Annotated in this window: 99 protein-coding genes and 4 tRNA genes (2 of these 103 cut by a window edge); 59 read left to right on the top strand and 44 right to left on the bottom strand. The window is 35.0% G+C overall.

The window, feature by feature from the left end:
* The 8 genes from murC to BN1226_RS07200 all read left to right on the top strand — a co-directional run.
* Window positions 1-1,370, top strand: the 3' portion of a protein-coding gene (gene murC / locus BN1226_RS07165) for a UDP-N-acetylmuramate--L-alanine ligase (RefSeq protein WP_044470615.1). Its footprint begins 67 nt before the window's first position; 1,370 of the gene's 1,437 nt are visible here — the last part of the coding sequence; its start codon lies beyond the left edge, outside the window; it ends in the stop codon at window positions 1,368-1,370.
* An 83-nt stretch (window positions 1,371-1,453) separates the two neighbouring features.
* On the top strand, window positions 1,454-2,377 hold the full coding sequence (locus BN1226_RS07170) for a D-alanine--D-alanine ligase (protein WP_044470616.1): 924 nt from the start codon (window positions 1,454-1,456) through the stop codon (window positions 2,375-2,377).
* Complete coding sequence (locus tag BN1226_RS07175; protein WP_044470617.1) at window positions 2,377-3,147, top strand: cell division protein FtsQ/DivIB; 771 nt, start codon at window positions 2,377-2,379, stop codon at window positions 3,145-3,147. Before BN1226_RS07170 ends, BN1226_RS07175 begins: the two co-directional genes overlap by 1 nt.
* A 39-nt stretch (window positions 3,148-3,186) precedes the next feature.
* The gene (ftsA, locus tag BN1226_RS07180) at window positions 3,187-4,479 is read left to right on the top strand and encodes a cell division protein FtsA (protein WP_044470618.1); all 1,293 of its coding nucleotides are present in this window, start codon (window positions 3,187-3,189) and stop codon (window positions 4,477-4,479) included.
* An 81-nt stretch (window positions 4,480-4,560) separates the two neighbouring features.
* Window positions 4,561-5,781 (top strand): cell division protein FtsZ, encoded by a 1,221-nt coding sequence (ftsZ, locus tag BN1226_RS07185; RefSeq protein ID WP_044470619.1) that lies wholly within the window; start codon window positions 4,561-4,563, stop codon window positions 5,779-5,781.
* 50 nt (window positions 5,782-5,831) lie between these two features.
* Entirely contained in the window at window positions 5,832-6,749 is a 918-nt protein-coding gene (gene lpxC, locus BN1226_RS07190) for a UDP-3-O-acyl-N-acetylglucosamine deacetylase (RefSeq protein WP_044470806.1), read from the top strand.
* A gap of 130 nt (window positions 6,750-6,879) precedes the next feature.
* Entirely contained in the window at window positions 6,880-8,034 is a 1,155-nt protein-coding gene (locus BN1226_RS07195; RefSeq protein WP_044470620.1) for an iron-containing alcohol dehydrogenase, read from the top strand.
* A 180-nt stretch (window positions 8,035-8,214) separates the two neighbouring features.
* A complete protein-coding gene (locus tag BN1226_RS07200) occupies window positions 8,215-9,375 on the top strand; it encodes a chorismate mutase (protein ID WP_044470621.1) in 1,161 nt (386 codons plus the stop codon).
* A 143-nt stretch (window positions 9,376-9,518) separates the two neighbouring features.
* On the opposite strand, the gene frdD is transcribed toward BN1226_RS07200, so the two are convergent.
* Genes frdD through frdA form a run of 4 tightly spaced genes read right to left on the bottom strand, consistent with a single transcriptional unit; the run spans window position 9,519 to window position 12,840 of the window.
* The gene (gene frdD, locus BN1226_RS07205) at window positions 9,519-9,863 is read right to left on the bottom strand and encodes a fumarate reductase subunit FrdD (RefSeq protein ID WP_044470622.1); all 345 of its coding nucleotides are present in this window, start codon (window positions 9,861-9,863) and stop codon (window positions 9,519-9,521) included.
* Window positions 9,864-9,874: 11 nt separating this feature from the next.
* Window positions 9,875-10,267, bottom strand: a complete 393-nt coding sequence (gene frdC, locus BN1226_RS07210) for a fumarate reductase subunit FrdC (protein ID WP_081484411.1) — start codon at window positions 10,265-10,267, stop codon at window positions 9,875-9,877.
* 10 nt (window positions 10,268-10,277) lie between these two features.
* Window positions 10,278-11,048, bottom strand: coding sequence for a succinate dehydrogenase/fumarate reductase iron-sulfur subunit (locus BN1226_RS07215; RefSeq protein ID WP_005761586.1), 771 nt, complete (start codon window positions 11,046-11,048; stop codon window positions 10,278-10,280).
* Complete coding sequence (gene frdA / locus BN1226_RS07220) at window positions 11,041-12,840, bottom strand: fumarate reductase (quinol) flavoprotein subunit (protein ID WP_044470807.1); 1,800 nt, start codon at window positions 12,838-12,840, stop codon at window positions 11,041-11,043. The genes BN1226_RS07215 and frdA overlap by 8 nt, the downstream gene beginning before the upstream one ends.
* 540 nt (window positions 12,841-13,380) lie before the next feature.
* Between frdA and BN1226_RS07225 the strand changes: the two genes are divergently transcribed.
* The 5 genes from BN1226_RS07225 (at window position 13,381) to epmA (ending at window position 19,186) form a co-directional block, all read left to right on the top strand.
* Entirely contained in the window at window positions 13,381-14,934 is a 1,554-nt protein-coding gene (locus BN1226_RS07225) for an ABC transporter substrate-binding protein (RefSeq protein WP_052506690.1), read from the top strand.
* 6 nt (window positions 14,935-14,940) lie between these two features.
* Window positions 14,941-15,891, top strand: coding sequence for an ABC transporter permease (locus tag BN1226_RS07230; protein WP_044470623.1), 951 nt, complete (start codon window positions 14,941-14,943; stop codon window positions 15,889-15,891).
* Window positions 15,891-16,679, top strand: a complete 789-nt coding sequence (locus BN1226_RS07235; RefSeq protein ID WP_044470624.1) for an ABC transporter permease — start codon at window positions 15,891-15,893, stop codon at window positions 16,677-16,679. Before BN1226_RS07230 ends, BN1226_RS07235 begins: the two co-directional genes overlap by 1 nt.
* A complete protein-coding gene (locus BN1226_RS07240) occupies window positions 16,679-18,082 on the top strand; it encodes an ABC transporter ATP-binding protein (RefSeq protein WP_044470625.1) in 1,404 nt (467 codons plus the stop codon). The genes BN1226_RS07235 and BN1226_RS07240 overlap by 1 nt, the downstream gene beginning before the upstream one ends.
* Before the next feature lie 132 nt (window positions 18,083-18,214).
* Window positions 18,215-19,186 (top strand): elongation factor P--(R)-beta-lysine ligase, encoded by a 972-nt coding sequence (gene epmA, locus BN1226_RS07245; RefSeq protein ID WP_044470626.1) that lies wholly within the window; start codon window positions 18,215-18,217, stop codon window positions 19,184-19,186.
* A gap of 83 nt (window positions 19,187-19,269) precedes the next feature.
* Here epmA and BN1226_RS07250 read toward each other — a convergent pair whose 3' ends face one another.
* Genes BN1226_RS07250 through BN1226_RS07265 form a run of 4 tightly spaced genes read right to left on the bottom strand, consistent with a single transcriptional unit; the run spans window position 19,270 to window position 21,347 of the window.
* Window positions 19,270-19,551: a YciI family protein gene (locus BN1226_RS07250; protein ID WP_044470809.1), complete on the bottom strand. Its 282-nt coding sequence runs from the start codon at window positions 19,549-19,551 to the stop codon at window positions 19,270-19,272.
* A gap of 20 nt (window positions 19,552-19,571) precedes the next feature.
* Complete coding sequence (yciA, locus tag BN1226_RS07255; protein WP_044470627.1) at window positions 19,572-20,018, bottom strand: acyl-CoA thioester hydrolase YciA; 447 nt, start codon at window positions 20,016-20,018, stop codon at window positions 19,572-19,574.
* 7 nt (window positions 20,019-20,025) lie between these two features.
* Window positions 20,026-20,568 (bottom strand): septation protein A, encoded by a 543-nt coding sequence (locus tag BN1226_RS07260; protein ID WP_044470628.1) that lies wholly within the window; start codon window positions 20,566-20,568, stop codon window positions 20,026-20,028.
* A 5-nt stretch (window positions 20,569-20,573) separates the two neighbouring features.
* The gene (locus tag BN1226_RS07265) at window positions 20,574-21,347 is read right to left on the bottom strand and encodes a hypothetical protein (RefSeq protein ID WP_044470629.1); all 774 of its coding nucleotides are present in this window, start codon (window positions 21,345-21,347) and stop codon (window positions 20,574-20,576) included.
* Between the two features lie 222 nt (window positions 21,348-21,569).
* Between BN1226_RS07265 and BN1226_RS07270 the strand changes: the two genes are divergently transcribed.
* Window positions 21,570-22,187 carry an OmpW family outer membrane protein gene (locus tag BN1226_RS07270; RefSeq protein WP_005761499.1) on the top strand — a complete coding sequence of 206 codons (618 nt, stop codon included), beginning with the start codon at window positions 21,570-21,572 and terminating at the stop codon, window positions 22,185-22,187.
* A 114-nt stretch (window positions 22,188-22,301) separates the two neighbouring features.
* Here the strand turns inward: BN1226_RS07270 and recN are convergent, their stop codons facing one another.
* Both recN and BN1226_RS07280 read right to left on the bottom strand, forming a co-directional pair.
* A complete protein-coding gene (recN, locus tag BN1226_RS07275; RefSeq protein ID WP_044470630.1) occupies window positions 22,302-23,978 on the bottom strand; it encodes a DNA repair protein RecN in 1,677 nt (558 codons plus the stop codon).
* A 77-nt stretch (window positions 23,979-24,055) separates the two neighbouring features.
* On the bottom strand, window positions 24,056-24,943 hold the full coding sequence (locus BN1226_RS07280; RefSeq protein ID WP_005761609.1) for an NAD(+) kinase: 888 nt from the start codon (window positions 24,941-24,943) through the stop codon (window positions 24,056-24,058).
* Between the two features lie 177 nt (window positions 24,944-25,120).
* Between BN1226_RS07280 and grpE the strand changes: the two genes are divergently transcribed.
* The 3 genes from grpE to BN1226_RS07295 all read left to right on the top strand — a co-directional run bounded on the left by grpE (window position 25,121) and on the right by BN1226_RS07295 (window position 29,082).
* Entirely contained in the window at window positions 25,121-25,714 is a 594-nt protein-coding gene (gene grpE / locus BN1226_RS07285) for a nucleotide exchange factor GrpE (protein ID WP_044470631.1), read from the top strand.
* Between the two features lie 67 nt (window positions 25,715-25,781).
* Entirely contained in the window at window positions 25,782-27,842 is a 2,061-nt protein-coding gene (locus tag BN1226_RS07290; protein ID WP_420835359.1) for a capsular polysaccharide biosynthesis protein, read from the top strand.
* A gap of 13 nt (window positions 27,843-27,855) precedes the next feature.
* Window positions 27,856-29,082, top strand: a complete 1,227-nt coding sequence (locus tag BN1226_RS07295; protein ID WP_044470633.1) for a capsule biosynthesis protein — start codon at window positions 27,856-27,858, stop codon at window positions 29,080-29,082.
* A gap of 48 nt (window positions 29,083-29,130) precedes the next feature.
* Here BN1226_RS07295 and BN1226_RS07300 read toward each other — a convergent pair whose 3' ends face one another.
* On the bottom strand, window positions 29,131-29,475 hold the full coding sequence (locus BN1226_RS07300) for a DUF496 family protein (protein WP_044470634.1): 345 nt from the start codon (window positions 29,473-29,475) through the stop codon (window positions 29,131-29,133).
* Window positions 29,476-29,682: 207 nt separating this feature from the next.
* On the opposite strand from BN1226_RS07300, the gene serC reads away from it, so the two are divergent.
* The 3 genes from serC (at window position 29,683) to BN1226_RS07315 (ending at window position 32,920) form a co-directional block, all read left to right on the top strand.
* Complete coding sequence (serC, locus tag BN1226_RS07305) at window positions 29,683-30,768, top strand: 3-phosphoserine/phosphohydroxythreonine transaminase (RefSeq protein WP_044470810.1); 1,086 nt, start codon at window positions 29,683-29,685, stop codon at window positions 30,766-30,768.
* A 117-nt stretch (window positions 30,769-30,885) separates the two neighbouring features.
* Window positions 30,886-32,187, top strand: a complete 1,302-nt coding sequence (gene aroA, locus BN1226_RS07310; RefSeq protein ID WP_044470635.1) for a 3-phosphoshikimate 1-carboxyvinyltransferase — start codon at window positions 30,886-30,888, stop codon at window positions 32,185-32,187.
* Window positions 32,188-32,212: 25 nt separating this feature from the next.
* The gene (locus BN1226_RS07315; protein ID WP_044470636.1) at window positions 32,213-32,920 is read left to right on the top strand and encodes a DUF8095 domain-containing protein; all 708 of its coding nucleotides are present in this window, start codon (window positions 32,213-32,215) and stop codon (window positions 32,918-32,920) included.
* Window positions 32,921-33,000: 80 nt separating this feature from the next.
* Here BN1226_RS07315 and rluC read toward each other — a convergent pair whose 3' ends face one another.
* The gene (gene rluC, locus BN1226_RS07320; protein WP_044470637.1) at window positions 33,001-33,957 is read right to left on the bottom strand and encodes a 23S rRNA pseudouridine(955/2504/2580) synthase RluC; all 957 of its coding nucleotides are present in this window, start codon (window positions 33,955-33,957) and stop codon (window positions 33,001-33,003) included.
* A 521-nt stretch (window positions 33,958-34,478) separates the two neighbouring features.
* Between rluC and rne the strand changes: the two genes are divergently transcribed.
* Entirely contained in the window at window positions 34,479-37,376 is a 2,898-nt protein-coding gene (rne, locus tag BN1226_RS07325; protein ID WP_044470638.1) for a ribonuclease E, read from the top strand.
* A gap of 116 nt (window positions 37,377-37,492) precedes the next feature.
* Here the strand turns inward: rne and apbC are convergent, their stop codons facing one another.
* Window positions 37,493-38,605 carry an iron-sulfur cluster carrier protein ApbC gene (gene apbC, locus BN1226_RS07330; RefSeq protein ID WP_044470639.1) on the bottom strand — a complete coding sequence of 371 codons (1,113 nt, stop codon included), beginning with the start codon at window positions 38,603-38,605 and terminating at the stop codon, window positions 37,493-37,495.
* 211 nt (window positions 38,606-38,816) lie between these two features.
* Here apbC and metG point away from each other — a divergent pair, with 211 nt between their 5' ends.
* Window positions 38,817-40,877, top strand: coding sequence for a methionine--tRNA ligase (gene metG, locus BN1226_RS07335; protein WP_044470640.1), 2,061 nt, complete (start codon window positions 38,817-38,819; stop codon window positions 40,875-40,877).
* A 118-nt stretch (window positions 40,878-40,995) separates the two neighbouring features.
* On the opposite strand, the gene purA is transcribed toward metG, so the two are convergent.
* From purA to hflK, 3 genes are all read right to left on the bottom strand, one after another.
* Complete coding sequence (gene purA / locus BN1226_RS07340) at window positions 40,996-42,294, bottom strand: adenylosuccinate synthase (RefSeq protein ID WP_044470641.1); 1,299 nt, start codon at window positions 42,292-42,294, stop codon at window positions 40,996-40,998.
* A gap of 205 nt (window positions 42,295-42,499) precedes the next feature.
* A complete protein-coding gene (hflC, locus tag BN1226_RS07345; RefSeq protein WP_005761458.1) occupies window positions 42,500-43,387 on the bottom strand; it encodes a protease modulator HflC in 888 nt (295 codons plus the stop codon).
* Window positions 43,387-44,622, bottom strand: coding sequence for an FtsH protease activity modulator HflK (gene hflK, locus BN1226_RS07350; RefSeq protein WP_044470642.1), 1,236 nt, complete (start codon window positions 44,620-44,622; stop codon window positions 43,387-43,389). The genes hflC and hflK overlap by 1 nt, the downstream gene beginning before the upstream one ends.
* A gap of 220 nt (window positions 44,623-44,842) precedes the next feature.
* On the opposite strand from hflK, the gene BN1226_RS07355 reads away from it, so the two are divergent.
* The gene (locus BN1226_RS07355) at window positions 44,843-45,658 is read left to right on the top strand and encodes a hypothetical protein (protein WP_044470643.1); all 816 of its coding nucleotides are present in this window, start codon (window positions 44,843-44,845) and stop codon (window positions 45,656-45,658) included.
* Window positions 45,659-45,728: 70 nt separating this feature from the next.
* On the opposite strand, the gene fbp is transcribed toward BN1226_RS07355, so the two are convergent.
* Window positions 45,729-46,733 carry a class 1 fructose-bisphosphatase gene (gene fbp / locus BN1226_RS07360; RefSeq protein WP_005761595.1) on the bottom strand — a complete coding sequence of 335 codons (1,005 nt, stop codon included), beginning with the start codon at window positions 46,731-46,733 and terminating at the stop codon, window positions 45,729-45,731.
* 236 nt (window positions 46,734-46,969) lie between these two features.
* On the opposite strand from fbp, the gene mpl reads away from it, so the two are divergent.
* Window positions 46,970-48,331, top strand: a complete 1,362-nt coding sequence (gene mpl, locus BN1226_RS07365) for a UDP-N-acetylmuramate:L-alanyl-gamma-D-glutamyl-meso-diaminopimelate ligase (protein WP_044470644.1) — start codon at window positions 46,970-46,972, stop codon at window positions 48,329-48,331.
* A 119-nt stretch (window positions 48,332-48,450) separates the two neighbouring features.
* Window positions 48,451-49,806 carry a lysine-sensitive aspartokinase 3 gene (gene lysC, locus BN1226_RS07370; protein ID WP_044470645.1) on the top strand — a complete coding sequence of 452 codons (1,356 nt, stop codon included), beginning with the start codon at window positions 48,451-48,453 and terminating at the stop codon, window positions 49,804-49,806.
* Between the two features lie 95 nt (window positions 49,807-49,901).
* On the opposite strand, the gene dhaM is transcribed toward lysC, so the two are convergent.
* Genes dhaM through dhaK form a run of 3 tightly spaced genes read right to left on the bottom strand, consistent with a single transcriptional unit; the run spans window position 49,902 to window position 52,039 of the window.
* Entirely contained in the window at window positions 49,902-50,312 is a 411-nt protein-coding gene (dhaM, locus tag BN1226_RS07375; RefSeq protein WP_044470646.1) for a dihydroxyacetone kinase phosphoryl donor subunit DhaM, read from the bottom strand.
* A 9-nt stretch (window positions 50,313-50,321) separates the two neighbouring features.
* The gene (dhaL, locus tag BN1226_RS07380) at window positions 50,322-50,948 is read right to left on the bottom strand and encodes a dihydroxyacetone kinase subunit DhaL (protein ID WP_044470647.1); all 627 of its coding nucleotides are present in this window, start codon (window positions 50,946-50,948) and stop codon (window positions 50,322-50,324) included.
* A 20-nt stretch (window positions 50,949-50,968) separates the two neighbouring features.
* Entirely contained in the window at window positions 50,969-52,039 is a 1,071-nt protein-coding gene (gene dhaK, locus BN1226_RS07385; protein WP_044470648.1) for a dihydroxyacetone kinase subunit DhaK, read from the bottom strand.
* Window positions 52,040-52,215: 176 nt separating this feature from the next.
* On the opposite strand from dhaK, the gene BN1226_RS07390 reads away from it, so the two are divergent.
* The gene (locus BN1226_RS07390; RefSeq protein WP_005761482.1) at window positions 52,216-52,887 is read left to right on the top strand and encodes a trimeric intracellular cation channel family protein; all 672 of its coding nucleotides are present in this window, start codon (window positions 52,216-52,218) and stop codon (window positions 52,885-52,887) included.
* A gap of 17 nt (window positions 52,888-52,904) precedes the next feature.
* On the top strand, window positions 52,905-54,158 hold the full coding sequence (proA, locus tag BN1226_RS07395; protein WP_044470811.1) for a glutamate-5-semialdehyde dehydrogenase: 1,254 nt from the start codon (window positions 52,905-52,907) through the stop codon (window positions 54,156-54,158).
* Window positions 54,159-54,246: 88 nt separating this feature from the next.
* Here the strand turns inward: proA and BN1226_RS07400 are convergent.
* Window positions 54,247-54,323 (bottom strand) — tRNA-Met (locus BN1226_RS07400).
* Between the two features lie 259 nt (window positions 54,324-54,582).
* Between BN1226_RS07400 and mltA the strand changes: the two genes are divergently transcribed.
* The 3 genes from mltA to znuA all read left to right on the top strand — a co-directional run bounded on the left by mltA (window position 54,583) and on the right by znuA (window position 57,677).
* Window positions 54,583-55,692 carry a murein transglycosylase A gene (mltA, locus tag BN1226_RS07405; protein WP_044470649.1) on the top strand — a complete coding sequence of 370 codons (1,110 nt, stop codon included), beginning with the start codon at window positions 54,583-54,585 and terminating at the stop codon, window positions 55,690-55,692.
* A gap of 86 nt (window positions 55,693-55,778) precedes the next feature.
* A complete protein-coding gene (gene tcdA, locus BN1226_RS07410) occupies window positions 55,779-56,543 on the top strand; it encodes a tRNA cyclic N6-threonylcarbamoyladenosine(37) synthase TcdA (RefSeq protein ID WP_044470650.1) in 765 nt (254 codons plus the stop codon).
* A 102-nt stretch (window positions 56,544-56,645) separates the two neighbouring features.
* Entirely contained in the window at window positions 56,646-57,677 is a 1,032-nt protein-coding gene (gene znuA, locus BN1226_RS07415; protein ID WP_044470651.1) for a zinc ABC transporter substrate-binding protein ZnuA, read from the top strand.
* Between the two features lie 40 nt (window positions 57,678-57,717).
* On the opposite strand, the gene cmoB is transcribed toward znuA, so the two are convergent.
* Both cmoB and putP read right to left on the bottom strand, forming a co-directional pair.
* Complete coding sequence (cmoB, locus tag BN1226_RS07420) at window positions 57,718-58,683, bottom strand: tRNA 5-methoxyuridine(34)/uridine 5-oxyacetic acid(34) synthase CmoB (RefSeq protein ID WP_044470652.1); 966 nt, start codon at window positions 58,681-58,683, stop codon at window positions 57,718-57,720.
* Window positions 58,684-58,686: 3 nt separating this feature from the next.
* Window positions 58,687-60,201 (bottom strand): sodium/proline symporter PutP, encoded by a 1,515-nt coding sequence (putP, locus tag BN1226_RS07425; RefSeq protein ID WP_044470653.1) that lies wholly within the window; start codon window positions 60,199-60,201, stop codon window positions 58,687-58,689.
* A gap of 212 nt (window positions 60,202-60,413) precedes the next feature.
* Here putP and rng point away from each other — a divergent pair, with 212 nt between their 5' ends.
* Complete coding sequence (rng, locus tag BN1226_RS07430) at window positions 60,414-61,889, top strand: ribonuclease G (protein WP_044470654.1); 1,476 nt, start codon at window positions 60,414-60,416, stop codon at window positions 61,887-61,889.
* Window positions 61,890-62,052: 163 nt separating this feature from the next.
* Window positions 62,053-63,501 (top strand): metalloprotease TldD, encoded by a 1,449-nt coding sequence (tldD, locus tag BN1226_RS07435; RefSeq protein WP_044470655.1) that lies wholly within the window; start codon window positions 62,053-62,055, stop codon window positions 63,499-63,501.
* 535 nt (window positions 63,502-64,036) lie between these two features.
* Here tldD and BN1226_RS07440 read toward each other — a convergent pair.
* Window positions 64,037-64,645 carry a hypothetical protein gene (locus tag BN1226_RS07440; protein WP_044470656.1) on the bottom strand — a complete coding sequence of 203 codons (609 nt, stop codon included), beginning with the start codon at window positions 64,643-64,645 and terminating at the stop codon, window positions 64,037-64,039.
* Between the two features lie 98 nt (window positions 64,646-64,743).
* A complete protein-coding gene (gene fumC, locus BN1226_RS07445) occupies window positions 64,744-66,141 on the bottom strand; it encodes a class II fumarate hydratase (protein WP_044470657.1) in 1,398 nt (465 codons plus the stop codon).
* A 236-nt stretch (window positions 66,142-66,377) separates the two neighbouring features.
* Between fumC and BN1226_RS07450 the strand changes: the two genes are divergently transcribed.
* Both BN1226_RS07450 and BN1226_RS07455 read left to right on the top strand, forming a co-directional pair.
* Entirely contained in the window at window positions 66,378-67,466 is a 1,089-nt protein-coding gene (locus BN1226_RS07450) for a TIGR01620 family protein (RefSeq protein ID WP_044470658.1), read from the top strand.
* Window positions 67,467-67,559: 93 nt separating this feature from the next.
* Window positions 67,560-68,534, top strand: coding sequence for a sigma 54-interacting transcriptional regulator (locus BN1226_RS07455; protein WP_044470659.1), 975 nt, complete (start codon window positions 67,560-67,562; stop codon window positions 68,532-68,534).
* 60 nt (window positions 68,535-68,594) lie between these two features.
* Here the strand turns inward: BN1226_RS07455 and hflX are convergent, their stop codons facing one another.
* The 3 genes from hflX to miaA all read right to left on the bottom strand — a co-directional run bounded on the left by hflX (window position 68,595) and on the right by miaA (window position 71,276).
* Entirely contained in the window at window positions 68,595-69,968 is a 1,374-nt protein-coding gene (gene hflX, locus BN1226_RS07460) for a ribosome rescue GTPase HflX (protein WP_044470660.1), read from the bottom strand.
* 2 nt (window positions 69,969-69,970) lie between these two features.
* On the bottom strand, window positions 69,971-70,249 hold the full coding sequence (gene hfq / locus BN1226_RS07465) for an RNA chaperone Hfq (protein ID WP_005761612.1): 279 nt from the start codon (window positions 70,247-70,249) through the stop codon (window positions 69,971-69,973).
* An 82-nt stretch (window positions 70,250-70,331) separates the two neighbouring features.
* A complete protein-coding gene (miaA, locus tag BN1226_RS07470; protein ID WP_044470661.1) occupies window positions 70,332-71,276 on the bottom strand; it encodes a tRNA (adenosine(37)-N6)-dimethylallyltransferase MiaA in 945 nt (314 codons plus the stop codon).
* A gap of 386 nt (window positions 71,277-71,662) precedes the next feature.
* On the opposite strand from miaA, the gene BN1226_RS10455 reads away from it, so the two are divergent.
* The gene (locus BN1226_RS10455; RefSeq protein ID WP_052506691.1) at window positions 71,663-74,953 is read left to right on the top strand and encodes a YadA-like family protein; all 3,291 of its coding nucleotides are present in this window, start codon (window positions 71,663-71,665) and stop codon (window positions 74,951-74,953) included.
* A 77-nt stretch (window positions 74,954-75,030) separates the two neighbouring features.
* Here BN1226_RS10455 and mutL read toward each other — a convergent pair whose 3' ends face one another.
* The 6 genes from mutL to orn form a co-directional block, all read right to left on the bottom strand.
* Window positions 75,031-76,935: a DNA mismatch repair endonuclease MutL gene (gene mutL, locus BN1226_RS07485; protein WP_044470662.1), complete on the bottom strand. Its 1,905-nt coding sequence runs from the start codon at window positions 76,933-76,935 to the stop codon at window positions 75,031-75,033.
* An 8-nt stretch (window positions 76,936-76,943) separates the two neighbouring features.
* Window positions 76,944-78,830: an N-acetylmuramoyl-L-alanine amidase gene (locus BN1226_RS07490; protein WP_044470663.1), complete on the bottom strand. Its 1,887-nt coding sequence runs from the start codon at window positions 78,828-78,830 to the stop codon at window positions 76,944-76,946.
* A 21-nt stretch (window positions 78,831-78,851) separates the two neighbouring features.
* Window positions 78,852-79,337 (bottom strand): tRNA (adenosine(37)-N6)-threonylcarbamoyltransferase complex ATPase subunit type 1 TsaE, encoded by a 486-nt coding sequence (tsaE, locus tag BN1226_RS07495; protein ID WP_044470664.1) that lies wholly within the window; start codon window positions 79,335-79,337, stop codon window positions 78,852-78,854.
* Between the two features lie 247 nt (window positions 79,338-79,584).
* A tRNA-Gly gene (locus tag BN1226_RS07500) sits at window positions 79,585-79,660 on the bottom strand.
* 99 nt (window positions 79,661-79,759) lie between these two features.
* Window positions 79,760-79,835 (bottom strand) — tRNA-Gly (locus BN1226_RS07505).
* 105 nt (window positions 79,836-79,940) lie between these two features.
* Entirely contained in the window at window positions 79,941-80,483 is a 543-nt protein-coding gene (gene orn, locus BN1226_RS07510; protein ID WP_044470665.1) for an oligoribonuclease, read from the bottom strand.
* Window positions 80,484-80,556: 73 nt separating this feature from the next.
* Here orn and rsgA point away from each other — a divergent pair, with 73 nt between their 5' ends.
* From rsgA to recR, 6 genes are all read left to right on the top strand, one after another.
* Complete coding sequence (gene rsgA / locus BN1226_RS07515; RefSeq protein ID WP_044470666.1) at window positions 80,557-81,606, top strand: small ribosomal subunit biogenesis GTPase RsgA; 1,050 nt, start codon at window positions 80,557-80,559, stop codon at window positions 81,604-81,606.
* A 285-nt stretch (window positions 81,607-81,891) separates the two neighbouring features.
* Window positions 81,892-82,149, top strand: a complete 258-nt coding sequence (gene ptsH / locus BN1226_RS07520) for a phosphocarrier protein Hpr (RefSeq protein ID WP_005760327.1) — start codon at window positions 81,892-81,894, stop codon at window positions 82,147-82,149.
* A 138-nt stretch (window positions 82,150-82,287) separates the two neighbouring features.
* A complete protein-coding gene (ptsI, locus tag BN1226_RS07525; RefSeq protein WP_044470667.1) occupies window positions 82,288-84,015 on the top strand; it encodes a phosphoenolpyruvate-protein phosphotransferase PtsI in 1,728 nt (575 codons plus the stop codon).
* Between the two features lie 60 nt (window positions 84,016-84,075).
* Complete coding sequence (gene crr, locus BN1226_RS07530) at window positions 84,076-84,576, top strand: PTS glucose transporter subunit IIA (RefSeq protein ID WP_005760297.1); 501 nt, start codon at window positions 84,076-84,078, stop codon at window positions 84,574-84,576.
* A gap of 96 nt (window positions 84,577-84,672) precedes the next feature.
* On the top strand, window positions 84,673-85,002 hold the full coding sequence (locus tag BN1226_RS07535) for a YbaB/EbfC family nucleoid-associated protein (protein WP_005760318.1): 330 nt from the start codon (window positions 84,673-84,675) through the stop codon (window positions 85,000-85,002).
* 62 nt (window positions 85,003-85,064) lie between these two features.
* Entirely contained in the window at window positions 85,065-85,667 is a 603-nt protein-coding gene (recR, locus tag BN1226_RS07540; protein ID WP_044470668.1) for a recombination mediator RecR, read from the top strand.
* Between the two features lie 86 nt (window positions 85,668-85,753).
* Here the strand turns inward: recR and BN1226_RS07545 are convergent, their stop codons facing one another.
* Window positions 85,754-87,226, bottom strand: a complete 1,473-nt coding sequence (locus tag BN1226_RS07545) for a leucyl aminopeptidase (RefSeq protein WP_044470669.1) — start codon at window positions 87,224-87,226, stop codon at window positions 85,754-85,756.
* Between the two features lie 128 nt (window positions 87,227-87,354).
* Here BN1226_RS07545 and lptF point away from each other — a divergent pair, with 128 nt between their 5' ends.
* The 5 genes from lptF to BN1226_RS07570 all read left to right on the top strand — a co-directional run bounded on the left by lptF (window position 87,355) and on the right by BN1226_RS07570 (window position 90,540).
* A complete protein-coding gene (lptF, locus tag BN1226_RS07550; RefSeq protein ID WP_044470670.1) occupies window positions 87,355-88,461 on the top strand; it encodes an LPS export ABC transporter permease LptF in 1,107 nt (368 codons plus the stop codon).
* A 5-nt stretch (window positions 88,462-88,466) separates the two neighbouring features.
* Window positions 88,467-89,537, top strand: a complete 1,071-nt coding sequence (gene lptG, locus BN1226_RS07555) for an LPS export ABC transporter permease LptG (protein WP_044470671.1) — start codon at window positions 88,467-88,469, stop codon at window positions 89,535-89,537.
* 156 nt (window positions 89,538-89,693) lie between these two features.
* Window positions 89,694-89,779, top strand: a tRNA-Leu gene (locus BN1226_RS07560).
* 224 nt (window positions 89,780-90,003) lie between these two features.
* Entirely contained in the window at window positions 90,004-90,207 is a 204-nt protein-coding gene (locus BN1226_RS07565; RefSeq protein ID WP_052506692.1) for a hypothetical protein, read from the top strand.
* Between the two features lie 105 nt (window positions 90,208-90,312).
* On the top strand, window positions 90,313-90,540 hold the full coding sequence (locus BN1226_RS07570) for a hypothetical protein (RefSeq protein WP_044470672.1): 228 nt from the start codon (window positions 90,313-90,315) through the stop codon (window positions 90,538-90,540).
* Between the two features lie 40 nt (window positions 90,541-90,580).
* Here BN1226_RS07570 and smpB read toward each other — a convergent pair whose 3' ends face one another.
* The 3 genes from smpB to prfC all read right to left on the bottom strand — a co-directional run bounded on the left by smpB (window position 90,581) and on the right by prfC (window position 94,014).
* Window positions 90,581-91,063, bottom strand: coding sequence for an SsrA-binding protein SmpB (gene smpB / locus BN1226_RS07575; protein ID WP_044470673.1), 483 nt, complete (start codon window positions 91,061-91,063; stop codon window positions 90,581-90,583).
* 384 nt (window positions 91,064-91,447) lie between these two features.
* Window positions 91,448-92,158, bottom strand: coding sequence for a two-component system response regulator ArcA (gene arcA, locus BN1226_RS07580; protein WP_005760313.1), 711 nt, complete (start codon window positions 92,156-92,158; stop codon window positions 91,448-91,450).
* A gap of 272 nt (window positions 92,159-92,430) precedes the next feature.
* Complete coding sequence (prfC, locus tag BN1226_RS07585) at window positions 92,431-94,014, bottom strand: peptide chain release factor 3 (RefSeq protein ID WP_044470674.1); 1,584 nt, start codon at window positions 94,012-94,014, stop codon at window positions 92,431-92,433.
* 239 nt (window positions 94,015-94,253) lie between these two features.
* On the opposite strand from prfC, the gene BN1226_RS07590 reads away from it, so the two are divergent.
* The 7 genes from BN1226_RS07590 (at window position 94,254) to BN1226_RS07620 (ending at window position 100,858) form a co-directional block, all read left to right on the top strand.
* The gene (locus BN1226_RS07590; protein ID WP_005760528.1) at window positions 94,254-95,114 is read left to right on the top strand and encodes a phosphoribosylaminoimidazolesuccinocarboxamide synthase; all 861 of its coding nucleotides are present in this window, start codon (window positions 94,254-94,256) and stop codon (window positions 95,112-95,114) included.
* Between the two features lie 73 nt (window positions 95,115-95,187).
* Window positions 95,188-96,030, top strand: coding sequence for an NAD-dependent epimerase/dehydratase family protein (locus tag BN1226_RS07595; RefSeq protein WP_044470675.1), 843 nt, complete (start codon window positions 95,188-95,190; stop codon window positions 96,028-96,030).
* A gap of 104 nt (window positions 96,031-96,134) precedes the next feature.
* A complete protein-coding gene (gene argG, locus BN1226_RS07600) occupies window positions 96,135-97,469 on the top strand; it encodes an argininosuccinate synthase (RefSeq protein WP_044470676.1) in 1,335 nt (444 codons plus the stop codon).
* A 134-nt stretch (window positions 97,470-97,603) separates the two neighbouring features.
* Entirely contained in the window at window positions 97,604-98,488 is an 885-nt protein-coding gene (locus BN1226_RS07605) for a phosphate ABC transporter substrate-binding protein (RefSeq protein WP_044470677.1), read from the top strand.
* 25 nt (window positions 98,489-98,513) lie between these two features.
* On the top strand, window positions 98,514-99,368 hold the full coding sequence (pstC, locus tag BN1226_RS07610; RefSeq protein ID WP_044470678.1) for a phosphate ABC transporter permease subunit PstC: 855 nt from the start codon (window positions 98,514-98,516) through the stop codon (window positions 99,366-99,368).
* Window positions 99,358-100,215 carry a PstA family ABC transporter permease gene (locus BN1226_RS07615; RefSeq protein ID WP_044470679.1) on the top strand — a complete coding sequence of 286 codons (858 nt, stop codon included), beginning with the start codon at window positions 99,358-99,360 and terminating at the stop codon, window positions 100,213-100,215. The genes pstC and BN1226_RS07615 overlap by 11 nt, the downstream gene beginning before the upstream one ends.
* Window positions 100,184-100,858 carry a phosphate ABC transporter ATP-binding protein gene (locus BN1226_RS07620; RefSeq protein ID WP_044470680.1) on the top strand — a complete coding sequence of 225 codons (675 nt, stop codon included), beginning with the start codon at window positions 100,184-100,186 and terminating at the stop codon, window positions 100,856-100,858. The genes BN1226_RS07615 and BN1226_RS07620 overlap by 32 nt, the downstream gene beginning before the upstream one ends.
* A gap of 44 nt (window positions 100,859-100,902) precedes the next feature.
* Here the strand turns inward: BN1226_RS07620 and BN1226_RS07625 are convergent, their stop codons facing one another.
* The 4 genes from BN1226_RS07625 to BN1226_RS07640 form a co-directional block, all read right to left on the bottom strand.
* A complete protein-coding gene (locus BN1226_RS07625) occupies window positions 100,903-101,370 on the bottom strand; it encodes an Lrp/AsnC family transcriptional regulator (protein WP_044470681.1) in 468 nt (155 codons plus the stop codon).
* Between the two features lie 216 nt (window positions 101,371-101,586).
* Window positions 101,587-103,104, bottom strand: a complete 1,518-nt coding sequence (locus BN1226_RS07630) for a YfcC family protein (RefSeq protein ID WP_044470682.1) — start codon at window positions 103,102-103,104, stop codon at window positions 101,587-101,589.
* Window positions 103,105-103,181: 77 nt separating this feature from the next.
* On the bottom strand, window positions 103,182-104,114 hold the full coding sequence (gene arcC, locus BN1226_RS07635) for a carbamate kinase (RefSeq protein WP_044470683.1): 933 nt from the start codon (window positions 104,112-104,114) through the stop codon (window positions 103,182-103,184).
* 10 nt (window positions 104,115-104,124) lie between these two features.
* Window positions 104,125-105,129 carry an ornithine carbamoyltransferase gene (locus BN1226_RS07640; RefSeq protein ID WP_044470684.1) on the bottom strand — a complete coding sequence of 335 codons (1,005 nt, stop codon included), beginning with the start codon at window positions 105,127-105,129 and terminating at the stop codon, window positions 104,125-104,127.
* Window positions 105,130-105,545: 416 nt separating this feature from the next.
* On the opposite strand from BN1226_RS07640, the gene BN1226_RS07645 reads away from it, so the two are divergent.
* On the top strand, window positions 105,546-106,439 hold the full coding sequence (locus BN1226_RS07645; protein WP_044470685.1) for a VirK/YbjX family protein: 894 nt from the start codon (window positions 105,546-105,548) through the stop codon (window positions 106,437-106,439).
* A 53-nt stretch (window positions 106,440-106,492) separates the two neighbouring features.
* Here BN1226_RS07645 and BN1226_RS07650 read toward each other — a convergent pair whose 3' ends face one another.
* Together BN1226_RS07650 and BN1226_RS07655 are read right to left on the bottom strand one after the other, a co-directional pair.
* A complete protein-coding gene (locus BN1226_RS07650; RefSeq protein WP_044470686.1) occupies window positions 106,493-109,285 on the bottom strand; it encodes an insulinase family protein in 2,793 nt (930 codons plus the stop codon).
* 70 nt (window positions 109,286-109,355) lie between these two features.
* Window positions 109,356-111,758: a TonB-dependent receptor plug domain-containing protein gene (locus BN1226_RS07655; RefSeq protein ID WP_044470687.1), complete on the bottom strand. Its 2,403-nt coding sequence runs from the start codon at window positions 111,756-111,758 to the stop codon at window positions 109,356-109,358.
* A 208-nt stretch (window positions 111,759-111,966) separates the two neighbouring features.
* Between BN1226_RS07655 and cmk the strand changes: the two genes are divergently transcribed.
* The 5 genes from cmk to lapB form a co-directional block, all read left to right on the top strand.
* Window positions 111,967-112,641, top strand: a complete 675-nt coding sequence (cmk, locus tag BN1226_RS07660) for a (d)CMP kinase (protein WP_044470688.1) — start codon at window positions 111,967-111,969, stop codon at window positions 112,639-112,641.
* A 104-nt stretch (window positions 112,642-112,745) separates the two neighbouring features.
* Window positions 112,746-114,395, top strand: coding sequence for a 30S ribosomal protein S1 (rpsA, locus tag BN1226_RS07665; RefSeq protein WP_005760625.1), 1,650 nt, complete (start codon window positions 112,746-112,748; stop codon window positions 114,393-114,395).
* A 145-nt stretch (window positions 114,396-114,540) separates the two neighbouring features.
* Window positions 114,541-114,825, top strand: coding sequence for an integration host factor subunit beta (locus BN1226_RS07670; protein WP_005760644.1), 285 nt, complete (start codon window positions 114,541-114,543; stop codon window positions 114,823-114,825).
* Window positions 114,826-114,920: 95 nt separating this feature from the next.
* Window positions 114,921-115,217 carry a LapA family protein gene (locus BN1226_RS07675; protein ID WP_005760516.1) on the top strand — a complete coding sequence of 99 codons (297 nt, stop codon included), beginning with the start codon at window positions 114,921-114,923 and terminating at the stop codon, window positions 115,215-115,217.
* A protein-coding gene (lapB, locus tag BN1226_RS07680; protein ID WP_044470689.1) for a lipopolysaccharide assembly protein LapB crosses the window boundary here: on the top strand, window positions 115,217-115,343 show its 5' portion. It continues 1,082 nt past the right edge of the window; 127 of the gene's 1,209 nt are visible here — the first part of the coding sequence; its start codon is at window positions 115,217-115,219; the stop codon falls past the right edge of the window. Before BN1226_RS07675 ends, lapB begins: the two co-directional genes overlap by 1 nt.

Consider the following 115,343-nt stretch of genomic DNA (forward strand, 5'->3'; position numbering starts at 1 on the left):
TTATCGGTATTGGTGGTGCGGGAATGAGCGGTATTGCTGAAATTTTATTAAACGAAGGTTATCAGATTTCGGGCTCAGATATTTCTGATGGGCTAGTAACGCAACGCCTTGCACGAGCAGGCGCTAAAATTTTTATTGGGCATCAAGCTGAAAATGTGAATGGTGCGAGTGTAGTTGTTGTATCGAGTGCAATTCATCAAGATAACCCAGAACTTGTGGCGGCAAAAGAAAATCGTATTCCTGTGATTCAACGTGCACAAATGTTAGCAGAGCTTATGCGTTTTCGTCATGGAATTGCGGTGGCAGGCACACATGGAAAAACGACGACTACAGCAATGATTTCTATGGTATATGCTCAGGCAGGTCTTGATCCCACTTTTGTAAATGGTGGTTTGGTTAAATCGGTTGGAACTAATGCTCATTTAGGTGCTAGCCGTTATTTAATTGCCGAAGCAGATGAAAGCGATGCTTCATTTTTACATTTGCAACCAATGGTATCAGTAGTGACTAATATTGAACCTGATCATATGGATACTTATCATGGTAGCTTTGAAGAAATGAAACAGACTTATGTAAATTTTTTACATAATTTACCTTTTTATGGCTTAGCTGTTATTTGTGCAGATGATCCTGTATTGGCTGAGTTAATGCCACAAATTGGCCGTCCTGTTATTACTTATGGTTTTGCTGAGAATGCTGACTATCGTATTGAAAATTATCAGCAAACAGGCTTTCAAGGGCAGTATACGGTGATTACTCCAAGCAATGAACGTATTGATGTATTATTGAATGTCCCTGGTAAACATAATGCTTTAAACGCAACAGCAGCATTAGCGGTAGCTAAAGAAGAAGGGATTAGTAATGAGGCTATTTTGGCCGCATTAGCTGATTTCCAAGGTGCTGGACGTCGTTTTGATCAACTAGGTGTATTTAGCCGTTCTTGTGGTAAAGTTATGTTAGTTGATGATTATGGTCATCATCCAACTGAAGTTAATGTAACTATTCAGGCTGCACGTCAAGGTTGGGAGAATAAGCGTATAGTGATGATTTTTCAACCTCATCGCTATACCCGTACAAGAGATCTATTTGATGATTTTGTACAAGTGTTATCACAAGTTGATGCATTGATTATGTTAGATGTATATGCTGCTGGTGAGATGCCAATTGCTGGAGCAGACAGCCGTTCCTTATGTCGTTCAATCCGTAATTTAGGAAAAGTAGATCCAATTTTAGTTACCGATACCGCACAATTACCTGAAATTATGGAGCAAATACTTCAAGACGGTGATTTAGTATTAGCACAAGGTGCAGGTAATGTGAGTAAATTATCTCGCCAACTTGTGGAATTATGGTCAACGGAAAATAACTAAAAATTTTTTAATTTTTGACCGCACTTTTGAAGTCAAAAATAATCTATCTTGAATTAGACTCAACTGAGAGTGAAAAGAATAAAATGAAACCATTAAAAGAACAAAAAATTGCTGTATTGTTAGGTGGCACATCAGCAGAACGTGATATTTCTCTTAATTCTGGTAATGCTGTTCTAAATGCATTACGTAGTCAAGGCTATGATGCTTATCCAATTGATCCTAAGGAATACTCTGTTGCAGATCTAAAAAAACAAGGTTTTGATCGTGCATTTAATATTTTGCATGGACGTGGTGGTGAAGATGGCGTGATTCAAGGTGTATTAGAGCAAATTGGATTACCCTATACGGGTTGTGGAGTAATGACATCAGCCTTAACCATGGATAAAATGCGTACTAAAATGTTATGGAAAGGTTTTGGTTTACCTATTGCAGACATGGAGATTGTAACACGGGATACTCGCTTAGAACTAAATCCAGAGCGGATTGTCGAACATTTAGGACTACCATTAATGGTAAAACCTTCACGTGAAGGATCGAGTGTGGGCTTAACAAAAGTGAATGCAGTGGAAGAACTAGAGGCTGCGGTAGATTTGGCTTTAACTCATGATGATACCATTTTAATTGAAGAGTGGTTAAGTGGTATTGAAATGACTGTACCTGTATTGGATGACCAAGTATTGCCAGCGGTGCAAATTATCCCTGAGGGTGAGTTCTACGATTACGATGCAAAATATATTTCAGATAATACGCAATATGTTTGTCCAGCCCCGATGAGTAAAGAACGTGAAGAAGAATTACAAAAGCTAGTTAAACGTGCTTATGATGTTGTTGGTTGCCGTGGTTGGAGTCGTATTGATGTAATGACTGATGCTAAAGGTGAATTCCGTCTTGTTGAGGTGAATACAACACCAGGTATGACAAGCCATAGCCTATTCCCTAAATCAGCAAGAGTGGTTGGTTATTCTTTTGAACAATTAGTGGCAAAAATTTTGGAGCTTAGTGTTTAATGTCTGTTGTAAAACGCAAAACGCCACAAAGAAATTTAAAAATTAATGAGCAGAAACTCAGAGTTTTTTTGCAAGTTAAGCCTTTACTTGTGCTATTATGCGTTGGTCTACTCTATTTTACGTATTTTAATTGGCAAAACTGGCTGGAAAAATTAGACAGTAAGCCAATTAGTTCTTTTGCATTACTGGGAACACCTCAATATACGACGAATTCCGATATTCGAGAGATGATTTTAAAAATGGGAGAGCTTAAGGGCTTTTTTGGACAAGATGTAAATGTCATTCGCGAACAAATTCAGTCAATGCCTTGGATAAAAGGTTCTGTAGTTCGTAAAATTTGGCCTGATAGATTAAGCATTCTCGTTGCAGAATATACGCCAGTAGCTTATTGGAACGAAGACCATTTTGTTTCAGCGGATGGCGTCGTTTTTAAGTTGCCCAAAGATAAATTAAAAAATGATAATATGCCTCATTTATATGGACCTGATTATCAGAGTTTAATTGTATTAGATGCGTGGCAGCAAATTTTTAATGATTTAAAATCAAAAGGAATTACCTTAAAAGCGGTTTCAATTGATGAGAGAGGTTCCTGGGAAATTGTTGTTGAAAATGATATTACATTAAAATTAGGGCGTGGAGAGTGGAAATCTAAGATTGATCGCTTTATGACAATTTACCCACAAATTGAAGTACCAGAAAATAAAAAAATTATTTATATTGATTTAAGATATAAAGTAGGTGCAGCAGTACATTTTTCTGATGTAAACTAATGTAGTCTAAATAAAAATTAAAACTGTGAAGTTATAAAAATGGCAAAAATCGTGGAATCAAAAACTATTGTAGGATTGGAAGTTGGTACTTCTAAAGTTGTTGCTGTCGTCGGTGAAGTGTTACCTGATGGGGTAGTGAATGTACTTGGAGTAGGTAGTTGCCCATCAAAAGGTATAGATAAAGGTAGTATTACAGATTTAGCAGCGGTTGTTAATTCAATTCAGCGTGCAATTGAAGCAGCAGAATCTGTGGCAGACTGTCAAATTATGTCAGTCACTCTTGCTATCACTGGAGAACATATTCAAAGTCTGAATGAAAGTGGTTTCGTCCCTATTGCAGATGGTGAGGTTAGCCAAGATGAAATTGATCAGGCTATGCATACGGCAAGTTCAGTAAAATTGCCAGAGGGATTATCATTATTACATGTTATTCCACAGGAATATGCGGTCGATAAACAACAAAATATTAAAAATCCATTAGGTTTACAGGGAGTTAGATTAAAAGCTCAAGCTCATTTAATTGCTTGTCATCAGTCTTGGGTGAGTAATCTACAAAAAGCTGTTGAAACTTGTGGATTAAAGGTTGATCAAGTTGTATTTTCGGGTTTGGCATCTACGTATTCAGTTTTAACTGAAGATGAAAAAGATTTAGGTGTGTGCTTGATTGATTTTGGTGGTGGCTCAATGGATATTATGGTATATACCAATGGTGCACTGCGTTTTAGTCGAGTTATTCCTTATGGTGGTAATACAATTACTGATTATGTTGCACAAAGTTTAACTACATCACGTAATGAAGCTGAAAGCATAAAAATTAATTATGGTAGTGCGATTATGCCATCTGTCGAATTGAAAGAACAATTTGCTAAGAAAAAAATTGAGGTGGCAGGTTTGGGAGGGGGCGCTCCTCGTACTTTTACTAAAGCCCAAATTGTAGAGGTAACTTCTCGTTGTTACGGTGATTTATTACAAGTAGTTGAACATGAATTAATTCAATTACGCAATGAATTGACGATGAAAGGTATTAAGCAAGATCTTATTGCTGGTATTGTGCTTACAGGCGGTAGTTCACAAATGGAAGACATTAGTAAGTGTGCAACAGAAATTTTTGGTTCGCATGTGCGCGTAGGTTATCCGCTTAATATTTCAGGATTAACTGATTATGTTAATAAGCCACAGTATGCAACAGTGTTAGGTTTATTACAATATAGTCATTATAACGAAGAGGAGAGCACACCTATCTTTGGTGGTTCTGGTTCAGATAGTGGTGTTTTAGGGTCTATTTTTGGAAAAATTAAAATTTTTGCAAATAAAGTGAAGTCAGAATTTTGAGAATTTGAATTTTTAATCTACAATAGAGAGAATTTTATAGTTATTAAGTGTTAGAGTATCTAGCATTGACGGAGAATACAAATGTTTGAACCAGTAGAATATGGGTTTGACGATGAAATCGGTCGAACACTGATTAAAGTTGTTGGCGTTGGTGGCGGCGGTGGTAATGCTGTCAATCACATGGTTAATAATATGATTCATAATGGCGGTACGCTTGTTGGTGAAAATTCAATAGCGAGTGATGAACATGGTGAAATTATTTTCTATGCAGTGAATACTGATGCTCAAGCATTACGTAAAAGTGTTGTACAACAAACGGTTCAAATTGGTGCAGCAACAACAAAAGGTCTAGGTGCGGGAGCTAACCCAAATGTAGGGCGTAAAGCAGCTGAAGATGACCAAGAAGCTATCCGTTCAATGTTAGAAGGTGCCGATATGGTATTTATCGCAGCGGGTATGGGCGGCGGTACAGGTACTGGTGCTGCGCCTATAGTTGCTCAAGTGGCAAAAGATTTAGGTATTTTGACTGTCGCTGTTGTGACTAAGCCTTTCTCGTTTGAAGGTAAAAAACGTATGGCATTTGCGGAACTTGGTATTAAAGAGTTGTCTAAGTATGTAGACTCATTAATTATCATTCCAAATGAAAAACTATTAAAAGTATTAGGCAAATCAGTAAGCTTAGTACAAGCATTCTCTGCTGTTAATGATATTTTACGTAATGCAGTGACAGGTATTTCAGATATGATTACCTCTCCAGGCTTAATAAATGTAGACTTTGCAGATGTTCGTACAGTAATGTCTGAAATGGGGCGAGCAATGATGGGCGCCGGTATTGCACAAGGTGCAGCAAGCGATGGTCGAGCTGAAAAAGCAGCCCAAGATGCTGTAGCAAGTCCTCTTTTAGAGGATGTTGATTTATCTGGTGCAAAAGGTGTGTTAGTTAATATTACCGCTGGCATGGATTTAGGACTAGATGAATTTTATGCTGTAGGTGATACTATTAGAGCCTTTGCTTCTGATGAGGCTACCGTTGTTGTAGGTACAACATTAATTCCTGAGATGTCAGATGAAATTCGTGTTACAATTGTAGCTACAGGTATTGGTGATATTGATGATCCTGCTGCTCCATTGGCACCACAACGACCAGTGACAAATGTTTCATCAGGTACAGCAGCTTTTAATCAAGGTACGCAAACTGCTCCAAATCAACAACCAGTTCATTCAGAGCAACCTGCGCGACCGACTTCGTTAGGTAGCAATGAGCTATTTAAACCTGCGTTTTTACGTGGTGATAGTAAATAACAAGTCTATAAAGACTTTTTGCTTAGGCAATAAATTGAGAAATAATGAATATGATTAAACAAAGAACATTAAAACAAGGCACTAAAGTGACTGGGGTTGGATTACATAGTGGTAATAAAGTTACCCTAAATTTACGCCCTGCACCGGTAAATACAGGTATTGTTTATTGTCGTACCGATCTTAATCCGCCAGTGTATTTTCCTGCGGATGCAACATCAGTGCGTGATACAATGCTTTGTACTGCTTTAGTTAATGATCAAGGTGTTCGTATTTCAACTGTTGAACATTTAAATGCTGCATTAGCAGGTTTAGGTTTAGATAATCTTATTATTGAAGTGGATGCACCAGAAATTCCTATTATGGATGGTAGTGCAAGCCCATTTGTATACCTTTTATTAGATGCAGGTATCGAAGAACAAGACGCAGCGAAGAAATTTATTCGTGTAAAACAAAAAGTGCGTGTTGAAGATGGTGATAAATGGGCAGAAATTTCACCTTATAATGGTTTCCGCTTGAATTTCACTATTGATTTTAATCACCCAGCACTTAATAAGAATTTAAGTACTTATGCCTTAGATTTTTCTGCACAAAAATTTGTTCAACAAATTAGTCGTGCAAGAACATTTGCATTTATGAAAGATATTGAATATTTACAATCCCAAGGTTTAGCATTAGGCGGTAGTTTGGACAATGCTATCGTCTTAGATAATTATCGAGTATTAAATGAAGATGGCTTACGTTTTAAAGATGAATTAGTTCGCCATAAAATGTTAGATGCTATTGGTGATTTATTTATGAGTGGCCATAATATTTTAGGTGATTTCAAAGCATATAAGTCTGGACATGGATTAAATAATAAGTTATTACGTGCCTTATTAGCTAATCAAGAAGCTTGGGAATTTGTCACCTTTGATGATAAGGGAACTGTTCCTCAAGGTTATGCTGTACCTTCTCAAGTATTAATCTAATTACTTAAATATAGAAAAAGCTATACTCTTAAAAGTATAGCTTTTTTACTATTTATGTTTTCTAATTATTCACATTTGTGTTTTTCTACAAATTTTGAAAAAATTGACCGCAGTTTTATAGAGGTTAATCATGTTTAATTTTACTTTTCATATTCCTACTGCTGTTGAATTTGGTAAAGGTCAAATTCAAGCCATTCCTAAATATCTTTCAAAACAAAATCGTATTTTGCTTGTTTATGGGGGCGGTAGTATCAAAAAGAATGGTGTGTATGCTCAAGTTATTCATGCATTACAAGACTATTTTTATATAGAATTTCCAGGTATTGAACCGAATCCTGAGTTTGAAACTTTAAATAGAGCGGTTCAAATTGTTAAACAAGAGAATATTGATTTTATTTTAGCCGTTGGTGGTGGCTCGGTTTTAGATGGTTGCAAATTTATTGCCTCGGCTGCTACTTATTCAGGCGATGCGTTAGATATTCTTTATAAAAAACAAGAGATTATTAGAGCGCTGCCTATAGGTACTGTTATGACGATTCCAGCAACAGGTTCTGAAATGAATGGTAATTTTGTTGTAAGCCGTCGTGAAACTAAAGATAAATTATCTCTTTATTCTGATTTAGTTAAACCTAAATTTGCTATTTTAGATCCTTCAGTGACTTATTCTCTCCCTCAAAAACAAACTGCTAATGGTGTAGTAGATGCTTTTGTGCATACGTTCGAACAATATATGACTTATCCTGTGGATGCAAAGATTCCTGATAGATTTGCGGAAGGCGTTTTTTGTACATTAATGGAAGATGGTCCTAAATTATTGGATGAGCCTGAAAATTATGATGCTAGAGCGAATATTATGTGGGCTGCAACTATGGCATTAAATAAGATTCTGAGTACGGGAGTTCCTCAAGATTGGACATCTCATGCTATAGGACATGAATTAACCGCATTATATGGTTTAGATCACGGTCAAACATTAGCGATTATTGTACCTGCTATTATGCAGCACCAAAAGCAAGCTAAGCGTGAGAAGCTTATCCAATTTGCGCAGCGTGTATTAGATTATCGAGGCAATGACATAAATATAGCCACTGAATTGACCATTCAGAAAATTCGTGCCTTCTTTGAATTAATGGGAGTAAAAACGAGATTTTCTGATTATGGTATTGATGATAGCTTATTCCCTGAAATTATCAGAAAATTATCCGAGCACCGCCAACCTCTTTTAGGTGAGCATGAATCAATAGATCATCAAGCAGTAATGGAAATTTTATATTTAGCGCTTTAAAGAGAAGCTATAGTTTTTATGAAAAGTGCGGTTGTAAAGTATAAAAATTTACTTATTAATACTAATATACTGATTTAAAAGAATTATTAAGCTTGAGAAATCATCTTTATCCTCTTACAATGTAATAAGGGTGTGTTAAGTTTATCAACTACACGCCTTTATTAGTTTTAGGGAATATTTATGGCACTTGATCTTACTGAAATTCGTCAGCAAATTACGCAAATTGATCGCAGTTTGTTAAAGCTATTGTCAGAACGTCATCGACTTGCATTTGATGTTGTTCGTAGCAAAGAAATTATACAAAAACCATTACGTGATAAAGTACGTGAACAACAATTGCTACAAGAATTGATAAACTATGCTGAAAATCAGAATTATCAATTAGAACCACAATATATTACTCAAATTTTCCAACGTATTATCGAAGATTCTGTTCTTACTCAACAAGTTTATTTGCAGAAAAAACTTAATCAGCAAAGAGAACAAAGCCTTCATATTGCATTTCTTGGTAAACGAGGTTCTTATTCTCATTTAGCCGCACGAAGCTATGCGACTCGTTATCAAGAACAACTTATTGAACTAAGCTGTAGTAGCTTTGATCAGGTTTTTGAAAAAGTAAGTAATGGCGAAGCAGATTATGGCGTACTTCCTTTAGAAAATACTACTTCAGGTTCAATTAATGAAGTCTATGATCTCTTGCAGAATACAGAGTTATCCCTTGTTGGAGAACTTGCGTATCCGATTAAACATTGTGTTCTTACTAGTAGTCAAGTAGATTTAAGTCAAATTGACACTTTATATAGTCATCCACAAGTGATTCAGCAATGTAGTCAGTTTATTCGTAGTTTAGAGCGTGTACATATTGAATACTGTGAAAGTAGTTCACATGCTATGCATTTAGTTTCTAGCTTAAATAAGCCAAATATTGCAGCATTAGGTAATGAAGATGGTGGTCATTTATATGGTTTAAGCGTGTTGAGATCGAATATTGCGAACCAAGATAATAATATTACTCGATTTATTGTGATTTCTCGTAATGCAGTAGCTGTATCACCTCAGATTCATACCAAAACATTATTATTAATGACCACAGCACAAGAAGCAGGTTCATTAGTTGATGCCTTATCTGTATTTAAAAATCATCAAATTAAGATGACAAAATTAGAATCTCGTCCAATTTATGGTAAACCTTGGGAAGAGATGTTCTATTTAGAAATAGAAGCAAATATTAATCATCAAGATACCCTTGTTGCAATAGAAGAATTGAAACAATATACCACCTATTTGAAAATTCTAGGCTGTTATCCTAGTGAGATTATCAAACCTGTAGAGGTAAAATAGAATTAAAACTGTGTGAGGTTATTTTTTAGTTATATAAAGTTAAAGTGCGGTTGAAATTTTTTGAAAATCTACCGCACTTTTTATATCTACAAGTATTAAAAAAGGTCTTCATAAAAGAAGACCTTTATTTTTAAATATGTGGCTTAAATAGCGATGACTGCGAATAATACAATAAAACTATATAAGGCAGCCAAACCGTAGAAAATTAGTCCACCATTATTAACATGCACTTTAATGTCGTGCATACCATGATGAACACGGTGTAAGCCAGCCCACATTGGGAAAATAGTAAGTACAAGAATTACTAATTTACCAAACCAGTGATGAGCAAATGCAATAATATTATCTGGGGAAATAATGCCAAATGGTAATAGAATACCAATAATAAGGATTAATACTGGGAATGCAAGCCCACTCACCATACCGCCAGCACTGAACATTAACCATACTGGTGGCTCATTTGAACGTTTTGGATTTTGATCAACCATTGTCTTGCTCCCTAGATAAATGCTAATACTAATGCGATTACAGAGACTGCTGCAAATGCAATTTTTAATAATTTTTGGATCACTTCAGATTTAATACCTGTGGATCCAGACATTACTTCGCCTGTCATTTGGAACAATGTGAATGCATGCACTAGTAATAAGGCTAGTGAAATTAAGTTTAAGATTACAACTAATGGATTTTGTAAGAAAGGAATAAAGTTTTCTACAAAACCATTTTCAGAGGTTAAACAGAATACACCATAAAGTAATACAAGGCAGAACCATACAGTAGGAATAGCACTTGATTCACGTACCATATAGAATTTATAGAAATCCCAGCTTTTCCACCAAGTCGCTGTCATTGGACGTACATATTTGTTACGTTTAGTTTCAGTTGTCATAATATGCCTCCTACTACGCTTTTGGTTTAAGCATTGAAATTAGATAGTCTTTTGCACTTTCTAATTTGCCTTGGTTGATAGCCGCAGCTGGATTTACATGTTTAGGACAAACTTCTGAACATGCACCAACGAATGTACAAGACCAAACACCGTTTTCACCATTGATGATAGGCATACGTTCTGCTTTACCATGATCGCGGTTATCTAAGTTATAACGGTGAGCCATAGTTAATGCAGCAGGACCAACAAACTCTGGGTTTAAACCGAATTGAGGGCAAGCAGCATAGCATAAACCACAGTTAATACACATAGAGAATTGACGATATTTCTCTAATTGTTTTGGGGTTTGTTTGGTACGGCTTTTTGCTAATTCTGCTGATGGATGAGGTTGACCATCAAGTTCAGGCATCTTGTTACCAATGATATATGGTTTGATAGCTTCTAAACTTTCAATAAAGTGGCTTAAATCAACGATTAAGTCACGTTCAATAGGGAAATTAGCTAATGGTTCAATACGCATATGACCACTATAGTCACGTAAGAAAGTTTTACATGCTAATTTAGGAATATTATTAACCATCATACCGCATGAACCACAGATAGCCATACGACAAGACCAACGGTATGCAAGTTCAGGATCTAGTCTATCTTTGATATAACCTAGTGCATCTAATAAAGAAGTTTGATTATCATAAGGCACTTGGTAAGTGCGTAAGTATGGTTCTTTATCTACTTCTGGGTTATAACGCAATACTTCAACGTTCATCATTGCTTGATTAGCCATTTGCGTTCTCCTTAGCTTTCGCTGCTGCTTCAGCGGCATCAGCTTCAGCACCATATACACGTTTTGCTGGTTGTGATTTAGTAATTTTCACAGGGCTGTAATCAATGCTTGGCGCACTATTTTCGTTATAGAATGCTAATGTGTGTTTCAAATAATTTGTATCATCACGTTCTACATAGTCTAAGCGTTGGTGAGCACCACGAGATTCTTTACGCTCGATAGCAGAGTTCGCAATTGCTTGAGCAACATCTAAGATGTAACCTAATTCAACAGTATATAATACGTTTGTATTGAATACACTTGAACGGTCTTGAATACGAATACGTTTATAACGCTCTTTTAATTCCGCTATTTTATCCACGGCACCTTGCATACTTTCTTGGTCACGATAAATACCACAGCCTTCTTCCATTGCAACACCCATTTCTTCACGGATGTCAGCCCAGTTTTCAGTACCTTCTTGGTTAAATAGGTCTTCTAAGCGACGAATAACATCTTGTGCTTGAGCATCAATAGCAGCTTGATTTACATTTTGTACTTCAACTGCACGTTGTGCTGCATATTCACCTGCAACACGGCCTAACACAACTAATTCAGCTAATGAGTTAGAACCCAAACGGTTCGCACCATGTAAACCTGAAGAAGCACATTCACCCACTGCAAATAGACCTTTAATACGAGTTTCACTATTAAAGTCTATTTCGATACCGCCCATGGTATAGTGAACAACTGGGCGTACAGGAATTGGTTCATTAACTGGATTTACACCTTCATAAGCTTGTGCTAATTCACAGATAAATGGCAAACGTTCGTGTAAGTATTTTTCACCTAAATGACGTAAATCTAAGTGAACGATATCAACGCCTTTAGCCGTTTTTAATGTTCTGCCTTTTTTCCATTCTTGCCAGAAAGCTTGTGATACTTTGTCACGAGGACCAAGTTCCATATATTTGTTTTGAGGTTTTCCTACTGGTGTTTCAGGGCCTAGGCCGTAGTCTTGTAGATAACGATAGCCATCTTTATTGACTAAGATACCACCTTCACCACGACAGCCTTCAGTCATTAAGATACCTGTATTTGGTAAACCTGTAGGGTGATATTGAACAAACTCCATATCACGAAGAGGAACACCATGACGATAAGCCATTGATAGTCCATCACCAGTTACAATACCACCATTGGTATTGAATTTGAATGCACGACAACCACCACCAGTTGCAATGACAACTGCGTTAGCATTGATTTGAACTAATGTTCCTTCCATCATATTCATTGCGACTACACCACGAGCGTGCCCGTCGTCCGTTAAGATGTCTAATACGAAGTGTTCATCAAAACGTTGAATTTGTGGGAATTGAATAGATGTTTGGAATAAAGTGTGTAATAAGTGGAAGCCAGTTTTATCTGCAGCGAACCATGTACGTTCGATTTTCATTCCGCCGAAACGACGTACATTGACATCACCATCTTCTTTACGAGACCAAGGACATCCCCAACGCTCCAATTGCGTCATCTCAACAGGCGAATGTTGTACAAAATATTCAACAACATCTTGTTCACATAACCAATCGCCACCAGCAACAGTATCTTGGAAGTGTTTATCATATGAATCTTCTTCTTTGATTACTGCAGCGGCACCACCTTCTGCTGCAACAGTATGGCTACGCATTGGATAAACTTTAGAAATTAATGCAATCTTTAAGTTTGGATTGGCTTGAGCTGCTGCGATTGCAGCACGTAAGCCACCGCCACCCGCACCTACGATTGCGATATCGACATTAACAGTTTGCACGATATTTTCTCCAATAATAAATAATAAAAGTAAAAAGGTAAAAGCACGTTTTAATCTCAAATGCTTCATTAGGTATGTTTATTTTGCCATTAAAAGATTCAATTACTAACTCTTTTTTATTATTTAAAGGATAAGAATGACTATTTTGTGATCTAACTCAAAAAAGTAACTTTTTAGAGTCTTTGCTATAGATTATTTAAAAAACTAATAATTTTAGGTTTTTATTTAGATAATTATTAAAAATCAATCATTTTTTTAAATGAAAAACAAATCATGAGATATAAAAATATATATAGTAGCTTTATTAACAGAGAATAATTAGTCATATTTTTATTCTGAAACGAGTCTTATTTATCGATTGGCTAAAATGAGTTTATTTTGCCGAAATTAACATACTAATAATCAATATTGTGAAACTTAATTTTTAGTGAAAAATAACAATGAAAATTATTTCTAGTTATGCTAAATTAGCAACCAAATAAAAAGTATAAGTTATATAAATTGGCTTATTTTATACCAATGAAAAGGAATCTTTATTTTATGAAAAAAATAATATTATTACTGATTATTATTTTAGCGGTAATCTTTTTTATGCTTAACTTTTCTTCAGAAGAATTAAGTGATAAATCAGCTTCAAATGCAGATAAACAGAATAAACCTTTAATTGTGGTCACTCCTTGGGAAATTACATCGGTGGATCCAAGTAAATCTGGTTATATCTTTCAACGTTTACAATTAGCTGAAACTTTAGTTGATGTAGATAAAGATGGACATCTATTAGCTGGTTTAGCTGAAAGTTGGACGGCTAATCCAACATCAGATCAATGGGTTTTCACTTTACGCCCTAATGTTAAATTTCATGATGGATCAATTTTAACTGCTGAAGATGTGGTTAATAGTTTAACTATTGCGTTAACTAAGCCAACACCTTTAAAAAATGCGATGATTAAGGAGATTAAAGCATTAGATGAGCAGCACGTTCAATTTACTTTAGATAAACCATTAGTGATTTTTCCTGCTTATTTATCTCATGCAACAACTATGATTTTTGCTAAAAGTGCGGTTAAAAATGGCGAAATTTCTGAGGTGATTGGTACCGGGCCTTATAGAGTTCTAAAAATTGAGCCGCCACAAAAAATTGAACAAACAGCATTCAATGATTATTGGGGGGATAAAGCTAAAATTAAGCAAGTTTCCTATTTAGCCAATAGCCGTAGTGAAACTCGTAGCTTATTAGCACAAAGTAAACCTAATTATTTAGTATTTAATTTAGATCCTGCGAGTTTAAGCCGTCTTTCCTCAGATGATAATTTAACTATTCAGGTGAAGCCTGTTGCTCGTACTATTCAATATAAAGTGAATGTAAAAAATCCTTTGTTTGCAGATGTGGCTGTTCGTCAAGCATTGAGTGATGCGATTGATCGTGAAGGCATTGTCAAATCGGTACTTAGAATGGAAAGTGGAGAAGCGGAACAAATTTTACCTCCAGCATTTGCGGATTGGCATCTAAATGTAGCGCACACAAAACCAGATTATCCTGCAATTAAATCTCGTTTAATTAATTTAGGCTTTGAACAAGATGCAAATGGTATGTTAGTTAAAGATGGAAAACCTTTCCAATTTACGCTGCGTACTTTCTCTGATCGCCCAGAATTACCGATTATTGCTACTGCATTACAAAACCAATGGAAGCAAATTGGTGTGGATATGATCGTTTCAGTAGGCAATTTTTCTGAAATTCCTGCGGGTCATCAAGATGGCTCTTTAGAAATGGCATTATATTCTCGTTACTATGGTATGTTGCCAGATCCAACTGCTATGTTATTACAAGATTTTGCACCTCAAGGCGCTGATTGGGGCGTGATGAATTGGTCTGATAATACGTTTACCGAAACACTTGAAGCATTGCAAAAAACTTCAGATGAGGCTGAGCAACGTAAATTAAAAGCTAAAGCTGCAGAAATTATTTATCAGCAAAAACCAATTACAGCAGTGTCATTCTATCAAACAAATGCAGTTTCAAATAAAGCATTAAAAGGATTGGAATTAGATCCTTTTGAACGTAATTTCAAATTAAATAAATTGTCTTGGTAGAAATATATGGTTAAATTGCTTTCTAAGCGTATTGGGCAACTCTTTTTAATGATTTGGTCAGTGGGAACACTGACCTTTATTTTGACAAGAAGCTTGCCAGGGGACATGGCATTTCGTATCGCAGCAAGTCGTTATGGTTATGATCAGACAGATAGTGCAGCAGCAACGCTTGTACGAAGAGAACTGAGTTTAGATCAAAGTTGGTGGCAAAGTTATTTTAATTGGTTTACTGATTTGATTCAGTTGAATCTTGGTAAGTCATTAGTTTCAGGCGAAACTGTATGGGCATTAATCGTTCATCAATTTATGCATACATTAAGTTTAGCTGTAGTAGCTTTGATTTTAGGCATTTTAATCGGCCCACCATTGGGATTATTAGCTGCTCAACGTCCAAATGGGATATTTGACCGATTAACCTTAGTACTTAGTACGTTCTTACGTTCAGTCCCAGCATTTATTATTGGTATAGGACTTATCAGTCTATTCGCAGTCAATTTAAAATGGCTTCCTGCTGCGGGGTATGGAAGTTGGCAACATTTTTTGTTACCAGCATTAACTTTAGCGTTAGGATTAAGTGCTGTTTCTGTTCGTATCAGCCGTAATGCGATGGTTGCTGTGCAACAATCTGAATATTATCAATTTTCTTACCTTAAAGGTCTTAATCAACAACAAAGTTTTGTACGGCATGGGCTACGTAATGTGGCAATTCCGATTATTACTTACCATTCAGTACAATTAATTTATTTAATAGAGGGTGTGGTTATTGTTGAAAGTCTTTTTGCTTGGCCAGGCAGTGGGCATGCATTAGTACATGCAGTCATTGCCAGAGATGTACCGATGATTCAAGGTACTGCACTAATCATGGGCGCTCTTTTTATTATTTTAAATATGTTGGTTGATATGTTAAGTAGTTGGATTGATCCCCGAATTAATCATCATTCAGAAGGGGCAGCATAATGTTAAAGAAACTTTCTTTTGCTCAAAAGTGCGGTAGTTTTTTATTAATTTTTTTATTAGCTATCGCTTATTTGCAGCCGTATTTTTATCCTATGGATGAAGCATTCCAAAATTTTAATAAAATTTTGCAAAAACCTACCGCAGTTTATTGGTTAGGAACCGATCATTTTGGTCGAGATATGTTTGCTCGCCTTGCTTCTGCAATTCGACTATCTTTTTCTTTAGTCGTGATGTCAGTTGGCTGTTCGTTATTTTTTGGGTTATTGTGCGGTATTTTAGCTGGTTATCTCGGTGGTTTAGTTGATCGTGTTTTCTCATTTATAAGTGATGTCATCATGGCATTACCAGGCTTACTCTTTATATTGCTATTTGCGGCTATTGCTCCTGGTTCATTTTGGTCACTTTATCTCGGTATCTCATTAGTGATGTGGGTAGAGTTTTTCAGAATGATTCGTGCCATTAGCAGAACTTTGTCATCAAGTATAGAAATTCAATCTTCTCGTTTAATGGGAATGGGGCTATGGTATTGTTTTAAACGTCATTTTTTTCCTAAATTGGCTCCTGTCATTTTAACCTTAAGTGCATTTTCTGCAGGAAATGCAGTGTTGGCGTTAGCGACATTAGGATTTGTGAATGTTGGTTTACGTCCACCTACACCCGAACTAGGCTTGATGATGACGGAATTATTTCCTTATTATCACGAAGCACCTTGGATCTTTTTACAACCGATAGCTGTCGTATTCTTGCTTGTATTAAGTTTTCAATTAATTTCAGGGAGAGTGAAATAATGACTATTTTAATTGAAACACAATCTCTGTCTGTTTATACAAGATCGGGATTATGCTTGGTTGAGCCCATTAATATAAGATTACAACAGGGGCAATGTTTAACCATATTAGGAGAAACTGGTTCAGGTAAGAGTTTATTAGCACAGGCGATCATGGGATGCTTACCTGATGGATTAATAATTAAAGGGCAAATTCATATACATCAGGATTTAATAAATCAGAAATTAGGACGACAAAATTGGGGAAAATGCATGGCGATGTTGCCTCAAGAACCCGTTCGTTCATTAGATCCAACGATGAATATATTTAACCAAGTATGGGAAAGTTTTTCTTTAGTAGGTCAACTTAACAATGGGCTTTCTTCGCAAAAAACTAAGGAGAAACTAACCGCACTTGGATTAGCTAAGTTTATGAAATATTTTCCTCATCAACTTTCAGGAGGAATGGCACAACGAGCCTCTTTTGCAGCTGCTACATCAGGTGGCGCTATTATGGTGATTGCTGATGAACCAACTAAAGGTTTAGATGAAAAAAATAAACGTATTGTGATTCAATTATTGCAAGATATTGTGAATCAAGGTGGAACGTTACTCACTATCACCCATGATATTGATGTCGCCGAACAACTTGGTGGTTCGATTATGGTGATGAAGAAAGGGATTTTATTAGAGCAAGGAAATGCTCAGCAAGTTTTAAAAAATCCTCAATCTGAGTATGCTCAGCAATTGATGGCGGCTTCTCCTCATAATTGGCAAAAGCAAGTTAAACAAGAAGTTGTCTCTGAGATGTTAGTGACAGCAAAGGATTTAAGCCTAGGAAGAGGAGAGAGAACTTTATTTAAGGATTTAAATTTTCAATTAAGAAAAGGTGAAGTATTAGGATTAATTGGCGATAGTGGTATCGGAAAAAGTTCTTTAGGTGATGCCTTATGTGGCTTATTAAAGCCAAAGTGCGGTGAAATTTCTTGGAATTTTAAACCAAAACGTCAACAAGTATTAAAACTATACCAAGATCCTCCAGCAGCATTTGCTCAAAGCGTAAGTTTACAGATATTGTTAGATGATGTAATTGATAAGCATGGTTTAGATAGAAGTAAAATTCCTTATTTATTAAAGCAGCTTAAGTTAGAACAGGATTTATTGGCTAGAACTGCAAATAATGTATCTGGCGGAGAATTACAGCGAGTGGCAATTCTACGAGCTTTATTATTTGAACCTGTGCTTTTATTTGCGGATGAAGTGACTTCTCGATTAGATCCTATTACTCAGAAAGAAACCTTAGATTTATTGATAGAACAATGTCGTATTCACAATTGTACTTTAGTCATAGTAAGTCATGATCATCATCTGATTGAGCATTATTGTCATCAAATTATTGATTTAACTGAATATCAGCTTCAGTAAATCAATATCAAAAAGCACTTGTTAAGCAATAAATAAGTGCTTTTAATATTTTAATCACCAATCAAACTCTTTGGAAACTTACTTGAAAGTAGATTAAAATATAGCATTAATATTTTTATAATAGGTATATTTATGTTTGTAGCAGAAGATTGGCGTCCTACGGCCTCTATAAAAACTTTACAAGCGAGAGCTAAAATTATTAATGAAATTCGTAAGTTTTTTACTGAACGAGGTTTATTAGAAGTAGAAACCCCTGTTCTAAGTGAATTTGGTGTAACTGATGTACACTTATCTACCTTCAATACTGAATTTGTGGCACCTTTAAATGAGCATTCTAAGACCTTATGGTTAGGTACAAGTCCTGAATATCACATGAAGCGTTTAATTGCTGCAGGATGTGGAGCAATTTTTCAATTATGCCGAGTTTTTCGTAATGAAGAAGCTGGAAATCGCCATAATCCTGAATTTACCATGTTGGAATGGTATCGCCCGCATTTTGATATGTACCGTTTGATTAATGAAGTGGATGATTTATTGCAACAAATTCTTGATTGTGAACCAGCGGAAAGTTTGAGTTATCAGTTTGCTTTTCAACAATTTGTCGGAGTAGACCCTCTTTCTGCAACTCGTGAAGAATTAGTGGCTAAAGCCCATGAACACCATTTTATGTGTGATGCCAATGAAGATCGAGATACCTTGCTGGAGTTTTTATTTAGTACCGTAGTTGAGCCTTGCATTGGTAGAGATCGTCCTACTGTTGTTTATCATTTCCCAGCAACACAAGCTGCGTTAGCTCAGATCAGCCCAGAAGATCATCGGGTTGCAGAGCGTTTTGAATTTTATTATAAAGGTTTAGAACTGGCTAATGGTTTCCATGAGTTAACAGATGCCCATGAGCAATCAACTCGTTTTGAACAAGATAATAGACAAAGAGAGAAAATGGGGTTACCACAACGTTTGGTAGATAAACGTTTACTGGGGGCATTGCAATCTGGTATGCCAGATTGTTCTGGTGTGGCATTAGGTGTAGATCGTTTAATTATGGTTGCTTTAGACGAATCCAAAATTGAAAATGTTATGGCATTTTCAGTGAATAATGCCTAAAAATTTTGTAAAAAAACACCGCACTTTTTGGTTAATCAACTAAAGTGCGGTGTTTATTAAAAAAATTTTATTCAAGCCATTAGCTAGAACACAGGTTTGAATGGTTTAATAATAACATTCTCATATACCCCAGCAGCCACATAAGGATCCTTATCTGCCCAAGCTTGAGCATCCTTTAAAGAGGCAAATTTTGCAATTACAGTTGAGCCTGTTATACCTGTTCCATCAATCGTAGGATTAGGGCCGGCGGTAAGTAAACGCTCTTCTTTATGAAGTAACTCTAAACGAGCTAGATGTTGTGGGCGAACAGCCATACGTTGTTCTAGTGTATTAGGCTTATCTTGTGCAAAAATTACATAATACATCATTTTTATCTTCCTATTGATTATTCTGTTATTAACATTAATGCTTGTTCTAATTCTGGATTATTTTCTCTAGGAACAGCTCGAGGTTTTCCATCTTTGTCTATAGCAACATAGGTGAAGAGAGCTTCTGTCACACAATTACGATCACTGATACCTTCATAAACTTTCTTAATCCATACTTCAACTTTGACTTGCATAGATGAACGTCCTACTTTTACTAATTTGCCATAGCAACAAACAACATCACCTACAGCAATGGGATGTAAAAATGTGATTCGTTCTACACATACTGTGACCACCCGCCCTTTACTTATTTCTTTGGCAAGAATAGCACCTCCCATGTCCATTTGAGACATAATCCAACCACCAAAAATATCACCATTTGCATTGGTATCAGAAGGCATAGCTAAGGTTCTCAAAATTAGAGAACCTTTAGGGAATCGATTTGTTTGAGTTATTTCTGTCATTTATAACCTACTTTTGTTGATTGTCTTTAGGAAGATAACGATAAATATAAATTCCTGTCAATATGGTTGCTATGAAAGTCATAGTAATAATTCCGAAAGATTTGAAATCAACCCAAATTTCTTCTGAATAATACTGGCTAATATAAATATTGATCACCATGCATAAAAGAAAAAAGCACGACCAGCCTAAATTAAGATTATTCCAAACTTTTTCAGGAAGTGAAATTTCCTTACCTAATAATTTTTGAATAAGTGGTTTTTTAAAAACAAATTGGCTTATTAAAAGAATAAGTGCAAATAACGCATAAACAATAGTGACTTTCCATTGTAAGTATTCAACTTTGTTAAAATAAGCTGTTAATCCACCAAAGAAAACTACAGCAACACCCATAATAATTTGTTGCTTTTCAATTTGACCATATTTCAATTTTAAAATGATCATTTGAATAATTGTTGCTAAAACTAGAGTTATCGCAGCTTCTCTAATACCTGACAATTTATAAACGATAAAAAATAAAATGAGAGGAATAAATTCAAGTAGTTGTTTCATTTATTTTATGCCTTTTGATTAAATAAAATATAAAAACGATAACTAATAATAAGCACAAATACACTAATTGTAGCAATTAATAATGTTGCAATAATATCAATAGTTATATTTGTTGCTAAAAATGCAATTTGCTGTGTTAGAGCGGGGATAAAAAAATAAATTAATAAGCAATAAATAAAAAGAATTGCAACACGCTTTTGACTCATTTGCCAAATTTGTTGAATAGCTTGTAAAAGACTCACTTTAGTCATGAGATAATGTATAGGAGTTAGACATAAACGAATATAAATGTAAGTACCTAGGATAACTAAAATAATTCCAAAGAGTCCAGTTGTATTACTAGAATTAACAATCGCTGGGAGTATATTTATTAACCCTATTGCTAAAGGAAGGCTGATAATGATGTTGAGCATGATGAAACCGATAATCCCATTCAAAGTCGATTTAGTGCTTTGAGTGTAATTCACAGCTTGACCTTGGCTAATTTGATGAATACCAAATAGCCCCCAAGCAGAAAGGACAAATGTCATTAATTGATTGACTAAATATAACACTAAGAAATTATCACTTTGTACACGTTGCATCATGATAGAAATATCATTTTTATTTCCTATCTCTGTGCTTGATGTTTCAATTGCGGTTTGAAATAAAGATGAGCCCAAAAAGTTAATTATTAAACTGGCTAAACAAAAGAATAGTATCAGAGTGAACACAAATTTACGCTGGTTTCTCATAAAATTCCAACTATCTTGCAAAATCTGTGAAAAATTAATTGTCATTTAAGACCTCATATTAATCAGTTGAATTATCACTGTCTATTATACTGTGTTTATGCTTAATTGTATAAAAATAGTGGATTTTGATGCATGTCAAATAATTTTAATAAATTTATTTCATAAACTTTGATATTGATCACATTTTTAATACCCATTTATTGGTATATTTCTTACGCCTGTGAATAGGCACAATTTTTGTAAGTTTTTCGACTTAAGGATAATACAATGAAAAAATTAGGATTCGTGTTGGGTATAAGTGCTGCATTAGTCAGTGGAGCGGTAATGGCACATAGTGCAGGTGATGTGATTGTTCGCGCAGGTGGAGCGTTAGTTGTTCCTAATGTAGATAATTCTAATCCAGCGTGGAAGAATTTAGATGTTAATTCTAATGCTCAATTAGGCTTAACTGCAACCTATATGTTTACTGATAATGTCGGTGTTGAATTATTAGCTGCAACACCATTTAGCCATGAAATTACATTAGGTAATACATTAGTGGGTAAAACAAAACATTTACCACCAAGTTTATATGCACAATATTATTTCTTAGATAAAGATTCTCCTGTTCGCCCATATATTGGTGCAGGGGTAAACTACACCACTTTCTTTGATGAAAAAGAAGTACTTGCTGGAGTTACAGACCTCAAATTAAAAGATTCTTGGGGATTAATGACAAATATGGGGGTGGATATTAATATCACTGATAATTTCTTTATAAATGCCTCAATGTATTATGCAAAAATTAAAACTAAAGCAACATTTAAAGTTGCAGGTACTGAGCATGAAAATAAAGTGACTTTAGATCCAACTATATTTTTCCTAGGTGTTGGTTATCGCTTCTAATCTAATATTTCATAAAGCAGATAACTATTATTCTCTGTTCTATGTAGTTAGATTATAAGTTTAAGGACTGGTTTTGGGTTGAACAAAATCAGTCCTTTAATTTTGGCTTTGCTGTTAACCTACAAGAGCTAATAATTCTTGTGCATTTGCTAACGCCGTATCAGTAATTTTGCTTCCCCCTAATAATTTGGCAAGTGCTTTTACACGCTGTTGAGCGGATAGTTCAATCATTTTCGTTTCTGTTTTGCCTTCTATTGTCGATTTTTCTACCATAAAATGCTGATGCCCGTGACAGGCAACTTGAGGTAAGTGAGTGACACAAACTACTTGGCATTTGCTACTTAGTTTTCTTAATAATTTACCGACAATGCTTGCAGTAGCGCCGCTGATACCAACATCAATTTCATCAAAGATTAAGGTGGGAATGGCAATTTTATCTGAAGTTAATACTTGTAGCGCAAGTGCAATTCTTGATAATTCGCCACCAGACGCAATTTTAGAAAGAGGCTGTGCTGATTGTCCTAAATTACTTCGCAAATTAAAAATGACATTATCCGCTCCGTTACTTGTAATTTCATTGTAATTGGCTTCCAAATTAATAAAAAACTCTGCGTTTTCCATAGCAAGTTGTTTTATTGATTTTGTCATTTGCTTAGCAAGCTTATCTGCGCCTTGTTGACGACTTTGATGAAGTTCAGTAGCTGCTGCTAATGTCTTTTGATAAGCTTGCTGTTCTTGTGCTAGTAATTCATCTTCATTGTCATAAAAATCTATAAGTTGGGACAATTCTTTCTTTAATGTTTGATGTAATGCTACTAGATTTTCAGGTTTTACATTATGCTTACGAGCTAATTGTAGTACTTGATGCATTCTTTGTTCTATTTCTTGCAGTACTTGAGGAGCTGACTCAATATTATTGGATAGATGTTGTAATTCTGTATTAGCTTCTTTAATTTGAATTAATGCATCTTGCAATAAACTTTGAATATTTGTATAACGAGTATCTAATTCAGAGAGTTCTTCAATATATTGAGTTGCCCGATAAAGTAAGCTATCGACGTTAACTGTTTCATTTTCACTTAAAATTTGTAATGTAGATTGTGATAAGTTAGTAAGTTGTTCACTATTAGAGAGACGGCGCTGTTCTTCTTCTAATTCAAGATATTCATTAGGTTGTAAGTTCAATTCATTTAATTCATCAACTTGATATTGTAGAAGTTGTTTTTTAGCTTCATTTTCAGCACATCTTTGTTTAAATGTTTTAACTTGTAATTGTAAGTTCTTCCATACTTGATATGTTTCAGCCATATCTTCTAGTAACTGATAGTGAGCACAAAAATTATCTAAAGCCTGTAATTGAAACTCATTTTTTAGTAATAGTTGGGACGAGTGTTGCCCATTTATATGAATAAGTTTTTGTCCTAAGTCTTTTAGTAATGAGGCAGATACTGGGGTGCCATTAATAAAAGCTTTTGAACGCCCTTCTTGATTGATTAAACGGCGGAGAATACATTCTTCAGGATTTTCTTGATCTCTCAATTCATTGTCAATTAACCACTGATCTGCAACAGAGTTTTTTTCAATATGAAATGTTGCACAGACTTCAACTCGTTCAGCACCTTCACGTAACATTGATGCATCTGTACGTTGACCGAGACATAAACCTAATGCATCAATGGCAATAGATTTACCAGCACCAGTTTCACCTGTAATAACTGACATTCCTTTAGAGAGTTCAATATCAAGGTGGTGAACGATAGCAAAATTATTAATTGTGAGTTGAGTAAGCATTAGATAATCTCCTTTACTGTATAATAATCAGTATATATATGATTTTTTATACAGTAAAGGGGTTGTAATGGAAAAAACTAAAATAATTTTTTAAGCCATCCAAGTTTTGAACTTAACACATTGTAATAATTGTAATTATGTAAATGTAATAGGCGTAGTTTATGTGGAGTCTTTTGAATATGCACGATATCAGTACTGTGAACATCAAGTGTAAATTGGCTATCACAACTTATTTCAACGTTTGCTACATTATAATCAGCAAAATTAATTGAGATTTTGCTATTACCATCAATAACTAAGGGTCTTGAAGATAATGTATGTGGAAACATAGGAACAAGAGCAATGGCATTTAACTGTGGTGTTAAAATAGGGCCTCCTGCTGAAAGAGAGTAAGCCGTAGAGCCTGTTGGGGTAGCAACAATTAAACCATCAGAACGTTGTGAAAAGGCAAACTTATCATCAATAAAAACTTGGAAATCAATCATATGTGCAATTTTAGCAGGATGAATAACTAATTCATTAATAGCTTCTCCTTTTGCAATAATTTCCCCATTACGTTGTATAGAGGCTTCTAATAGAAATCGTTCTTCTACAAAGAATTCGCCATTTAAACAAGCTTGTAATTGTGCATAAGCATTTTTAGGATCAATATCGGTGAGAAAGCCTAAGTTACCTCTATTTATGCCAATCAGTGGAATATCATATTTGCATAACTCTCTCGCATGGCCAAGCATATTTCCATCTCCACCAATCACAATGACTAATTGTGCTTGTTGTCCGATTTGTGTTAACGAGGCGAGGTATTTTTCATCAATGTTTAAGCTTCTTCCAATCTCTTTTTCGACTAAAACCTGATATCCTTTTTCGCTCAACCAATGAACGATGTTTTTATGCATTTGTAAGGATGCATCATTACGAGGACGACCTACTACTGCAATAGTTTTAAATGAGGCTGCTGTAACCATTTGTTTTACAATTCCTTATTTTATGTTTTTTATAAGTACTTGAATCAGGCAGTTTTACCCTTATATAACCTATAAAAAGGAGTAAAAGTAACATTAACATTCTTTCATGGGTTTGTTACAATGATACTACTAATCTTTGCTTTATGATTAGATTTTTATATTCAGACGGAGAAAATAATGTCAGAACAAGCGCAAAACCAAGAAAAAGTTGAAATTACAGAAGATTTAGCAACTCAAGAAATACAGGATACTGAAGAACAAACCACTGTAGAGGAAGAGTCTTCTGATGCTCTAGAAGAAGCTATTGCACGTGTTCAAGAATTAGAAGAACAATTAGCTGAAACAGCTAAAAAAGAGCAAGATTTATTGCTACGTTCTCGTGCTGAAATGGATAATATGCGTCGTCGAGCTGAACAAGATGTAGAAAAAGCCCATAAATTTGCATTAGAGAAATTTTCAAAAGATATTTTAAATACTATTGATAATTTAGAACGTGCATTAGCTTCCCCAGTAAATAAAGAAGATGAAAGTATAAAAGCTTTGTTTGATGGTGTAGAACTAACACTTAAAGAATTATTAGCTACAGTTGGCCGTTTTGGTGTTGAGCCAGTAGGTAATGTGGGAGAAGCTTTTAATCCAGAAATGCATCAAGCTATTTCCATGCAACCAGCGGAAGGTTTCGAAAGTAATCAAATTACTAGCGTGTTACAGAAAGGCTATTTATTAAATGGCCGAGTGATTCGCCCTGCTATGGTAATGGTAGCATCTTAATATTATAATAGGGACAATAATTATAAGATTATTGTTCCAGTTTTATTTTAAGAGCCTACACTTAATGATGTCTAAAGCACTTATTTTTTCCCGTGGGATTTTAAAAATTCCAAATTTAAAAAATTTCCTTCCGGAATATCAATTAATCAACGCTAAATGGTTTCAACCAACAGAAAATGTTAGTGCTGTATTGGGATGGGGCTTTCGACCCTCCTCTCGACGAGCAAGAATTTATGCCTCATCACATCATTTACCCTATTTTGCATTAGAAGATGGCTTTTTGCGTTCATTGGGATTGGGGGTTGCAGGCTATCCACCTTTCTCTATGGTGGTCGATGATTGTGGTATTTATTACGATAGCACCAAGCCTTCTCGTTTAGAAAAACTTATTTTATCAGCTGAAAATATTGCCCAAAGTATCTTGTCTGATGCAGAAAAAGCACTATCTTTACTAGTGAAATATAACCTATCAAAATATAATCATGCTCCAGACTTTTCTCCGGATATGTCAAATAAATCTGATATCGTGCTTGTGGTGGATCAAACCTTTGGTGATATGGCGGTACAATATGGACAGGCCACAGAATACCACTTCAAACAGATGTTAGATTGTGCTATAGAAGAAAATCCTAATGCGGAAATTTGGGTTAGAACACATCCTGATGTACTAAGTGGTAGAAAAAAAGGGTATTTAACTAATTTATCAAATTATACGAATAAAATTCGTTTATTTGTAGATGATGTGAATGCGCTTTCTTTATTAAAATATGTTGATAAGGTTTACTGTGTTACATCTCAAATGGGATTTGAAGCCTTAATGTTACGAAAAAAAGTTGTGACATTTGGCGTTCCTTGGTTTGCTGGATGGGGATTATCTGATGATCGACACCCCATGGTTACGCAATTAGTGAACGGTAATCGTCGTGTTCCTAGAACCTTATTGCAACTCTTTACAGCAGCATATTTACAATATAGTCGTTATATTAATCCAAATAATGGAGAAGTTGGGTCTATTTTTGATGTGATTGAATATTTACATCGAACTAAATTACTTAATTTACGTTTAAGTGGTCATTTGTATTCTGTTGGTATGTCTTTATGGAAAAGAGCTGTAATTAAGCCATTTTTCAATTTACCACAATGTCATTTAAAGTTTGTATCTTCGTTAAAAAAATTAGAAAAGCTACCGCACTTTTCGGATGCTAAACTACTTATTTGGAGTCAAGGTAACGCTGAAATATTAAATTATGCTAAACAGCATAATCTACCTCTTTTACGTATGGAAGATGGTTTTATTCGTTCGGTTGGATTAGGATCAAATTTAGTTGCACCTTTATCTTTAGTCATTGATGATTTAGGGATTTACTTTAATGCACAAACTCCCTCACGTCTAGAATCTATTCTACAGCACTATGATTTTTCTGAACAAGATCTCATTTTGGCAGAGAAGTTAAGACAACGTTTAGTTGCTGAAAATATAGGTAAATATAATGTAGGTAATTCAGGTTTTCGTCTGAAACATCAGGATAGACTAACTATTTTAGTTCCTGGACAGGTGGAAGATGATGCATCAATTCGTTTTGGTTCACCTCAGATCAATAAAAATCTTGATTTATTGAAACAAGTTAGAACTATGAATCCAGATGCTTATATTATTTATAAACCTCATCCTGATGTAGAAAGCGGAAATCGTGCAGGTAAAATTGCTCGTGATAAAGCGATGAGTTATGCTGATGATATTGTTGAAAATATAAATATTTTAGATTGTATAAATCAAGTGGATGAAGTTCATACAATGACTTCATTAGCTGGATTTGAAGCTCTATTGAGAGGAAAAGTTGTACATTGTTATGGATTGCCATTTTATTCTAATTGGGGATTAACGAAAGATTATATTTGTTTAACTCGTCGCCAAAGAAAGTTATCTTTATTACAACTGATAGCTGCAGTCATGATTTATTATCCTCAGTATGTAGATCCTAAGAAAGGATGTATAATAGATGCGGAGCACGCAATTAATATTTTGAGAGAACAAAAATTTCAAAGCCAAAATAATGGTCTGCATCGATATTGGATTACAAAACAATTAGAAAAATTAAAACAGCTTTATCAAGCATTAAAATATTAAAACTAGGGTTTTTATGATTACTCATTATTTAGATGAATTAGTAGCATCTTCTAATAAAATTTTGTTATTGCAGGGTCCAATTGGTCCTTTTTTCTTTCAATTTGGAGAATGGTTATCACATGAACAAGGTAAAACAGTATATAAAATAAATTTTAATGCTGGAGATGATCATTTTTATCCGCCTTCGTCTCCAAATACATTTCAATTTTCCGATCACTTTGTAATTTTACGTGCTTATTTAAAACAATTTTGTCGTGAGCATAGTATTGATGCAATGCTGTGTTTTGGTGATAATCGTCATTGCCATAAAATTGCTAAAAGAGTTGCAGAAGAACTCAATATCCCATTTTGGGCATTTGAGGAAGGTTATTTTAGACCGAATTATGTTACTTTAGAGAAATCAGGTGTGAATGCTTATTCACCGATTCCTCGTGAAAGTGCATTTTTTCTAGAACTAGCACATGAATTACATGAACCTCACCAACCACTTCATGTTGCGAAAGGTTTTTATCCTATGGCAAAGTTAGCAACACAATATTATGTAGCCACTTATTTAGCACATAAAAGATATTCTCATTATAAGCATCACCGTATTTTAAGTTTACGTTATTATATTAAACTTTGGGTAACATCGGGTATTAAAAGGCTCTGTTATTTGTTGAAAGATCGTTCTTTTGCTAAAGATGTTGAAAATGGAAAATTCGGACAATTTTTTATTGTTCCTTTACAAGTTTATGATGATAGTCAAATTTCAGAACATACTGATTATGAGAGTGTAGAAGCTTTTTTACGTGATGTTTTAATTTCTTTCGCAAATTATGCACCACCACATATTAATTTGATTGTTAAACATCATCCAATGGATCGAGGATTTATTGATTATAGTCATGTAATTGAAGAAATTGAGCAAGATTATTCAAATTTGAAAGGACGGGTTTTTTACATTCATGATGTACCATTACCAGTCTTTTTAAGACATGGACGAGGGATGGTAACATTGAATAGCACAAGTGGTGTTTCTGCGTTATTGCATGGTATGCCTGTTAAAACCTTAGGGCGTGCTAATTATGATATTCCGGGTTTAACTAGCCAATCTAGCTTAGAAGAGTTTTGGAATAATCCACAAATACCAGATGCTAATTTATTTATAGCTTATCGGCGTTACCATTTGAACAAAACGCAAATTAATGGCAACTTTTATAATAAGGTGATTTTACGCTATCCATATAATCAGTCATAAACTACAAAAAGTGCGGTAATATCACCGCACTTTTTTACTGAGGAATAATTAATCCTCAACTTTTTTCAATAAAGCTTCATGTGCTTTTCTTTGTGCTCTCATCGTTTCTTTGATTTCACGGCGTTGTGTTGAGAGCTCAGCATTTTTAATCATATAGTCATCCACTCGACCTTCGTAGTCATCACGCATATTTTCAATAATTGCTCGTACATCGCTAATACTCATATTATTCGTAATATATTCACTTAGATTGTCTAAGAGTAAAACACGTTTTTGATTGTCACGAATTTTACGATCGTTATCACCAATATCGCGTAATAATTTGTTTCTTAAACGATATAAACGTACATATTCTAAAACGTCTTGGAATGATTGTTTGTTTACATTTTCCATAGTAATTCTCTCTATAAAGTGGATAGGCAAAAGATACAAATAATTTAGCTTGTTTTGCTATTCTCGTCAAAGAGTTAAGCTTTTTTTTGTAATACAAATCAAAAATTATTAGGAATTGGTGAAAATTCGTTGATTAGTATGCCTCAAGGTGATAAAAATAAAAAATATCACTTTTTATTCAATAACCAATTATTAGGAAGCCAAAATATGTCTCAAGTATTTAATTTCAGTGCAGGTCCTGCAATGATACCCGCTGCAGTGTTAAAAAAAGCACAAGAAGAATTGTTGAATTGGCAAGGTCAAGGTACGTCTGTAATGGAAGTTAGCCATAGAGGTAAATATTTTATGGAGTTAATTACTCAAGCAGACAAAGACTTCCGTGAGTTATATAACATTCCAGATAATTATAAAGTACTTTTTTTGCAAGGCGGAGCACGTGGTCAATTTGCGGCTATTCCGATGAATTTAATTGCTGAAAAAGGTAAAGCACTTTATTTAAACAGCGGTCATTGGTCTGCAACTGCGGCGAAAGAAGCTTGTAATTTTGCTGAAATCGATGAAATTAGCATTATTGAAGAGAAGGATGGATTAACTCGAGTCAAGCGTTTAGATTTTAGTGATATTGCAGATCAATATGATTATGTTCATTATTGTCCCAATGAAACCATTACAGGAGTTGAAATTACAGAAATTCCTAATGTAGGTAATGCGGTGCTTGTGGGAGACTTTTCATCAAATATTCTTTCTCGTAAATTAGATATTAGTAAATTCGGTTTAATTTATGCGGGGGCTCAAAAAAACTTAGGTCCTGCTGGTATTGTGATTGTGATTGTTCGTGAGGATTTAATTGGTAAAGCTCGTAAAGCAACTCCTTCAATTTGGAATTATGAAGTACAAGCGAATGCTGATTCAATGATTAATACTCCTCCTACATTTGCCTGGTATTTATGTTCATTAGTGTTTAAAGATTTATTAGCTCATGGCGGTGTTGATGCAGTTGCTGCACGTAACTTGAAAAAAGCAGAATTACTTTATAGCTATTTAGATCAAACTACTTTCTATCACAATACGATTGCTAAGGAAAATCGCTCAGTTATGAATGTGACATTTACAACTGGTGATGATGAACTCAATGCAAAATTTGTTAATGAGGCAACTGCGGTAGGTTTACAAGCCTTGAAAGGTCATAAAGTATTCGGTGGGATGCGAGCTTCAATTTATAATGCTATGCCAATTGAAGGTGTTGAAGCACTTATTGCCTTTATGAAAAAATTTGAAGCAGAAAATGCTTAATTAGTTTTAGTATATGCCTATGCTAGGCATTAGTTTATTAACTCATGCCTTCTTCTTAAAAGTGCGGTCAAATAATAAAAAATTTTCCGCTTTTATTTATCCTATTTAAGACAAACAATGGAAAAAATTACACTTACGCCAATTACTCGTGTTCAAGGTACAATTAATTTACCTGGCTCAAAAAGCCTTTCAAATCGAGCCTTATTGCTAGCAGCTTTAGCAAAAGGGACGACTAAAGTAACCAATTTATTAGACAGTGATGATGTTCGTCATATGCTTAATGCACTCAAGCATTTAGGAGTTAATTACCAGTTATCTGAAGATAAATCAGTTTGTGAAGTACAGGGTTTAGGACATTCTTTTGAATGGAATAGCGGATTATCATTGTTTTTAGGTAATGCTGGGACAGCAATGCGTCCATTAACCGCAGCATTATGTTTAGCTAGTCCAAACTTACAGCCTGCTGAAATTGTGTTAACGGGTGAGCCTAGAATGAAAGAGCGTCCAATTCAGCATTTGGTAGATGCTTTATTACAAGCGGGTGCAGATATTCAATATTTGGAACAAGAAGGCTATCCTCCACTTGCTATTCGTAATACTGGGCTAAAAGGTGGTAAAGTTAAAATTGATGGTTCGGTTTCTTCTCAATTTTTGACCGCACTTTTAATGGCAACGCCTATGTCAGAGGGAGATACTGAAATCGAAATTATTGGTGAGTTAGTGTCTAAGCCTTATATTGATATCACGTTAAATATGATGAAAATTTTTGGAGTATCTGTAGAAAATCAAAACTATCAGCGTTTTATTGTCAAAGGTAATCAGCAATATCAATCACCAAAGACCTTTTTAGTTGAAGGCGATGCTTCATCTGCCTCTTATTTTTTAGCTGCGGGTGCAATTAAAGGCAAGGTACGTGTAACAGGGGTCGGTAAAAATAGTATTCAAGGCGATCGTCTATTTGCGGATGTGCTTGAAGCAATGGGGGCAAAGATTATTTGGGGTGAAGATTATATAGAAGCAGAGCAAGGTCATTTAGTTGGTGTGGATATGGATATGAATCATATTCCTGATGCTGCGATGACAATTGCTACAACGGCATTATTTGCTGAAGGCGAAACCGTTATTCGTAATATTTATAATTGGCGAGTAAAGGAAACAGATCGTTTAACCGCAATGGCGACAGAATTACGTAAGGTTGGTGCCGAAGTAGAAGAGGGCGATGATTTCATTCGAATCCAGCCTTTAGCTTTAGATAAATTTAAACATGCTGAAATTGAAACCTATAATGATCACCGTATGGCTATGTGTTTTGCATTAATTGCATTATCTAATACGCCAATAACAATTTTAGATCCAAAATGTACAGCTAAAACTTTCCCAACCTTCTTTGATGAATTTCTAAATATCGCAGAAGCATAATATCTCTATATCAAGAGGAATTTATATGAATAAATTATTAGTTATATTAAGTTTAATGTTGTTGAATGCTTGTAGCTCAGGTACAAAAGGTAATAGCGACTTGCAGTGGCTGGGATATGAAGATATTGATAATCAGCTGCATCAAGTGGCATTTATGAAACGTGCTTATGCTAGTGAACAAAAAGATACCAGTAAATTAGCTTCTGGAGAAGCGCTTATGAAAGTCAAAGAAGGTGGTTTTGACTCATACATAACGCTTGGTGATATTTATAATTTGTATGATGCAAATGGCCAGGTGATGAATGTCATCTTAGCCATTCCTGAGTTAAAAAAATCCTTTAATCCACATCTTCCACAAGACCGACTAAGCTTAGCTAAAGCTAAAACAATTGATTTTTACGAATTTGGCAAATCACGTGTTGGCCACACACAATTTAAAGCTAAAAATGGCATGTGTGCAGATTTACAAACAAAAGCAGGGGTAAATTTAAATTTAGCCACAACTTATTATCTTTCTGCAAAAGGTAATGATTATTTTGCTACATTAATTGCAGCGAATGTGAGTAAGAAAACGAAAAAACTCGTGGGATTAAACTATACGCCTAAATTTAATATTGCTGATCAAAAAATTCTTTCTCAAGTTAAATCAGAAGAAGTTAAACAAGGTAAAGCAGTTGCTCAACGTAATGTGCTTGAGAAAATAACTGTACTGGATAATGTGATTTGTTTATAACTTAGAGATAAACAAGCCCTGTAATATTAAGGGCTTTTTATTAGAAAGTGCGGTCAAAAAATGAAAAATTTGTGTTTCAATTATTTTTCTTTTAATGCTCGTAATCTTTTTAAAATATTTTTCATATTGTCATCTAAAGGCGCTGTTAAACGGATTTCTTCGCCAGTTTTAGGATGTTCAAATTTAATTGAATAGGCATGTAAAAATAAGCGAGTTAATCCGAATTCAGCCATTTGGTTATCAAATTCAGGATCTCCGTAACGATCATCTAAAGCAATCGGATGCCCAGAATATTGGGTATGAACTCGAATTTGGTGAGTTCGCCCCGTAACAGGTGATGCTCTTAATAAGGTGGCGATAGGATAACGCTCTTCAATGGCAAAACGAGTTTCTGATGGTTTTCCTTGTTCGCTAACACGTACAAGGCTGGAAACTTCATTTTTTAATAATGGTGCCTTAACCACTTTTTTTTCTGATTGCCATTGGCCTTGTACAAGTGCCAAATAATCTTTTTTAACGGTTTTAATTCGAAGTTGCTCATGTAGGCTACGTAAAGCCGAACGTTTTTTAGCAACTAATAAAATTCCTGAAGTATCACGGTCAATGCGGTGTACTAATTCTAGATATTTTGCCGTAGGGCGTAATGCACGCAGAGCTTCAATTACGCCGAAACTTAGTCCACTACCACCATGTACCGCAATACCTGAAGGTTTGTTTAATACTAATAAACAATCATCTTCAAAAATGATTTGTTTCTCTAAGGAAGCTACCTTATTTAATTTACTAGAAACGGGAGCTTGTTCTTTTTCCGATATACGAATTGGTGGAACACGTACAATATCATTTGTTTGTAGTTTATATTCAGGTTTAATTCTACCTTTATTCACTCGCACTTCACCTTTACGCACAATACGATAAATTAAGCTTTTAGGAATGCCTTTAAGCTTAGCAAGAAGGTAATTATCAATACGCTGACCTGCTTCATCTTCGCTAATGGTCAACATTTTGACTGAGGTATTAATAATTTTATCGTTCATATAAGTGGCAAGCTGAAACTAGTTTAATTAAATAAGATTATAGTCATTCAAAAATTTTAATGAGGGGCGAATTCTATCATATTTATAGCGAGATTAAAATTATTGAAATGCCTTGCTAAAATTGGCTTCTCAGGCGATAATAAATTGCATTTTTTTGTACATGCAAACCGTATAGAAAAGTTATCGTTAAATCCAATATTTGTGCTGCAAATGGCGTAAGACGCTGATATTTAACGATTTTATATGGCTTTAAACAAACGTTTACTTGCAAAGTTTTATTTTTATAATCCAACTTTGTTTTATTCTTCACTTAAATCTAGATATTTCATGCAATTACTTGAGCATGATGTTTTAAATTTGAATGAATAACGCAGTCAATGCACCCAGCCCTTGACAGTCGAGAGAATGACATTAGGCGACAGACACGAGGTCGATTGCGAAGTTTTTAGAGAACTGCTATTTATCTTTATGACGATTTGTTTGAGTCGAGAAATAATATATAAATATAAGAGACAATTTAAATGAAACGTATGCTAATTAATGCAACTCAAAAAGAAGAGTTGCGTGTTGCGTTGGTCGATGGCCAGCGTTTATTCGATCTGGATATTGAAAGCCCAGGTCATGAACAAAAAAAAGCCAATATCTACAAAGGTCGTATTACTCGTGTAGAACCAAGCCTTGAAGCTGCCTTTGTTGATTACGGATCTGAACGTCATGGTTTCCTTCCTCTCAAAGAAATAGCTCGCGAATATTTTCCAGCTGATTATGTATATCAAGGTCGTCCAAATATCAAAGATGTGGTGCAAGAAGGCCAAGAAGTTATCGTTCAAGTTAATAAAGAAGAACGTGGTAATAAAGGTGCTGCGTTAACTACTTTTGTTTCTTTAGCTGGTAGCTATTTGGTTATTATGCCAAATAATCCTCGTGCAGGTGGTATTTCTCGTCGTATTGAGGGCGATGAACGCTTAGAACTAAAAGATGCCCTAAGTTCTCTTGATGTTCCAGAAGGCGTAGGTCTGATTGTTCGCACTGCTGGTGTCGGAAAATCACCAGAAGAATTACAATGGGACTTAAAAGTTTTATTACATCATTGGGAAGCAATTAAACAAGCCGCTGATGGACGCCCTGCGCCATTTTTGATTCATCAGGAAAGTGATGTCATCGTGCGTGCGATTCGAGATTATTTGCGTCGTGATATTGGTGAAATCTTAATTGATAGTCCTAAGATTTATGAAAAAGCTAAAGCTCATATTAAATTAGTTCGTCCAGATTTCATCAATCGTGTGAAATTATATCAAGGTGAAGTGCCATTATTTAGTCACTATCAAATTGAATCTCAAATTGAATCTGCATTCCAGCGTGAAGTGCGTTTACCATCAGGAGGTTCAATTGTAATTGATGTCACAGAAGCATTAATTGCAATTGATATTAACTCAGCTCGTTCAACCCGAGGTGGAGATATTGAAGAGACTGCCTTAAACACCAATCTTGAAGCCGCTGATGAAATCGCTCGTCAATTACGTTTACGTGATTTAGGTGGATTGGTTGTGATAGACTTTATTGATATGACACCAGTTCGCCACCAACGTGAAGTTGAAAACCGTATGCGTGAAGCTGTACGTCAAGATCGTGCTCGTATTCAAATTAGTCGTATCTCTCGTTTTGGTCTGCTTGAAATGTCTCGCCAACGTTTGAGCCCGTCATTAGGTGAGTCTTCACATCATATTTGTCCTCGTTGTCAAGGTACGGGTAAAGTGCGTGATAATGAGTCTCTTTCATTATCGATTTTACGTTTGCTTGAAGAAGAAGCTTTAAAGGAAAATACCAATAAAGTACATACTATTGTACCTGTCAATGTCGCGTCTTATTTATTGAATGAAAAACGTAAAGCTATTCATGAAATAGAAAAACGCCACAATGTAGATATTCTGGTGGTGCCAAATAAAGAAATGGAAACACCTCACTTTAATGTGTTCCGAGTACGTGATGGTGAAGATGTCAATACCTTAAGCTACAATTTGGTTAAATTGTATGAAGAACAAGAAGATTCTACCTATATTGCAGATGAACCGTTTACAACTCGTGTTGCTGAAACTGCGGTAGTAACTTCTGAAAGTGTATTGGAAACAGCAGCGCTTTCTATGAATATTTCAGAGCCAGCACCATTAGTGGAAGAGAAGAAAAGTCTTCAACCTTCATTATTGACTCGTATTCGAGCAGTGCTTAAAGGTTTATTTGCAAGTAAGCCTGAAGTGGAAGAAAAAACAACAGAGAAACCTGCAACAGCCCGCAATAATCGTCGTAACAATCAAGAACGTCGTAATAACCGTCGTAATCGTAATGAAAGAAATAATACGAAAGCGGTAGATGTTAATGAGAGCATTGAAGGTAAAGAGATATCAGCTAAATCTGAAAAAACAGAAAGTGGTAATCGCAACGAACGAAATAATCGTCGTAATAATCGTAATCGCCAAATTGTCGATGAAAATATAGAGAGCGAAAATCTTTTAACTAATAATATTGATGTGCCAGATGAAGAAATAAAAGCTGAGCCAACACAACGTCGTCAACGTCGTGATTTACGTAAAAAAGTGCGTGTTAGTGAAACCGAAAAACCTCAAGGCGTAGAAAATATTTCTCAAACAACAGAAAAAGATAACTTGACTGAGATTAATAATAATGTTGATAACAGCCAAGTTGTTGCAGAGGAAGCTTTATCAACTGAACGTCAAGAGTCTCGTGATCGTCAGGAACGTCGTCGCTTACCTCGTCATTTGCGTATGAATAATCAACGTCGCCGTCGTGGTTCTGAACCCGCTTCTGCGATGCCATTATTTGCTGCAGTTGCTTCACCTGAATTAGCGAGTGGTAAAGTGTGGATTGATGTTCGTGCATCATCAAAAGTTAAAGATAGCTCATTCTTGTCTGTAGATGAGTTGCTTGAACAACAAGATGGAAAATCTGAAAATGATATTCCATTAACCGCACCTGCAACACAAGTTATTTTTGATAAGTCTCAGACTGAAATAGCGCCTTTAGGGTTTGTGACCCAACCAGCTAATGAATCAGTGCAGAAAAAATTGCAAGAATCATTAGACCGTTTGCAAGAAGAAACTCTGGAGCCTGTTGTTAATCCGGAAAGTCAGACAGTAGTCGTTGAAAGTGCGGTAGAAAAATCAGAAATTTCTTCAGAGAAGGTAGTGACTTACCAATTTAATGGTCGTTTAGGGACGATTTCTGCGGTGAGCCATACTAAAGTACCAATGACTCAAGCAAAAGTTCTCGATGAAGTTTCAGAACCATTTGAAATTGTTCAATGGCAAGATTCTCGCTATTATTTCCATGGTAAAGGTTCAGCTGGACATAGCAGTGCTGTAACTCATGTGTTTGCAGAACCAACACAAGCTAAATCGGAATAGTTGAGTTAATGATATTAAAACCCGCATATTCACAGTGCGGGTTTTTTATTATAAAAATTCTAGATAAATAAAAAAGGACACTTCTAATGTCCTTTTCGTTTGTTGTTAATGACTTTTTATTTTACTTCACGGAACATAATTTCACTTGGAATGACGGATCCTTGCCAGTAAAGTTCGCTTGCTACTTTTTCAGCAAGTTGTAGGAATGAATCACGAATTTCTTCATTAGAATGAGAAATAACAGTTGGTACACCTTTATCAAGATCTTCACGTAAGCAGATATGTAAAGGAAGATGACCTAATACTTGAACATGGTATTTTTCAGCAATACGTGCTGCACCACCAGTACCAAAAATTGCTTCATGATGACCGCAGTTTGAACAAATATGCATAGACATATTCTCAACAATTCCAAGTACAGGAACTTTTACTTTCTCAAACATACTAATTCCTTTTACCGCATCTAATAATGCGATATCTTGCGGTGTAGTGACAACAACGGCACCAGTAACAGGAATTTGTTGTGATAAGGTTAATTGAATATCTCCAGTACCAGGAGGCATATCGATAACTAGATAGTCAAGATCTGGCCATAATGTTTCATTCAATAATTGGCTTAATGCACTACTTGCCATTGGACCTCGCCATACAGTAGCATTTTCTTCATCCATTAAAAAACCGATTGAATTTGCAAATAAACCATGAGCTTCAATAGGTGAAATATGTTGATTATCTGGTGAAGTTGGGCGTTGAGCTGCGGCTCCTAACATGTGCGGTATTGATGGTCCATAGATATCGGCATCTAAGATTCCCACACGGGCGCCTTGTGCTTGTAGTGCTAATGCAAGATTTACGGTAACAGTGGATTTACCTACGCCACCTTTACCTGAAGTGACAGCAATAATATTTTTCACACCTTTTACAGCTGGTTGGCTATTGGCACGTTTTAGCGTGGAAACTTGGTAATTTAATTGCCATTTAATATTTTTACTTTCTGCCACAGAGAGTAATTTATCTGAAAGCGCAGATTTCAATTGTTCAAAAGGACCATTCCACGGGAAAGGCATTTGCAGTTCAATGCGTAATGTATCTCCACCTTTTTCTATTTTTTTTATTACATTTAAAGCCAGTAAATCTTTTTGTAGAGTAGGGTGTTGATATTCTTGAAAGTATTTTTGGATTTGAGCTTGTTGCTCAGTAGTAAGATTATCAGTATATGTAATAGACATTCTTTAATCCTTTAATAGTAGAGAGAAATCTTGGGTATTTAAACATGAACAGACTCATCTGTTAAGCAAAATATAGTTGAAGTAGAAAAAATACCGCAGTTAAGGTAAAATTACGCAGTTTTTATGTAAGTTTAACGAATCTGTTAGATCACATTTTTGTAATATATAAATATATTGAGTGAACTTTTTTTCACCTATAAGAAGGTATTTAATGTCAAACCAAAACCGCCAAATTCTTGTGACTTGTGCGTTACCTTACGCAAATGGTCCTATCCACTTAGGTCATATGCTTGAGCATATTCAAGCTGATATCTGGGTGCGTTTCCAACGTATGCGTGGGAATCAAATTTATTTTGTTTGTGCTGATGATGCACATGGTACCCCAATTATGTTGAAAGCTGATCAAATGGGTATCACATCAGAGCAATTAATTGCTGATGTAAAAGAAAAACATTATGCCGATTTTTCGGGCTTTAATATTAGCTTTGATAATTACCATTCAACACATAGTGAAGAAAATAAAGAACTCTCTGTATCTATTTATAAAAAATTGAAAGAGAATGGATTTATTAAAAGCCGTACTATTTCACAACTTTATGATCCTGAAAAAGGAATGTTTTTACCTGATCGTTTTGTAAAAGGTACTTGCCCAAAATGTGGTGCTCAAGATCAATATGGTGATAACTGTGAAGTTTGTTCTGCAACTTATAGTCCAACAGAATTATTAAATCCACATTCTGCGGTTTCTGGTGCGACACCTATTATAAAAGAAAGTGAGCATTTTTTCTTTGATCTACCAAGTTTTGAATCCATGTTAAAAGATTGGATTCGTTCAGGTTCATTGCAACAAGAAGTCGCAAATAAAATGAATGAATGGTTTGAAGCAGGGTTACAACAATGGGATATTTCTCGTGATGCACCTTATTTTGGTTTTGAGATCCCTGATGCTGAAGGTAAATATTTCTATGTTTGGTTAGATGCACCTATTGGCTATATGGCTTCTTTCAAAAATCTATGTAAACGTGAAAATATTGATTTTGATTGTTTCTGGAAAAAAGATAGTCAAGCAGAGCTTTATCATTTTATTGGTAAAGATATCATGTATTTCCATAGCTTATTTTGGCCTGCTATGTTAGAAGGTGCTAATTATCGTAAACCAACGAATATTTTTGTGCATGGTTACGTGACAGTAAATGGCGAGAAAATGTCAAAATCTCGAGGTACCTTTATCCAGGCTGCAACTTATCTCAAACATTTAGATCCTGAATGTTTACGTTACTATTATGCAGCCAAATTAAGTAATCGTATTGATGATTTAGATTTGAATCTCGATGATTTTGTACAGCGAGTAAATACAGATTTAGTAAATAAATTAGTGAACTTAGCTTCTCGTAATGCGAGCTTTATTCAAAAACGTTTTGAAGGTAAATTAGCTAATAAATTAGAAGATGAAACATTATTCAATGAGTTTGTTGCTCAATCGGAACCAATCGCAACTTACTATGAAAATCGTGAGTTTGGTAAAGCTATTCGTGAAATTATGGCATTAACGGATAAAGCGAATAAGTATGTTGATGATAAGGCTCCTTGGATTATTGCGAAAGAAGAAGCTCGAGAACAAGAACTTCATGAGGTCTGCTCAATGGGGATTCAAATGTTCCGTGTATTAATGGGCTATTTAAAACCTGTTTTACCTAAATTAGCTGAGCGTTCAGAAGCTTTCTTAAAATCTGAATTAACTTGGGATAGCTTAAGTGCTCCATTATTAGCTCATAATATCGCGCCATTTAAAGCATTATTTAGTCGTTTAGATCCTAAGCAAATTGAAAAGATGATCGAGTCTTCTAAACAAGAAAATGCACAGCTGAATACACAGGCTAAAAAAGAGGAAAAAATTTCGGAAAATCCAACCGCACTTTCAACTAATTTTGAGCCTGTAGAGCCTGAAATCAGCATTGATGATTTTGCTAAGATTGATTTACGTGTCGCAAAAGTAATTAAATGTGAAGCTGTGCCAGAAAGTAAAAAATTATTGAAATTCCAATTAGACTTAGGCTTTGAAACCCGTCAGGTATTCTCTGGAATTAAAGCTGCATATAATAAACCTGAAGAACTAGAGGGTCGTTTTGTTATTATGGTGGCAAATTTAGCACCACGTAAAATGAAATTTGGTCTGTCTGAGGGTATGATTCTGTCAGCAGGTACTGGTGGCGAAGATTTATACCTACTTGATGTTGATTCAGGTGTCCAACCGGGGAGCCGAGTGGGATAATTACCTATATTATTAAAAATAAAAGCCAATATGTGAATATTGGCTTTTTTGTGGCTATTTTTATTTCTATAAAAACCGCACTAACTAAAAGTGCGGTCCGTTTTAAAAAATTCTTGGCTTATGCAGCAAATGGATCCACAAGAACCATAGTTTCAACACGGTCTGGACCCGTTGAAAGAATTGCAACAGGTACGCCAGTAACTTCTTCAATACGTTTAATATAGTTACGGCAGTTTACTGGAAGTTTTTCCACATCAGTTACACGGAAAGTGTTTTCTTTCCAACCTGGCATAGATTCATAAATAGCTTCAACGCCTTCCCAGTCTTTCGCTGCTAATGGTGCATAATCCACGATTTTGCCATTTGGAAGTTTGTAACCTACACAGATTTTTACTTCATCAAAACCATCTAATACATCTAATTTAGTCATACAGAAGCCAGTAATACTATTTACTTCGATTGCACGACGAATAGCCACTGCATCAAACCAGCCACAACGACGAGGACGACCAGTAACAGCACCAAATTCATTACCTTTACGTGCAATTTCTTGACCAACTTCATCAAATAATTCAGTTGTAAATGGGCCTCCGCCTACACGAGTACAGTATGCTTTGATAATACCTAATACATAGTCAATATTACGAGGTCCTAAACCTGAGCCTGTTGCTACCCCACCAGCAGTGGTATTTGAGCTTGTCACGTAAGGGTAAGTACCATGATCAATATCTAACATAGCACCTTGTGCGCCTTCAAATAAAATATTGTCACCGTTTTGACGAGCAGTATTTAAGATAACACCAATATCTGCAACCATACCAGTAATGATATCAGCAATTGCCATGACATCATCATAGGTTTTTTGGAAGTCAATAGCTTCTACTTTATAGTAATTAACTAATTGGAAGTTATAATAATCTAAGATATTTTTAAGTTTCTCAGCAAATTGTGCCTTATCAAATAAGTCGCCTACACGTAAACCACGACGAGCCACTTTATCTTCATAAGCAGGGCCAATACCACGTCCCGTTGTCCCAATTGCTTTTTTACCTAATGCAGCTTCACGTGCATGATCCATAGCAACATGATAAGGCAGAATTAACGGGCAAGCTTCTGAAATTAATAGACGTTCACGAACTTTAATTCCACGACTTTCTAATTCTCCCATTTCTTGCATTAATGCGGCTGGAGAAAGCACTACGCCATTACCAATTAAACAAGTCACATTATCACGTAAAATACCAGATGGAATTAAACGTAAAACTGTTTTTTCACCATTAATAATTAATGTATGACCAGCATTGTGACCACCTTGATAACGTACAACATATTTTGCACGATCGGTTAATAAGTCAACGATTTTGCCTTTACCTTCATCGCCCCATTGAGCGCCTAAGACAACAACACTTTTACCCATATATTTTCCGCCTTGTGAGAGGTAAGTTTTAACGAATTTTCGTGCTTAACTTTACTATTTTTCTACTAAAATCTCAATGTAAATTCAAGTAAAGTGAAAGATTAATCATAAAAATTAAATTTTTTTGATGAATTTTAAAATATTTTTAATTATTTCTATAAATAATAAAAAAGGGCGTTTAAAACGCCCTTGTATCTAAATAATTTTATTTTTTAGGTGCTTGCATAAAGCGGAAGAAGTCACTATCTGGTTTCAAAATCATCATGTTTTCTGAACCAGAGAAACTATTTTCATAGGCTTTCAAACTACGAATAAAACTGTAGAATTGAGGTTCATTTGCAAATGCGGTGGAAAATAATTTTGCTGCATTGGCATCGCCTTCCCCTCGTAATTGTTCAGCGGTTTTATTGGCGTTAGCTAAAATTACTGTAACTTTACGGTCAACATCAGCTTGGATAAAGGCTGCTTTTTCTTTTCCTTGTGAACGATGTTGACGTGCTACCGCATCACGTTCTGCACGCATACGTTGATAAATAGATGAGGAAACTTCATCTGGCAAGTTAATTTGTTTTACACGCACATCAACCACTTCAATACCTAATTCTGCAGTACTATCTTGCCCGGTATTTAAAGCTTTTCGAGCACCTTCCATTAATTCACCACGAGTACCAGAAACGATATCTTTTATCGTTCTTGTACCAATTTCAGAACGTAAACGGTCATTGACTTTGCGACGAAGTAGGTTAGCTGCTTGAGCATAGTCTGCCCCCCCTGTAGATGTGTAGAAACGTCCAAAATCACTGATTTTCCATTTTACATAAGAATCCACTAATAAGTCTTTTTTCTCCACCGTAACAAAGCGATCGGCTTGACCATCTAAGGTTCTGATACGTGCATCTAAAGGCTTTAAGGTATCAATAAATGGAATTTTAAAATGCAGACCAGGGTTGTAGACTACAACTTTATGATCCGCGTCACGTTGTACTTTGCCAAAACGCAACATGATGCCTCGAGAACCTTCATTGACGATCACTATGCTTGAATAAAGAATCAGGGCAAGAATGATTAAAATTGGCAATAAAAATTTACGCATTAGTTAAATCTCCCTTGACGAGTATTACTATTATTCGAACTTTCTACTTGAGATTGTTGCACAGAATTTTGTGGAATTCTGACCGCACTTTGTGGCTGAGGCACGATAGTATTAGGTGCGCCTGTTGTCGCTGGTGCTTTAGTTTGCTCATGTTTATTACGTAGAATTTGATCCATTGGTAATACATTAAGATTATTGCCATTACTATCAAGCATGATTTTTGGGGTTTTCGCCATAATTTGTTCCATGGACTGAATATACAGACGTTCACGAAGAAGATCAGGTGCGGCTTTAAATTCAGGTAATAGACGTTGTAAACGTTCAACTTCACCTTGTGCATTTAATACAACTTTATCTTTATAAGCGGTTGCTTCTTCTACAATACGTTGGGCATCACCACGAGCAATAGGCTCTTGCTCACGAGCATAGGCTTCCGCTTCACGAATATAGCGTTGTTCATCTTCTTGAGCTTTAATAGCATCATCAAAGGCATCTTTGACATCTTCAGGTGGGCGTGCCGATTGGAAGTTTACATCAATTACTTCAACACCCATATCATAAGGCTGAATCACTTCATTAAGTGCTTTCCACGTTTGTTCTCTGACAACTGCACGACCTGTTGTGAGAATATCATCCATGGTCATATGACCAATAACATAACGTAATGCACTATCAGTAGCTTGATTTAAACTGTCATCTGCATTTGTAACACTAAAGAGATATTTAGCTGGATCTTGCACACGATATTGTACAGTCATCTCTACTTTAACCATATTTTCATCTTGTGTAAGCATTGCGCCTTGAGTTTTTAATTCTTTCACTTGCTCTACATTAACTGGGATAACATTATCAATAAAGGTTGGTTTCCAGTTTAAACCTGGTTGTACGATACTATGTAATTGACCAAAGCGTGTAACTACACCACGTTCTGCTTCTTTTATGGTATATAAGCCACTTAAGCCCCATATTGCAATGGCTAATGCTATACCAATGGGAGCAAGTTTTCCCATATTTTGATTGGAAAATGATGAGTTATGGCGACCATTACCACCACCTAATTTTTTGAGTAGATTATTAAATACTTCCTCTAAATCAGGGGGAGATTGCTCAGTATTATTTGGCTTATTAGACCAGCCTTGTTTATTATCATCATTATTATTTGATGTATTATTTTCTGGCTGTTTCTGGCTACCTTGCCCAGGCTTTGCCCAAGGATCTTGATCGTTAAGTGACATTGTGTTCTCCATTTTGTCAAAATATTGTTACAGTCTAAACAAAAATGATGCTTAAGTCTAACTAAACTCAAGCATTATTGATGATTTTTCTTTAACAAAAATAAGTATATATCATCAATATTAAGATTAGGCGAATAAAATAAAATTTATAAAATTTTGACCGCACTTTTTTATTCATTCATAATGCTTCAAATTTATTAATTGTAAGGTTGATAGGACAATGTCAGAAGAACAAGAATCAAGAGAACTAACGATAATTAAATTAAGTTTACCCGTCGTATTATTGATTTTAATTGATATTTATACGGTGCTTTTACCACCTCAAATAAACGCCATTCCCCATTTTAATATTGCTGTATTAATGGCCCAATTTATTTGTGTATTAGTCTTTCTTAAAGGTCGTATTTGTAATGGACAACGAGGGCGCTTGATTCGAGCCATAAACTATTTTGCTTTTTACTGGGGAAGTGTATGGATATTAGGGTTATTTGCAAAGCCATATTCAGTTAATATTCTCTTACAGTTTATTGCTGGAGGATTGATGTTAATTATTATGTTAAAGCAATCCCTGGAACCTAAACCTCAAATTTTTAGATTAAAGCTAGCTGCATTGGTCGGGCTATTAGCGCTCATTGCATTTGTCAGCTTATTAACAAAAATTTCATGTTTAGAATTACTGCAATATAATTTATTTTCACAACTTTTGGTTGGCGTTATTTTGGCAAATATTGTACTCGTGGTTTCTCGTAATCGGTTACAAGATTTTATTGCATTGTTGCCTTTAATTATCACTGTATTGTTAGTGTGTAATGCTTTATGGAGCCTTGCTGTATTGATATATTCACTGTTATCAACAGGCGTAAATTTAGCTAATCCGTTTGCACTTATTTTATATTTTTTATTACATTTATTAATAGCTGGCATTTTGGCATTTCATATTTACCATAAGCAAAAACTTTCCTACTATGTTCTAATATTTTTATTATTTCTTACAGCGACTTTCCCTTTATGGGCAAAGTTTACTTATATTGAATAATCTTAACTTATTGACTTTAAAAATAAAAAACGTACCTAAAAAGGTACGTTTTTTGTTTCTTATTATGTGGTTAATCTTTGAATTGTTCCATAAATTCTTGAGCTTTTTCAACCATTTCTTTAGAACCAATAAATAATGGAATACGTTGATGTAATTCAGTCGGTAGAATATCTAAAATGCGACGATAGCCATCACTTGCAATCCCTCCCGCTTGCTCTGTTAAGAAGGCAATTGGATTTCCTTCATAAAGTAAACGTAATTTACCCTTTGGATAGTTCGTTGCACTTGGATAAATATAAATTCCACCTTTTAATAAATTGCGATGGAAGTCGGCCACTAATGAACCAATATAGCGTGAGGTGTAAGGACGATTAGAGGCGGGATCTTCTTCTTGGCAATATTTAATATATTTTTTAACTCCCGTAGGAAATTTTAAATACTGACCTTCATTAATAGAGTAGATTTTACCTGTTTTTGGCATTTGCATATTTTCATGGGATAAGCAAAAAGTCCCTAATGATGGGTCATAAGTGAAACCATTCACGCCATTACCTGTGGTATAAACTAACATAGTAGAAGAACCGTAGACCACGTAACCCGCTGCAACTTGTTTATTCCCTGGTTGGGTAAAGTCTTCTAATGTGACAGGTGTACCTACTGGTGTTACTCGACGATAAATAGAGAAAATTGTACCAACAGATACATTCACATCAATATTAGATGAACCATCTAATGGATCCGTCAAGATTACATATCTTGCATTGCGACCACGTTCAGTATCAAATACGACAATTTCTTCCTCTTCTTCAGAAGCAAAACCTGCAACTTCTTCACGTGAGATTAATGCTTGTTTCATTGCATTATGGGCAAATAAATCAAGCTTCATTTGATGTTCGCCTTGAACGTTATCTACACCGGATAAACCTAGAATATTATTGGTTAATCCAGCACGATTAATATCTCGATGGATAATTTTCGCAACAAGTCGGATTGATGAAAGAATGCCTGATAATGCACCTTTTGCATTAGGATATTCCGCTTGTTTGTCGACAATAAATTCATCTAGTGTTTTCATAATATCATTTACCTATGTTAGATAATAAAAAGTAGTAGTTTTAGTATAACAAATTTGAATAAAATGTTTTTTGCTAATGCCTATTAATTCTATCGTCAATACTAAGCGTTTACTCAATAAGTGACTTGGATTATTATAGGAACTTAATTGTGCACTAGGTATAACAGAATTTTAACAATGTGATCTAATACACAAATTTATTTAGATATATTAAAGCATAAAAGAGATAACTAATAATGAAACATATTCATATTCTTGGCGTCTGTGGTACATTTATGGGTGGCTTAGCAATTATTGCAAAACAAATGGGTTACCATGTGACGGGTTCTGATACCAATGTTTATCCTCCAATGTCCAGTTTTTTAGAAAAAAGTGGTATTACCATTATCCCACATTTTGATGTATCACAATTACAGCCTGCTCCAGACATGGTGATCATTGGAAATGCGATGAAACGTGGGAATCCTTGTGTGGAATATGTATTAGAGAATCAACTTCCATATATGTCTGGCCCGCAGTGGCTACATGATCACCTATTACATAATCGTTGGGTTTTTGCTGTTTCGGGTACTCATGGCAAAACCACTACTACAGGTATGTTGACTTGGATTCTTGAACAAAGTGGCTTAAATCCTAATTTCTTGGTGGGCGGAATTGCAGGTAATTTTGGTGTGTCATCTCGTTTTACGGATAGCCAATATTTTGTGATTGAAGCTGATGAATATGATACGGCATTTTTTGATAAACGTTCTAAATTTGTGCATTACAATCCGAAAACCTTAATTATTAATAATATTGGCTTTGATCATGCTGATATTTTTGATGATCTTAAAGCGATTCAACGTCAATTTCATCATATGATTCGTACGATTCCTCAAAGTGGTCGAATCTTGTCGGTTGCGAGTGAAGCGAGTGTTAAAGAAACTCTTGATATGGGGTGCTGGTGTGAACAGCAATTTTTGGGTAAAGATCAAGAATGGGATGCAACCCGTATTACTCATGATTGCACTCAGTTTGCAGTATTCCATAAAGGTGAAAAAGTAGCTGAAGTGCATTGGAATATTGTTGGTCAGCATAATATGCATAATGCGGTAATGGCAATTGCTGCGGCTCATCATGCAGGTGTTGCTATTGCGGATTCGGCTAAAGCATTATCTACTTTTGTTAATGCAAAACGTCGTTTAGAAGTTAAAGGTGAAGTCAATGGTATAACGGTATACGATGACTTTGCTCATCATCCAACTGAAATTCAAGCAACATTAACCGCACTTCGTGATAAGGTCGGCGGTGGTGTACGTATTTTGGCAGTGCTTGAGCCTCGTTCAAATACCATGAAAATGGGCGTACATAAAGAAGAAATTGCTCCTGCTTTAGTTCGTGCGGATCATGTGTTTATTCTTCAACCAGATAATATTCCTTGGGATGTGGTTGAAATTACTAATAAATGTGTTCAACCAGCGACCTGGACTGCGGACTTGGATAAATTGGTCGATTCCATTGTGAAAGAAGCTCAACCAACAGATCATATTTTAGTGATGTCCAATGGAAGTTTTGGTGGAATTCATCAAAAAATCTTAGATAAGTTAGCAAATAAATAATAATCTCTTAATAAAAATAAAAAATCTTTTAAATTTTATAGATTTTATTTGACAAATAATGGGCAAATCGCTATTTGTATGGAAACACAACATTATTAACTTTTAAGAGGATATAACCTATGGCTAACCTTTCTGTCGCTAAATTTGGAGGCACAAGTGTTGCAAACCATGCAGCAATGACCGCTTGTGCAAAAATCATTATTGCCGATCCTAATACTCGTGTAGTTGTTCTTTCTGCATCAGCAGGAGTCACCAATTTATTGGTGGCACTCGCTGCAGGTTGTGATAGCACTGAACGTGCTAAATTGATTGGCGAAGTTCGTCAAATTCAAGAAAATATTTTAAATGAATTAAAGGATAGTAGTACGGTACGACTTGAGGTAGAGGCATTATTAACAAATATTGAATATTTAGCCGAAGCTGCAAGTTTAGCTAATTCAACAGCGTTAACTGATGAACTGATTAGCCATGGAGAAATGATGTCGACCAAAATATTTGTGCAAATTTTGCGTGAATTAAATGCACAAGCTACTTGGGTTGATGTACGAACTATCGTTGCCACAAATAGCCATTTTGGTAAGGCTGTTCCTAATGATGAGCAGACTCAAAAAAATAGTGATAACATATTAAAACCACTCATTGATCGTGGTGAACTTGTGATTACACAAGGTTTTATTGGTCGTGATGCCAATGGTAAAACCACTACATTAGGCCGAGGTGGATCTGATTATTCAGCAGCATTAATTGCTGAAGTATTAAATGCAAAAGATGTATTAATTTGGACTGATGTGGCAGGCATTTATACGACAGATCCGCGAATTGTGCCAAATGCACAACGTATTGATACCATGAGTTTTGCTGAAGCAGCAGAAATGGCAACTTTCGGAGCAAAAGTATTACATCCTGCTACGTTATTACCTGCGGTACGTAGCAATATTCCTGTATATGTTGGTTCAAGTAAAGCGCCTCAAGAGGGGGGGACTTGGGTGACTCGTGATCCTCAACCTCGCCCGACTTTCCGTGCCATAGCATTACGTCGAGATCAAACTTTATTAACCTTATCCAGCTTAAATATGCTCCATGCTCAAGGATTCTTAGCCAACGTATTCAGTATTTTAGCAAAACATAAGATTTCAGTAGATACGATTACTACCTCGGAAGTGAGTATTGCTTTAACTTTGGATAAAACAGGCTCAGCTTCTTCAGGTACGGAATTATTATCAGGTGATTTACTGAATGAATTAAGCGAGGTCTGTACAGTAAAAGTAGATACAGGATTAGCACTAGTAGCATTAATTGGTAATGACTTACATTTATCTGCAGGTATTGCAAAACGTATTTTTGATACTTTAGAGGAATACAATATTCGCATGATTAGTTATGGTGCAAGCACTAATAATGTTTGTACTTTAGTACATAGTGCATATGCTGATGATGTAGTTCGTGTATTGCATAAGGCTTTGTTTGAAGCGTAATTAACTTTATTTTTGATAAGAAAAGTGCGGTGTAAATTTGAAAAATTTTTACCGCACTTTTTATATGTAGATTATATGTAGAACACTAATAGCCCTTAGTTATAAGCTTGTTCTAATTTTAAATGTGCCGCTAGATTGGCTTCTTCTAAAACAGTATTTAATGTATCGCCTGTCGAGGCTGCCACTGCGGCTGCGAGTGTGCCTTCTACCAGTGGAGCATAGCTAATTACTACTTTTTCAGCAATTGTTGGTTCTAGCAGTTCTAAAGCCGTTTGAGCACTGAGAATAGCACTACCAAGATCGACTAACACCACAACGCCATCCTCTGAAAAAACAGCTTCAATAGCATTCATAATTTTTACCGCATCTGTACCAATAGGATTTTCAGTATCATCAATTCCTGCGGCAACTGCAATTTTACAGCCATCTCTCACTATTTGGTTAGCTAGTTCTGCAACGCCCTCACCTAATTTTGCACTATGTGAAACAATAACAAGGTTAACCATTAGTCACTCCTATTTTACCGCTTGATATAATGCTTCAAGCATATACATTGTAGAAGTTGCACCAGGATCCTGATAGCCTACACTACGTTCAGCTAAATAACTTGCACGTCCTTTTTTAGCAACTAATGGAATGGTGGCTTCAAGTGATATTTTTGCTTTTTTAACTGCACTTTCAAGCAATGTACACAGAGATTGATGAAGATCAGCTTGTTCTAATTCATCTAAAACGGGTAGCCATACATCGCACATGGTTTTATCACCTAATTTAGCATGCCCTCGAGAAACAATACCTTCTACACCATTTTTTAACATTTGTACTAAGCCTTCAGTAGAAATATCTTGTTTCCCATCTATGCTTTGGGAGGCTTTTAGAAAAAATGTGCCATATAAAGGCCCACTGGCTCCACCAACTTGAGACAATAATGTCATGCCAACGGTTTTCAGAATTGTGCTAATATCTTTATCAGCTAATGTAGGAAGCTTTTCAGCAACTTTACTGAAGCCTCTTTGCATATTGAGTCCATGATCACCATCGCCAATACTTGTATCTAATTGGGTAAGATAATCTCGTTGTTCAGTAAAACATTGATGACAATTTTCAAGCCATTGTAATATCTGTTTTTGAGTTAAAGCCATGTTATTTCTCCTTGCTTAAACTATTTTCCCCAGCGAAGCGCAGGGGTATTAACTGATGCATCCCAAAGGGAAAGAATATCATCATCTACTTTGACTAGCGTAATTGATATGCCTTGCATATCTAACGAAGTGCAGTATGAGCCTACAAGATTGCGTTCAATGGTTAGTCCAAATTGTTCGCAACATTCTGTCAGTTTATTGTAGACACCATATAGCTCTGAGAGTGGAACTGAACCCAAATTATTAACTAAAGCGATGACTCGATCTCCTTTTTGTAAGGCTTTTTTCTTATCCGTAACCTCGTTCCATTGATGATTTTTATGATCCCAACGGCGTGTTTTACGTTCATAATCACCATGTGCAATTAGGGTATCAAACATTTGTTCAACTGTTTTATCAAGATTCTCAAAAGGACGACGTTCAATACCTGGTTCACCATGAATACCAACACCAAATTCCATTTCTTGTTCATTTAGCGTAAATGACGGTTTTCCTGCAGCAGGAACTGTACAAGCACCTAATGCAATTCCAATAGAATGACCTTGGTTATTAAGTTTATAACCTAGTTCAGCCAATTGATCTAAGTTATAGCCTTTATTGGCGGCGGCACCTAATAATTTCTCAAGAATAACGGTATTAGCCACACCACGACGGCCTGCAGTATATAAACTGTCTTTTACGGCAACATCATCATCTACTAATACGGTAGCAACTTTATTTCCCATATCAGCAAGTAATTCAGTCGCAGTTTCAAAATTTAAAACATCTCCTGTGTAGTTTTTAATCAGTAATAATATTCCTTCTCCACTATCTACTGACATTCCACATTCAAACATTTGATCTGGTGTTGGTGAAGTAAATATTGCACCAGGGCAAGCACCATCTAACATACCATCCCCTACAAATCCAGCATGCATTGGTTCGTGTCCACTTCCACCCCCTGAGATAATTGCGACTTTCCCAGCTACTGGGGCATCAATTCTTCGAATATAAACGGGATCTGTATTTAAAACGAGTTGTGAATGTGATTTGACAAAACCTTGTAATTGTTCATCAAGTACAGTTTCAACTGTATTAATCAATTTTTTCATACAATATTTCCTTATATTAGGTTTAATGAGATGGATATAGATGGCATAGGTATACTAAGTGAAAAAGAAAAATAATTCTGTTATCAACATCACAAAATGAGCGTAAAGGAAAATGGAGTTGGGGCAGGATTTCAGTTAGAATAATTTCAATGACGAATTATTCATGAGAATGTTATATGTTGTTATCAATTCTTTATCTGGTGGGGATTACCGCAGAGGCGATTACTGGTGCATTAGCCGCAGGACGTGAAAAAATGGATATTTTTGGTGTGGTGATTATTGCTTCAATGACGGCTATTGGAGGGGGCTCTGTTCGAGATGTATTATTAGGGCATTATCCATTAAGTTGGGTAAAACACCCTGAAAACTTTTTAATTGTTGCGAGTGCGGCGATTTTAACCGTATTTATTGCCCCTTTTATTAATCATTTTATGCGTTATTTTCGAACTATATTTTTGGTTTTAGATGCTTTAGGATTAATTGTTTTCTCTATTATTGGGGCTCAAGTTGCATTAGATATGGGACATGGATTTACGGTTGCCTCTATTGCGGCAATTATAACAGGGGCTTTTGGTGGGGTACTGCGTGATCTTCTATGTAACCGAATTCCTTTAGTTTTCCAAAAAGAGCTTTATGCGAGTATTGCCTTATTAGCTACGGTTATTTATATTGGATTACAACATATAGGTTTAGAACAAAATATTACGATTATCGTGACCTTGATAAGTGGTTTCATTCTACGTTTATTAGCAATTTACTTTAAATTAGGGTTGCCCGTTTTTGATTTTCAAGAACAACAAATAATCGTAAATTCAGTGGATGATAAATTACCAAAAAAAATAAAATAATGGGGCAGAGTATGTCGATAATTAATGAAATGGGCAAACAAGCAAAACAAGCATCATTTATTCTTTCTCAATTATCTCAAACAGAGAAAAATAAAGCTTTATTAATTATTGCCGAACAATTAGAAGCTCAAAAAGATATCATTTTAGCGGAAAATGCGAAAGATGTTCAGGAAGCAAAGGAAAATGGTTTATCTGCATCAATTATTGACCGTTTATTACTGACTGAAGATCGGTTAAAAGGTATTGCTAATGATGTTCGTCATGTTATTTCATTAGCCGATCCAGTAGGAAAAATCATTGATGGTGGAGTATTAGACAGTGGATTAACGCTGGAACGTATTCGAGTACCTCTAGGTGTAATTGGCACGATTTATGAAGCTCGTCCAAATGTGACAATTGATGTGGCAAGCTTATGTTTAAAAACGGGTAATGCAGTGATTTTACGAGGAGGGAAAGAAACCCAACATTCCAATAAGATTTTAGTAAAAGTCCTGCAAGATGCTTTACAACAAGCTGGATTGCCAAAACATGCAGTACAAGCAATTACCGATCCTAATCGTGAATTAGTAATGGAATTACTGCATTTGGATCAATATGTCGATATGATTATTCCTCGTGGTGGAGCAGGTTTACAAGAACTTTGCCGTAAAAATTCTACTATTCCAGTAATTATCGGAGGAATTGGTGTTTGTCATATTTTTGTAGAAGAGACCGCAGATCAAGAGAAAGCGTTACCTTTGATTGAAAATGCAAAAACACAACGCCCAAGCACTTGTAATACCTTAGAAACCCTGTTAGTTCAGGAGAGTATTGCCGAAACCTTTTTACCCAAATTGGCTAATCATTTAAAAACGAAAGCTATAAAATTTCATGCGGATCCTACCGCACTTTCTATTTTAAAAAATGTGACAACTGAGGTTGAGCGAGTAACTGAAGAACAGCTCGCTAGAGAATGGTTATCTTATGATCTCAATGTTGTGGTAGTAAAAGATATTGAACAAGCGATAACTCATATCCGTCGATATGGTAGTGAACATTCAGAAAGCATTCTGACCGAATCACAAAAATTAGCAAAACAATTTGTGACTCAAGTGGATGCGGCCGCAGTATATGTAAATGCCAGTACAAGATTTACTGATGGTGGACAATTTGGGTTAGGTGCAGAAGTTGCAGTGAGCACACAAAAATTGCATGCACGGGGCCCAATGGGATTAGAAGCATTAACCACTTATAAGTGGGTGTGTGTAGGAGATTATAGCTCGAGAACTTAACGAGAAAAAGTGCGGTAGAAATTTTAAAATTTTGCACCGCAGAAAATAAAAAAGGCGTTAACTTTAATTAACGCCTTATTTTTGAATTTGGTTGCGGGGGCCGGATTTGAACCAACGACCTTCGGGTTATGAGCCCGACGAGCTACCAAGCTGCTCCACCCCGCGTCAGATGCGATGTAATATACTCGCTTTTGGATTAATTGCAAGAAAATTTTATGTTAAATGATTTGTTTGCAATAAAAATAGTCAAAATGACTAATTAATCAACAATGGAATGTTTATTAGCCTGAATGTAAATTATAGAAAAAAGATTAGAGAGTTGTGCTATTTTTTGATAGCATAGCTCGCTTACATTAAGCCTAACATTTAAATATCACGACTTAATTTCAATCATTGTCTCTTTCTATTTTATTAGGACTTTACCATGCTATTTAAAAAGCGTTTTTTACTCAAAGTAACCATGCTTTGCGTTGCTACTATTTTAGCTTCTTGTTCATCTGATGTATCTAGACGAGGATCTTCGAGTTCAGGCGTGAATACTTCCATTGATTTGCAAAAATTTGGAGCAAAATATAAGGATCGTTCATATACGACCAATTTATTTTCTACGATGTCGGTTGATAATTATTCAGGGGTTGTTAATCAAGGGGATTTTTTAACTCAATTATCAAATGTGCGTACATATTCCACTGCCATTACTTCAACTTACGCTGAAAATTATAGTAAGGTGATGCAGTGGGTTATTTCTGGGGCTGATGTTACCCAATTAGAGAATTATGGTATTCGTCCACAAGTGATGGCAGGTGAAGATGGTTATCAAAATGTCCTTTTAACAGGTTATTATTCTCCAGTGATTCATGCTCGTCGTGTGCCACAAGGACAGTATCAACATCCTATTTATGCTTTGCCTTCACAAAAACGTTTCACTCGAGCTCAAATTTATCAAGGAGCATTAGTTGGTCAGGGATTAGAATTAGCTTATAGTGATTCTATGCTGGATAATTTTCTCCTAGGTGTGCAGGGGAGTGGTTATGTGGATTTTGGCGATGGTAATTTAAATTATTTTGCCTATGCAGGACAGAATGGTTATAAATACCAAGCCATTGGACGTTTATTAGTAGAGGATGGTGAAATAGCCAAAGAGAAAATGTCTATTCAAGCTATTCGTGATTGGGCAAAACTTAATCCTTCACGGTTACAAAGCTTGCTTGAGCGTAATCCATCTTATGTATTTTTTAAAAATGATCCAGCAGGTAAAGTAAAAGGCTCCGCAGGTGTTCCTTTGGTTCCGTTGGCCTCTGTGGCATCTGACCGTAATATTATACCATCAGGTTCAATACTTTTAGTTGAGATTCCACAGATTGATGATCAAGGTAATTGGACAGGTAAACATAAACTGCATTTAATGATCGCACTAGATGTGGGCGGCGCAGTGAAAGGGAATCACTTTGATTTGTACCAAGGTGTTGGAGATAAGGCTGGCCATGTATCAGGTTTATTAAAACATTATGGTCGAGTTTGGATTTTACGTTAATTTATTTAATTTTTTAGTAGATAAATAAAGATTGGCACGAGAATAAACTCGTGCCAACTTATTATGTCATAACGAGGTGAGTTTAGATGGCGTCTGTTGATAATTATGAACAACGGTTTGGAGGCATTGCTCGTTTATACACAACACAAGGTTTAACACGTTTACGTCATGCCCATATTTGTGTCATTGGTATTGGTGGCGTAGGTTCTTGGTGTGTGGAAGCGTTAGCCCGTTCAGGTATAGGTAAAATAACCTTAATTGATATGGATGATATTTGTGTTACCAATATAAATCGTCAAATTCATGCATTGACTGGTAATGTTGGAAAGCTTAAAACGGAAGTGATGAAACAACGCATAGAGCTGATTAATCCAGAATGCGAAGTCAACATCATTGACGATTTTATTTCCATAGATAATTTGGATGAATATCTTGATTGTGGTTATGATTATGTTATTGATGCGATTGATCATGTAAAAACTAAGGCAGCTCTGATTGCTTATTGTAAACGTAATAAAATTAAAGTGATTATGATCGGTGGAGCGGGTGGACAAACTGATCCTACACAAATTCAAATTAAGGATTTAAGTAAAACAATTCAGGATCCTCTTGCTTCAAAAGTGCGGTCACTTTTACGCAAAGAATATCATTTTAGCCAAAATCCTAAACGTAAATTTGGTGTAGATTGTGTATTTTCCACACAACCATTAATTTTTCCTCAAATGGAAAAAGAATGTGCTATTTCTCCAACGATGAATTGTGCAAATGGGTTTGGTGCAGCAACCATGGTTACAGCAACCTTTGGTTTTTTTGCGGTTTCTCGTGTGATTGATAAATTGCTTTCGAACTGATTACTTATTTTTTTATAAAAAAAAAGATAGCTAATTAAAGATAAAAAGAGTAATCTAAATACGATTTGCATAAGCATATTTAGACTAATTAAGGATTAAACTATGAAAAATTTAAATAAAATATTTACTAAAGGATTACTTGCTAGCGTGGTAGCTTCTGCTGCTTGTGTAGCAAATGCAAATATTGTGACTTCAGTAAAACCATTAGGCTTTATTGCTTCTTCTATCGCTGATGGTGTAACTGAAACAGAAATTATTGTGCCACCAGGTGCTTCACCTCATGATTACAGCCTTAAACCAACAGATGTAAAAAAATTAAAATCAGCGGATTTATTATTATGGATTGGTGAAGATGTCGATAGTTTCTTAGAAAAAAGTTTAAGTAGTATAGATAATAAAAAAGTAATTACTATTGCAGATTTAGCAGGTATAGAACCTTTATTAGGAAAAGCTGCACACCATCATCATGATGACCATGACCATGACCATGACCATGACCATGACCACGATCACGACCATGGACACGACCACGATCATGCTCACAATCATGAGCATAATCATGCAGATGCACATGAACATCATCATGACCATGAACATGAACACGATGAGAATGGCTTAAGCACAAACTGGCACGTATGGTATTCTCCAGCAATTAGTAAAGTTATCGCACAGAAATTAGCAGATAAACTTATTGAGCAATATCCTGCTAAAAAAGAGCTTGTTGCTAAAAATTTAGCTGATTTTAACCGCACTTTAGATGAACAAGGTGAGAAAATTAAAGCTCAATTGGCGCCTGTAAAAGAAAAAGGTTTTTATGTTTTCCATGATGCTTATGGCTATTTCAATGATGCATATGGTTTAAAACAAACAGGTTATTTTACAATTAACCCACTTGTTGCTCCTGGTGCAAAAACCTTAGCAACCATTAAAGAAGAAATTGAAGAACATAAAGTGGCATGCTTATTTGCTGAACCTCAATTTACACCTAAAGTGATTGAAACTTTAAGTAAAGGTACTGGTGTTCATGTAGGGCATTTAGATCCGATTGGTGATAAAGTTAAGTTAGGTAAAGGCTCTTATGCTAATTTCTTACAATCAACTGCTGATAGCTATTCAGAATGCTTAGCTAAATAATCGTTGTTCATAAGCTAATAATAGGGCTCCATTAGGAGCCTTATTTATTTGCAATAATAATAGCACGTTTAGGTGCTGGATAACCTTCAATGGTTTTTCGGTGATCATTGGGATCGAGAAAGTCAATTAAACTTTCATTTTCTAGCCATTCAGTTTTACGCTGTTCTTCTAATGAGGTAACTTCAACATCTACACAGCGTATATTGGTAAAGCCTACCTTTTGAAGCCAGTTGACTAATGCGTCTACTGAAGGAATAAAATAGACGTTTTTCATTTTTGCATAGCGATCTTTAGGAACAAGAACCGTATTTTCATCACCATCAATGACGAGGGTTTCGAGTACTAACTCTCCGCCTATACGCAATTGGTTTTTTAATTGCGTTAAATGATCAAGAGGTGATTTTCGATGATAAAGTACGCCCATAGAGAATACGGTATCAAATACTCCTAAAGGTTGCATTGCTTCAATGCCAAGGGGAATTAAATGCGCACGACGATCATTATTTAATAATTTACGTACAGCTTCAAATTGGCACAGGAATAATTCTGTTGGATCAATTCCTATCACCATTTTGGCACCTTCACCAACCATACGCCACATATGGTAGCCACTTCCACATCCTACATCTAAAATAAGACGATTTTGCAAAGGTGATAAATGCGGTAAAACACGATTCCATTTAAAATCAGAACGCCATTCGCAATCTATGTGAATTCCATATAGATGATAAGGACCTTTCCGCCAAGGCATGAGTTGTTTTAAATGATAAATAATGCGTTGTTGCTCACCCGCAGAGAGAGGCTGATCATTTTCAGCTTTGACTGCATGTTTTAAGTCAATATGATCTGTTGATAAGTGCGGTAAGAAATCAATAATTTTTACCCATTTCTCATATTCACCATGAGTTTGTGTTTGCCATTCTTTTAGTTGTAATGGCAAGGATTCTAACCATGATGAAAGATCAGTTGTAGCAATTTGTTGATAAAAAGGACGAAAATCAATCATATTTTAATGTGCTTTTTTATAGGCTTCATTAGCTTTTTCAAACGTTTCGATAATTTGCTGATTAGGCACTGGTGAAAGTAAAGATACGACAATAATCATTAAAGTTGCTAGCGAAAATGCAGGAATCATTTCGTATAAATTTGCCCATTCAGAACCCACTGGCATGACAATTTTCCAACAGAAAACGACAATCGCTCCAGTTAACATCCCCGCCATTGCTCCTGAAGATGTCATGCGTTTCCAAAATAATGAAAGTAATACAACTGGTCCAAATGAACTGCCAAATCCAGCCCAAGCGAATTCAACGAGTTTTAATACTTTGCTGTTTTCATCTTGAGCTATCCAAATGGCTAGTGCTGCAATCACTAATACCATAGCACGGCCTAGCCAAACTAATTCTCTTTCTGTCGCTTTAGGGCGAATAAATCCTTTATAGAAATCCTCAGTTAATGCACTGGAGGAAATTAATAATTGACAACTTAAAGTACTCATAACAGCAGCGAGAATGGCAGAAAGTAAAATACCCGCAATCCAAGGGTTAAAGAGTAATTTAGCTAATTCAATAAATACTTGTTCTGGTTCTTGATTCACTATTCCAGCAACATTTGGATTCGCATGAAAATAAGCAATACCAAAGAAACCTAAACCAATAGCCCCAGCAAGGCAAATCATCATCCAGGTAATACTAATGCGGCGGGCTTTATGTAAAGAATTTACTGAATATGCCGCCATAAAACGAGCCAGAATATGAGGTTGACCAAAATAGCCTAATCCCCAAGCTGCTAGGCTTAACAAACCAAGAGGTGTTGTGCCTGTAAATAGATCTGTAAAATCTTTTTGTTGTACTAGCTCAGCCTGTTGCATCACTATAGAAAAATCATCAAACCCACCAAGTGAAATCACAATAACAACAGGTGTTAGAATCAAGGCAAATAACATTAATGTTGCTTGAATAGTATCTGTCCAACTGACAGCCAAAAAACCACCAATAAAAGTATAAGCAATGGTTGCTAAAGCGCCGTACCAAATTGCAGTTGAATAGTCTATATTAAAGAGATTTTGAAATAGTTTTGCACCTGCAACAACGCCAGAAGAGCAGTAAATTGTGAAAAATACTAGGATAATTGAGGCTGAAATAATTTTTAATAAATGGTGAGAAGTTCCAAATCGATGATGAAAATATTCAGGTAAAGTTAAGGCATTATTATTAAATTCAGTATGAACACGGATGCGCCCAGCCACAAATAACCAGTTAAAGTAAGCACCAATCGTGAGACCGATTGCGATCCAACCTTCGACTAAGCCAGATACATAAACAGCGCCTGGTAAGCCCATTAATAGCCAGCCAGACATATCAGATGCTCCCGCTGACATTGCTGTTACAAAGCTACCTAAGCGACGGCCACCTAAGATATAATCTGATAAATTTTTTGTATAACGGTAGGCAAGAATACCAATGGTAATCATGCCTAAAATATAAATAGTAAATGTAATTAGAGTTGGATCCAATCCAAACATTAGTAAACTCCATACCACTAAACCTATCTTTATAAGGAAGCTATATTCAATGCGGGCCTTATTACAATAGGATTAGTATGATTGCTAGTGGATTATTATGATAAATTTTGAGAAAAGTCATATTTTACAATAATTAGCCCTGTTATTCCATTGTCCTTTTCGCTAGACTAATAACAATTTTGATAAATTTAATGACGAGTTAGGTATTTTTAATGGATTCAGTTGAATTATTGGTGAATGTCACCCCGAATGAAACACGAATCGCATTGGTGGATACGGGAATTTTAAAAGAAGTTCAAATTGAGCGCCAAGCGAAACGGGGAATGGTCGGAAATATATATAAAGGGCGAGTTACTCGTGTCTTGCCAGGTATGCAGTCTGCATTTGTGGATATAGGCTTAGAAAAGGCGGCATTTTTGCATGCTTCTGATATTGTTTCTCACACAGAATGTGTAGATGAAACGGAGCAAAAGCAATTTGTCGTGAAAGATATTGCTGAGCTAGTGCGAGAGGGACAAGATATTGTTGTTCAAGTGGTAAAAGATCCTTTAGGAACTAAAGGTGCACGTTTGACCACCGATATTACGCTACCGTCTCGTTACCTGGTTTTTATGCCTGAAAATAGTCATGTTGGTGTTTCACAACGTATTGAAAGTGAAGAAGAACGTGCAAGATTAAAGTCATTGGCAGAGCCTTTCTGTGATGAATTAGGCGGATTTATTATTCGTACTGCAGCAGAAGGTGTAAATGAGGAAGAACTTAAACAGGATGCAGATTTTTTAAAACGATTGTGGCGTAAAGTGATTGAGCGCCGAGTAAAATATCCAACACGTTCCATGCTATATGGCGAGCTTGCGTTAACACAACGAGTATTACGTGATTTTGTTGGAATGAAGATTGAGAAAATTCGTATTGACTCAAAGCTTTGTTTTAATGAAGTTAAAGAGTTTTGTGAAGAATTTATTCCAGAGATGGTAGGAAAACTAAGCCTATATGCAGGTAATCAACCATTATTTGATGTTTACGGGGTAGAAAATGCTATACAAATTGCTTTAGATAAGCGAGTAAATTTAAAGTCTGGTGGTTATCTCATTATTGAGCAAACTGAAGCAATGACGACTATTGATATTAATACTGGAGCTTTTGTAGGACATCGTAACCTTGAAGAAACTATTTTTAATACCAATATTGAAGCAACTCAAGCTATTGCACAACAATTACAACTACGTAATTTAGGTGGAATTATTATTATCGATTTTATCGATATGCAAGCAGAAGAACATCGTAATCGAGTGATTCAATCTTTAGAAGAGTCGTTAGCTAAAGACCGAGTAAAAACCAATGTTAATGGTTTTACCCAGTTAGGCTTAGTTGAAATGACTCGTAAACGTACTCGAGAAAGCTTAGAGCATGTTTTATGCGGTGAATGCCCAGCCTGCCACGGTCGAGGCCAAGTGAAAACGGTAGAAACAGTTTGTTATGAAATTATGCGTGAGATTATTCGTGTGCATCATTTATTCTCTAGTGAGCAATTTGTTGTGTATGCTTCAAGGGCAGTTGCAGAATACTTGATTAATGAAGAGAGCCATGGTTTATTAGCTGAGCTCGAGGTTTTTATTGGCAAACAAGTGCAAGTGAAAACAGAAGTATATTATAATCAGGATCAATTTGATGTGGTTGTGATGTAATAATTGTGAAAAGTGCGGTCAGTTTTAGAAAAATTTTAATGATCTAGGCGAAGCTAATCAGTGGATTAGTTAAGATCATTAAAAAACGGTAAAATTGACCGCACTTTTTATATATAATTATGCCTAAGATGGCTTTTTTAATTAAAAATATATTAGGAACAGAATGTTAAATAAAGTTGAACAAAGCTTACTTGTACCAAGTAATTTATGTATAAAAGATCTCGCCAATATTTTTGATCAACTGTCTCACCGTGAATTAGATTATTCGGATATTTATTTCCAACTAAGTCAAGATGAAAGCTGGGTTTTAGAAGATGGAATTATCAAAGAGGGGGGATTCCATATTGATCGTGGTGTTGGCTTGCGCGCAATAAGTGGAGAGAAAACAGGCTTTGCCTATTCTGATCAAATTAATCTCGCCAGTTTACAGCAATGTGCTAATGCAGTGAAGGGAATTGCCACTGCGAAACAGGGAAGCATCGTTGTGCCTACAAAATTTTCCTCAGTAAATCCTCCTTTACGTTATGCGAGTATTAATCCATTAGATACCTTAAGCAAAGAGAAAAAAATTGAATTATTATATTTGGTGGACAAGGCAGCTCGTACAATGAGTACCTATATAAGCCGTGTTTCTGCTAGTTTAAGTGCAATTTATGAAGAAGTATTAGTTGTCGCAACAGATGGTACATTAGCTGCAGATATTCGCCCATTAGTACGCTTATCTATTTCTGTATTAGTAGAAAAAGATGGGAAACGGGAACGTGGTAGCGCGGGTTGTGGTGGTCGTTTTGGTTTAGATTGGTTTTTAGAATCTGTGGATGGTGATATTCGTGCCGTCCATTTTGCCAAGGAGGCTGTTCGTCAAGCTTTAGTTAATTTAGAGGCTGTTGGCGCACCAGCAGGTCCAATGCCTGTAGTTTTAGGTGCTGGGTGGCCAGGTGTATTATTACATGAAGCTGTAGGGCACGGATTGGAAGGTGATTTTAATCGTAAAGAAAGTTCGTTGTTTTCAGGCAAGATTGGAGAGTTAGTTACTTCACCATTATGTACGATTGTTGATGATGGCACTTTATCTGATCGTAGAGGTTCCTTAACCATCGATGATGAAGGTACACCTTCACAATGTAATGTATTAATTGAAAATGGCATATTAAAAGGTTATATGCAAGATAAAATGAATGCTCGATTAATGGGGGTTAAACCTACAGGAAATGGTCGTCGAGAATCTTATGCTCATTTACCTATGCCGCGTATGACAAATACATATATGCTTGCTGGTCAAAGTAAATTTGAAGATATTATAGCATCTATTGAACATGGTATTTTTGCTTCCCATTTTGGTGGTGGGCAAGTGGATATTACTTCAGGTAAATTTACTTTTTCTACAACAGAAGCATATTTAATTGAGAAAGGTAAAATTACTAAGCCAGTAAAAGGAGCAACCTTGATTGGCAGTGGTATTGAAGTAATGCAACAAGTTTCTATGGTCGCGGATAATATGGAAATTGATCATGGTATTGGTGTTTGCGGTAAGAGTGGGCAGAGTGTTCCTGTTGGTGTTGGGCAACCAGCCTTGAAAATTGAAAAGATTACCGTGGGTGGAACTCATTAAGTGCTATAAGACCGCATAAAAGTGCAGTCTTTTTTATGAAAATAATTTTTCAAATGATTTTGATAAAAATATAGATATTGCAAATAAGCTCTTAATAGCTGACTAATTAATTGGTTGTGATGAGGTATTTTCAGTTAAATAAGGCTATATGACAAAGCCTATTGATTGAATTATGGTTATTTAAATAAATAGGAATTATTAAACAATAAAATCAAATGGTTAGAAGATTATCTAGGCTAATATGTTGTTTAATAAATCTGCCTTAGATAAAAAAGTGTAAAAAGTTTTGTCAAGTTATTGACAAAAAATCGATAAAACTTTACAATTCTTGACGTTTTATCTAAGGGTAACTTTGATAGAGCTAAACTTTAAATATTTTATTCATAAAACCCCTTTAGCCAGAACTTTTTGTTCTGGCTTTTTTCTTTTTAGAGGAATTATGATTTTATATTTATAAGCTGATTGAATATATTTAATGTTATAGCTTCAGCTTATATGGTTGATGAGCTAGAAGTTAATTTTTTAGAGAAACAGATTAACAATTCGCATGAGTAATATTGAATAACTCATAATTCGGTGGTAATTGAGGATCTGCATCATCTTCTTTAAGTGGTTCAATTTCAGGTTGCTTAGGATAGGTTTCGCTCACTTTACCTTTCTCCTTTCCTAATAATTGATTTTGGATTTGTGCAAATCCAGTTTTGCCTGAGAGCCATACTTGAATAAAGTATTGGTTGAATTCAGTATCAAACTGATGATCAATTACTTGGTTATTCAAAATAAAATATCCAGTATTTTCTAATGAAATATAACTTAAACGATCATTGGGTGCAAAATCAGGCATAGGAATTGTTTCTAATTCCTTTAGCCATGTAGTGGTTTGCTCTTTGCTTGCGCCTAAAGATTCCATTTCTTTTATAAGAATAATTGAAAAATTTTTCCCTTCTACTGGTTTGGCATAATCAAATGAAAACATAAGTGGTGATTGGTTTGCTTCATAGTGACCATCTTCACTATCTAAGGAAACCGTGTAAACGAGGAAAGGACCCCAGTTATAATCAGCCTTACCGACATTGATCCATTGTGCATTAACCAACGTAGGAAACAAACAGAAAAGTGATAAGAAAAACGATTTAAGTTTCATAAACATTTCTTAATAATAATAGTTGTGGTGATTATATCAATAATTGAAATAAAAAAAAGGCGAACGATGTCGCCTTTTCCATTTAATTTTCAATTTCTTTATTTTAGGCTACCAACCATATCGGCAGGCACAACCCATTTATCAAAATCATCCGCTGAAACTAATCCTAAATTGATCGCTTCTTCACGCAATGTTGTACCATTTTTGTGCGCAGTTTTAGCTATTTTAGCTGCATTTTCATAACCAATATGAGTATTTAATGCGGTAACCAACATTAATGAGCTGTCAAGCAAGTTTTTAATACGTGGATGGTTAGGTTGAATACCACTTGCACAGTGTTCATCAAATGATACACAAACATCAGCAATTAATTGAGCTGATTGTAGGAAGTTTGCTGCCATAACAGGTTTAAATACGTTTAATTCAAAGTGACCTTGTGATCCAGCGAATGAAATTGTCGTATCGTTACCTAACACTTGTGCTGCCACCATTGTCATTGCTTCACATTGAGTCGGATTAACTTTACCTGGCATAATTGATGAACCAGGTTCATTTTCAGGAATTAAAATTTCTCCAATACCTGAACGTGGGCCAGAGGCTAATAAACGAATGTCATTTGCAATTTTGAATAATGACATGGCAACTTGTTTTAATGCACCGTGAGTTTCAACGATAGCATCATGAGTCGCCAATGCTTCAAATTTGTTTTCAGCAGTGATGAATGGTAAACTAGTGAATTTTGCAATGTATTCAGCAACTTTGACATCATAACCTTTAGGCGTATTTAAACCTGTACCAACTGCGGTACCACCTAATGCTAATTGACGTAAATGTGGCAATGTATTTTTAATTGCTTCTAAACCGAATTTTAATTGCGCTGCATAGCCACTGAATTCTTGACCTAGTGTTAATGGGGTTGCATCCATTAAGTGAGTACGACCAATTTTAACAACATCTTTAAATTCTTCAGATTTAGCTGCTAATGTTTTTTGTAAGCGCTCGATAGCTGGGAGTGTGGCTTCAACGACTTTTTTATATGCAGCAATGTGCATTGCCGTTGGGTAAGTATCGTTTGAAGACTGTGATTTATTTACATCATCATTTGGGTGAATGATAGATTTTTCGCCTAATTTACCACCATTAAGGACATGTGCACGATTTGCGATAACTTCATTTAGGTTCATATTAGACTGTGTACCTGAACCAGTTTGCCAAATAACTAATGGAAATTGATCATCTAATTTACGTGCTAAGATTTCATCACAAGCTTGAGCAATTAAATCACGTTTTTCAGTAGGCAAAACACCTAAGTCAGTATTTGCAAATGCAGCCGCTTTTTTTAAATAACCGAAAGCTTCGATAATTTCATGTGGCATTGACGCTTCAGGGCCAATTTTAAAGTTGTTACGTGAACGCTCTGTTTGTGCTGCCCAGTATTTATCAGCAGGAACTTTCACTTCGCCCATAGTATCTTTTTCAATACGAAACGTTGTCATTATGATCACCTCTATAGTAATAAATAAAAAATTTGCATAAATATTAACACCTAAGAGTTAGTATTTAAAACAAGAAAAGTGAAGAAAACTCTTTTTTGTGATTTAGATCATATCCTTTGATATTTCCTGATTTATCCTAAGGTGATGGAGTAATTAAGCGATGATCTTATTCTTTTTACAAACCTTAAGCGGTTATTTATAATTTTAATCATGTTCTTGGAAAGAAGGTGAGTTTAATGAATGATAAAATTATTTTTTCACAGTCAGAAAATCCGCAATCTAACTTTGATTTTAAACCTAAACAAGAGTTTAGTGAGTCAGAGATAACTGTTGATTCTGAAGCATTGAATAGTGAAACTTTAGAAGGGGAATTACTCACTGAAAAGTTTGAAGAAACGCTTAACCCTAAACCTCGTTGGTGGAAAAAGCTCTTAGTGGCTAGCATTATCTTATTTTTAGGTGCAACCGTTGCTCAATCTATTCAATGGTTAATTGATACTTGGCAAAATCACCAATGGATTTACTTTGTTTTTGCTTTAGTTAGCTTTTTTGTCGTGGTATTAGGATTATCTGCTTTAATTCAAGAATGGCGTCACTTAGTTAATTTAAGACGACATATGGATTTGCAGCAACAAAGTGAACATTTAATAGAGAAAAGTGCGGTCAATTCTCAAGAAAATTTTCAGCTACAAGATAGTGAATCAGGTAAACAATTATGTTTAAAAATTGCCTCTGCAGTAAATATTGATGAGCAGGCGCCAACTTTTATTCAATGGGAAAAGCAAGTTAATGATAGCTATTCAGCGCAAGAAGTTGCCTATTTATTTAGTCAGGAAGTGTTAAAACCGATAGATAGTAAAGTCACTAAACTGATTACTGCAAGTGCAATTGAGGCGGGAACTATTGTTACCATTAGTCCACTAGCACTAGTAGATATGTTCTTTATTGCATGGCGTAATATTCGTTTAGTCAATAAGATTGCAAAAATTTATGGCATTCAGTTAGGCTATTTCAGCCGTTTACGATTAATGCGTTTAATTTTAGTGAACATTGCGTTTACTGGCGCTACAGAACTTATACAAGAAATAGGTATGGACTGGCTTTCTAGAGATATTGCTGCAAAACTTTCTGCTCGTGCGGCACAAGGTATTGGTGTAGGCTTGCTTACCGCCCGATTAGGTATTAAAACAATGGAGTTTTGTCGCCCACTGAAATTCCGAAAAAGTGAGAAACCTAAATTAAGTCATATTCATCGTGAATTGTTAGGCTCGTTAAAATCCAGTGTTTTTTCTTTATCAAAAATGAAAGATAAAGAAAATGTGTAAATAAAAGTTGCCATTAAACTTTTATTATTTACATTCACAAGGTATGATAGAAAATTATTATCCTGTTTCATTTATTAACTGTTAGAGAAAAATATGCCAGCAATCAATACATCATCACATTTTACGGTAAATCAATATGAATATTTTACTGATGTGGTGGCAGTAAGCCTTAAAATGAGAAAATTATTAGAGAAGGCTCAAAAGTTTGCTTTGTTAGATGCGCCATTACTCATTGAAGGTGAAACAGGTACAGGTAAAGAGCTAATTGCTAAGGCATGTCATCATTTTAGTCTTCGAAATACGCAAAAGTTTATCGCAGTAAATTGTGCTGGTTTACCAGATAGTGACGCAGAAAGTGAAATGTTTGGACGAGTTGATCATGGGAAAACTTATACGGGTTTTTTCGAGTATGCTAATGGTGGAACGGTATTATTGGACAATATTGCTGAACTGCCTCTTAGTTTACAAGCGAAACTTTTACGTTTCTTAAATGATGGAACCTTTCGTCGTGTTGGTGACGAAGCAGAACGTTATGCAAATGTAAGGGTTATTTGTACTTCACAAATTTCCTTGCAACACTATGTGGATGAAGGGAAAATACGTAGTGATTTATTTCATCGTCTTAATGTACTTACCTTACAGATTCCAGCTTTACGAGATCGAATAGAAGATATTCCACAATTAACCTCGTGTTTTATTGATTTAATTAGCCGACAGCTAGAGATACAAAAGCCGCCATTTGACCAAGCATTTATTCAATATTTAAAAGCTTATCAATGGCCAGGTAATGTACGTGAACTTTATAATGCATTATATCGTGCTTGTTCATTAGTAGAAAATAATCAATTATCTATTGATGGTTTAAATTTAGCTGAATCAGAAACTACACCTTTAACATTAGAACAATTTTATAACAAGAGTCTTGAAGAGATTATGAATAATTTTGAAGCAAGTGTATTACGTAAGTTTTATGAACAGTATCCAAGTACTAGAAAATTAGCGACTCGCTTGGGCGTATCTCATACAGCAATTGCAAATAAGTTGAAACAATATGGAATAGGAAAATAAATTTTTTAGAAAACTACCGCAGTTTGTCTTTTGTTTAATAACATCGTGCTATTTAACGATTTAGAGCTTGCCTATATTGATTTCATCTAAAATCCCTTGAGGTGTGAATTGATTTAAATGGGCAAAAGTTTTCACTAATTTTAACCATTCCACCTTATCAACCTGAATTTCCAATAAAAACTCACCTTTATCAGAAATTTTTTCGTCCCGAATACAATTTAATTGATATAACTGATGACGAATTTTTCCTTCCTGTGGTTGTAAAGTTAAATTTAAATAAAGAATTTCATCAGTTAAACGTTGGCGGATAGCATTAATTAATAAATCAATTCCATCTCCCGTAAATGCAGAAAGATAAACGGCAACAGGGATTTGATTTTCATCATATACAATATGAGGAGTGACATTTTCTAAGTTATCAATTTTGTTATAAACCAATAGCGTTGGAACTTGATTGGCTTTAATTTCTTCTAAAACCTGATTAACTGCGGTGATATTTTCTAATTTTCTTGCATCTGCTGAATCAATCACATGTAAAAGTAAAGAGGCTTCAGTGGTTTCTTGCAAAGTAGATTTGAAAGCGGAGATAAGATCATGGGGTAAATCACGAATAAAACCTACAGTATCGGCTAAAATAGTGGTGCCGACATCTTGTATTTGTAATCGACGTAAAGTGGGATCCAGTGTTGCAAATAGTTGATCTGCTGCATAAACTCCAGCTTGCGTAATTTGATTAAATAAGGTGGATTTCCCAGCATTGGTGTAACCCACTAATGAAACGGTTGGAATATCTGCTTTTTGTCTGGTTTGACGGTTTTGATTGCGTTGTTTCTCAACTTTAGTTAAGCGACTTTGTAATTGTGCAATGCGCACTTTGATGAGCCGACGATCGGTTTCTAACTGTGTTTCACCAGGCCCACGTAATCCTACCGCTCCTTTTTGTTGATCTAAGCCTGTTTTACGACGGATAAGTCTTGTCGCCAAGTGTTTTAATTGAGCTAATTCAACTTGTAATTTCCCTTCGTGAGAACGCGCTCTTTGGGCAAAAATGTCTAAAATTACTCCAGTTCTATCAACAACACGGCAGTTACAAAGCATTTCTAAGTTTCTAGTTTGTGCAGGAGTTAAGATATGATTGACTAAAACAACATTAGCACCATAACTTTTTACTGCATCAGCAATTTCTTCTGCTTTTCCTAAACCTACAAAATATTTGGCTTGTGGCGTGGAACGAGCAGTTGTGATAGTTTTTAGAATATGGACATTTGCCGAAGAAGTAAGTTGTTGGAATTCTTCCAGATCTTCAAGGTTTTTATCTTGAGAGAAAAAAACATGCAAAACAATAGCATTATCAGATTGAGCTGATAATTTTGTACCAGAAGAAAGTGCGGTCGAATTGACCGCACTTTGGTGAATATAAAGTTCTTTATCCAATATTATTCGACTTGTGCTTCTGCTATTGGAGCATCGGCTTGTTGAGAATGTTGTTGAGGCGTACCGTTGTGGTGAGATACTGAACGGGCAGGAACAACAGTTGAAATTGCGTGTTTATAAACCATTTGGTTTACAGTATTTTTTAATAAAATTACGAATTGGTCGAATGATTCAATTTGGCCTTGTAATTTAATACCATTTACTAAATAAATCGAAACGGGAATGCGTTCACGTCGTAATGCGTTTAAATAAGGATCTTGTAAAGATTGTCCTTTTGCCATTTTATTTTCCTTCTTATATTTATAGTTAATAAAAATTTAGGTGCAGAAGCTATACGTCTCCCTTTTGTCAATATAGCAACTTTTATCGAGTTTGCATAGCTAAATCAAATGCTTGTTTTATAATTTCTTTATTTTCTGCGTTTTTTAAACTGTCTAGCCATTGAATTGGATATTTCCATCCCCTTAGCCAAGTGATTTGCCGTTTCGCTAATTGACGTGTTGCCGCAATCCCGCGAAAAATCATTTCTTCATAAGAATAATCACCACGTAAGTATTCCCACATTTGTCGATAGCCAACACAGCGAATTGAGGGGAGGTCGATATGCAAATCTCCACGATGATACAGTTTTTCCACTTCTTGTTGGAAACCTAATTCAAGCATTTTATGAAAACGTGACTCAATACGTTCATGCAATAAAGTACGTTCTTGAGGTGCAATCGCAAATTGTAAAATATTATAAGGAATTTCCTCTCCTTTTTGCTCTGTAAGCTTAGTCATGGATTTGCCGCTAATATAAAATACTTCCAAAGCCCGATTTATACGCTGGCTGTCATTCGGATTAATACGCTCTGCTGAAACGGGATCTATTTGGGATAATTCTTGGTGTAATGCTGACCAGCCTAATTGTTGTGCTTTTTTTTCAATTTCTAACCGCACTTTTTCATCAGCCTGAGGAAGTGGAGATAGCCCTTCAAGTAAGGCTTTGTAATACAACATTGTGCCTCCTACTAATAAAGGAATCTTGCCTTGTGCGGTAATTTTCTGCATCTCACGTAATGCATCAGAACGAAAATTAGCAGCAGAATAACTTTCTGCCGGATCAATAATATCAATTAAACGATGTGGCGCTAAAGCGAGTTCTTCTTCACTTGGCTTTGCCGTACCAATATCCATGCCTTTATAAATTAATGCAGAATCTACACTAATCACTTCCACAGGTAATTCCTGACGTAGCTGAATGGCTAAATCTGTTTTCCCTGATGCGGTAGGGCCCATGAGAAATATTGCTGTTGGTTGAGATGTCATATGAATTTGTAATATTTTATTAAACTTATCCTGAATAACCAGAAAGCCAGTTATTAATATGCTTTTTAGTTATATATTCTAACGGATTTTTATCTTGATTTTTAACTATTTTTCTTATATTTCGAAGTATGTTTTTTATAAATATCAATTTTTTATTAAAAAATTAATTTAAATAACTTTTTGCATTTATTTTTAATGTTTTTTAATCATAAGTTTAATTTTGTAAATTATTGTAAATAAATAATATTTTGATTGATAAATAATAAATTAAGAATAATCTTAATTAAAATTTAATTTTTACTTAATAATTAACTAATATTTTTTTAAGTAAAATTTAATATTTTGTTTTGTCTGTAAGTCGATACTTTTTCAGTAAGGAAAAACAAATGAATAAAATTTTTAAAATCAAACTGAATCCAGTCAGTCAAGCTTATCATGTATGTTCTGAATTAGCAAAACGTGCAGGTAAAGTAACAGGTCATATTGCTGGTATTATGGCTGTAACGATTTTATCTGTTGGAGTGGCAGAGGCTGCAACCGCGACAAATCCCCCTGGTGATGGATTAGGTATTGCTGTAGGAACTGGAAGTAGTGCGCCTAAAACTGAAAATGTCGCAGTTGGAACCAATGCACTTGCGAATATTAAAAATTCGGTGGCTTTAGGCGCAAAATCAACAACATTATCAGCTTCTAATACAACGAAAGGTGCTGATGCTTATCAATCCCAGGAATTTACCATTAATGGAGTTAAGAAAACCGTTAATTTTGCAGGTGGTAATGCTTCTGGCGTAGTATCTGTAGGGAATGTAGGTTCTGAACGTCGTATTCAAAATGTGGCAGCTGGTTTAATTTCTAAAGACAGTACAGATGCAATAAATGGTTCTCAACTTTATTCATTAATGGGGCTTTATGCGCCAATTAAGTATTTCTCAGTTAATTCATCAACAGATGTAGCTAACTATAAAAATGATGGTGCAACGCAAGAAGGTGCGATGGCTATTGGACCTAAAGCTTCTGCAACTCAAACTAATGCATTATCAGTAGGTAATACTGCTAAGGCGACCGGAAAAGGTAGTATTGCGGTTGGTAATACTGCATCATCAGATGGACAAAGTAGTATTGCGATGGGGGATGCAGCAAAAGTTGCTTCAAATGGTCATTCATTAACTAGTATTGCGATTGGTAAGAATGCTTATGTACTAAATGGATCTGGTCAACAGGAATATCAATTAAGTTTTGATACAGGTAACTGGACTGTTGGTGGTGGATTTTTTAATAAAACTTATACTCCAACTGATACTTCTCGTATCGCTGGTGGTATTGCTATAGGTACGAATTCTTATGCTAGAACAAGTAGCGTACAAATAGGTTCTCATACTTATCAAGGTACAATGGGTGGAATTACAGTTGATAATAATACTAATGGTGAAGCAAATATCGTTGGTATGACAACAGTAGGTACGAATACTTATAATAAAGGGGCTTTATCAAGTATGTTTGGTGCCTATTCTATTATGACTGGTGGCTTTAATGGTTCTGGTGGTTTTAATAGTTTGTTATATGGTTCACAAAACTTTGGTGCAGTCTCCGTAGGTTCTTTAAATAGCATTCGTTCTAAAGGATATGAAGGTTCTAGCGGTGTTGCAAATAGCATTGTGGGTTTAGCAAATGTCGCTGAAAATTCTAATGCAGCTTTAATCTATGGTGCAGGTAATAAAATTACTAACTCTATTAGTAATATTGGTTTCTCTCCATCTGCTGTAAACAGTGTTGATGAGATGAGTGAACAATTACGTCAAGCAATTATTGATGCTAATTCTGAAGGATCTACTATGGCCTTTGGGGGCGGTAATACTGCAGATTATACACTTCGTTCCTCATTAATTGGGGTTAATAATACACTTACTGGCACCAGTAGTAATACAAGTACTGAAAACTTAATTACTGGTTTTAATATTAAAGCTAATAATGTTGATAATACGACGATTATCGGAACTAGTAATACCGTAACTGATAGTACTAAAAATATCGTTATTGGTGATAAACATAAAGTAACGGGCGTTTCTAATAATGTCATTATTGGTTCTTCTGATAGTGAATTAGAAACTAAAGTAGAAGATATCATTGCTATTGGCCATAATGCTACAGCTGATATTGCTAAATCTGTTGCGATTGGTTCAGGAGCTAAAACCTTAGCAGCTTCAACTGTTACAAAAGGTATGGATACTTATGGCACAGAAACAGTAAATATTGATGGTATTAGTAAAGTATTAACCTTTGCAGGTGCAACGCCTGTAGGCGTATTCTCTGTGGGTGATGAGGGTAAAGAACGTCGTATTCAAAATGTGGCTGCTGGTTTAATTTCTAATACAAGTACTGATGCAATTAATGGTAGCCAATTATATGCGGCGATGTCCCAATTATCTCAATTATCTCCAGCTTTATCTATTTATAGTAAAGGTACGGCAACAGTCAATGGCGTAACCGTTAATACTTATACAGCAGGTACACAACTTCCAACGGCAAAATATGATTTAAGTAAGCTCAGTTTTGATTTTGGTAATGGGTTATATGCGGCTGAAAAAGATAATGGTGATGGAACTAAGACCGTATTTGTTGGCTTAGATAAAGAAACACTTAAGAATGATCCTAACTTTAAAGGGCCTAAAGGAGATAAAGGTGACCAAGGTCTTCCTGGTGAAAAAGGTGCTAAAGGAGATAAAGGCGAGCAAGGTCTTCCTGGCGAAAAAGGTACCAAAGGAGATAAAGGTGACCAAGGTCTTCCTGGCGAAAAAGGTGCTAAAGGAGATAAAGGTGACCAAGGTCTTCCTGGCGAAAAAGGTGCCAAAGGAGATAAAGGTGACCAAGGTCTTCCTGGTGAAAAAGGTGCTAAAGGAGATAAAGGCGAGCAAGGTCTTCCTGGCGAAAAAGGTACCAAAGGAGATAAAGGTGATCGAGGCCTTCCTGGCGAAAAAGGTGCTAAAGGAGATAAAGGCGATCCAGGTTCTTCAGCCAGTGGTCAAAATAAAGAAGAAACTGTAGTTGCGGGTGATAATAATATTAATGTGACCAACCAACCTAATACTTTAGGTAGTAAAGAATATAAAGTTGGTTTAAATAAGGATATTAAAGTCAATTCGGTAACTGCTAAAGTGGTTAATTCTGAAACTGTTAATGCTAAAGAAGTTAATGTTGGTGATACAAAAGTTACAACCAATGGTGTAACTATTAAAAATGGTCCAAGTGTAACTAAATCAGGTATAGATGCAGGTAGTAAGAAAATTACTAATGTTGCTAATGGTACAATTTCTGCAACTTCTAAAGATGCAGTAAATGGTAGTCAATTACATGCGGTGGATCAACGTGTGACTAAAATTGATAATAGCGTACGTAACATTAATAATCGAGTAAGTAATGTTGAAGCTAAAGTTAGTAGCACTCGTAAAGAAATGCGTGGTATTGGAGCAAATGCCGCAGCTGGAATGTCTTTACCACAAGTTTATACCTCAGGTAAATCAATGGTATCTGCGGCTGTAGGTGCTTATAAAGATCAATCAGCTGTTGCGGTAGGCTGGTCTAGAGCATCGGATAATGGTAAAGTAATTATCAAACTTACAGGTACTGCTAATACAGTAGGAGACGTTTCTGCAGGAGCTGGAGTAGGCTTCCAATACTAATTTAGGTTAGATAATCAAAAAAGGCAATTTATGACGAATTGCCTTTTTTGTTGGGCGTTTATAAATAAAATAAATAATTAGTCTAAATAAGAATTAAAATCGACAGGAATGAAAAGCGTTGAGAGTTCATTTGTTCCACTCAGTTTTGTTAATCTTTCCACTTCTGTGAGCAGATTTACTGCATCAGCAAAGATAGTTATTTCTGCAAGTTGTAATTGTTCACAAAGTGCGGTTAAAAATTCAGAAATTTCTAGTAATTCATTTTCTAATACAGTGATCACATAACGTTGCAGATTTTGTTGGCGTAAACAGTTGGGTACGACATTTAGAGTAATGCGGTTTTGGGCTAAATTTTCTGTAAATTCGAATCCAATTTGTTTAAACAAATGCTTTTGTGCCTGCCATCTTGTAACTTGAGATTCACTTAATCTGAATAGAATAGGGATCAACAATGGCTGCTTTTCAATGGATGCTTGTTGCAATGAAAGTTTAAATTTTAATTTTTGTAGTTTATTTAAAGGTAACAAATAAAAATGCTGCTGTTGCTGTAACAGTAAAGCTTTGTTATTCACTAGTGCTAATGTTCGTACTACTTGACTGCTAACGATTTCTACAGGTGCAGAAATTTTACTTATATTTTTTTCGGTAGGTATTTTCACCTCAGCTTGAATACTTTGTTTTTCAGGTACTGAGCTGAGTAATTCAGCATAAATCTTTTGTTCTGTTTTGCTGACTTTTTCACTGCAAAAGTGCGGTTTATTTTCAGAAAATTTTGCTGAGAAGGCATTAGAACGAGGAGATCCATCATTCATCACGGTAGAAGAATAAGTTTTTGTATTTTGTTTAGCAAAACTCGCAGATTCAAACATATTATGACCTGCCGCCCCTCGATTTGGCTTGTTTGTTGAAATGTGCCAATTAGCTTGGGGTTCTTGAACTTGAGCATTCTTTTCAGGGTGAATATCATATTGAGCAAAATCAGCTTGCTCAGAATTTAATGCATTAACTATTCCTTGGTAAATAAAATCATGAATTAAGCGAGCCTGATGAAAACGAACTTCATGTTTAGTTGGATGTACATTGACATCGACCTCATTCGGATCTAAATCTAGATAAAGTACAAATGCAGGATATTGTTCGTTATTTAAATAATTAGCATAAGCCTGACGAATAGCATGATTGATGACTTTATCTCTAATCATTCGTCCATTTACATAACTATAAGCAAGGTCATTTTGAGAACGATGAAAACCAGGCAAAGCAATCCAGCCAGATAAGTGAAGATTATCATGTTTCCAATCAATTTGTAGGGCTTGCTTGATAAAATCATCACCACAAATAGATGCGACACGTTTTAATTTTTGTGAAATTTGTACCGCACTTTTATATTGACGCACTGCTTTGCCATTATGAGTAAGCGTAAAGGTAATTTGTGGTTTTGCAAGGGCAATCCGACGAATCACCTCATCAATATGAGCAAATTCGGTTTTGTCTGTTCGTAAAAATTTACGGCGGGCAGGCGTATTAAAGAATAGGTTAGCAACTTCAACAGTGGTTCCCACAGGATGGGAAGCAGGTTGAATCGTGGTTTCCATATCTCGACCTTGAGCATAGACTTGCCATGCTTCATTTTGTTCTGCTGTGCGAGAGGTAAGCGTGAGACGTGATACTGAACTAATACTTGCTAAGGCTTCTCCTCGGAAACCTAAACTTAATATGGCATCAAGATCTTCAAGGCTCGCTATTTTACTGGTAGCATGACGAGCGAGGGCTAATCCGAGCTCGTCTTTCGGAATACCTAAGCCATTATCACGAATACGAATCAAGCTCGCTCCACCATTTTCAATATCGATTTGAATACGTGAAGCACCAGCATCAAGGCTATTTTCAACTAATTCTTTTACCACAGAGGCAGGACGCTCGACAACTTCGCCAGCAGCAATTTGATTAGCCAGTTGTGGTGGTAAAATATGAATTGGCATAATAAATCCTATTTATTTTTATTCGTCGTCTTTTTCTTCATTACTGTTTTAGTTGATGTCGCTTTTTGAGCTTCAATAATCGGTACTTTAGCCTTTGACTCAGTTTTTTTGTCGGTGACTTTAGTTTTAGTTGCATTATCAACTTTATTTTTTGAGGCATTAGTCACTTTATCTGAATGAGTAGCTTTATTTGTATTAGTTTCTACTTTCTTACTGCTTACTGATTGAACATTATTATTTACTTTTTCAGCTTTAACTGATTTTTCATTATTAGCTGATTTTTTATTGTTATCCGTTGTTTTAGTTTTTTCTGATGTTTTTGCAGTGGCTTTATCCGAAACTTTCTCCGATTTAGTCTTTCTACTATTGTTTTGTTTTATTTCTGTTGTATTTTTAGTTTGTGGTTTATCTTCAGATGGTACATTCTTAGCATTATCAGGCAATTTTATGATAGCCCCGACTAATAAATTTTTACCTTTAAGATTATTTAATTCAATAATTTCACTCGATTTAATACCAAATTTTTCTGCTAATTTAGAAATATTATCACCAGATTTAACTTGATAGCGAATCGTCGATTTTTCTACTTTATTTTTTTGTAGGTTTTGAACAACATCTTTTGATTTCTCTGGTTCAGCATTTTCTATTGGCTTAGCACTTGCTGGAATTTTAAGTTTTTTACCTGCAAATAAGGCATTTCTATTTTTGAGTTTATTTAATTCCAGTAATTCTGATTCTTTCACTTTATATTTATTAGCAATGCTATATAGAGTATCACCTGATTTTACAATATAAGTATTATCAGAATTTATTTGATTATTATCTGAAGATTTCTGCTGTTTTTGATTGTTTTCTTGTTTTGTCTCTTCTTTGGCTAGATTCTGTGACGAACCAGGAATCTTAATTGATTCGCCAATATAAAGATCTTGGCGTTTTAATTTATTCAATGTCACGATATCAGCAGATTTAACATGATATTTTTGTGCTATTTTGGCAATAGTTTCACCTGAGGCGACTTTATGTCGAATACCACTATCAGCAATATTTTCCTTTTCTTGTTTTTGATTATTACTATCGCTATTACTATTATCTGTTGATATAGGTATTGGTTTGAAAGTGGTATTCGTATCAGAATTTGTATTGCGATTACGGTAGTCGACTAAACCTTGATAAATAATATAGGCAATGCGTTTACGATAACTTGGTGAACTTAATTTAGCTTCTTCGCCAATATTAGATAAATAACCTGTTTCGATTAATACGGATGGAATATCAGGAGAACGCAAAACCCCTAAACTTGCATGTTGTGGCACACTTCGACTTAAATCTGTAATTTTAGAAAAATTACGCAAAATACTATTGCCTAATTCATAACCTGCTCTTTGGCTATGTCCAAATTGCAAATCGAGTACCGTTTGATTGAGATATTTCTCATCATTATTACTGGATAATACTGATCCAGCTCCACCAAGCAATTCCGATTGTTTTTCGTGATCTTCCAACCATTGTCCCATTTCATCATTTGCTCGGCGATTAGATAATACCCAAACTGAAGCGCCTTTTAGTTCAGGGTTGGTTGAAGAATCAGCATGAATAGAAATGAGATAATTTGCTTTATTTTTACGAGCAATTTCAGAGCGTTCAGGAACAGAAATATAATAATCTCCACGACGAGTTAATACGGCACGAAAATTAGGATCTTTATCTAAAAATGACTTCAGTTCACTGGCAATGGAGAGGGTAACATTTTTTTCATACATTCCCATTGTGCGACTAATAGCACCAGGATCTTTACCTCCATGACCAGGATCAATAGCAATAGTCCAAACTGCAGCTGAAGCTTGGTTAATAGTTAAATAAAGGGCTGTCACAATAAAAGTAAAAAATCGTTTCATAGTGCTAAACTGTACTTCAAATTATTTTGTTAATAATGTAATGATTTGTTCACCCTGAGTATTTTGAGCCGTAAGTTCTAATTCACGGGCGGTTTCAGCATATTCAATATTCACAATTAAATCGGGTTGAGCTAACAAACCTGCCCCTTTTTCTGCCCATTCAATAAGACAAATCGTATTTTTATTAAAATAATCACGAATGCCCATAAACTCTAATTCTTCGGGATCACTAAGTCGATAAAGATCAAAATGATAGATAGTTTTGTCTTGTAAGTAATATTCTTCAACAAGAGTATAAGTTGGACTTTTGACATTGCCTTGGTGTCCTAAAGCTTGAATGATGCCTCGGCTTAATGTGGTTTTTCCTGCACCTAAATCGCCATTCAGATACAGTACTACAGAATTATCATTATCCAATTGGCAAATAGCATGAATTAACTTTTTACCAAAATCACACATCGCATTTTCATCTGCAATATATTGTCTATAGTGAGAATGTGTCGTCATGAATATCCAAATCGAAAAGGTTAAAATAGTGGAATATTCTACCGCACTTTTCTTGAATTATGTAGAAAATATCTGAAATATGTTAGATCAAAGGATAAGTTAGATTTATCACTCTATATAAAATAGGAAATATGCAAAAAAATAACGGCTGAGAGTATCAGCCGTTGACATAACATATAATAAAAATAAATAATTTATCTAAAGGATAAATTATGAAAAGATCGAGTAAATCGAATAAGGAGAAAATTGGAGCGGGAAACGAGGCTCGAACTCGCGACCCCAACCTTGGCAAGGTTGTGCTCTACCAACTGAGCTATTCCCGCACAACTAGTTAACTTTGCAATAAGTACTAAATTAGACAAATTGTCAGGTATTTATTGCGAATTTAATTAGTTTGATAAATCTATCATCTAGATTTAAATTGGAGCGGGAAACGAGGCTCGAACTCGCGACCCCAACCTTGGCAAGGTTGTGCTCTACCAACTGAGCTATTCCCGCATATCACAAGGAGTGATAGGGCTGTATTATACGAATTTTTTGATGAGGTGCAAGCTCAAATTTAGAAAAAAGATGAGCTTGCTTAGTTATTAAGCATAGGTTTGCTTATTTAATAAAGTGTTCTCGGTAATAGACAAGTTCAGCAATGCTTTCACGAATATCATCGAGAGCAAGATGGGTAGCTTTCTTTTCAAATCCATTTAATACTTCAGGTTGCCAACGTCGAGCAAGTTCTTTTAATGTACTTACATCTAGATAGCGATAATGGAAATAATCCGCTAATTCAGGCATATATTTAAATAAAAAACGTTTATCTTGAGCAACACTGTTCCCGCAAATAGGCGAAACTCCTTTAGGAACCCATTTTTTTAGAAAATCAAGTGTTTGTAATTCTGCGGCACGTTCGGTTAATTTACTTGCTTTAACTCGTTCAACTAAACCATTCTCTGTATGGGTTTTTATGCACCAATCGCTCATTTTATTAAGCAATTCATCTGATTGATGAATGGCGAGAACAGGACCTTCTGCTAAAATATTTAAATCTTTATCGGTCACAATTGTAGCGATTTCAATAATTCGTTCTTGTTCAGGATCTAATCCTGTCATTTCTAAATCAATCCAGATCAGATTTTGATTATCTAATTGCATAATTTGGAGTATCCTATATAAATTCAGTTTATCTATATTATACGAAAATTGACCGCACTTTAAGGATTTCTATTTGACTAAACGTAAATTAACTCAAAATCAAAAACGTCGAATTCATTCAAATAATGCTAAAACATTAGAACATCATCATCGAAAATCAAAAAAAGAAATTGATTGGCAAGATGAAATGTTAGGTGATACTCAAGATGGCATTGTGGTTACTCGTTATTCAATGCATGCAGACGTTGAGAATTCACAAGGTGAAATTTATCGTTGTAATTTACGCCGTACTTTAGCGAATGTAGTTGTTGGTGATCATGTGGTTTGGCGTCAGGGGCATGAAAAGCTCCATGGTATTAGTGGCGTAATTGAAGCTATTAAACCGCGTAAAAATGAAATTGCTCGTCCTGATTATTATGATGGGCTTAAAGTGATAGCTTCTAATATTGATCGTATTATTATTGTATCAGCCGTACTTCCTAGCTTATCTCTAAATATTATCGATCGTTATTTGGTTATTTGTGAGAATGCAAATATTCCAGCAGTTATTGTCCTCAATAAAGTAGATTTACTCACAGAACAACAATGGCAAGAAGCGGAAGAACAGCTTAATATTTATCAAAATATTGGCTATCAAACACTTATGATTTCCGCAACCTCTGGAAAAAATATGGAAAAATTGACCGCACTTTTAGGCGAAGGAATATCTATTTTTGTCGGGCAATCAGGGGTAGGTAAATCTAGCTTAATCAATCATATTTTACCTGAAGTGAATGCTCAGACAGGAGAAATTAGTGAAACTTCTGGGTTGGGTCAACACACTACAACTGCCTCTCGTTTATATCATTTACCACAAGGTGGGGAACTTATTGATTCGCCAGGAATCAGAGAGTTTGGGCTTTGGCATTTAGAACCAGATCAAATTACTCAAGGTTATCGAGAATTTCAATATGTGTTAGGAACATGTAAGTTTAGAGATTGTAAACACTTAACTGATCCAGGCTGTGCTTTAAGAGAAGCAGTAGAGCAAGGTAAAATTCATCCAGTGAGATTTGAAAATTATCACCGCTTACTGTTAAGTAGAGAAGAAAATAAATCTCAACGTCATTTTGTTGATGAATAGCTACAAATAAATAAATTTTATTGATAAATTGTTAATTTTTATTTAAAAAAATAAGTTTTTCTCTAAAAATGTGAACTATCTCAAGTTTTCATTGGATTTAACTTGAATTAGTTAGTAATTATCTTAATACTAGATAAGATTTATTTTGAACTATTAATTAAAATCAGTTACATTACTGACTTTGCTGTTGCTACCAAATTTTTATTTATGACAAGCAATTACTAAACTGGCTTGCTTTTTAAAACCCTATTCACAATTAACAATATACTTTATAGAGGTAAAATTATGTATTCAAAAGATGTTGAAATTACAGCGGCTAACGGCTTACACACCCGCCCAGCAGCACAATTTGTAAAAGAAGCAAAAGCCTTTGCATCTGAGGTAACTGTGACGTCTAGTGGTAAAAGTGCCAGTGCTAAAAGTTTATTTAAATTACAAACATTGGGCTTAACTCAAGGTACTGTAATTACTATTTCAGCTGAAGGGGAAGATGAACAAAAAGCTGTTGAACACTTAGTTGCATTAATTCCTACATTAGAATAATTTATTCATAGCCATAGAATAGAGTTTTATTATTTTTAGAATTCATTGTGATAAAAATAATAAGATAGGTGTTGTATGGCTATGTTATATCTATTTTTCATAAGTATTTTTAATTAGATTATTATCGGAAGGTTACACATGATTTCTGGAATTTCAGCTTCACCAGGTATTGTTTTCGGTCATGCATTAGTTCTTAAAGAAGAAAAAATAGTTCTTGATATGCATAAGATTTCTGAAGATCAGATTGAGCCGGAAGTAGCACGTTTTTATGAAGGTCGTTCAGCTGCCATTGAGCAACTCACATCCATTAGAGATCGTGCTGAAAAAAAATTAGGTGAAGAAAAGGCCGCTATTTTTGAAGGCCATTTAATGATCTTAGAAGATGAGGAATTAGAAGAAGAAATCATTAGTTATCTTCGTGATAACAAAGTCAATGCAGCAGTTGCAGCGAGTAAAGTGATTGAACAACAAGTTGCAATGTTATCAGAAATTGATGATGAATATTTAAGAGAACGAGCAGGCGATATTCGTGATATTGGTAATCGTTTAATTAAAAATATCTTAGGCATGAAAATTGTAGATTTAGGTGAAATTAATGAAGAGGCTATTTTAGTTGCTTATGATTTGACACCATCTGAAACTGCACAATTAAATTTAGATAAAGTATTAGGTTTTGTGACAGATATTGGTGGTCGAACTTCACATACATCAATTATGGCTCGCTCACTGGAATTACCTGCGATTGTTGGGACTAATACTGCAACAGCACAAATTAATACAGGTGATTATTTAATTCTTGATGCCATTAATAACCTTGTATATGTGAATCCTGAACAAAGTCTCGTTGATAAATTAAAACAACAACAACATAAATTAGCAGAAGAAAAAGCGGAATTAGCTAAATTAAAAGATTTACCTGCAATTACCTTAGATGGTCAACAAGTTGAAGTTGTGGCGAATATTGGTACGATTCGTGATTGCGATGGAGCTGAACGTAATGGCGCAGAAGGTGTAGGGTTATATCGTACAGAATTCTTATTCATGGATCGTACTCAGCTTCCTACAGAGGAAGAACAGTTTATTGCTTATAAAGAAGTGGTTGAAGCAATGAATGGTCGCCAAGTCGTATTACGTACTATGGATATTGGTGGAGATAAAGAACTTCCTTATCTGAATTTACCAAAAGAAATGAATCCTTTTTTAGGATGGCGTGCAATTCGTATTGCTTTGGATCGTCGTGAAATTCTCACCACTCAATTGCGAGCAGTATTACGTGCATCAGCTTTTGGTAAATTAGCTGTAATGTTCCCGATGATTATTTCGGTAGAAGAAATTCGTGAATTAAAATCGGTTATTGAGACGTTAAAACAAGAATTACGTACTGAAGGTAAAGCATTTGATGAGTCTATTCAAGTAGGGGTGATGGTCGAAACGCCATCCGCTGCAGTGAATGCTCGTTTCTTAGCGAAAGAAGTTGATTTCTTTAGTATTGGTACTAATGATTTGACACAATATACTTTAGCTGTTGATCGTGGTAATGAAATGATCTCCCATTTATATAATCCGATGTCGCCTTCAGTTCTTAGTTTAATTAAGCAAGTAATTGATGCATCGCATTCTGAAGGTAAATGGACGGGGATGTGTGGTGAGTTAGCTGGTGATGAAAAAGCCACTCTGCTATTATTAGGCATGGGATTAGATGAATTTAGTATGAGTGCAATATCTATTCCTCGCATTAAGAAATTAGTGCGTAATGTTAGTTTTTCTGAAGTTAAAGTGCTAGCCGATAAAGCGCTTCAATTACCAACTGCGGCAGAAATTGAAAACTTAGTGGTGAATTTTTTAGAAGAAAAACAATTAAGTTAGATACAAATTGATGTTTTTCATGTAAAATGCCGAAAAAGTTATCAGTCAGGAGAATAGAAAATGGGTTTATTTGACAAATTATTTGGCTCAAAAAACACTAAATCTGTAGATGTGGAAATTTATGCACCACTTTCAGGTGAAATTGTGAATATTGAAGATGTTCCAGATGTCGTTTTCTCTGAAAAAATCGTAGGCGATGGTATTGCAATTCGTCCAAATGGTGACAGAATTGTTGCTCCCGTTGATGGTGTAATTGGAAAAATTTTTGAAACAAACCATGCATTTTCCATGGAATCTACTGATGGTGTTGAATTATTTGTTCACTTTGGTATTGATACTGTTGAACTTAAAGGTGAGGGCTTTAAGCGTATTGCTCAGGAAGGTCAATCAGTAAAACGTGGTGAGACAATTATTGAATTTGATTTAGCATTTTTAGAGCAAAAAGCAAAATCTGTTTTGACACCAGTGGTTATTTCTAATATGGATGAGATTAGCGCTATGGATAAGAAAGTCGGTCAGGTTGTTGCTGGTGATTCAATTGTTTTAGCCTTAAAAAAATAGAGGCTGAATAAGTTTTATATGAAATTAGTGAAAGTTCGCTTTATATGAGGCGGACTTTTTATTTGATTGTTAATAGTAAACTAGTGGAAGAGAATTATGTTTGGAAAAGGTGGTTTAGGTAATTTAATGAAACAGGCTCAGCAAATGCAAGAGCGTATGCAAAAAATGCAAGAAGAAATTGCTCAGCTTGAGGTGACTGGTGAATCTGGTGCTGGTTTAGTTAAAATTACCATTAATGGTGCTCATAATTGTCGTCGTATCGAAATCGATCCTTCTTTAATGGAAGACGATAAAGAGATGCTAGAAGATTTAATCGCTGCGGCATTTAATGATGCAGCTCGTCGAGCAGAAGAATTACATAAAGAGAAAATGGCTTCAGTGACAGCAGGTATGCCAATTCCTCCTGGTTTTAAAATGCCATTTTAAAAAATGTTGTAATTTAGACCGCACTTTTATGTGCGGTTTGTTTTTACTAGGTTAGAATTTTTATGCAAAGCAGTCCTTTATTAGAAAATTTAATTGAAAGTTTACGTTGTTTACCTGGTGTAGGGCCTAAGTCAGCACAGCGTATGGCTTATCATCTTTTACAACGAGATCGTCAAGGTGGTATGAGTTTAGCTATTGCTTTAACTGAAGCAATGTCAAAAATTGGTCATTGTCAGCATTGTCGCACTTTTACAGAGGAAGAACAGTGCAATATTTGTAAAAATCCTCGACGTCAGCATTCAGGGTTATTATGCGTGGTAGAAATGCCTGCTGATATTCAGGCGATTGAGCAAACAGGGCAGTTTTCAGGAAGATATTTTGTATTAATGGGACATTTATCTCCTTTAGATGGTATTGGCCCGCGAGAAATTGGTTTAGATTTACTCCAAAAACGTTTACAAGAAGAATCATTTCATGAGGTTATTCTTGCCACGAATCCAACGGTAGAGGGGGATGCAACGGCAAATTATATTGCTGAATTATGTAATCAATATAATATTAAAGTCAGTCGTATTGCACACGGCATTCCTGTTGGTGGCGAGCTTGAAACTGTGGATGGTACAACCTTGACCCACTCTTTTCTTGGACGTCGACCGCTAAGCTAGTAAAAGTGCGGTACATATTGAAAAATTTTTTAATTTAAACCGCACATTTTAACCATAAAGGAGGTTTTAAACCTCCTTTTCTGTTTTTATTTTACTTGATTCAATAAAAATTGTACTAATAAGGAAACTGGACGTCCTGTAGCGCCCTTATTCGCACCTTGCAACCAAGCTGTGCCAGCAATATCTAAATGAGCCCAAGGGTATTTTTTAGTAAAGTTAGATAAAAATGCTCCAGCCGTGATAGCGCCACCCCAGCGTCCTCCTAAATTGGCTAAATCTGCAAAAGGAGATTTAAGTTGTTCTTGATATTCTTCAGTAAGAGGTAAACGCCATGCTTTGTCGGAGGATTGCTGTGCAGCTTGTTCAATGTTATGAGCTAAATCATCATGTGGAGAAATTAATCCACTATTATGTTGACCTAGAGCTACTACGCAAGCACCAGTCAAAGTTGCTATATCAATGACATATTCTGGTTCAAACCGTTCTACATAAGTCAATGTATCACATAATACTAAACGTCCTTCGGCATCGGTATTCAGTACTTCAACAGTTAATCCACTCATGGTGGTGAGAATATCACCTGGACGATAGGCATTACCATCAGGTAAATTCTCGCAGCCCGCCATAACACCAATAATATTTAATGGTAATTTTAATTCAGCTACAGCATGCATTACACCGAAAATTGAGGCGGCGCCACACATATCGTATTTCATTTCATCCATATCAGCTGCGGGTTTTAAAGAAATACCACCTGCATCAAAGGTCAAACCTTTGCCTACTAAAACAATCGGTTTTGCATTAGGATTTGGATGATTACGATATTCCATAATAGAAAGCTGAGCTTCATTTTCTGAACCTTGAGAGACCGCTAAATATGCCCCCATACCTAGTTCAGCCATTTCTTTTTCACCTACAATCTTAGTTTTGATTGAAGGAACACGTTGAGATAAACTTTTAGCTTGATTAGCAAGATAAACAGGATTACATATATTTGGTGGGCAATTTGCAATATCTCGTGCCATTTTTACACCTAAAGCAATGGCAGTCGCGTGTTGAATTGCTTGTTGGGCTTTTTCAGTATTATTTTCTACGTAAAAAATAATTTCAGATAAGTTTGAGTTTTTTTCTACTTTTTTGCTTTTGAATTGATCAAATATGTATTCATTAGCTTCAATAGTTTCAATAGCAAAACGAATATTCCAATAAAGATCTCGATCTTTGATTTGAATATCTGTCAAAGCATTAATAATGGTAGTAGCAATAGTTTCCTTGGCTATTTGAATAGCTTTGGTAATGAGTTGTTTATATTGTCGTTCAGTGATTTCATTTTGTTTACCTGCACCCACTAAAATAATACGTTGGGTACGGTTACGTAATATTAAAATTTGTCCTAATTTTCCTGAAATTTCACCATTTTTTATGGCATCAGTAATCTCGCCATTTAATTTTTTATCAATTTTTTTTGCTGATAGTGAGAGAGAGTTGTCTTCGAAAATAGCAAGAATAATACTTTCTTGTGCTTGTTCAAGTGAGATTGATTGTGCTGAATAATTCATTATATGTGTCCTAATTTTTACTGTTTTAAACGCAAAAATACGTTATTATATGGCTTAATAATTAAGAAGCTTAAATGTTTTAAATTAACCTGTTTTATATAAATTGCAAGAAAAATATAGGCGATAATGTGATTTTAACTAAATATTTAACCAAAGAAGTTTTTAAGAGCCAGATTGCAATTCTGTTTATCTTATTACTCATTTTCTTTTCTCAACAGTTGGTACGGGTGTTAGGTTCTGCCGCTAATGGGAGTGTACCAGCAGATTTAGTACTTTCATTATTAGGGCTGGGTATGCCTGCGATGGCTCAACTGATGTTACCATTATGCTTATTTATTGCCATTTTATTGACACTAGGTCGTTTGTACGCAGAAAGTGAAATTACGGTGATGAAAGCTTGTGGTGTAGGACAAGGTATTTTAATTAAGACAGTAGTCTTACTTTCTTTATTGACAGCCGCTTTAGCAGCTTATAATGTGCTTTGGATCTCACCTTGGGCAGTTCAAAAACAAGCGCAAATTATTGATGATGCTAAGGCTAATCCAACTATGTCAGCACTTTCTGCGGGACAGTTTATGGCATCTCATAATAATGATTTTGTCTTATTTATTAATACAATTAAAGACAATCAAATCAAGGATGTTTATTTATTTCAAACTAAAGAGAAAGGCAATACTAAACCATCTGTGACGGTGGCAGAAAAAGGTCAATTAACGTCATTACCTAATGGTGATCAAATTTTAAATTTAGAAAATAGCCAACGAGTTGAGGGTTCAGCTGCATTACCCGATTTTCGGATTACAAATTTTGACTCTTATCAAGCTTACTTAGGTTATCAAGCCGCTGAAGATAACAAGGTCGAGACATCTGAACTTAGTATTAAAGAATTATTTGCTTCTGATAGTATGGCTGCCAAGGCAGAATTAAATTGGCGTATTAGTTTGATTTTAGCGGTGCCAATCATGGCATTATTAGCAGTACCACTCAGCCGTGTTAATCCAAGACAGGGGCGTTTTGCTAAGATTTTACCTGCATTGTTACTTTATTTAATCTATTTTTTATTGCTCAGTTCGCTGAAATCTGCGGGCGATGCTAATAAATTAAATGCAAGTATACTGATGCCACTGGTTAATATTGCCTTTTTAATTTTAGGGCTTGTATTGAATGGCTGGGATAGTGCATTTATGTATAAGATTCGTCACTTATTTAGTAGAAAATCAGGAGTACAAGGATAGTGAATATGATGAATACATTAGATCGTTATATTGGTAAAAGTATTTTAGGCACTATCTTTGCAACATTACTAACTTTGGTAGGTTTATCTGCAATTATTAAATTTGTTGAGCAATTTCGTAGTGTCGGTAAAGGCACTTATGATAGTTTACAAGCTGTACTCTATACAATATTAACTATGCCGAAAGATATTGAAACATTCTTCCCAATGGCAGCTTTATTAGGTGCATTGATTGCCCTTGGTAATTTAGCGAGTCGAAGTGAATTAATTGTAATGCAATCAGCAGGGTTCTCACGTTTAAAAATTGGTTTGGCAGTGATGAAAACTGCTTTGCCTCTTGTGTTGATCACAATGGTTATTGGAGAATGGGGAATTCCCCAAACTGAACAGTTTGCTCGTGATATGCGTTCAAAAGCCCTTGCTGGAGGTAAAATGCTCTCTGTAAAAAATGGGGTATGGGCTAAGGACGGTAATGATTTTATTTATGTCCAACAAGTCAAAGATGGGGTGCAACTCAGAAATATTTATATTTATAGCTTTAATGATAAGCGTGAATTGCAACGAGTTAGTCATGCTAATAATGCAAGTTATGAAAAAGGTAAATGGATATTAAAACAAGTTAATGAATCACAAATTTCTAAAGATGAAATAAAAAACAGTAATTTTGTTAACCGAAATTGGGAAACTTCATTAACACCAGATAAATTAGGTATTTTTTCGGTAAGACCAACATCTTTATCTATTTCGGGATTATCTAATTACATCGCATTTTTAAAAGAAACTGGACAAGATAGTAAAAAGTTTGAATTAACTTATTGGCGTAAATTATTCCAACCTATTTCTGTCGGGGTAATGATGTTATTAGCACTCTCCTTTATTTTTGGTCCATTACGGGGGGTAACTGCTGGTGCTCGTATCGTGACAGGAATTTGTTTTGGTTTCTTATTCTATGTAGTGAATGAAATTTTTGGACCACTGAGTTTAGTTTATAATGTGACACCAATTATGGGAGCATTAATGCCAAGTGCTTTATTCTTAGTCATTACATGGTGGTTACTCAGCCGAAAACGAGATTAAAATTTCTTTAAAAAAGACCGCACTTTCTATAAAAATATAGCCTTTTTTATAGAGTTGTTGAAATTTAAAGCAGCTAATAATAAATCTAGAATTTATTCTTGCAACAAAACAAGATCTCCGTATAATAACCGACGAGTTATAGATTTTACTCGTTTTGCCTGGGTGGCGAAATTGGTAGACGCAGCGGATTCAAAATCCGCCGTTGAATAAACGTGTCGGTTCGAGTCCGACCCTAGGCACCACTAGTAAAATTTATAAAAATGAGCCGCTTTTAGAGCGGCTTTTTTGTTTTTAAAATACTTTAAAATCAATAAATTATAACATATCTAAAATTTCTTCACTTTAAAAATACTGTATATATTTACATTTATTTACTGTTCATTTATGATCTGATTAGATCATAAATGAAGTGAATTTGCACCAAATTTACACCATAAATTGCACCAAAAAATCAGGCTCTAAAAAGATGGCAACTTTCAATAAAATTAACGGTACTTGGCGTGCTCAAGTCAGAAGAAAAGGCGTATCGAAATCAGGCTATTTTCGCACAAAAGCTGAGGCACAGGCATGGGCGCTGGATATAGAAGCGAAAATTCTTACTGAGGGTATTCACAATAAAATCCCCAATATCACATTTGCAAAGTTATCGCTAAATATATTGCCTAAATGAGACTGGACACTATGACTTAGAACCCATATTCTATTGTTTGAAGATAATTATATCTTGGTTTGTGATAATGCTTTTTTATCAATATATGTAATTAAGGACAGGTTTATGTCAGAACAGCTAACAATTGAATCATTACAACAAGAAATTAAACAATTAAAAGCACAGATAGAAGTACATCAAAAACTATTATCTGTCTTATCAATGTCTCTATATGTGGCTCGTGTATTGCCTAATGGACATTTGCAAGATAAAACAGAACAGAGTATTAAACAGACTCCTTCCATAGCGGAACAACAATTAATGTTGGCTGAGTTGAAGAAAATTTTTGAATAATAAAAAACGTATCTTGATGAGATACGTTTTCTTTAGGCTTTTAACCTCGATTTGCATTTTTCATAATGCGTTCTTTTTGTGTTTTCCATTCACGATCTTTAATATCGTTACGTTTATCATGTTGTTGTTTACCTTTAGCTAAACCAATTTTGATTTTTGCCCAGGCATTTTTCCAATAGAGGGAAAGCGCAATGATGGTATAGCCATCACGATTGGATTTGCCAAAAAGAGAAGCTAATTCTCTTTCATTTAAGAGTAATTTACGAGTTCGAGTGGGATCACAAACTACATGGGTAGAAGCTACACTCAGCGGTTGAATTGTTGCACCAAATAAATAGGCTTCACCATCACGGAAAATAATATAGCTATCACTAATATTTGCTTTTCCTGCACGCATAGATTTAACTTCCCAGCCTTGTAATGAAAGTCCCGCCTCAATTTCTTCTTCAATGAAATAATCATGTCTTGCTCGTTTATTTAAAGCAATAGTATTTGAGCCAGGTTTAATTTTTTTCTTTGTCATGTGAATATGAATTAATGATTGAATAATATGTTATGAATTGTACCGAATATCTGAGTAATGTACAAATGGCAAGTATTTAGAAGTGATTTAGCTTTTCACTTGCAATTCAGTCTAATCTAATTAGAATAGCGCCTTTAACAATATGATTTCTTCTTTAGAAATCGCTGAGGTTGTACTTTATGAAAACATTAATTTGGGTATTGATAGTAGGAATAATGGCCAGTAGTTTAAGTGGTTGTATCATTGCTTCAGCAGCTGGAACAGTCGTTGGGACTGCGGTAGATGTGGTTGATACAGTTACTCCCGATATTACTGACTAAGTAAGATAAAAGTGCGGTAAAGATTTTCAAAATCTTTACCGCACTTTTTTAGTGATTTAGAATATTATTCAATTTCACCGCAGAAACGATAGCCCTCACCATGGATTGTTGCAATGATTTCTGGTGTATCATGATGATCTTCAAAATGTTTACGAATGCGACGAATTGTCACATCTACTGTACGATCTTGAGGTTTTAATTCTCGCCCAGTCATTTTTTTCAATAAATCTTCACGAGTTTGGATTTTGCCAGGATTTTCACAAAAGTGGAGCATAGCACGAAATTCACTACGAGGAAGTTTATATTCCACTTGCTCTGGATTAATTAATGCACGTTTATTGATATCTAAGGTCCAACCGTTGAAATGATATGCATCAATATGTGCAGGGAGTGATTTTTCATTTTCAGCCATAGTGCGATGCAATAAATTACGAGCACGAATTGCTAATTCACGAGGATTGAAGGGTTTAGTGATATAGTCATCAGCACCAATTTCTAATCCCAGAATTTTATCAACTTCATTATCGCGACCTGTTAAAAACATAAGCGCAGTATTCGTTTTTTCGCGTAATTCACGAGCTAACATTAAACCATTTTTACCTGGTAAATTAATATCCATGATCACAAGATTGATCTCTTTAGTTTCAATAATGCGATGCATTTGAGTGCCATCCGTAGCTTCAAAAACTTCATAGCCTTCAGCTTCAAAAATACTTTTTAGTGTATTTCTTGTGACGGTTTCATCTTCAACAATTAATATTTGTGGAGAAAGCATAGGTTATATCCTTAAATAGTAAAAAATAGTTATTGCATTTTTAATTAGCATTTTACTAATTCTATATTTGCAACAATCTTGCAACAATAAAAAAATAGCTATTTTGCTATCTAGATAGAAGTTTTGTGATCTATATCATAATATTGAATAAATTGACGAAATAAGGAAGAAATAAACTTGGTAAAAGTTAATGCCATTGCTGGTTATTTGAACAAAAAAGTGCGGTTAAATTTTTGTAATTTTTACCGCACTTTTTTATTAAATTATAAAAATTAATGTTCTCTTGTTTTAAAGAATGTTACATCAGGATAACGTTCTTGGGCAAGATTTAAGTTTACCATTGTAGGCGCAATATAAGTGAGATTATCTCCACCATCTAGGGCTAAATTTTGTTCATTTTTACGTTTAAACTCTTCAAATTTTTTACTATCAGTACATTCAACCCAACGTGCGGTTGCCACATTGATATTTTCATAAATAGCTTCTACGTTATATTCGGATTTTAAACGAGAGACTACCACATCAAATTGAAGAACCCCTACTGCGCCAACAATCAGATCATTGTTCATAAGTGGGCGAAACACTTGAACAGCACCTTCTTCAGAAAGTTGAACAAGACCTTTTAATAATTGTTTTTGTTTTAGTGGATCTTTTAAACGAATGCGACGAAATAATTCAGGTGCAAAGTTTGGAATACCTGTGAATTTGAGGACTTCTCCTTGGGTAAATGTATCACCAATTTGAATAGTTCCATGGTTATGTAAACCAATAATATCTCCTGCATAGGCTTCTTCTGCATGGGAACGATCTCCAGCCATAAAGGTCAATGCATCCGAAATGACGACATCTTTACCAATACGCACATGGTGGAATTTCATGCCTTTCTCATATTTTCCTGAAACAACCCGCATAAAGGCGACACGGTCACGGTGTTTGGGATCCATATTCGCTTGGATTTTGAATACAAAACCAGTTAGTTTATCTTCTGAGCTTTCTACTAAACGGGTATCTGCTTGGCGAGCCTGTGGTGCTGGTGCCCATTCTGTTAAACCATCGAGAAAATGATCTACACCGAAGTTACCTAAAGCGGTACCAAAAAAGACTGGCGTTAATTCACCTGCAATAAACATATCATGGTTAAATTCATTTGATGCACCTTTCACTAATTCCAGTTCATCACGTAATTGTTGTGCTAAATCTTCACCCACAGCAGTATCTAATTGCGGGTTATCTAAACCTTTAACAATACGAACTTCTTGAATAGTTGAACCTTTTCCTGTTTGATATAAATAGGTTTCATCTTTATATAAATGATATACACCTTTGAATAATTTACCGCAACCAATTGGCCAAGTAATCGGGGCACAGTGAATTTTTAAGACGCTTTCAACCTCATCTAACAATTCCATTGGATCACGAATATCACGGTCTAATTTATTCATAAAGGTGATGATTGGTGTATCACGTAGGCGAGTTACTTCCATTAATTTAATGGTACGTTCCTCAACCCCTTTTGCGCTGTCGATCACCATTAGACAGCTATCCACCGCAGTTAAAGTACGGTAAGTATCTTCAGAGAAATCTTCGTGCCCTGGGGTATCTAATAAATTTACCAAGCAATCATTATAAGGAAACTGCATGACTGAGGTGGTAATAGAGATACCACGTTGTTTTTCCATTTCCATCCAGTCTGATTTTGCATGGGCTTGAGAACCTTTGCCTTTCACTGAGCCTGCAGTTTGAATGGCATTTCCGTATAAAAGTACTTTTTCGGTAATTGTGGTTTTACCCGCATCGGGGTGAGAAATAATCGCAAAGGTGCGACGTTTATTCACTTCGGCTAATGGATATGTCATTACTCTTTCTTCTATTGTTTTAAAATGGATAAAAAATGTGGGTTATTTTCGCTTATATCATCTAGATTCTCAAATAAATTATACATTTTTACTAAAATTTATTAAGGATGAGTTACTTATTTAGTCATTTTTTACTGTATTTTTAAGAAAAAGAAAAATGAGAATACTATATGCAAACGTTTGCTATTGGGTTATAATTATGCTCCACAAATTTCTACTTATCATAAAAGGTAAATGCGATGGCAGAACTTAGTCTTAAAAAAATCTATTCAGGTAAGGTACGAGATCTTTATGAAATTGATGATAAACGTATGTTAATGGTCGCAAGTGACCGCTTATCTGCATTTGATGTTATTTTAGATGATCCTATTCCTAGTAAGGGCGAAATTTTGACTCAAATTTCAAATTTTTGGTTCAAAAAATTGGCTCATATTATGCCTAATCATTTTACTGGCGACAGCGTATATGACGTATTACCAAAAGCAGAAGCTGACTTAATTAAAGATCGTGCAGTGGTTTGTAAGCGTTTACAACCAATTAAAATTGAATCTATTGTTCGTGGTTATTTGACAGGCAGTGGCTTAAAAGACTATAAACAAACAGGTACAATTTGTGGTTTAGAATTACCAAAAGGTTTAGTCGAAGCAAGTAAATTACCTGAACCAATTTTTACTCCTTCAAGTAAAGAAGCCGTAGGTGATCACGATATCAATATTAGTTATGCAGAATGTGAACATAAAATTGGTAAACAATTAGCTGCACAAGTTCGTGATGCAGCGATTGCTCTTTATAAAGAAGCTGCTGCTTATGCATTGACGAAAGGTATTATTATTTGTGATACTAAATTTGAATTTGGTCTTGATGAAAATGGCACATTGACATTAATGGATGAAGTATTGACTCCTGATTCAAGTCGTTTTTGGTCTGTTGATACTTATCAAGAAGGAATAAATCCGCCATCATTTGATAAGCAGTTTGTGCGTGATTGGCTTGAAAATAGTGGCTGGAATAAACAGCCTCCAGCGCCTAAAGTTCCTGCTGATGTGATACAAAAAACAGCAGCTAAGTATCAGGAAGTACTGGATTTATTAACAAAGTAATATGAACACAAAGTGCGGTATAATTTAGAAAATTTTCACCGCACTTTTTATATCTTTAAATAACAGGAAGGTTATGAACTCAGTTTCAATTGTTGGTTTAGGGTGGTTAGGCTATCCACTCGCAAAATATTTACAACGGTTAGGGTGGGAAGTCAAAGGAAGCAAAAGAACCCATGAAGGGGCAGAACAAATGCGTTTAAATCGTATTGAAAGTTATGCTCTAGAATTAACTCCCGAGTTGAATGTTGATCCTGATGATCTCACCGCCTTACTTTCTGTCGATGCTTTAATTATCAATATTCCTCCTAGCGATTATTTTTTTAATACAGAGACTTATGTACAATCTGTACAAAATTTAGTAAACGAAGCTCTTCTTTATGGTATAACCCATATTATCTTTATTAGCTCAACTTCGGTTTTCCCCGATATCGCGGGAAATTTTTCTGAAAATTCTCTTCCTCAGCCAACATCTCAAATGGGAAAAGCATTATTAGAAGTAGAACAAGGTCTTTTCAACCTTAAAGATATTGATGTAGATATTATTCGTTTTGCTGGATTAGTAGGGTATGAACGTCATCCCGTGTATTCTTTGGCTGGACGTGAAAATCTTGGCGCAGGTAATATGCCAGTTAATTTAGTTCATTTTGATGATTGCGTACGGGCTATTCAGTTGTTACTAGAAACACCAAGTAATAAAAGGTTATATCATCTTGCAACACCATTACATCCGAAAAAAGCAGAATATTATCCTAAAATGGCAGAAAAATTTGGGGTAAAAGCACCGCACTTTATTTGTTCAGAACAAGATCCTCAACGAATTATTTTAGCCAATAAAATTTGTGATGAATTGGACTTTGTTTATCAATACCTTGATCCCGAGGAGTTTAATACAGATTCATTAGTAAATTTTCTTTAATTAATTAAAAGTGCGGTTGAAAACCATAAAATTTTTGTTGATAATAATGAGTTTTTACAATCACAATAAACAATGATTAATAAATCAAATAGATAGGAAAACATATGTCAAACACAATTCTACAAAATATTCCTAAAGGACAACGGGTTGGAATCGCTTTCTCTGGTGGTTTGGATACTTCAGCTGCATTATTATGGATGCGTCAAAAAGGTGCGATACCTTATGCATATACAGCAAATTTAGGTCAACCTGATGAGGACGATTATAATGCTATCCCTAAAAAGGCTATGGCTTATGGGGCAGAAAATGCTCGTTTGATTGATTGCCGTAAACAGTTAGCGCAAGAAGGTATTGCCGCTATTCAATGTGGTGCATTTCATATTTCAACAGGTGGCGTAACCTATTTTAATACTACACCATTGGGTCGAGCAGTAACGGGAACCATGCTTGTTGCTGCGATGAAAGAAGATGATGTGAATATTTGGGGCGATGGTTCTACCTTCAAAGGTAACGATATTGAGCGTTTTTATCGTTATGGTTTATTAACGAATTCTGCACTTAAAATTTATAAACCTTGGTTAGATGATCAATTTATCAAAGAGTTGGGTGGTCGTTTCGAAATGTCTCAATTCTTAATTGCTAACGGTTTTGACTATAAAATGTCGGTAGAAAAAGCTTATTCCACTGACTCAAATATGTTAGGTGCAACTCATGAAGCAAAAGACTTAGAAAGTTTAAGCACGGGAATCAAAATTGTAAAACCTATTATGGGCGTCGCATTTTGGGATGAGAAGGTTGAAATTAAACCTGAAGTGGTGAGCGTGAGTTTTAAAGAAGGTGTGCCTGTTGCATTAAATGGTAAGCATTTTGATGATATTGTTGAATTATTTATGGAGGCTAATCGCATTGGTGGTCGTCATGGATTAGGTATGTCAGACCAAATTGAAAACCGTATCATTGAAGCAAAATCTCGTGGTATTTATGAAGCACCAGGAATGGCATTGTTCCACATTGCTTATGAACGTTTAGTGACGGGTATTCATAATGAAGATACTATTGAACAATATCGTATTAATGGTTTACGTTTAGGACGTTTGCTTTATCAAGGTCGTTGGTTTGATCCTCAAGCTTTAATGTTGCGTGAAAGTTCGCAGCGTTGGGTTGCTAAAGCAATTACCGGTGAGGTGAAATTAGAATTACGCCGTGGTAATGATTACTCTATTTTGGATACATTATCACCGAATTTAACTTACGAAGCTGAACGTTTAAGTATGGAAAAAGTAGAAAATGCACCATTTGATCCAGTGGATCGTATTGGGCAACTCACTATGCGTAATTTAGACGTGGCAGATACTCGTCATAAACTAGGCGTTTATGCTAAAACAGGGTTATTAACTTCAGCTAAGGATTCTGTTGTGCCACAATTAGGCAAAAAATAATTCAATATTTATACTTCGGAAAATAGCTACAGGAAATGATTGTAGCTATTTTTTTATAAAATTAACATTTTTATTGAGAGGTAAAATAAGAGGTATTATACTGGAATCCCTTATAAATCATCTGGAGGATGTTTATGAAAAATTTCTTTAAATCAACCGCACTTTTATTAGCGCTCTCAACTTCCTTTGCTGTTCAAGCTGAAGATCAATCCATCAATACACAAATTAGTTTTAGTGGTTCATCTACCTTAGCGCCTGTGATTGCTAAAATCTCAACGGACTTCATTGAAAAACATGTCACTTGGGATAAAGTTGATCCCACATTACCAAATAAAAACATTACTATTTTTGTTTCAGCTGGTGGCTCAGGAGCTGGTGTGAAAGCCGTACTCGATAAAGTCGCAAACTTTGGTATGTTAGCTCGTGAGATCAAAGAAAGTGAAAAACAAAAAGTCAAAGATCTAGAGGCTTATACTCTAGGTATTGATGCTTTAACTATTGCTGTTAATCCAGAAAATCAAGTGGTAAAAGCTAAAAATGGTAATTTAACCAAAGATGAAATTATTAAAATTTTTTCTGGTGAATATAAAAAATGGAGCGATTTAGATAAAAGTTTGCCAAGTGAAGATATTGTGGTGGTGACACGTGATTTTGGCGGTGGTGCACATGAGGTTTTCCAAACTAAAGTAATGAAGGATGTAAAAGTAACCAAAGATGTCATTCAAGCACCATCAATGGGGGCTTTAGTCGCAAAAATTATTGAAAATAAAAATGCTATTGGTTATGCCTCTTTTGGCGTTTCAAACCAAAATAAAGGAAAATTAACCGCACTTAAAGTAGATAATATTGCGCCTTCTGCTGAGAATATTATTAGTGGTAAATACTATATTTCTCGTCCATTAATTATTATGAAAAGTGGTAAGTTAAGTAAAACTGAACAAATTTTCCTTAATGATATTTATTCTGAAAAGGGTAAAGCTACCATTGAAAAAATGGGTTTTATTCCAACGGCTAAATAAATCAATTTAACTTTTGTTGATTGAGATGAAAGGTCAATATTTTAAATTTGGGGTTTACTTTTTTACATTCCTAAGCGTTTGTATTCTGTTTACGCTTGTGGCTTTTTTATTTACTGAGTCTAGTACATTCTTTAGTCAAAATAGCTTGAGCAATTTTTTATGGAATACAGACTGGGATGTGAGTAGTGAACCTTTTAGTTTTGGTACTTTATATATCTTACTGGCAAATTTTTTAGTGGCTTTTCTTGCCTGTATAATTTCTTCTTTAATTGCTTTTGGCGTGACTCTATTTATTTGTTTCTATGCTAAAACTAAATATCAAAAATTGCTGATTCAACTGATTAAAATCTTAGCTGGGATTCCTTCTATTATTTACGGATTTTTTGCATTATTTGTGATTGTAAAATTACTGGAAAATGTATTATCTATTTCTTCGGGTGAATCATTATTGGCTGGGAGTCTTATTCTTTCTATTATGATTTTGCCATTTTTTACTTCCCATATGATTGAGAGTATGGAGTTGGTAAAAAAACAATATCAACAAGATTCTGATGCCTTGGGAATATCCATAGAATTTTTTATTCAAAAAGTTGTTTTTCCCACCTGTCTTAAAGCGAGTGTGGCAGGATTTATTTTGGCTTTTTCACGGGCAATAGGCGAAACAATGGCAACTATGATGGCGATTGGTAACACTCCATTATTTCCTTATTTGCTCTCAAAAATTCAAACCATACCTTCATTAATTGCATTAGAAATGGGGACGAGTGAAGTGGGAAGTCAACATTATTATGCCTTAATTGCCAGTGGTAGCACCTTATTTTGTATTGTCTTTATTTTGAATATTATTTTATTTCAGTTAGAGCGGAAAAATGGAAAATAGTCGAAGTTTTCTCATTAAAGCTTATGCCGTATTTTCAGCTATATTTGTGCTTGTAATAATTACGGCTCTTTTTTATTTTGTCTTTTCTCGTGGTATTAGTCATATTAATTTATCTTTTCTTTTAGAAAATCCTAGTGGCATGATTCTCGGAGAAGAGGGCGGTATTAGAAATGCCATTTGGGGTTCATTTTTATTAATGGGCTTTGCCATGTTATTTTCAGGAGTATTAGGTATTAGCTGTGCAATTTATCTAAAAATTTATTGTGAAATGCCGTGGTGTCAAACGGCACTAAAATTTGTAATACGTAGTATGGCATCCATTCCCTCTATTTTGTTAGGTTTATTTGTTTACGGATTTTTTATTGTTAATTTAGATATTCCACGTAGTTTACTTACTGCCAGCTTTACTTTAGCTTTAATGGTATTTCCTTTTGTGGAGATTAGTACAGAAAAAGTTATTAGTGAATTGGATACCGCACTTTTTCGAGACAGCTTTGCTTTAGGTATAGATAAAAATTATATGTGTCAGCATCTTGTCTTACCGACTATTCGTAAAAATATCTTGTCTATTTTAATTTTAGCAGGTAGTTATGCGATTGGCGCCACAGCGCCTTTATTACTAACAGGTGTAGTGTTTATGGCAAGTCCAGATAGTTTATTATCACCTGTCATGGCATTACCTTTTCATTTACATATGCTTTTGAATCAGTCTGTAGGAATTGGCAACGCATATGGTACGGCATTGGTGTTAATCCTTATTTTGATTTTATTACACCTGCTTTCTAGCCTTATTTTAAATAATGTAGGAGTTAAAATTGTCCGCTATTTTAACCATCAAAAATCTTAATATTTATTATCAAGATAAGAAAATTTTAGAAAATTTGAATTTAGCTATTCAACCCCATGAAATTATTTGCTTTATGGGAAAATCAGGTAGTGGTAAATCCACCCTTTTATCTTCATTAAATGGCTTTTTAAATGAAAAGTGCGGTCATTTTGAAGGAAAAATTTTATTTAAAGGAGAAGATATTCAAAAGAAAGATCCTATTTGGTTAAAGCGAAAAATGGCAACTTTGTTTCAAGATTCCAAGCCTTTTCCTTTTAGTGTAGAAAAAAACCTTACCTATGCGATGGAATTTTACGAGCGTAAAATCATCAATAAGAAAGCAAAAGTTGAAGCATTACTAAAAAGTGTGAATTTATGGGATGAGATTGGGGGAAACTTGAGTATTTCTCCTGAACAGTTGTCTGGTGGACAAAAACAACGTTTATGTATTGCTCGTATGTTGACAACTGAACCACAAATACTCATTTTAGACGAGCCTTGTTCTTCCTTAGATTTACATAATATGTTAGTAATTGAGGATTTAATTAAGCAACTTGCTAAAAAATATACGATTTTAATTGCAACACATAATTTTGAACAGGCAAAAAGGCTAACTAACCGCATTATCACTATTGAAAATAAAACAATTATGGAACCTAATTAATGATAAAGCATTAATTGAGGTACTTTATTGTTAGCATTTGCCACTTATAATGGCAATTCAGTTGTATTTTTGACAGTTTTAAGACAAATTTCAGATTTTATGTTTTTAATACCAAGTTCTTTTGTTAAATATTTTTTACGGCAAGTATAAAATTCATCTAGATCAGCTACTTGTAGTTTCAGAATAAAATCATAATCTCCCATCATGAGATGGCATTCTGTCACTTGAGGAATTAATTTCATTTCATACATAAAGCGTTCTCGTTGAGCCACATCTTCATCTAAGAAACAACCTAGTGCATAAACCGTCAGGTTACAATTAATTTTTTGTGGATCTAAAATCGCGGTATATTTATGAATAATACCTTTTTCTTCTAAAATATTTACTCTTCTTAAACATGCAGAATTAGATAATCCAATTTCATTGGCCAATTCATTATTTTGTAATTTACCATTTCTTTGAAGTGCCCGTAAAATTCTCGTATCAATATTATCTAATATTTTATGTGCCATAGAATTCCTTTTTTGATTTGACAACGTAATCGTTTTCATTTTAAAAGTAATGTATAAAATTACAAGGAAACAACAATAAAAATGTGATCTAAGCAACCTTTTTCTTTTATGAAATGATTAATTTCTTAAACAAAATTATTCTGTAAATTGGTGTTCATAAGGGAGTACCTTATGAACACACTTTTTATGCTAGAACATTGACCTTTGATTTTCCACTTAGGTATATAATTGGACTTGAACGATGAGCAATATTGAGCCAATGGTCAGTAATACACCTATCATCGGTAGAACAAATTTTACCCAGCGATCAAATGGGATATGTAACATTTGTAGTGTTACTAATACGAGTCCTGTTGGTGCAAGGAATAGCATCGCATATTGTCCCCAGTTATAGGCAGATACTACCATATGTCTAGGAATACCTACAGCATCTGCAAGAGGCGCCATAATTGGCATAGAAAGCACAGCAAGACCTGAAGATGATGGAACGAAGAGCCCTAGAATAATGAAAACGCCTAATTGTGCGAGAATAAATGCAGTAATTGGCATGCCAGAAACAAGATCAGACATATAAGCAAGAATCGTATCTGAAATCATGCCTTCATCAAGCACTAAGTTAACGCCACGTGCTAAACCAATGATGAGTGAAACACCCACTAATTCTGATGCACCATGAGTGAAAGCATCAATAATTTCTTGTTCTCCTAGACGAGAAATAAACATAATTAGTATGGTTAAAGTGAGGAAGGATGCCGCCATTTGAGGGAACCACCACCCACCTGCCATGACACCCCAAATCATAATTGGGAAGGCAATACAGAAAATGCTTAAAATAACCTTTCTACGAGTATTAAATGCTAATTCAGTGGTTGGATCGTAATTAGCCATATAGCGGTTAAAGAATTCTTCTCTACTGTCATAAGTATAGGAGAAACTTGGTTGTGCTTTGATTTTTTTACAATACCAATAGAGGTAAGCGATTACACAAGCAGAGCCGAGTATAAGCCCAATAGTTCTAAATACAATACCTTCAGTAAATTGAATACCCGCCGCATTAGAGGCAATAACTACAGAGAAGGGATTGATAGTAGAGAAGGCTGTCCCCATTGATGAGGCAAGAAATATCGCACCAACGCAGACGATAGCATCATAACCCAAGGCGAGAAAAACAGGTACAAGAATTGGATAAAAGGCAACTGCCTCTTCTTCAATACCACAGGTAGTTCCGCCGATTGCCATTAACACGCATACACTGAACACGACAAAGAATTCATTACCTTTTGTTCGCTTTGCTAATGCTGATAGTCCAGCATTAAATGCCCCAGTTCGGTTGATAACTCCAATCATCCCACCAAGAACAAAGATAAAGACCATAACATCGGCAGCTTCAATAGTACCTTTTACCATGCTGATAGCAATATCTTGAGGTTGTTTAGGATGTTGTTCGACACGTTGATAGGAACCTGGAATAGCAATAGGTTTTCGAATAGTTCCCTCGGTGAAATTATTTAAGTCAATTTTAATATTTAATTGATCAAGTGACTCTTTGGTTGCTGGAAGATATTGATCTTCTTTCTGGTATGTTTTTACGACAAATTGATTAGCTGCTGAATTGTAAACTAATTTAGAATAAGATCCCGCAGGGATGATCCAAGTGAGTGCAACTGCAATAATTAGGATAATAAAGAGAATAGAAAATGCACTTGGAAACTTAAAGCTTTTTTTCTCGCTCATAAAAGAACTCCTTATCGCACGAGTTATTAATAAGGATGTATCTTTATTCATTAAGATACATCCTTGATTATTTATATTTATGCGTAATATTCAATATCAGATACTTTTGTTGTAATACGAGTGCCTGCTTTGCCCTCAACAATATCAATAATGTCTGATAACGAGCCAATTACTGCATCTTTTCCTGATTGTTCAACAAAATTAATGGCAGCTTGAACTTTTGGTCCCATTGAACCTGCCGCAAAGCCCATTTTACTAATGGCATCAGGATTAGCTTTTGCAATTGCTTTTTGGGTTGGTTTACCCCAATCAACAAAAGTAGCGGAAACATCTGTTGCAATAATAAATAGATCAGCATTTAGATTTTCAGCAAGTAGAGCAGAGCAGAGATCTTTATCAATCACAGCTTCAACACCATGTAAGTTACCTTGCTCATCGTAATAAGTTGGAATACCGCCACCGCCAGCACAAATTACGATACTACCTTTTTCAAGTAACCATTTTACAGGACGAATTTCAAAAATTCGTTTTGGTAATGGACTTGGCACAACACGTCTATATTTATCGCCATCTTGAGCAATTGACCAACCTTTTTCAGCAGAAAGTTTCTCTGCTTCTTCTTTGGTATAAACTGGTCCAATAGGTTTGGTTGGATTTTGGAAAGCAGGATCATTTGGATCAACTTCCACTTGAGAAAGTAATGTGGCAAACGGTACTTCAAATGGGACTAAATTTCCTAATTCTTGTTGAATCATATAACCAATCATTCCCACGGATTCTGCACCTAATACATCTAATGGATAAGTAGATACATCTTTATAAGCAGCACCTTGTAATGCTAATAAACCGACTTGAGGACCATTTCCATGAGTCACTACTAATTCATTATGTGGATACACTTTGGCTATTTGTTCACAAGCAATTCTAACATTTTGACGTTGATTTTCCGCGGATAACGGTTCTCCACGACGTAATAAGGCATTTCCGCCTAATGCAATAACAATTCTCATTTTTTACTCCTTAGGCAAGGCTTGCAACCATCACAGCTTTAATAGTGTGCATACGGTTTTCAGCTTGTTCAAATGCTACATTCATTGGAGATTCAAACACATCTTCAGTGACTTCTATACCATTGGCAAGTTGTGGATATTTTTCGGCAATTTGTTTACCCACTTTGGTTTCACTATTATGGAATGCTGGTAAACAGTGCATAAATTTAACTTTTGGATTACCAGAACGTTTCATTAATTCAGGAGTTACTTGATAAGGCATTAATAGTTCAATACGTTTTCCCCAAGTTTCTAAAGGTTCACCCATAGAAACCCAAACATCGGTATGCACGAAATCAACACCTTTGATAGCTTTATCAATATCTTCTGTAACTGTAATTCTTGCTCCGCTTTGTGCTGCAAATTTTTTGCACATTTTGACTAATTCAGCATCAGGAAGTAATGCTTTTGGTGCACAAATACGAACATCCATACCAAGTTTTGCACCAATTAATAATAATGAGTTACCCATATTATTGCGCGCATCACCAATATACATATAACTAATTTCTGATAATGGCTTATCACAGTTTTCAATCATAGTAAGTACATCAGCTAACATTTGTGTTGGGTGAAATTCATCGGTTAAACCATTAAATACAGGCACTCCTGCATATTCAGCTAATTCATCAACAATGCTTTGTTTAAAACCGCGATATTCAATAGCATCATACATGCGACCAAGTACACGGGCAGTATCTTTCATACTTTCTTTATGACCAATTTGAGAGGAGGTAGGATCAATATAAGTCACTTGAGCCCCTTGATCATAAGCAGCAACTTCAAATGCACAACGAGTACGAGTAGAGGTTTTCTCGAAAATAAGTGCAATATTTTTACCTTTTAGTTTTTGTTGTTCTGTACCTGCATATTTGGCTCGTTTTAAATCTCGAGAAAGGTCTAGTAAATAGTTGATTTCACGTTGGCTATGATTGACTAAGCTAAGTAAGTGTCTATTTTTAATGTTAAATGCCATGATAAATTCTCCTATAATATTTGAGTTACATATAGTGGAAAATTCAGAACAACGTCCACTATCGACGGAATTAATAATAAAAGATTCTAAAGTGAATAGGGTTGCTTTTTTAATAAACCCAATGTAAAAATTTCGAATAAAATTCAAAAAATTATAGGTGATAAGCAATGATATTTCATTAGCTATATCGCATAACTTTTTATTAAAAAATATGTTTGAGAGTAATGAGGAAAAATAGATCGGATCAGTATAGTTATTTAAGAGTAATTATTAATTTACTCTCAATATCTTTATAAAATAGCGTAGCTAGAATCAACATTTTTTGTGATAATAATATTCCAGTATCATTTCTAGCTTTTATTTATTGACTGAGATAGTCAATTTCAATGTAATTAATTAAAGGGTCATCATTTATAATGGATTATAAAGATCATTTCCAATTTCCTTTATTTAAGGAAATGTATCCTAACATTAAAAAATCTTCTTATCTCAAACAAACTCGTGAATTTTTACGTTATCAAGCAAAGACTTTAGTCTATCGAAAACAATGTAAGATGTTGGCTAACTATCTGAGTACACAGCCATTATGGCGTTCTATTTTTGAACAAGATCCTTATCGTGTAGATGCCTTATTAACTAAGTATTGTAATCGTCGTTTTTCAGCGTCTCAGCGCTTGAATTATATTAAGAAAAATTTTGAAGTAATGAATACAATTTTGGGTAATGATTTATGCGAAAAGTTAGTCAAACATGGTTTTATATCATTAGCAGAACTTCCAGATAATTTATCCTTACGATTAAATATCAATCAGATTGATCCATTTGAAGGATTTTTCTCAATTAATTTACAAGATAATCAACGTAATATCAGTATTTACGATGCTTCCTTTACTTTTTTAAATGAAAAACAGCTCTTAGTGGCATCCATGCAAGGTTCTCACCATGAAAACGCATTGGATTTGATTAAACAAAGCACTAAATCGCTTTATGGTATTCGTCCAATGTACATGTTAGTTAATTGTTTTAAATTGATGTGCCAACATTGGCAATGTGAGTTATTGGCAATTTCACATAAACAGCAGGCAAAATATCGTTTTAATGACCATTCAAGATTATTATTCAATTATGATGTCTTTTGGCAATCCAATAGTGGCAGATTGATAAACCATTATTGGCATTTACCTTTATCTATTGAAATTAAATCTATGGAGCAAATTGCTAGTAAAAAGCGAGCTTTATATCGTAAGCGTTATGCCATGTTAGACGATGTTGAACAGCAAGTAAAAAATAACTTAACTAGCTTGGCATAAATTTTTTGAAAAATAGACCGCACTTTTATTTGAAAAGGCGGTCTTGTTTTAATCTATGGTTTTAAAATTGAAACAAATCGAGCTTTTGGTGCTAAAGCTTGTTTAGCAAGCTTATCCATATTGGCTTTTGAGGCAATATTGGATAAATCTTGATATAAATAAATAGCTTCTGGGCTACCTGTATTCCAGTAACTTTCCTCGATAATGCTAACAATGGAGACTAACGAATCAAATTGATATTTAATTTGAGTGCGTTTTTCATCAATTTTCTTTTGTAATAAATCTGGATCAATGCCTTTTGCAATTATCTCATCTAATACATGATTTGTTTGCTTAATAAGATAATCTGCCCGTTCGGGAGCACAACTAAATTCGATTTTACCTTCTAACTGAGGCATTTCCTTAGCTTGTGAAAACCAACTATTGACAGAGTAAATGCCTGATTCTTTTTCACGTAATACTAAACGCAATTTTTCTTGCAGAATATCGCCGAGTAAATCAAATTGATATTGTTGCTCTGGAGACCATTGATGATCAGTGGTGAGATAAATTTCAACATCTGCACGAGGTTCATTTAAATTATGCATTACAAAGGTATGCTTTGGTATTTCAGATTTTACTTGATAATTCACCGCACTTTTATGCTTTACAGGCAAGTTAGAAAGATATTTTTTGACTAATTCTTCCACTTTATCCTGTTTTATATCTCCGATAATAAAATAAGTAAAATCTGTTTTTGCTAAAATTTGTGATTGATATATTTCACTAAGTTGTGCTTCGCTAAAGCTTAATAGTTGGCGTTCATTGCTATCATATACGGTTGGAGTGGTTGGATAGCGTAAACGAGAAACGGCTTGCATGAATCTGGTTTCTTGATCGAGTTCTTTGAAATAATCACGGGTTTCATGTCGATATTTACTTAGAGCCTGCTGAGAAACGGGGCTTTGTTGTAATTTTAACTGGAATAATTTTAATAAATCTTCTAGTTGATATGATTTACCAACAAGAGTAAAACCTTGTTTGTTATCATCAATAATAGTGGCAAATGCAATTGGGTTTTGGTTGAATAATTCATTAACATTGGCTAGAGGAAGATTACCAACTCCCGTATCGTCTACAAGCGTGACTGCGGTTCTTAATAAATGATAATCAGAACTCGGGACAGATCTTAATCCACCAGAAGTAACCGCTTTAAGATAAACTTGGTTAGGGGTTTTATCAGAATAGTGATAAATTAATTTATTGCCATTTTCTAATTTGTATTCTGTAATATCCCCTTGCTGCCAATATTTTGTTTTATAAAGTTGTCCTATTTGTGCAGCGAGTTCAGGCATTTCTACATGAAGCTGTTGTTGTTGCCAAAGCGATTGTGACTGGCTTAGATTTTCAGACCATAGTTGTTCAATGTTTTTTTCATTAAAAGGTAATTTTTTATCTGGATATGGCTGAGTTATCATTAGCAGTTTTGCTGGAATCTGAATAATGCGATGTACTTCTTGATTAATTTCTGTCAAGCTGAATTGGTTTAAAAACTGTTTATTTAAACGGTAGCGATCTTGTATGCTGACGGGGATTTGTTTATTTGCAGCAATCGGAATTAAATCATCCGCAATCTTCAAACTCCCAGATTTGATGCTTTTTTGTTTTTCATTCAATTGTAATAAACGAGCAATTTCTGTTTTGACTTCAGTCTCGCTGAAACCTTGTTGCTGTATTTGTGCAATGAACATAAATAATGATTTAACTGTTGTTAAATAATCTGTTTTGAGCGGCTGGATAAGAAAAATATTTTGAATAGTTTCTTTGCCTAAATGACTCCGATAGAAATTTGCTGAATCAATATTTTCACTATGATTTGCCTCCCATGTTTGCAAACGTAAATTGATTAATTTGACAATAATTTGTTGCATGAGATCTTGCTTGTATTCTGTGAGTGTATTTTTTTCTTTTTCTTCTTCAAAGAAACTTAATTCAATACTTGGAATCATAATTCCTGATTCAGATACGGTTGCGACTCGCCAATGATTTACCAAAGGAATATTGTAATTAATTTTTTCTAAAGCAGACCGCACTTTTGTTGGCTTTTCATCAAGTTTTGATGAGATTAAATTTAATACTTGTGAAGCATTAATATCCCCTACAATAATTAAAGACATATTGTCTGGACGATACCATTTGGTATAAAAATCTTTCACACGCTGAGCAGAAATATGGCGAATAATATTCATATCACCGATAGGATCACGTAATACATAACGAGAACCGACCATTTCTATTGCACTTTTTTTATCACCAAGGCGTAGCATTGGGCTTAAACGACGTCGCCATTCTTCTTCAACAATACCTCGTTCATTATCTACATCTTGGGGTAAGATGGTGAGGTTATTCATCCATTCATTTACTACATCAAACGCTAAACTGAGGCTTTGATTATCTGTTTTATCCAAATTGAGTGTATAGACTGTATTTTCAAAATCGGTAAATGCATTAATATCTCGAGCAAATTTCATTCCTAACTGTTCAAGTGCATTAATAATTTGATTTTCAGGAAATTTTTTGGAACCATTGAATGCCATATGTTCCACTAAGTGAGCAATCCCTTTTTGATCATCATCTTCATTCATTGAGCCAGCATTGACCACTAGGCGAATATAAGCTCGTTTTGCAGGTTCATTATTAGCCACAATAAAATAATTTAATCCATTATGTAGTTGCCCATGTTGAATCATGGGATCAAAAGGCAACAGATTATTTTCCTGTTTTGTTGTATGACAACTTATGAGGAAGGGAAGTAAGATTAAAAGTGCGGTTCTATTTAAGAAAATTCTAAAGAGTAGAGTAAACATATTGATTCCGAAAGTACAAAATCCATACTGCAGAAACAGTATGGATTGATTGGTTAAAATACAAGATTAATTAGAATTGATAGCCTACTTCAAGCCAGAATTCTCGTCCGGGTGTGTAGATGCTATATTCACTATTTGTTGAGAGTGATTTTAATTTATTGATTTTTCTTGTTTTATTTAATACATTTAATACATCTACCTGAAAATAGATAGAATGTTCACCAGAGATAGTTGGTTGCCAACGTAAACTGGTATCCCATTGTGTATGTGAACCATAATCATAACTACGGAAACGTGCAATTTCATCAAGGCTATTTCCATCAATTTCTTCATAGCCTTTAATTGGGGCTTTCATATACACTTTATTTGACCAAGTGATATTATAGTCAGGGATTACCATATCAATTCCTAAACGAGCAATCCAATCTTCGTTACTGCTGTTTACTTTTTGTTGCATGGCTTTTCGTGTCATTTTTTTACCATCTAAATAAACATTTTCATTCGGATCAAATTGGTTATTTAGATCAGCACGTTGGGTGTTTAACCAGTCAAAGCCAAGGGAGGTGTTCCAATAAGTCTTCCCAATTTGCCAAGGCTGTTTGTTATTTACTTCAAAGGTGTAAATATCAACGCCAAAATCATTACCATTGGCATAATATTTAGCATATTCAGGATCGCCACTTGGGCGTAATCCAATCTGCTTGCGTTTTAAAATGATACGATCTCGGTTATCACGATGAATATAGCCGACTTTAAATTGCATATTTTTATAACCTTGTTCTAAGGCTATGCTAAGTTCATCAGCATGTGGCGTTTTTAATCTATTTGCATCTTGGAAATCACGTATATTAGTGCTATCTCTATTTAATTTCAAAATTTCATTTGTTAATTTTAATGAAGCAAAAGAGCGACCATAATAACGATTAAGCCCAACAGAAAAGGCTGTTTCATCCCAAGGTTGGTATTTTGTCACAAATCGAGGTGCGATATTATTATTTTTAAGATAATCATCTCGTTCAATTCTGATACCCGGGCGGAATTCGAGATGATTCCATTTAATTAAATCTTCACCATAAATAACCATATTTTGATAATCTGTTTTGACCTTTCCTTTTGGTGTTGAGGATGAATTTAAAGGCATAAGATTATCTTTTTCTCCAAACCAAAGACTTGAATGGACATCTTGCTCACGATCAAATTTATAATAGGTGGCTTGATAAATTGCACCAATGGAAACAGAATGATTAGTGACGCCTAAATCAAATGGTTTAATGGCCAATTCAGTAGAATAATGAATATTCTCTTGTGACATTTTACTATTTCCATATCCACCTTCTTCATAGTCATAAAGAGGATCATAATTTTCATCAACTACATTAACGATTTTCACATTAGCACTGCCAGATTTTCGCTTATCTTCAAAATGATCATAAGCTAGCGTATTTGTCCATGTACTTGAATCAAAATCATGAATCCAAGCAAGAGTTGCACCATAGGCAGTATGGTAATCTTTAACATTATTATCGTAATTAGTTGGAAAATATTTTTGTTCTTTATAATTAGAATAGCGTGTACTTAGTTCAATGCGATTATTATCATTTATTGCCCAGTTAAAATTTAATAAAGCATTTTCAGATAAACGTTTGTGATTTTGTTTTGCAAGTTGAGCTTTATCTGAAAAACCAATTAATCGGTATTGTTCAATGGTTGAATAACGGCGACTAAAACCGACTACCATACCGAGGTTATCGCTCAAACCTTTTTCTGCCATAATACTAAAATTATGTTTATTGTATTTAGGTTGTAAATCTGCGGAACCGTCTAAACCAGGCATAACCTTATTTAGAATTTGACTGGAATTTCCATCTTCATTCATTTTTGCCCAAGATGAATTTGTTGTACGGTATTTTAGATGAACATGGTCTTGACCTGAATATTGTTTGGTTTTTGCTACAACAGCGCCCCCCATAAAACCGCCTAAACTGGCAGAAATATTATGATCTTGGAGTTCAACTTTTGAAAGCATATTAGCATCAAAAAAATAGCCTTGGGTACTACTAATACCAGGAACTACTTGCATTGCACCATCAAAAATTTCGCTATCAATACTCAGATCATTATTTACATTGACGTTATCAACAAAATAAGCGGTTTGATTACTATCAGCCCCATTAATTGAAATATTTTCAGGTTTGATTTCACCTCGTTGTAAACCATTTTGATCGCTATGTTCATAGCGTACATGCGGATTTGAACGGAGATAATCTGTGATATTACCATTTGATACAGGTGTTTTATGCATATCCTGTTGTGTAATATCTTGACTTGATGTAAGCGATTTATTGCTATTTCCATATACTACAATTTCAGGCAACATATTACTATTAGATGGCTGTTGTGATTCAGCTTGTGCATGAATTGAAGCGCAAATAAGTATCCCAAGAAGGGATTTTTTACAGTTAAATGAAGTCATAGGTTTCCTTACAAAATAAAGTAAAATTGGTGTTATTTATTATGATAATTATTATCATTATATGATAGCTGAGTTTATTTTTTATGTAAATGTTAAGATGAGCACAAAACAAATAATTAAAAAGAAAATCTAGGATATTTTGTTATACATATGAAGCAATTGCTTTTATAATTCAACAATTATTAGTAGTGGATAAAAAGAGAATAATATGGAAAATATTATCATTACCGTGGATGGACCGAGTGGGGCAGGTAAAGGCACTTTATGCTATGCATTAGCAGAAAAATTGGGTTTTAACTTATTGGATAGTGGTGCTATTTACCGCGTTACAGCATTGGCAGCATTGCAACATAAAGTGGATTTAACCAATGAAATGGAATTAGCTGAATTAGCACGTCATTTAGATATCCAGTTTTTACCTACTTGTGGTGAAGTGAGAGTGATGCTTAATCATGTGGACGTGAGCCAATTGGTTCGTACCCAAGAAGTGGCTGAAGCAGCTTCAAAAGTTGCAATATTTTCGCAAGTTCGTACCGCACTTTTGCAAAGACAACGAGACTTTGCCATTGATCAAAATTTAATTGCAGATGGTCGTGATATGGGAACTGTCGTATTTCCTGATGCACAAGTTAAACTTTTTTTAGATGCTAGTGCGGAAGAAAGAGCAAAAAGACGTTTGAAACAGTTGCAAAATAAGGGAATTAATGGTAACTTTGACCAGATTTTAGCCGAGATTAAAGATCGTGACTTCAGAGACCGAAATCGTCCTGTTGCTCCTTTAAAACCTGCGGATGATGCTTTGTTGTTAGATAGTACATCACTCAGTATTGATGAGGTGATTAAACAAGCCCTTACTTATATTGAGCAGAAGGTAAAAATCTAGGTGAATCTCGTTTGTTTATTCATGGATGAATGGACTTTTATTATCAGCCCCACTTTATATGGATTATTAAGTGGACGTTATTAACTATTTTAGAAGATTAATTTATGTCAGAATCTTTTGCTCAACTATTTGAAGAATCATTAAAAAACCTTGAAACTCAACGTTTAGGTTCAATCATCAACGGTACTGTAGTCGCTATTGAAAAAGGCTTTGTATATGTCGATGCTGGCTTAAAATCTGAAGCTCGTATTCCTGCTGAAGAATTCACTAATGCACAAGGTGAAGTTGACGTTAAAGTTGGCGACGTTGTAAACGTTGCATTAGACGCTGTTGAAGATGGTTACGGTGAAACTAAACTTTCACGTGAAAAAGCAGTTCGTCACGAATCTTGGATTGAATTAGAAAAAGCATACGAAGAACAAGCTACTGTTATTGGTTTAATCAACGGTAAAGTTAAAGGTGGTTTCACAGTTGAGTTAAACGGTGTTCGTGCATTCTTACCTGGTTCATTAGTGGATACTCGTCCAGTACGTGATACACTTCACCTTGAAGGTAAAGAATTAGAATTTAAAGTTATCAAATTAGATCAAAAACGTAATAATGTTGTGGTTTCTCGCCGTGCGGTTATTGAGTCAGAAAGCAACCAAGATCGTGATGAAGTATTAGCAAATTTAGCAGAAGGCACAGAAGTTAAAGGTACAGTTAAGAATTTAACTGACTATGGTGCATTTGTGGACTTAGGCGGTGTTGATGGTTTATTACATATCACAGATATGGCTTGGAAACGTGTTAAACACCCAAGTGAAATTGTCAATGTTGGCGATGAAATTACAGTTAAAGTATTAAAATTTGATAAGGATCGCACACGTGTTTCTTTAGGCTTAAAACAATTAGGTCAAGATCCATGGGTTGCAATTGCTCAAAATCATCCAGTTGGTAGCAAATTAACTGGTAAAGTAACAAATTTAACTGATTATGGTTGTTTCGTTGAAATTTTAGATGGCGTAGAAGGATTAGTTCACGTATCTGAAATGGATTGGACAAACAAAAACATCCACCCATCTAAAGTGGTTAGTTTAGGTGATGTTGTTGAAGTAATGGTATTAGAAATTGATGAAGAACGTCGTCGTATTTCTTTAGGCTTAAAACAATGTAAAGCTAACCCATGGAATCAATTCGCTGAAACTCACAATAAAGGCGACAAAGTTGAAGGTAAAATCAAATCAATCACTGATTTCGGTATCTTCATTGGCCTTGAAGGTGGTATCGATGGTTTAGTTCATTTATCTGATATTTCTTGGAATGTTGCTGGCGAAGAAGCTGTTCGTAACTACAAAAAAGGTGACGATGTTGCTGCAGTAGTATTGCAAGTAGATGCAGTTAAAGAACGTATTTCTTTAGGTATTAAACAACTTGAAGAAGATCCATTCAACAACTTCTCAGCAGTAAACAAAAAAGGTGCTGTAGTTTCAGCAACTGTTGTTGAATCTGATGCTAAAGGCGCTAAAGTTGATGTAAACGGTGTTGAAGGCTATATCCGTGCAGCAGACTTAGTTGATGAAGTTAAAGCGGGTGATGTTGTTGAAGCTAAATTCACAGGCGTTGATCGTAAAGCTCGTATTATTCATTTATCAGTACGTGCTAAAGACCAAGCTGAAGAAGCAGCAGCGGTTGCAAGCGTGAACAACAAACAAGAAGATGTTGCTATGCCAAATGCATTTGCTGAAGCATTTAAAGCCGCTAAAGGTGAATAATAAGTTTTGACTTATTAGTAAGTATTAAGCTGGTGTGCAAGCCGCGCACCAGTTTTCTTCCTAAAGTATTATACTGAGTAAAACAACATAATCATTTATCATGTTGAATGATTATGTTGTTTTACTAAAACGAAAGGATAACATTATGACTAAATCAGAACTTATCGAAAGTTTAATGGAGAAAAACCATTCTATTTCTGTGAAAACTGTAGAAAATGCAGTGAAAGAAATTCTTGAACATATGTCTAAGTCGTTAGAAGAGGGAAATCGTATTGAGATTCGTGGTTTTGGTAGTTTCTCATTGCATTTTCGTCAGCCACGTATTGGTCGTAATCCTAAAACGGGTGAACAAGTTAAATTAGAATCTAAATGCGTTCCTCATTTTAAAGCAGGAAAAGAATTAAGAGAGCGTGTTGATATTAGCGCATAAATTTATTAATAATATTTAAAAATAACGACACGTTAAGTGTCGTTTTTTGTATTGTTTTTTGGCATAATGGAAAAAATTATATTAAGGAAAATCCTATGATTAAATATATTTTTGGTTTCATTATTATTATTGCTATTCTCTTAGTGGCAATTACTGTGGGTGCAAATAACGACCAAGTTATTACATTTAATTATATTGTTGCTCAAAGTGAATTACAGCTTTCAACTTTAGTTGCAATTTTATTTGGTTTAGGTTTAATTTTAGGTTGGTTAATTACAGGTATTTTTTATCTAAAATTAAAATTAAAAAATATGGCATTGCTTCGTCAAGTTAAGCGTCAAACTCAACAAATTAGTGAACTAACCACCAGTCGAGATAAGGCTGTCCAATAATGCTTGAATTACTCTTTCTACTCCTTCCTATTGCCGCTGCCTATGGGTGGTATATGGGGCATCGGAGTGCTAAGAAAGATCAAGAAGATGTTAGTAATAAATTATCCCGTGACTATGTGACGGGGG

The organism is Mannheimia massilioguelmaensis, from assembly GCF_000940515.1.
GTDB lineage: Bacteria > Pseudomonadota > Gammaproteobacteria > Enterobacterales > Pasteurellaceae > Basfia > Basfia bettyae.

What these genes read in the sequence shown, in the direction of transcription:
- BN1226_RS07170 (WP_044470616.1), top strand. Translation starts at nt 1,454, where the DNA reads ATGAAACCATTAAAAGAACAAAAAATTGCTGTATTGTTAGGTGGCACA.
- BN1226_RS07175 (WP_044470617.1), top strand. Translation starts at nt 2,377, where the DNA reads ATGTCTGTTGTAAAACGCAAAACGCCACAAAGAAATTTAAAAATTAAT.
- ftsA (WP_044470618.1), top strand. Translation starts at nt 3,187, where the DNA reads ATGGCAAAAATCGTGGAATCAAAAACTATTGTAGGATTGGAAGTTGGT.
- ftsZ (WP_044470619.1), top strand. Translation starts at nt 4,561, where the DNA reads ATGTTTGAACCAGTAGAATATGGGTTTGACGATGAAATCGGTCGAACA.
- lpxC (WP_044470806.1), top strand. Translation starts at nt 5,832, where the DNA reads ATGATTAAACAAAGAACATTAAAACAAGGCACTAAAGTGACTGGGGTT.
- BN1226_RS07195 (WP_044470620.1), top strand. Translation starts at nt 6,880, where the DNA reads ATGTTTAATTTTACTTTTCATATTCCTACTGCTGTTGAATTTGGTAAA.
- BN1226_RS07200 (WP_044470621.1), top strand. Translation starts at nt 8,215, where the DNA reads ATGGCACTTGATCTTACTGAAATTCGTCAGCAAATTACGCAAATTGAT.
- frdD (WP_044470622.1), bottom strand. Translation starts at nt 9,863, where the DNA reads ATGGTTGATCAAAATCCAAAACGTTCAAATGAGCCACCAGTATGGTTA.
- BN1226_RS07215 (WP_005761586.1), bottom strand. Translation starts at nt 11,048, where the DNA reads ATGGCTAATCAAGCAATGATGAACGTTGAAGTATTGCGTTATAACCCA.
- BN1226_RS07225 (WP_052506690.1), top strand. Translation starts at nt 13,381, where the DNA reads ATGAAAAAAATAATATTATTACTGATTATTATTTTAGCGGTAATCTTT.
- BN1226_RS07230 (WP_044470623.1), top strand. Translation starts at nt 14,941, where the DNA reads ATGGTTAAATTGCTTTCTAAGCGTATTGGGCAACTCTTTTTAATGATT.
- BN1226_RS07235 (WP_044470624.1), top strand. Translation starts at nt 15,891, where the DNA reads ATGTTAAAGAAACTTTCTTTTGCTCAAAAGTGCGGTAGTTTTTTATTA.
- BN1226_RS07240 (WP_044470625.1), top strand. Translation starts at nt 16,679, where the DNA reads ATGACTATTTTAATTGAAACACAATCTCTGTCTGTTTATACAAGATCG.
- epmA (WP_044470626.1), top strand. Translation starts at nt 18,215, where the DNA reads ATGTTTGTAGCAGAAGATTGGCGTCCTACGGCCTCTATAAAAACTTTA.
- BN1226_RS07250 (WP_044470809.1), bottom strand. Translation starts at nt 19,551, where the DNA reads ATGTATTATGTAATTTTTGCACAAGATAAGCCTAATACACTAGAACAA.
- yciA (WP_044470627.1), bottom strand. Translation starts at nt 20,018, where the DNA reads ATGACAGAAATAACTCAAACAAATCGATTCCCTAAAGGTTCTCTAATT.
- BN1226_RS07260 (WP_044470628.1), bottom strand. Translation starts at nt 20,568, where the DNA reads ATGAAACAACTACTTGAATTTATTCCTCTCATTTTATTTTTTATCGTT.
- BN1226_RS07265 (WP_044470629.1), bottom strand. Translation starts at nt 21,347, where the DNA reads ATGACAATTAATTTTTCACAGATTTTGCAAGATAGTTGGAATTTTATG.
- BN1226_RS07270 (WP_005761499.1), top strand. Translation starts at nt 21,570, where the DNA reads ATGAAAAAATTAGGATTCGTGTTGGGTATAAGTGCTGCATTAGTCAGT.
- recN (WP_044470630.1), bottom strand. Translation starts at nt 23,978, where the DNA reads ATGCTTACTCAACTCACAATTAATAATTTTGCTATCGTTCACCACCTT.
- BN1226_RS07280 (WP_005761609.1), bottom strand. Translation starts at nt 24,943, where the DNA reads ATGGTTACAGCAGCCTCATTTAAAACTATTGCAGTAGTAGGTCGTCCT.
- grpE (WP_044470631.1), top strand. Translation starts at nt 25,121, where the DNA reads ATGTCAGAACAAGCGCAAAACCAAGAAAAAGTTGAAATTACAGAAGAT.
- BN1226_RS07290 (WP_420835359.1), top strand. Translation starts at nt 25,782, where the DNA reads ATGTCTAAAGCACTTATTTTTTCCCGTGGGATTTTAAAAATTCCAAAT.
- BN1226_RS07295 (WP_044470633.1), top strand. Translation starts at nt 27,856, where the DNA reads ATGATTACTCATTATTTAGATGAATTAGTAGCATCTTCTAATAAAATT.
- BN1226_RS07300 (WP_044470634.1), bottom strand. Translation starts at nt 29,475, where the DNA reads ATGGAAAATGTAAACAAACAATCATTCCAAGACGTTTTAGAATATGTA.
- serC (WP_044470810.1), top strand. Translation starts at nt 29,683, where the DNA reads ATGTCTCAAGTATTTAATTTCAGTGCAGGTCCTGCAATGATACCCGCT.
- aroA (WP_044470635.1), top strand. Translation starts at nt 30,886, where the DNA reads ATGGAAAAAATTACACTTACGCCAATTACTCGTGTTCAAGGTACAATT.
- BN1226_RS07315 (WP_044470636.1), top strand. Translation starts at nt 32,213, where the DNA reads ATGAATAAATTATTAGTTATATTAAGTTTAATGTTGTTGAATGCTTGT.
- rluC (WP_044470637.1), bottom strand. Translation starts at nt 33,957, where the DNA reads ATGAACGATAAAATTATTAATACCTCAGTCAAAATGTTGACCATTAGC.
- rne (WP_044470638.1), top strand. Translation starts at nt 34,479, where the DNA reads ATGAAACGTATGCTAATTAATGCAACTCAAAAAGAAGAGTTGCGTGTT.
- apbC (WP_044470639.1), bottom strand. Translation starts at nt 38,605, where the DNA reads ATGTCTATTACATATACTGATAATCTTACTACTGAGCAACAAGCTCAA.
- metG (WP_044470640.1), top strand. Translation starts at nt 38,817, where the DNA reads ATGTCAAACCAAAACCGCCAAATTCTTGTGACTTGTGCGTTACCTTAC.
- purA (WP_044470641.1), bottom strand. Translation starts at nt 42,294, where the DNA reads ATGGGTAAAAGTGTTGTTGTCTTAGGCGCTCAATGGGGCGATGAAGGT.
- hflC (WP_005761458.1), bottom strand. Translation starts at nt 43,387, where the DNA reads ATGCGTAAATTTTTATTGCCAATTTTAATCATTCTTGCCCTGATTCTT.
- hflK (WP_044470642.1), bottom strand. Translation starts at nt 44,622, where the DNA reads ATGTCACTTAACGATCAAGATCCTTGGGCAAAGCCTGGGCAAGGTAGC.
- BN1226_RS07355 (WP_044470643.1), top strand. Translation starts at nt 44,843, where the DNA reads ATGTCAGAAGAACAAGAATCAAGAGAACTAACGATAATTAAATTAAGT.
- fbp (WP_005761595.1), bottom strand. Translation starts at nt 46,733, where the DNA reads ATGAAAACACTAGATGAATTTATTGTCGACAAACAAGCGGAATATCCT.
- mpl (WP_044470644.1), top strand. Translation starts at nt 46,970, where the DNA reads ATGAAACATATTCATATTCTTGGCGTCTGTGGTACATTTATGGGTGGC.
- lysC (WP_044470645.1), top strand. Translation starts at nt 48,451, where the DNA reads ATGGCTAACCTTTCTGTCGCTAAATTTGGAGGCACAAGTGTTGCAAAC.
- dhaM (WP_044470646.1), bottom strand. Translation starts at nt 50,312, where the DNA reads ATGGTTAACCTTGTTATTGTTTCACATAGTGCAAAATTAGGTGAGGGC.
- dhaL (WP_044470647.1), bottom strand. Translation starts at nt 50,948, where the DNA reads ATGGCTTTAACTCAAAAACAGATATTACAATGGCTTGAAAATTGTCAT.
- dhaK (WP_044470648.1), bottom strand. Translation starts at nt 52,039, where the DNA reads ATGAAAAAATTGATTAATACAGTTGAAACTGTACTTGATGAACAATTA.
- BN1226_RS07390 (WP_005761482.1), top strand. Translation starts at nt 52,216, where the DNA reads ATGTTGTTATCAATTCTTTATCTGGTGGGGATTACCGCAGAGGCGATT.
- mltA (WP_044470649.1), top strand. Translation starts at nt 54,583, where the DNA reads ATGCTATTTAAAAAGCGTTTTTTACTCAAAGTAACCATGCTTTGCGTT.
- tcdA (WP_044470650.1), top strand. Translation starts at nt 55,779, where the DNA reads ATGGCGTCTGTTGATAATTATGAACAACGGTTTGGAGGCATTGCTCGT.
- znuA (WP_044470651.1), top strand. Translation starts at nt 56,646, where the DNA reads ATGAAAAATTTAAATAAAATATTTACTAAAGGATTACTTGCTAGCGTG.
- cmoB (WP_044470652.1), bottom strand. Translation starts at nt 58,683, where the DNA reads ATGATTGATTTTCGTCCTTTTTATCAACAAATTGCTACAACTGATCTT.
- putP (WP_044470653.1), bottom strand. Translation starts at nt 60,201, where the DNA reads ATGTTTGGATTGGATCCAACTCTAATTACATTTACTATTTATATTTTA.
- rng (WP_044470654.1), top strand. Translation starts at nt 60,414, where the DNA reads ATGGATTCAGTTGAATTATTGGTGAATGTCACCCCGAATGAAACACGA.
- tldD (WP_044470655.1), top strand. Translation starts at nt 62,053, where the DNA reads ATGTTAAATAAAGTTGAACAAAGCTTACTTGTACCAAGTAATTTATGT.
- BN1226_RS07440 (WP_044470656.1), bottom strand. Translation starts at nt 64,645, where the DNA reads ATGAAACTTAAATCGTTTTTCTTATCACTTTTCTGTTTGTTTCCTACG.
- fumC (WP_044470657.1), bottom strand. Translation starts at nt 66,141, where the DNA reads ATGACAACGTTTCGTATTGAAAAAGATACTATGGGCGAAGTGAAAGTT.
- BN1226_RS07450 (WP_044470658.1), top strand. Translation starts at nt 66,378, where the DNA reads ATGAATGATAAAATTATTTTTTCACAGTCAGAAAATCCGCAATCTAAC.
- BN1226_RS07455 (WP_044470659.1), top strand. Translation starts at nt 67,560, where the DNA reads ATGCCAGCAATCAATACATCATCACATTTTACGGTAAATCAATATGAA.
- hfq (WP_005761612.1), bottom strand. Translation starts at nt 70,249, where the DNA reads ATGGCAAAAGGACAATCTTTACAAGATCCTTATTTAAACGCATTACGA.
- miaA (WP_044470661.1), bottom strand. Translation starts at nt 71,276, where the DNA reads ATGACATCTCAACCAACAGCAATATTTCTCATGGGCCCTACCGCATCA.
- BN1226_RS10455 (WP_052506691.1), top strand. Translation starts at nt 71,663, where the DNA reads ATGAATAAAATTTTTAAAATCAAACTGAATCCAGTCAGTCAAGCTTAT.
- mutL (WP_044470662.1), bottom strand. Translation starts at nt 76,935, where the DNA reads ATGCCAATTCATATTTTACCACCACAACTGGCTAATCAAATTGCTGCT.
- BN1226_RS07490 (WP_044470663.1), bottom strand. Translation starts at nt 78,830, where the DNA reads ATGAAACGATTTTTTACTTTTATTGTGACAGCCCTTTATTTAACTATT.
- tsaE (WP_044470664.1), bottom strand. Translation starts at nt 79,337, where the DNA reads ATGACGACACATTCTCACTATAGACAATATATTGCAGATGAAAATGCG.
- orn (WP_044470665.1), bottom strand. Translation starts at nt 80,483, where the DNA reads ATGCAATTAGATAATCAAAATCTGATCTGGATTGATTTAGAAATGACA.
- ptsH (WP_005760327.1), top strand. Translation starts at nt 81,892, where the DNA reads ATGTATTCAAAAGATGTTGAAATTACAGCGGCTAACGGCTTACACACC.
- ptsI (WP_044470667.1), top strand. Translation starts at nt 82,288, where the DNA reads ATGATTTCTGGAATTTCAGCTTCACCAGGTATTGTTTTCGGTCATGCA.
- crr (WP_005760297.1), top strand. Translation starts at nt 84,076, where the DNA reads ATGGGTTTATTTGACAAATTATTTGGCTCAAAAAACACTAAATCTGTA.
- BN1226_RS07535 (WP_005760318.1), top strand. Translation starts at nt 84,673, where the DNA reads ATGTTTGGAAAAGGTGGTTTAGGTAATTTAATGAAACAGGCTCAGCAA.
- recR (WP_044470668.1), top strand. Translation starts at nt 85,065, where the DNA reads ATGCAAAGCAGTCCTTTATTAGAAAATTTAATTGAAAGTTTACGTTGT.
- BN1226_RS07545 (WP_044470669.1), bottom strand. Translation starts at nt 87,226, where the DNA reads ATGAATTATTCAGCACAATCAATCTCACTTGAACAAGCACAAGAAAGT.
- lptG (WP_044470671.1), top strand. Translation starts at nt 88,467, where the DNA reads ATGATGAATACATTAGATCGTTATATTGGTAAAAGTATTTTAGGCACT.
- BN1226_RS07565 (WP_052506692.1), top strand. Translation starts at nt 90,004, where the DNA reads ATGGCAACTTTCAATAAAATTAACGGTACTTGGCGTGCTCAAGTCAGA.
- BN1226_RS07570 (WP_044470672.1), top strand. Translation starts at nt 90,313, where the DNA reads ATGTCAGAACAGCTAACAATTGAATCATTACAACAAGAAATTAAACAA.
- smpB (WP_044470673.1), bottom strand. Translation starts at nt 91,063, where the DNA reads ATGACAAAGAAAAAAATTAAACCTGGCTCAAATACTATTGCTTTAAAT.
- arcA (WP_005760313.1), bottom strand. Translation starts at nt 92,158, where the DNA reads ATGCTTTCTCCACAAATATTAATTGTTGAAGATGAAACCGTCACAAGA.
- prfC (WP_044470674.1), bottom strand. Translation starts at nt 94,014, where the DNA reads ATGACATATCCATTAGCCGAAGTGAATAAACGTCGCACCTTTGCGATT.
- BN1226_RS07590 (WP_005760528.1), top strand. Translation starts at nt 94,254, where the DNA reads ATGGCAGAACTTAGTCTTAAAAAAATCTATTCAGGTAAGGTACGAGAT.
- BN1226_RS07595 (WP_044470675.1), top strand. Translation starts at nt 95,188, where the DNA reads ATGAACTCAGTTTCAATTGTTGGTTTAGGGTGGTTAGGCTATCCACTC.
- argG (WP_044470676.1), top strand. Translation starts at nt 96,135, where the DNA reads ATGTCAAACACAATTCTACAAAATATTCCTAAAGGACAACGGGTTGGA.
- BN1226_RS07605 (WP_044470677.1), top strand. Translation starts at nt 97,604, where the DNA reads ATGAAAAATTTCTTTAAATCAACCGCACTTTTATTAGCGCTCTCAACT.
- pstC (WP_044470678.1), top strand. Translation starts at nt 98,514, where the DNA reads ATGAAAGGTCAATATTTTAAATTTGGGGTTTACTTTTTTACATTCCTA.
- BN1226_RS07615 (WP_044470679.1), top strand. Translation starts at nt 99,358, where the DNA reads ATGGAAAATAGTCGAAGTTTTCTCATTAAAGCTTATGCCGTATTTTCA.
- BN1226_RS07625 (WP_044470681.1), bottom strand. Translation starts at nt 101,370, where the DNA reads ATGGCACATAAAATATTAGATAATATTGATACGAGAATTTTACGGGCA.
- BN1226_RS07630 (WP_044470682.1), bottom strand. Translation starts at nt 103,104, where the DNA reads ATGAGCGAGAAAAAAAGCTTTAAGTTTCCAAGTGCATTTTCTATTCTC.
- arcC (WP_044470683.1), bottom strand. Translation starts at nt 104,114, where the DNA reads ATGAGAATTGTTATTGCATTAGGCGGAAATGCCTTATTACGTCGTGGA.
- BN1226_RS07640 (WP_044470684.1), bottom strand. Translation starts at nt 105,129, where the DNA reads ATGGCATTTAACATTAAAAATAGACACTTACTTAGCTTAGTCAATCAT.
- BN1226_RS07645 (WP_044470685.1), top strand. Translation starts at nt 105,546, where the DNA reads ATGGATTATAAAGATCATTTCCAATTTCCTTTATTTAAGGAAATGTAT.
- BN1226_RS07650 (WP_044470686.1), bottom strand. Translation starts at nt 109,285, where the DNA reads ATGTTTACTCTACTCTTTAGAATTTTCTTAAATAGAACCGCACTTTTA.
- BN1226_RS07655 (WP_044470687.1), bottom strand. Translation starts at nt 111,758, where the DNA reads ATGACTTCATTTAACTGTAAAAAATCCCTTCTTGGGATACTTATTTGC.
- cmk (WP_044470688.1), top strand. Translation starts at nt 111,967, where the DNA reads ATGGAAAATATTATCATTACCGTGGATGGACCGAGTGGGGCAGGTAAA.
- rpsA (WP_005760625.1), top strand. Translation starts at nt 112,746, where the DNA reads ATGTCAGAATCTTTTGCTCAACTATTTGAAGAATCATTAAAAAACCTT.
- BN1226_RS07670 (WP_005760644.1), top strand. Translation starts at nt 114,541, where the DNA reads ATGACTAAATCAGAACTTATCGAAAGTTTAATGGAGAAAAACCATTCT.
- BN1226_RS07675 (WP_005760516.1), top strand. Translation starts at nt 114,921, where the DNA reads ATGATTAAATATATTTTTGGTTTCATTATTATTATTGCTATTCTCTTA.